At 64.5% G+C, this 115,343-nt stretch carries 101 protein-coding genes, 2 tRNA genes and 1 riboswitch (1 of these 104 running past the window's edge); of the genes, 48 read left to right on the top strand and 55 right to left on the bottom strand.

The genetic code is table 11. The features are described from left to right. The 6 genes from G7044_RS12190 to secG form a co-directional block, all read right to left on the bottom strand. Positions 1-364: the 5' portion of an FTR1 family iron permease gene (locus G7044_RS12190; RefSeq protein WP_166329231.1), read on the bottom strand. The gene continues 1,826 nt to the left of window position 1, outside the view; 364 of the gene's 2,190 nt are visible here — the first part of the coding sequence; it begins with the start codon at positions 362-364; its stop codon lies off the left edge, out of view. Next, on the bottom strand, positions 361-1,905 hold the full coding sequence (locus G7044_RS12185) for a cytochrome c family protein (RefSeq protein ID WP_166329229.1): 1,545 nt from the start codon (positions 1,903-1,905) through the stop codon (positions 361-363). The genes G7044_RS12190 and G7044_RS12185 overlap by 4 nt, the downstream gene beginning before the upstream one ends. Next, positions 1,896-2,315 carry a hypothetical protein gene (locus G7044_RS12180; protein ID WP_166329227.1) on the bottom strand — a complete coding sequence of 140 codons (420 nt, stop codon included), beginning with the start codon at positions 2,313-2,315 and terminating at the stop codon, positions 1,896-1,898. Before G7044_RS12180 ends, G7044_RS12185 begins: the two co-directional genes overlap by 10 nt. Before the next feature lie 76 nt (positions 2,316-2,391). After that, on the bottom strand, positions 2,392-3,288 hold the full coding sequence (locus G7044_RS12175; protein ID WP_166329225.1) for an imelysin family protein: 897 nt from the start codon (positions 3,286-3,288) through the stop codon (positions 2,392-2,394). Positions 3,289-3,652: 364 nt separating this feature from the next. Continuing rightward, a complete protein-coding gene (locus tag G7044_RS12170; RefSeq protein WP_166329223.1) occupies positions 3,653-5,299 on the bottom strand; it encodes a CTP synthase in 1,647 nt (548 codons plus the stop codon). A gap of 147 nt (positions 5,300-5,446) precedes the next feature. Continuing rightward, on the bottom strand, positions 5,447-5,935 hold the full coding sequence (gene secG / locus G7044_RS12165) for a preprotein translocase subunit SecG (RefSeq protein WP_166329221.1): 489 nt from the start codon (positions 5,933-5,935) through the stop codon (positions 5,447-5,449). A 129-nt stretch (positions 5,936-6,064) separates the two neighbouring features. Between secG and G7044_RS12160 the strand changes: the two genes are divergently transcribed. Next, entirely contained in the window at positions 6,065-6,358 is a 294-nt protein-coding gene (locus G7044_RS12160) for a hypothetical protein (protein ID WP_166329219.1), read from the top strand. A gap of 71 nt (positions 6,359-6,429) precedes the next feature. Here the strand turns inward: G7044_RS12160 and G7044_RS12155 are convergent, their stop codons facing one another. Continuing rightward, positions 6,430-7,389, bottom strand: coding sequence for an acetyl-CoA carboxylase carboxyltransferase subunit alpha (locus G7044_RS12155; protein WP_166329440.1), 960 nt, complete (start codon positions 7,387-7,389; stop codon positions 6,430-6,432). A gap of 176 nt (positions 7,390-7,565) precedes the next feature. On the opposite strand from G7044_RS12155, the gene G7044_RS12150 reads away from it, so the two are divergent. From G7044_RS12150 to uvrC, 3 genes are all read left to right on the top strand, one after another. Next, positions 7,566-8,375 carry a S49 family peptidase gene (locus G7044_RS12150; protein ID WP_166329217.1) on the top strand — a complete coding sequence of 270 codons (810 nt, stop codon included), beginning with the start codon at positions 7,566-7,568 and terminating at the stop codon, positions 8,373-8,375. A gap of 102 nt (positions 8,376-8,477) precedes the next feature. Then, positions 8,478-9,416 (top strand): calcium/sodium antiporter, encoded by a 939-nt coding sequence (locus tag G7044_RS12145; protein ID WP_166329215.1) that lies wholly within the window; start codon positions 8,478-8,480, stop codon positions 9,414-9,416. Positions 9,417-9,870: 454 nt separating this feature from the next. Continuing rightward, entirely contained in the window at positions 9,871-11,727 is a 1,857-nt protein-coding gene (uvrC, locus tag G7044_RS12140) for an excinuclease ABC subunit UvrC (protein WP_166329213.1), read from the top strand. Positions 11,728-11,763: 36 nt separating this feature from the next. Here the strand turns inward: uvrC and G7044_RS12135 are convergent, their stop codons facing one another. Next, positions 11,764-12,531 carry a sulfite exporter TauE/SafE family protein gene (locus G7044_RS12135; protein WP_166329211.1) on the bottom strand — a complete coding sequence of 256 codons (768 nt, stop codon included), beginning with the start codon at positions 12,529-12,531 and terminating at the stop codon, positions 11,764-11,766. A gap of 44 nt (positions 12,532-12,575) precedes the next feature. Beyond that, positions 12,576-13,652: an AbrB family transcriptional regulator gene (locus tag G7044_RS12130; RefSeq protein WP_166329209.1), complete on the bottom strand. Its 1,077-nt coding sequence runs from the start codon at positions 13,650-13,652 to the stop codon at positions 12,576-12,578. Positions 13,653-13,706: 54 nt separating this feature from the next. Between G7044_RS12130 and G7044_RS12125 the strand changes: the two genes are divergently transcribed. From G7044_RS12125 to G7044_RS12070, 12 genes are all read left to right on the top strand, one after another. Continuing rightward, positions 13,707-14,375: a GntR family transcriptional regulator gene (locus G7044_RS12125; protein WP_166329207.1), complete on the top strand. Its 669-nt coding sequence runs from the start codon at positions 13,707-13,709 to the stop codon at positions 14,373-14,375. Positions 14,376-14,569: 194 nt separating this feature from the next. Then, on the top strand, positions 14,570-15,154 hold the full coding sequence (locus G7044_RS12120) for a DUF6931 family protein (RefSeq protein ID WP_235931281.1): 585 nt from the start codon (positions 14,570-14,572) through the stop codon (positions 15,152-15,154). A 6-nt stretch (positions 15,155-15,160) separates the two neighbouring features. After that, positions 15,161-16,537, top strand: coding sequence for a type VI secretion system-associated FHA domain protein TagH (gene tagH, locus G7044_RS12115; protein WP_166329205.1), 1,377 nt, complete (start codon positions 15,161-15,163; stop codon positions 16,535-16,537). Between the two features lie 39 nt (positions 16,538-16,576). Then, positions 16,577-17,950 carry a type VI secretion system protein TssA gene (locus tag G7044_RS12110; protein ID WP_166329203.1) on the top strand — a complete coding sequence of 458 codons (1,374 nt, stop codon included), beginning with the start codon at positions 16,577-16,579 and terminating at the stop codon, positions 17,948-17,950. A 69-nt stretch (positions 17,951-18,019) separates the two neighbouring features. Beyond that, positions 18,020-18,535 carry a type VI secretion system contractile sheath small subunit gene (gene tssB, locus G7044_RS12105; RefSeq protein WP_166329201.1) on the top strand — a complete coding sequence of 172 codons (516 nt, stop codon included), beginning with the start codon at positions 18,020-18,022 and terminating at the stop codon, positions 18,533-18,535. 2 nt (positions 18,536-18,537) lie between these two features. After that, a complete protein-coding gene (gene tssC, locus G7044_RS12100; protein WP_166329199.1) occupies positions 18,538-20,028 on the top strand; it encodes a type VI secretion system contractile sheath large subunit in 1,491 nt (496 codons plus the stop codon). 57 nt (positions 20,029-20,085) lie between these two features. Continuing rightward, positions 20,086-20,583 (top strand): Hcp family type VI secretion system effector, encoded by a 498-nt coding sequence (locus G7044_RS12095; protein WP_166329197.1) that lies wholly within the window; start codon positions 20,086-20,088, stop codon positions 20,581-20,583. A 109-nt stretch (positions 20,584-20,692) separates the two neighbouring features. Then, the gene (tssE, locus tag G7044_RS12090; protein WP_166329195.1) at positions 20,693-21,274 is read left to right on the top strand and encodes a type VI secretion system baseplate subunit TssE; all 582 of its coding nucleotides are present in this window, start codon (positions 20,693-20,695) and stop codon (positions 21,272-21,274) included. Continuing rightward, positions 21,271-23,181: a type VI secretion system baseplate subunit TssF gene (tssF, locus tag G7044_RS12085; protein ID WP_166329193.1), complete on the top strand. Its 1,911-nt coding sequence runs from the start codon at positions 21,271-21,273 to the stop codon at positions 23,179-23,181. The genes tssE and tssF overlap by 4 nt, the downstream gene beginning before the upstream one ends. Further along, positions 23,178-24,176, top strand: coding sequence for a type VI secretion system baseplate subunit TssG (gene tssG / locus G7044_RS12080; protein ID WP_166329191.1), 999 nt, complete (start codon positions 23,178-23,180; stop codon positions 24,174-24,176). The genes tssF and tssG overlap by 4 nt, the downstream gene beginning before the upstream one ends. Further along, positions 24,173-26,812 (top strand): type VI secretion system ATPase TssH, encoded by a 2,640-nt coding sequence (gene tssH / locus G7044_RS12075; protein WP_166329189.1) that lies wholly within the window; start codon positions 24,173-24,175, stop codon positions 26,810-26,812. The genes tssG and tssH overlap by 4 nt, the downstream gene beginning before the upstream one ends. Positions 26,813-26,815: 3 nt before the next feature. Further along, positions 26,816-27,187 carry a hypothetical protein gene (locus G7044_RS12070; RefSeq protein WP_166329187.1) on the top strand — a complete coding sequence of 124 codons (372 nt, stop codon included), beginning with the start codon at positions 26,816-26,818 and terminating at the stop codon, positions 27,185-27,187. Here G7044_RS12070 and G7044_RS12065 read toward each other — a convergent pair. From G7044_RS12065 to G7044_RS12040, 6 genes are read right to left on the bottom strand one after another with little or no spacing between them, the layout of a single operon-like run. After that, on the bottom strand, positions 27,184-28,233 hold the full coding sequence (locus G7044_RS12065) for a hypothetical protein (protein WP_166329185.1): 1,050 nt from the start codon (positions 28,231-28,233) through the stop codon (positions 27,184-27,186). The two genes, G7044_RS12070 and G7044_RS12065, sit on opposite strands and share 4 nt — an antisense overlap. Next, complete coding sequence (locus G7044_RS12060) at positions 28,230-28,631, bottom strand: ExbD/TolR family protein (RefSeq protein ID WP_166329183.1); 402 nt, start codon at positions 28,629-28,631, stop codon at positions 28,230-28,232. Before G7044_RS12060 ends, G7044_RS12065 begins: the two co-directional genes overlap by 4 nt. Then, positions 28,632-29,093 carry an ExbD/TolR family protein gene (locus tag G7044_RS12055; protein WP_166329181.1) on the bottom strand — a complete coding sequence of 154 codons (462 nt, stop codon included), beginning with the start codon at positions 29,091-29,093 and terminating at the stop codon, positions 28,632-28,634. Positions 29,094-29,102: 9 nt separating this feature from the next. Beyond that, positions 29,103-29,729, bottom strand: a complete 627-nt coding sequence (locus tag G7044_RS12050; protein ID WP_166329179.1) for a MotA/TolQ/ExbB proton channel family protein — start codon at positions 29,727-29,729, stop codon at positions 29,103-29,105. A gap of 19 nt (positions 29,730-29,748) precedes the next feature. Further along, on the bottom strand, positions 29,749-30,207 hold the full coding sequence (locus G7044_RS12045; protein ID WP_166329177.1) for a hypothetical protein: 459 nt from the start codon (positions 30,205-30,207) through the stop codon (positions 29,749-29,751). A gap of 11 nt (positions 30,208-30,218) precedes the next feature. Beyond that, entirely contained in the window at positions 30,219-30,635 is a 417-nt protein-coding gene (locus tag G7044_RS12040) for a hypothetical protein (protein ID WP_166329175.1), read from the bottom strand. A gap of 52 nt (positions 30,636-30,687) precedes the next feature. On the opposite strand from G7044_RS12040, the gene G7044_RS12035 reads away from it, so the two are divergent. Next, positions 30,688-31,122, top strand: a complete 435-nt coding sequence (locus G7044_RS12035) for a DUF1036 domain-containing protein (RefSeq protein ID WP_166329173.1) — start codon at positions 30,688-30,690, stop codon at positions 31,120-31,122. 6 nt (positions 31,123-31,128) lie between these two features. On the opposite strand, the gene G7044_RS12030 is transcribed toward G7044_RS12035, so the two are convergent. From G7044_RS12030 to G7044_RS18165, 14 genes are all read right to left on the bottom strand, one after another. Then, positions 31,129-33,435, bottom strand: coding sequence for a serine/threonine-protein kinase (locus G7044_RS12030; protein WP_166329171.1), 2,307 nt, complete (start codon positions 33,433-33,435; stop codon positions 31,129-31,131). 2 nt (positions 33,436-33,437) lie between these two features. After that, entirely contained in the window at positions 33,438-34,202 is a 765-nt protein-coding gene (locus G7044_RS12025) for a PP2C family protein-serine/threonine phosphatase (protein ID WP_166329169.1), read from the bottom strand. After that, positions 34,199-34,909, bottom strand: coding sequence for a type VI secretion system-associated protein TagF (tagF, locus tag G7044_RS12020; protein WP_166329167.1), 711 nt, complete (start codon positions 34,907-34,909; stop codon positions 34,199-34,201). The genes G7044_RS12025 and tagF overlap by 4 nt, the downstream gene beginning before the upstream one ends. Then, complete coding sequence (gene tssM / locus G7044_RS12015; RefSeq protein ID WP_166329164.1) at positions 34,888-38,535, bottom strand: type VI secretion system membrane subunit TssM; 3,648 nt, start codon at positions 38,533-38,535, stop codon at positions 34,888-34,890. Before tssM ends, tagF begins: the two co-directional genes overlap by 22 nt. Further along, positions 38,532-40,394: a type IVB secretion system protein IcmH/DotU gene (gene icmH / locus G7044_RS12010; protein ID WP_166329162.1), complete on the bottom strand. Its 1,863-nt coding sequence runs from the start codon at positions 40,392-40,394 to the stop codon at positions 38,532-38,534. The genes tssM and icmH overlap by 4 nt, the downstream gene beginning before the upstream one ends. Continuing rightward, complete coding sequence (gene tssK, locus G7044_RS12005) at positions 40,394-41,728, bottom strand: type VI secretion system baseplate subunit TssK (RefSeq protein ID WP_166329160.1); 1,335 nt, start codon at positions 41,726-41,728, stop codon at positions 40,394-40,396. Before tssK ends, icmH begins: the two co-directional genes overlap by 1 nt. Before the next feature lie 96 nt (positions 41,729-41,824). Further along, entirely contained in the window at positions 41,825-49,516 is a 7,692-nt protein-coding gene (locus G7044_RS12000) for a hypothetical protein (protein ID WP_166329158.1), read from the bottom strand. 115 nt (positions 49,517-49,631) lie between these two features. After that, on the bottom strand, positions 49,632-51,857 hold the full coding sequence (locus tag G7044_RS11995; protein WP_166329156.1) for a peptidoglycan DD-metalloendopeptidase family protein: 2,226 nt from the start codon (positions 51,855-51,857) through the stop codon (positions 49,632-49,634). Positions 51,858-51,863: 6 nt separating this feature from the next. Beyond that, positions 51,864-53,147: a hypothetical protein gene (locus G7044_RS11990; RefSeq protein WP_166329154.1), complete on the bottom strand. Its 1,284-nt coding sequence runs from the start codon at positions 53,145-53,147 to the stop codon at positions 51,864-51,866. A gap of 175 nt (positions 53,148-53,322) precedes the next feature. After that, on the bottom strand, positions 53,323-54,402 hold the full coding sequence (locus G7044_RS11985; RefSeq protein WP_166329152.1) for a DUF475 domain-containing protein: 1,080 nt from the start codon (positions 54,400-54,402) through the stop codon (positions 53,323-53,325). Between the two features lie 217 nt (positions 54,403-54,619). Beyond that, positions 54,620-55,726: an OpgC domain-containing protein gene (gene opgC / locus G7044_RS11980; protein WP_166329150.1), complete on the bottom strand. Its 1,107-nt coding sequence runs from the start codon at positions 55,724-55,726 to the stop codon at positions 54,620-54,622. Further along, positions 55,723-57,774 carry a glucans biosynthesis glucosyltransferase MdoH gene (mdoH, locus tag G7044_RS11975; protein WP_235931280.1) on the bottom strand — a complete coding sequence of 684 codons (2,052 nt, stop codon included), beginning with the start codon at positions 57,772-57,774 and terminating at the stop codon, positions 55,723-55,725. The genes opgC and mdoH overlap by 4 nt, the downstream gene beginning before the upstream one ends. Positions 57,775-57,846: 72 nt before the next feature. Next, on the bottom strand, positions 57,847-59,376 hold the full coding sequence (locus tag G7044_RS11970) for a glucan biosynthesis protein (RefSeq protein ID WP_166329148.1): 1,530 nt from the start codon (positions 59,374-59,376) through the stop codon (positions 57,847-57,849). A gap of 392 nt (positions 59,377-59,768) precedes the next feature. Beyond that, complete coding sequence (locus G7044_RS18165; protein WP_268935399.1) at positions 59,769-60,161, bottom strand: hypothetical protein; 393 nt, start codon at positions 60,159-60,161, stop codon at positions 59,769-59,771. Between G7044_RS18165 and exbB the strand changes: the two genes are divergently transcribed. The 4 genes from exbB (at position 60,160) to G7044_RS11950 (ending at position 63,476) form a co-directional block, all read left to right on the top strand. Beyond that, positions 60,160-60,978, top strand: coding sequence for a tonB-system energizer ExbB (gene exbB / locus G7044_RS11965; RefSeq protein WP_235931294.1), 819 nt, complete (start codon positions 60,160-60,162; stop codon positions 60,976-60,978). The two genes, G7044_RS18165 and exbB, sit on opposite strands and share 2 nt — an antisense overlap. Before the next feature lies 1 nt (position 60,979). Next, the gene (exbD, locus tag G7044_RS11960) at positions 60,980-61,453 is read left to right on the top strand and encodes a TonB system transport protein ExbD (protein ID WP_166329144.1); all 474 of its coding nucleotides are present in this window, start codon (positions 60,980-60,982) and stop codon (positions 61,451-61,453) included. After that, positions 61,450-62,364, top strand: coding sequence for a TonB C-terminal domain-containing protein (locus G7044_RS11955; protein ID WP_166329142.1), 915 nt, complete (start codon positions 61,450-61,452; stop codon positions 62,362-62,364). The genes exbD and G7044_RS11955 overlap by 4 nt, the downstream gene beginning before the upstream one ends. A 95-nt stretch (positions 62,365-62,459) precedes the next feature. Continuing rightward, complete coding sequence (locus tag G7044_RS11950) at positions 62,460-63,476, top strand: siderophore-interacting protein (protein WP_166329140.1); 1,017 nt, start codon at positions 62,460-62,462, stop codon at positions 63,474-63,476. A 3-nt stretch (positions 63,477-63,479) separates the two neighbouring features. On the opposite strand, the gene G7044_RS11945 is transcribed toward G7044_RS11950, so the two are convergent. Genes G7044_RS11945 through G7044_RS11930 form a run of 4 tightly spaced genes read right to left on the bottom strand, consistent with a single transcriptional unit; the run spans position 63,480 to position 70,533 of the window. Further along, complete coding sequence (locus G7044_RS11945) at positions 63,480-65,180, bottom strand: ABC transporter ATP-binding protein (RefSeq protein WP_166329138.1); 1,701 nt, start codon at positions 65,178-65,180, stop codon at positions 63,480-63,482. A gap of 43 nt (positions 65,181-65,223) precedes the next feature. Beyond that, on the bottom strand, positions 65,224-68,478 hold the full coding sequence (locus G7044_RS11940) for an error-prone DNA polymerase (RefSeq protein ID WP_166329136.1): 3,255 nt from the start codon (positions 68,476-68,478) through the stop codon (positions 65,224-65,226). Beyond that, a complete protein-coding gene (locus G7044_RS11935) occupies positions 68,478-69,983 on the bottom strand; it encodes a Y-family DNA polymerase (protein ID WP_166329434.1) in 1,506 nt (501 codons plus the stop codon). The genes G7044_RS11940 and G7044_RS11935 overlap by 1 nt, the downstream gene beginning before the upstream one ends. Then, entirely contained in the window at positions 69,913-70,533 is a 621-nt protein-coding gene (locus G7044_RS11930; protein WP_328803850.1) for a hypothetical protein, read from the bottom strand. Before G7044_RS11930 ends, G7044_RS11935 begins: the two co-directional genes overlap by 71 nt. 407 nt (positions 70,534-70,940) lie before the next feature. Here G7044_RS11930 and G7044_RS11925 point away from each other — a divergent pair, with 407 nt between their 5' ends. Then, on the top strand, positions 70,941-71,141 hold the full coding sequence (locus G7044_RS11925; RefSeq protein WP_166329134.1) for a hypothetical protein: 201 nt from the start codon (positions 70,941-70,943) through the stop codon (positions 71,139-71,141). Positions 71,142-71,317: 176 nt separating this feature from the next. Here G7044_RS11925 and G7044_RS11920 read toward each other — a convergent pair. Further along, positions 71,318-71,391, bottom strand: a tRNA-Gly gene (locus tag G7044_RS11920). A 41-nt stretch (positions 71,392-71,432) separates the two neighbouring features. Next, positions 71,433-71,855 carry a DUF1489 family protein gene (locus tag G7044_RS11915; RefSeq protein ID WP_166329133.1) on the bottom strand — a complete coding sequence of 141 codons (423 nt, stop codon included), beginning with the start codon at positions 71,853-71,855 and terminating at the stop codon, positions 71,433-71,435. A 44-nt stretch (positions 71,856-71,899) separates the two neighbouring features. Here G7044_RS11915 and G7044_RS11910 point away from each other — a divergent pair, with 44 nt between their 5' ends. The 6 genes from G7044_RS11910 to G7044_RS11880 all read left to right on the top strand — a co-directional run bounded on the left by G7044_RS11910 (position 71,900) and on the right by G7044_RS11880 (position 80,053). After that, entirely contained in the window at positions 71,900-73,063 is a 1,164-nt protein-coding gene (locus tag G7044_RS11910; RefSeq protein WP_166329132.1) for an AI-2E family transporter, read from the top strand. Between the two features lie 3 nt (positions 73,064-73,066). Further along, entirely contained in the window at positions 73,067-73,750 is a 684-nt protein-coding gene (locus tag G7044_RS11905) for a P-loop NTPase family protein (protein WP_166329131.1), read from the top strand. An 89-nt stretch (positions 73,751-73,839) separates the two neighbouring features. Next, on the top strand, positions 73,840-76,005 hold the full coding sequence (locus G7044_RS11900; protein WP_166329432.1) for an RNA degradosome polyphosphate kinase: 2,166 nt from the start codon (positions 73,840-73,842) through the stop codon (positions 76,003-76,005). Between the two features lie 50 nt (positions 76,006-76,055). Continuing rightward, positions 76,056-77,582, top strand: coding sequence for a Ppx/GppA family phosphatase (locus tag G7044_RS11895; protein WP_166329130.1), 1,527 nt, complete (start codon positions 76,056-76,058; stop codon positions 77,580-77,582). 105 nt (positions 77,583-77,687) lie between these two features. Beyond that, positions 77,688-78,893 (top strand): hypothetical protein, encoded by a 1,206-nt coding sequence (locus G7044_RS11885; RefSeq protein WP_207630288.1) that lies wholly within the window; start codon positions 77,688-77,690, stop codon positions 78,891-78,893. A gap of 374 nt (positions 78,894-79,267) precedes the next feature. Next, positions 79,268-80,053, top strand: coding sequence for a hypothetical protein (locus tag G7044_RS11880; RefSeq protein ID WP_166329128.1), 786 nt, complete (start codon positions 79,268-79,270; stop codon positions 80,051-80,053). A 115-nt stretch (positions 80,054-80,168) separates the two neighbouring features. On the opposite strand, the gene groL is transcribed toward G7044_RS11880, so the two are convergent. Beyond that, positions 80,169-81,818 (bottom strand): chaperonin GroEL, encoded by a 1,650-nt coding sequence (gene groL, locus G7044_RS11875; RefSeq protein ID WP_166329127.1) that lies wholly within the window; start codon positions 81,816-81,818, stop codon positions 80,169-80,171. Positions 81,819-81,872: 54 nt separating this feature from the next. Beyond that, on the bottom strand, positions 81,873-82,160 hold the full coding sequence (locus tag G7044_RS11870; protein ID WP_147096656.1) for a co-chaperone GroES: 288 nt from the start codon (positions 82,158-82,160) through the stop codon (positions 81,873-81,875). A 186-nt stretch (positions 82,161-82,346) separates the two neighbouring features. On the opposite strand from G7044_RS11870, the gene G7044_RS11865 reads away from it, so the two are divergent. Together G7044_RS11865 and G7044_RS11860 are read left to right on the top strand one after the other, a co-directional pair. Next, positions 82,347-83,360, top strand: coding sequence for a TraB/GumN family protein (locus G7044_RS11865; RefSeq protein WP_166329126.1), 1,014 nt, complete (start codon positions 82,347-82,349; stop codon positions 83,358-83,360). After that, positions 83,357-83,692, top strand: a complete 336-nt coding sequence (locus G7044_RS11860) for a nuclear transport factor 2 family protein (protein ID WP_166329125.1) — start codon at positions 83,357-83,359, stop codon at positions 83,690-83,692. The genes G7044_RS11865 and G7044_RS11860 overlap by 4 nt, the downstream gene beginning before the upstream one ends. 177 nt (positions 83,693-83,869) lie before the next feature. Here the strand turns inward: G7044_RS11860 and G7044_RS11855 are convergent, their stop codons facing one another. Continuing rightward, the gene (locus tag G7044_RS11855; protein WP_166329124.1) at positions 83,870-84,181 is read right to left on the bottom strand and encodes an alpha/beta hydrolase; all 312 of its coding nucleotides are present in this window, start codon (positions 84,179-84,181) and stop codon (positions 83,870-83,872) included. A gap of 29 nt (positions 84,182-84,210) precedes the next feature. Here G7044_RS11855 and G7044_RS11850 point away from each other — a divergent pair, with 29 nt between their 5' ends. After that, positions 84,211-84,684, top strand: coding sequence for an AraC family transcriptional regulator (locus G7044_RS11850; RefSeq protein WP_166329123.1), 474 nt, complete (start codon positions 84,211-84,213; stop codon positions 84,682-84,684). A gap of 119 nt (positions 84,685-84,803) precedes the next feature. On the opposite strand, the gene thiC is transcribed toward G7044_RS11850, so the two are convergent. Continuing rightward, positions 84,804-86,609, bottom strand: a complete 1,806-nt coding sequence (thiC, locus tag G7044_RS11845; RefSeq protein WP_166329122.1) for a phosphomethylpyrimidine synthase ThiC — start codon at positions 86,607-86,609, stop codon at positions 84,804-84,806. A gap of 81 nt (positions 86,610-86,690) precedes the next feature. Continuing rightward, a riboswitch (TPP riboswitch) is annotated at positions 86,691-86,810 on the bottom strand. 181 nt (positions 86,811-86,991) lie between these two features. Between thiC and G7044_RS11840 the strand changes: the two genes are divergently transcribed. From G7044_RS11840 to G7044_RS11815, 6 genes are all read left to right on the top strand, one after another. Beyond that, on the top strand, positions 86,992-87,909 hold the full coding sequence (locus tag G7044_RS11840; RefSeq protein ID WP_166329121.1) for a manganese-dependent inorganic pyrophosphatase: 918 nt from the start codon (positions 86,992-86,994) through the stop codon (positions 87,907-87,909). Between the two features lie 66 nt (positions 87,910-87,975). Continuing rightward, positions 87,976-88,842, top strand: a complete 867-nt coding sequence (locus G7044_RS11835; protein ID WP_166329120.1) for a TIGR01459 family HAD-type hydrolase — start codon at positions 87,976-87,978, stop codon at positions 88,840-88,842. Continuing rightward, complete coding sequence (locus G7044_RS11830; RefSeq protein ID WP_166329119.1) at positions 88,843-89,328, top strand: gamma-glutamylcyclotransferase family protein; 486 nt, start codon at positions 88,843-88,845, stop codon at positions 89,326-89,328. A gap of 102 nt (positions 89,329-89,430) precedes the next feature. Then, complete coding sequence (locus G7044_RS11825) at positions 89,431-90,360, top strand: bifunctional riboflavin kinase/FAD synthetase (protein WP_207630287.1); 930 nt, start codon at positions 89,431-89,433, stop codon at positions 90,358-90,360. Further along, positions 90,360-90,800, top strand: coding sequence for a YcgN family cysteine cluster protein (locus tag G7044_RS11820; protein ID WP_166329117.1), 441 nt, complete (start codon positions 90,360-90,362; stop codon positions 90,798-90,800). The genes G7044_RS11825 and G7044_RS11820 overlap by 1 nt, the downstream gene beginning before the upstream one ends. Then, positions 90,797-91,840: a threonine aldolase family protein gene (locus G7044_RS11815; RefSeq protein ID WP_166329116.1), complete on the top strand. Its 1,044-nt coding sequence runs from the start codon at positions 90,797-90,799 to the stop codon at positions 91,838-91,840. Before G7044_RS11820 ends, G7044_RS11815 begins: the two co-directional genes overlap by 4 nt. A 4-nt stretch (positions 91,841-91,844) precedes the next feature. Here G7044_RS11815 and G7044_RS11810 read toward each other — a convergent pair whose 3' ends face one another. Both G7044_RS11810 and G7044_RS11805 read right to left on the bottom strand, forming a co-directional pair. Next, positions 91,845-92,630 carry an alpha/beta fold hydrolase gene (locus tag G7044_RS11810; protein WP_166329115.1) on the bottom strand — a complete coding sequence of 262 codons (786 nt, stop codon included), beginning with the start codon at positions 92,628-92,630 and terminating at the stop codon, positions 91,845-91,847. Beyond that, complete coding sequence (locus tag G7044_RS11805) at positions 92,627-93,226, bottom strand: 2-hydroxychromene-2-carboxylate isomerase (RefSeq protein WP_166329114.1); 600 nt, start codon at positions 93,224-93,226, stop codon at positions 92,627-92,629. The genes G7044_RS11810 and G7044_RS11805 overlap by 4 nt, the downstream gene beginning before the upstream one ends. A 108-nt stretch (positions 93,227-93,334) precedes the next feature. On the opposite strand from G7044_RS11805, the gene G7044_RS11800 reads away from it, so the two are divergent. After that, complete coding sequence (locus G7044_RS11800; RefSeq protein WP_166329113.1) at positions 93,335-94,354, top strand: ribose-phosphate pyrophosphokinase; 1,020 nt, start codon at positions 93,335-93,337, stop codon at positions 94,352-94,354. Between the two features lie 66 nt (positions 94,355-94,420). Here G7044_RS11800 and trpB read toward each other — a convergent pair whose 3' ends face one another. From trpB to rpmH, 11 genes are all read right to left on the bottom strand, one after another. Beyond that, positions 94,421-95,626 carry a tryptophan synthase subunit beta gene (gene trpB / locus G7044_RS11795; protein WP_166329112.1) on the bottom strand — a complete coding sequence of 402 codons (1,206 nt, stop codon included), beginning with the start codon at positions 95,624-95,626 and terminating at the stop codon, positions 94,421-94,423. A gap of 61 nt (positions 95,627-95,687) precedes the next feature. After that, positions 95,688-96,203, bottom strand: coding sequence for a SixA phosphatase family protein (locus G7044_RS11790; RefSeq protein WP_166329111.1), 516 nt, complete (start codon positions 96,201-96,203; stop codon positions 95,688-95,690). Positions 96,204-96,345: 142 nt separating this feature from the next. After that, positions 96,346-97,245 (bottom strand): acetylglutamate kinase, encoded by a 900-nt coding sequence (gene argB, locus G7044_RS11785; protein ID WP_166329110.1) that lies wholly within the window; start codon positions 97,243-97,245, stop codon positions 96,346-96,348. 82 nt (positions 97,246-97,327) lie between these two features. Beyond that, positions 97,328-97,978 carry a ribosome biogenesis GTP-binding protein YihA/YsxC gene (yihA, locus tag G7044_RS11780; RefSeq protein ID WP_166329109.1) on the bottom strand — a complete coding sequence of 217 codons (651 nt, stop codon included), beginning with the start codon at positions 97,976-97,978 and terminating at the stop codon, positions 97,328-97,330. Next, positions 97,975-98,775 carry an MOSC domain-containing protein gene (locus G7044_RS11775; protein WP_166329108.1) on the bottom strand — a complete coding sequence of 267 codons (801 nt, stop codon included), beginning with the start codon at positions 98,773-98,775 and terminating at the stop codon, positions 97,975-97,977. The genes yihA and G7044_RS11775 overlap by 4 nt, the downstream gene beginning before the upstream one ends. Then, complete coding sequence (yidC, locus tag G7044_RS11770) at positions 98,772-100,637, bottom strand: membrane protein insertase YidC (RefSeq protein ID WP_166329107.1); 1,866 nt, start codon at positions 100,635-100,637, stop codon at positions 98,772-98,774. The genes G7044_RS11775 and yidC overlap by 4 nt, the downstream gene beginning before the upstream one ends. Before the next feature lie 296 nt (positions 100,638-100,933). Beyond that, a complete protein-coding gene (locus tag G7044_RS11765; RefSeq protein WP_166329106.1) occupies positions 100,934-101,755 on the bottom strand; it encodes an EAL domain-containing protein in 822 nt (273 codons plus the stop codon). Positions 101,756-101,816: 61 nt separating this feature from the next. Continuing rightward, positions 101,817-102,719 (bottom strand): tRNA 2-thiocytidine(32) synthetase TtcA, encoded by a 903-nt coding sequence (gene ttcA / locus G7044_RS11760; RefSeq protein ID WP_166329105.1) that lies wholly within the window; start codon positions 102,717-102,719, stop codon positions 101,817-101,819. A gap of 36 nt (positions 102,720-102,755) precedes the next feature. Continuing rightward, on the bottom strand, positions 102,756-102,992 hold the full coding sequence (yidD, locus tag G7044_RS11755; RefSeq protein WP_166329104.1) for a membrane protein insertion efficiency factor YidD: 237 nt from the start codon (positions 102,990-102,992) through the stop codon (positions 102,756-102,758). Continuing rightward, positions 102,989-103,456 (bottom strand): ribonuclease P protein component, encoded by a 468-nt coding sequence (gene rnpA, locus G7044_RS11750; protein WP_207630294.1) that lies wholly within the window; start codon positions 103,454-103,456, stop codon positions 102,989-102,991. Before rnpA ends, yidD begins: the two co-directional genes overlap by 4 nt. Positions 103,457-103,512: 56 nt before the next feature. Next, positions 103,513-103,650, bottom strand: coding sequence for a 50S ribosomal protein L34 (rpmH, locus tag G7044_RS11745; RefSeq protein ID WP_166329102.1), 138 nt, complete (start codon positions 103,648-103,650; stop codon positions 103,513-103,515). A gap of 267 nt (positions 103,651-103,917) precedes the next feature. Here rpmH and G7044_RS11740 point away from each other — a divergent pair, with 267 nt between their 5' ends. From G7044_RS11740 to G7044_RS11720, 5 genes are all read left to right on the top strand, one after another. Further along, a complete protein-coding gene (locus tag G7044_RS11740) occupies positions 103,918-105,342 on the top strand; it encodes a sensor histidine kinase (RefSeq protein WP_166329101.1) in 1,425 nt (474 codons plus the stop codon). A 62-nt stretch (positions 105,343-105,404) separates the two neighbouring features. Continuing rightward, a tRNA-Arg gene (locus G7044_RS11735) sits at positions 105,405-105,481 on the top strand. Positions 105,482-105,961: 480 nt separating this feature from the next. Next, positions 105,962-106,951: an ABC transporter substrate-binding protein gene (locus tag G7044_RS11730; RefSeq protein ID WP_407947404.1), complete on the top strand. Its 990-nt coding sequence runs from the start codon at positions 105,962-105,964 to the stop codon at positions 106,949-106,951. A gap of 78 nt (positions 106,952-107,029) precedes the next feature. Further along, entirely contained in the window at positions 107,030-107,914 is an 885-nt protein-coding gene (locus G7044_RS11725) for an ABC transporter permease (RefSeq protein WP_166329099.1), read from the top strand. Next, positions 107,907-108,971 (top strand): quaternary amine ABC transporter ATP-binding protein, encoded by a 1,065-nt coding sequence (locus tag G7044_RS11720; protein ID WP_166329098.1) that lies wholly within the window; start codon positions 107,907-107,909, stop codon positions 108,969-108,971. The genes G7044_RS11725 and G7044_RS11720 overlap by 8 nt, the downstream gene beginning before the upstream one ends. Positions 108,972-109,052: 81 nt before the next feature. Here G7044_RS11720 and trpS read toward each other — a convergent pair whose 3' ends face one another. Then, complete coding sequence (gene trpS / locus G7044_RS11715; protein WP_166329097.1) at positions 109,053-110,072, bottom strand: tryptophan--tRNA ligase; 1,020 nt, start codon at positions 110,070-110,072, stop codon at positions 109,053-109,055. 83 nt (positions 110,073-110,155) lie between these two features. On the opposite strand from trpS, the gene G7044_RS11710 reads away from it, so the two are divergent. Further along, positions 110,156-110,857, top strand: a complete 702-nt coding sequence (locus G7044_RS11710) for a rhomboid family intramembrane serine protease (protein WP_166329096.1) — start codon at positions 110,156-110,158, stop codon at positions 110,855-110,857. A 14-nt stretch (positions 110,858-110,871) separates the two neighbouring features. Here the strand turns inward: G7044_RS11710 and G7044_RS11705 are convergent, their stop codons facing one another. Next, positions 110,872-111,690, bottom strand: a complete 819-nt coding sequence (locus G7044_RS11705; protein WP_166329095.1) for an enoyl-CoA hydratase — start codon at positions 111,688-111,690, stop codon at positions 110,872-110,874. 58 nt (positions 111,691-111,748) lie between these two features. Here G7044_RS11705 and G7044_RS11700 point away from each other — a divergent pair, with 58 nt between their 5' ends. The 3 genes from G7044_RS11700 (at position 111,749) to rpsI (ending at position 113,506) form a co-directional block, all read left to right on the top strand. Then, positions 111,749-112,174 (top strand): PaaI family thioesterase, encoded by a 426-nt coding sequence (locus G7044_RS11700; RefSeq protein WP_166329094.1) that lies wholly within the window; start codon positions 111,749-111,751, stop codon positions 112,172-112,174. Between the two features lie 376 nt (positions 112,175-112,550). Beyond that, entirely contained in the window at positions 112,551-113,015 is a 465-nt protein-coding gene (gene rplM / locus G7044_RS11695; RefSeq protein ID WP_166329093.1) for a 50S ribosomal protein L13, read from the top strand. 2 nt (positions 113,016-113,017) lie between these two features. Continuing rightward, positions 113,018-113,506 (top strand): 30S ribosomal protein S9, encoded by a 489-nt coding sequence (gene rpsI / locus G7044_RS11690; protein WP_166329092.1) that lies wholly within the window; start codon positions 113,018-113,020, stop codon positions 113,504-113,506. A gap of 54 nt (positions 113,507-113,560) precedes the next feature. Here rpsI and G7044_RS11685 read toward each other — a convergent pair whose 3' ends face one another. Further along, positions 113,561-114,460, bottom strand: a complete 900-nt coding sequence (locus tag G7044_RS11685) for a DMT family transporter (protein WP_207630286.1) — start codon at positions 114,458-114,460, stop codon at positions 113,561-113,563. 178 nt (positions 114,461-114,638) lie between these two features. Between G7044_RS11685 and G7044_RS11680 the strand changes: the two genes are divergently transcribed. After that, entirely contained in the window at positions 114,639-114,953 is a 315-nt protein-coding gene (locus G7044_RS11680; RefSeq protein WP_166329091.1) for a DMT family transporter, read from the top strand. The last annotated feature ends 390 nt before the right edge of the window (positions 114,954-115,343 follow it).

Raw genomic sequence — 115,343 nt, 5'->3', positions numbered from 1 at the left:
AAGCCGCCTGCGCGTCGCCGGCATCAATCGCCGCCAGTGCGCGATCGCGGGCGGCGGTCATGGTTGCCGTCCACAAAAGCTGACGGTGGCGCGCGGCCTCGATCTGTGCGCCAGCGGCGGCGGCGGCGGCGTAATCCGTCAATGCGGCGTTCACCGCATCGGCATCCAGCGCCGGCACTGCCGCCGCCATACGGTCCAGCCGGGACTGGATATCGGCGGCAAGTTCGGGCGTGTCGGCACGATACAGCAGCCGCTCGATCCGGCCGGTTTCGCTGCGGATGATCTTGGCGGCGGACCACGGGGTTTCGGCGTGCAGGGGCAGGGCGAACAGGAACAGGCCCAGCAGAAGGGAAAGCAGTTTCACGGTGCGATATCCGGCAGGTCGACCGACAATTCGGCCAGCGTGAACGAGGGAAGCGGCAAGTCGCGCCGCAGATGTGTGAAAATCAGGTCGGGTAGCGCGACCTTATAGTATAGCCGTGCTTGCAGATGCAGCGGACCGGATGCCGGCGGCAGGTCATAGCGCAGCACCTGCTCGCCCTTCGGCGGAATGGGGCGGCGCATCCAGACCACCTTGGCGGTGGCGAAGGTCAGGTGATCGGTCAGGCGGTTGCCCTGTTTGTCCAGGAAATGTTCGATCCAGGTGACCGCCTCGGGGTCTTCGACGCCCAGCCTTTCGGCGGCGCCGCCGGAACGGAAGACTTCGGCGCCGCTGGCATCGGTCACGACCACCTCCAGCCACATATGTTTCTGGTCGTTCACCCCGGTCGGCAGGTTGTGCCCCGCGCCGAGGTTCTGGACCGCGATGTCCAGGTATCCGCCCGAGGCGTCGCCACCGCTGTCGCGCAGTTCCAGCCCGGCAGCAGTGCGCATGAAGGCGACGGTCTGGCGGGCCTGTTCGTCCAGCGTGGCCTTGTTGCTGGCACTGTCCATGCCGGGCAGCATCCCGCCGCGCAGCACCAGAAGCGAATCGCCCAGCCCGGTATCGGTCAGAAGGTGGTTTGCGCCGATGAAGCGGTGCGAATATTTCGCCGGTTTCTCGATCTTGCCCTGCCGCAGCGCCATCACCTGCGCCGCCGGATCGGCGGCCATATGGCAATCCTGGCAGGTTATATCATTCTGCGCATACCAGCTGTCCCTCCATTCGACGAAGGTCGACTGCACCACCTGCGGCGTGGTGGCGGGAGTCATGTTATGGTCGTAGATCTCTGTATGGCAGGCCCCGCACAGATCGGAGCTTTTCATCAGCGCATCGGTATCCGGCGCGGCATAGGCCGCCAGATGGGCGCGCGGATCGGCCAGAAGCGCTGCGCCCTGCGGGTTGTCGCGCTCTGCCTCGGCCCGGCCATAGGCGAGGGTTATGGCACCGTTGCCGGCCAGCGGATCGGCGGCGGTGGCGGTGTGGCAGGTGACGCAGGACACCCCCTCGGTCAGGGCCTCGGCGGGGGCGGCGGATACAAAGCGGTTGACGCGGCCGGTCAGCATCTCTGCCGGCGCATGGCAGCCCTCGCAAAAGCGGCCCTGTTCGGGGTTGCGCACGGCATCGGCATTGGCATCAACCGTGGCTTCATAGATCAGGTCGCGATCCGCGATGGCATGCAGCGAGCCGGCCCATTCGTGGAATTCCTGCGCATGGCAATTGGCGCATTCGGCCGAGGACGGGATGCGGGCCGGGTCGCTGAACATGCCGTCATGGCTTTCCATGCGCGAGGGCCAGAAGGGCCGCTCTGCCCCTTGGGCATCGGTGCCGAAGGGCAGGCGATAAAAGGGGATGTCGGACATGGCGACGCCCACCGGGGCCGGGCGCGGTGCCCAGGCGGCGATGGCAAGTGCTGCGGCAATGGCGATTACAGCGCCGATCGACAAGGGGCGGGCGTGATATCGCAGCTGGGATTTCAGTTCCATTTGCGCCCCCAGACCCAGTGCCGCATCGTCAGATGCAGGACCAGACCGCCCGCCGCAAGCCACGAGGACCAGAAATGGATCAGCGACAGGGCCTCGGTGACCGGGCGTTGAGGGAACCAGACAATCCCGCCAAGCCAAAGCAGCGCCGGCACCGCCATCACCAGCCCCGAACCGAGCAGCAGTGTCCAGCAGGCCAGCAGCGCCCAGGACAGGTTCGTGAACGCGCGTCGCCGGCTTTGTCGTAGTGAGGTTGGGACGTGGCGGGTCAGCCAAGGCACCAGAAAGACCAGCAGCCCCAGCCCGATAAGCAGATGCGCCCAAAGGACCAGCCGCTGCTGCCCTGACAGCCACAGGTCCAGCCCGCTGACGAATAATGCCGCGAAGGCGAGGCTTTGGATGCCCGAGCGCAACGTTCCCCCGCGCGGGCGGGGGAAGCTGGGGCTAGCAGGGGCGGGATGGCTTGCGGCTGGTCCCTTCATGGTCGTGTTAGCCCTTGATTTCGACCCCGTTCTTGGCGGCAGCTTGCAGGACCTGTGCAACGATACGTTCGGCAATGTCCTGTGCTTCGCCGCCAAGGGCGTCTGCTTCTTCGGCGGTGAACTTCTCGCCCGCTGCTTCACGGTCGCGGGTTTCGGTCACCAGCGCGATCAGTTCCTTGAAGTCATTGGTGATCGCCGAATCCAGCGCCGTGTCTTCGGTTGCGATGACCGGCGAGATGGCCGAGACATACATCCGTTCGCAGCCGCCCATGATCCCCAAGACGTCGATCAACCGGCTTTGCGCCACGAAGGCCGCGCCTTCGCCGCCCAGGAATTGCGATTCCTTCCATTCGCCAAAGTAATCGCCCACGGTCGGGGTCATGGTCACGACGGCGGTGAAAGCGTCATCGCGGTTCGGTGCCCAGGCGGCCATGTCATTGCGCAGGGCGGTTGCCCATTCGACCATGCCATTGGCCGCACCCAGCGCCAGGTTGGCGTCGAACAGCACCTCGCCCGCGTCAGCCGCGCCATTGCCGTTCAGGTCGGCCTCCAGCTTGACGCTTTCCTTGTCGGTGCCCCAGAAAAGCGGTTCGGTGATGGTGTGGAACAGGCTGCCGGGCTTTTCCAGCACGGTGCCATCGGGCAGGGTCAGGTCGAATTCGGCGACGTCTTCGTCCTCGGTCCCCGGATTGCCGGCATCAAGGATAAGGTCGTATTTCGCCGTCGACGGGATGCCGGCGACGATCCCCTCGATGGTTTCATATTGGTTCGAGGCCGCAAGCCATTGCGCGCGCAGGGTATTCACTGCCTCGGTCAGCTTGGCGGGTTCGGCGGCCCAGGCGGCGGCGTAATCGCCGTTATGCGCAAGGATCAGATCGTTATAGGCGGCGGCCGCGGCCTGCATCTTCGTGGCCTCGGCGATCAGCGCGTCGTTATGTTCCAGCGTAAAGGCCTTTACCCGCTCCAGCCCCTCGGCTTCGGTATTGGCAAGCGCGGCGGTGGCCAGCAGGGTCGATGTGGTCAGGGCGATGATAAGACGCTGTATCCTCTTGAAAATGGGCGGGCCGGTGGCCGACTGGTTTCAAGGCGAGATATAGATCATACCCAAGCGTTTCAGTCAATTTATTGAGGGGCGTCAAAATGACGCTGCCGCGCGATATTTATCCGATAAACCCGCAATCGCAGGAAGATGGTTCGCAGTCGGCCGAGGAACGCGGAAAAGGCGCCGTCACGCGGCGCCCTTTCTGTCTTGCAACACACTGCGGGGGTCAGACCAGCCGCGCGCCTTCCTTGGCGGCTTCGACAAAGCCGTCGAACAAGGGGGCGGGTTCGAAGGGTTTGGATTTCAGTTCCGGATGGGCCTGTACGCCGATGAACCAGCGGTGATTCGGGTACTCGATCGCCTCGGGCAGCTTGCCATCCGGCGACATGCCCGAGAAGGAAAGCCCGGCTTCTTCCAGCTGCGGGATATAGCGGCTGTCGACTTCATAGCGGTGGCGGTGGCGGTCTTCGATCTCGGTCGCGCCGTCATAAATCTCCGAGATCTTCGAATCGGGCTTCAGCACCGCCGTATAGGCCCCCAGCCGCATGGTGCCGCCCTTGTCGTCGGTCAGGCTGCGCTGGACCTTGTAATTGCCCTGCACCCATTCCTTCAGGTGATAGACGACGGGGGTGAAACGTTCCTTGCCGGCTTCGTGGTCGAATTCCTCGGACCCGGCATCCTCGATGCCCGCCAGATTGCGCGCGGCTTCGATCACGGCCATCTGCATGCCAAGGCAGATGCCCAGATAGGGGACGTTTTTCTCGCGCGCGTATTTGGCGGCGGTAATCATGCCCTCGGTGCCGCGTTCGCCGAAACCGCCGGGCACGATGATGCCGTGATAGCCGTCCAGCAGGTGGCTGCCATCCTTGGCCTCGATATCCTCGGCGGCGATCCAGTCGGCCTTGACGCGGACGCGGTTGGCCATGCCGCCATGGGTCAGAGCCTCGGCGATGGATTTATAGGCGTCGCCCAGCTGGGTGTATTTGCCGACAATGGCAATCTTCACCGTGCCGTCGGTATGGGTCAGCCGGTCCATCACGTCTTCCCAACGCGACAGGTCGGGGCGCGGGGCCGGGCTGATATGGAAGGCGTTCAGCACCGCCTGATCCAGTCCCGCGCGATGATAGGCCAGCGGGGCCTCATAGATCGATTTGAGGTCATAGGCCGGAATCACGGCGTCTGGGCGGACATTACAGAACAGCGCGATCTTGGCGCGTTCCTTTTCCGGGATCGGGTGTTCGCTGCGGCAGACCAGCACATCCGGCGCGAGGCCGATGGATTGCAGTTCCTTGACGCTGTGCTGGGTCGGCTTTGTCTTCAGCTCGCCCGAGGCTGACAGATAGGGCAGCAGCGTCAGATGCATCAGGATGCATTCGCCGCGCGGGCGTTCGTGGGTGAACTGGCGGATCGCCTCGAAGAAGGGCAGGCCTTCGATATCGCCGACGGTGCCGCCGATCTCGCACAGCATGAAATCCACCTCATCCTCGCCCACGGCAAGGAAATCTTTGATCTCATTGGTGACATGGGGAATCACCTGGATGGTCTTGCCCAGGTATTCGCCGCGACGCTCTTTCTCCAACACGTTGGAATAGATCCGGCCCGAGGAAATCGAATCGGTCTGGCGGGCATGGACGCCGGTGAAGCGTTCGTAATGGCCAAGGTCGAGATCGGTTTCCGCGCCATCGTCGGTCACGAAAACCTCGCCATGCTCAAAGGGCGACATGGTGCCCGGATCGACGTTCAGATAGGGGTCCAGCTTGCGCAGCCGCACGGTATAGCCGCGCGCCTGTAGCAGTGCCCCCAGTGCCGCCGAGGCAAGCCCCTTGCCAAGCGAAGACACCACGCCGCCGGTGATGAAGATGTAACGCGCCATGGGGGCCCCCGTGAATTCGAATCAATGTCTTATACGGCCGCCAAAGCGACGTTCACGGGAGGAAAAATATAACCGATTTGTCCCGTGGCCGCAACGCGGGCCGCAAGTGGATGTGGGCGCGATGGTCCGCGCCCCAAGGTCTTGGGTTCAGTTCGCCGCGGGCGGCGTTGCCGGCGTGGTGGCGGCACCTTCGGTGGCAGGTGCAGCCTCTGCCGGCGGGGTCGCCGGTTCGCTGGTGGCGGGTGCTGCGGCCTCTGGCGCCGGGGTCGTCGCGGGCGCATCAGGCGCAGGCGGTGCGATCGGCTGACCCACGCCGGGCGGCGGGGTATAGGTCGGCAGCGCCGGGGCGCCGTTCGTGCTGGGTTCCGGCGCGTTCACGCCCAGTTGGTCCAGCACCGATGCACCAGTCGCATTGCGCGAGGCGATGATGGTCAGCGTCAGCGAGGTGACCAGGAAACCCGCAGCCAGAAGCCAGGTCAGCTTGGACAGCGCATTGGCCGCCTGACGGCCAGTCATGACACCGCCGCCACCGCCGCCGCCCATGCCAAGACCGCCGCCCTCAGAGCGTTGCAGAAGCACGACGCCGATCAGCAGCAGCGCAAGGATCAGATGGACGGTCAGGACAACGTTTTCCAAGACACGGGCCTTTTTCGAATGCGGACGGGCCTATCTAGTCAGGACGCGACCACTTGGCAAGGCGAAGCGGCGCACCGGGCTATCATCTTGTCGGGAAGGCTGTAGATTGTCGGAAACAGGCGGGTGAGGGTGACGATGGTGACGAAGTGGCTGGTTCTGATGGCGCTGCCGTTGACGCTTGCCGGTTGCGTGCAAACCTCGACCGGCGGTGGCCAGGTGCGGATCAGCCATGAACGGATGGGGGCGCCGGCGGGCAAGGCGCTTTACGCCACCTCCTGCGACGCCCGCGATCTGTCGGGATGTGAGCGCGCAGCGGCCCAGGTCTGCCCCGAGGGGTCCAGGGTCAAGGAAAACCGGGTCAAGCCGGCGCCGGTCAACAGCCGCCGCGCCCCCACCCGCAGCATCGTCTTCGCCTGCCGCTAGGCTGGGTTATCAATGAAAACGCCCGGTGCAGATTGCACCGGGCGTTGAAATTCGTTCAAGTGACCCGGCCGTCAGCCCAGACCCTTCTGGCCCATGTCCAGGAACTTCTGGCGGCGATCCTTGACCAGCTCGGCAGGTTTCTTGTCCGACATTTCTTTCAGCATGGCGGTGATGTCCTTGCCGACGGCGGCCATCGCCGCCTTGGGGTCGCGCTGTGCGCCGCCCAGCGGTTCGGCGACGATGCGGTCGATAACGCCCAGCTTCTTCAGGTCCTGCGCGGTCAGGCGCAGCGCCTCGGCGGCTTCGCGCATCTTCTCGGCATCCTTCCACAGGATCGAGGCGCAGCCCTCGGGCGAGATCACCGAATAGATCGAATGTTCCAGCATGATGATGCGGTTTGCGGTGACAAAGGCCACGGCCCCGCCCGATCCGCCCTCGCCGATGATGACGGAAACCAGCGGCACGCCGATCTGCAGGCATTTCTCGGTCGAACGCGCGATGGCTTCTGACTGGCCACGCTCCTCGGCGCCCTTGCCGGGATAGGCGCCGGGGGTGTCGACCAGCGTAATGACCGGCAGGCCAAAGCGGTCGGCCATGTCCATCAGCCGGATTGCCTTGCGATAGCCTTCGGGCCGGGCCATGCCGAAATTATGGGTGATGCGCGACTTGGTGTCATTGCCCTTTTCGTGGCCGATCACCACGCAAGGCGCGTCGTTGAAACGTGCGAGGCCGCCCATCACCGCATGGTCGTCGCCGAATGCGCGGTCGCCGGCCAGCGGCGTGTATTCGGTGAACAGCGCGTCGATATAGTCGCGGCAATGCGGGCGTTCCGGATGGCGGGCGACCTGAGTTTTGCGCCAGGGGTCGAGGCTGCCATACAGTTCCTTCAGCAGCGCGCCGGCCTTCTTGTCCAGGGCGGCTGCCTCTTTCTCGACATCCACGCCTTCGCCCTTTTGGCCCATGGCGCGCAATTCTTCGGCTTTTCCTTCGATATCCGCTAGCGGCTTTTCGAAATCGAGATAGGTCATCAGGTTCCCCCGTCGTGTCGGCCCTTTATATGCGGCGGGTCGCGGGCGATTGCAACGCGTGTGGCACTGCAGCGCAGCAAAGCCCGACAATAGCACCCGGATAGAAGCAGATGAGCGAGGGCGATAACTTAACGAGTGTGTAACTTGTCGCAGGCCGCGCCTGCGCTTATCTGTCGGCCATGAGAGTGCCATTCCTGAACCGCGCGCCCCGCGTCAATGTCGTCCGCCTTCAAGGCGCCATCGGAATTTCATCCCGTGCGGGGGCAGGGGGGCTGAACGATGCGGCCCTCGCCCCGGTACTGGAACGCGCCTTCGTGAAGGGCAAACCGCAGGCGGTGGCGCTGGCGATCAATTCGCCGGGTGGTTCGCCGGTGCAATCTTCGCTGATTGCCTCGCGGATCCGGCGGCTGGCTGACAAGCACGAGATACCCGTTCATGCCTTTGTCGAGGATGTGGCCGCATCCGGTGGTTACTGGCTGGCCAGTGCGGCGGACAAGATCTGGGCGGATGAATGCTCGGTCCTGGGCTCGATCGGGGTGATCTCAGCCGGGTTCGGGCTGCCCGATTTCATCGCCCGCCACGGGATAGAGCGTCGCGTCCATACCGCCGGCCGGTCGAAGTCGCAGCTGGACATGTTCCGGCCCGAAAACCCCGAGGACGTCGCCCGCCTGCAGATCCTGCTGGACGAGATGCACCAGATCTTTATCGACCAGGTGAAAACCCGGCGCGGTGCGCGTCTGACGGGCGATGAAGAGACATTCACCGGCGCGTTCTGGCTGGCCGGTCGGGCGCAGGAATTGGGGCTGATCGACGGGATTGCCCATCTGGCCCCGAAAATGCGGGCGCTTTACGGCGACAAGGTGCGCTTCCAGACCTTCGGCACGCGGACGCCTTTCCTGCGCCGCTTTGGCCTGTCCGCGGCCGGCCTGACCGGGGACGCGCTGGCCGCCGTTGAGGAACGTGCCGCCTTTCAGCGGTTTGGCGCATGATCAAGGGCGTTCTGCTGATCCTGCTGGCGCTGATCGCGCTGGGGCTGATTTCCGGGCCGGGATTCCGGCGTTTCATGGCCAAACTTCTTGGGTGGTCCCGTCGTGATCGTTGATGTCCTGCTTGTTCTGGCCGGGCTGGCCCTGCTTGTCGTCGGTGGCGACAATCTGGTGCGCGGTGCGGTCGCATTGGCACTGAAGCTGGGGATCGCGCCTGTGATCGTCGGGCTGACGGTGCTGGCATTCGGCACCTCGGCGCCAGAGCTGATCGTGTCGGTCGCCGCCGCGCTGGGGGGGCAGCCCGGCATCGCGCTTGGCAATGTGGTCGGGTCGAACCTTGCCAATGTGCTGCTTATCCTTGGTGCGACCGCTTTGATCGCGCCGGTGCTCAGCAACGATGATGAACTCAAAAGCAGCTGGGTCTATGCAATGCTGGCCTCGGTGCTGCTGATCGGGCTGTGCTTTGCCGGGCCGCTTGTCTGGTGGCACGGCGCCATCCTGCTGACGGGGCTGGCGCTGACGCTGTATCTGCAAATCAGCCGCGCCCGCGGCGGTCGGGGCCATGCGCCCGAGACCCCCGAGCTGGAGATCGCCACGGATCGCGGTGCCAAGATCGCGCTGTGGCTGGGGTTGGGGCTGGTGCTGCTGCCGATTGGCGCGCGCCTGCTGGTCGACGGAGCGACCGACATCGCCCGCGGCTTTGGCATCAGCGAGGCGGTGATCGGCCTGACACTGGTGGCGATTGGCACCTCGTTGCCAGAGCTGGCGGCCTCTGTCGCCTCGGCTTTGCGGGGGCGTGCGGATATGGCGTTGGGCAATGTGATCGGCTCGAACCTGTTCAACATCCTCGCCATCATGGGCGTCACCGCATTTTTCGGCCCGCTCGACGTGCCCGACCAGATGCTGCGTTTCGACCTGTGGTTCATGCTGGCGACGACGGCGTTGCTGGGCCCCTTCCTGTTTCGCCACATCGCGGTCGGACGGCTGGCGGGCGGGGTGCTGATCGCGATCTATGCTGCCTATACGGTCTGGCTGCTGGCATGAGCTGACCGCCATGCGTCACCCCGGAGGATATGGCCGGCGCAGCGGCCGGCCCCCTGACAGCACCGACCATGAACCGGCGGCTGCCCTGCGGCAACGCCCATTAGAACCTGAATATGCGTCAATCGCGATGCCGCCGATAAGCCGGTCTCTGGACGCCCTGTCGGGGGCGGCGCGACAGTTTGTCCACCTTTGGCCCAGCAGTAACAAAACGGTTAGGATTCCGTCTTGTTTTTCAGGTGATTGTTCGAGTGAGATAAAATAATGCGTAAAAACAATGGTTTATGAATATGCCTAAAAAATAGGCAAATATGAAAAATCCTATAAAACGTTAAGGAAAGCATCGAAGGCCACAGCTCGCCCACAGAGTTATCCACAAAAACCGTGGACAGGATTCTTCTTGCCAATGCACCCGTGAACTTGCAGCCACCCCCCAGAATCACCCATCTGTTAAGCCATGACTGATTCCGCCCCCAAATTGATTGGCCAGTCGCTGATCTCTGACTACCTCAAGACGCTGGACGGCAGTCCCGGTGTCTATCGGATGCTGGGCGAAAAGGGTGATGTGCTGTATGTGGGCAAGGCACGGAATCTGAAGGCACGGGTCTCGAACTATGCGCGCGGGCAGGGGCATACGGCGCGGATCGCCCGGATGATCCGCGAAACCCATTCGATGATGTTCCTGACCACGCGCACGGAAACCGAGGCGCTTCTGCTGGAGCAGAACCTCATCAAGCAGCTGAAGCCGCGCTATAACGTGCTGCTGCGCGACGACAAGTCGTTCCCCAATATCCTCGTCGCCAAAAGCCACGCCTTCCCGCAGATCAAGAAGCATCGTGGCGCGAAATCCGAGAAGGGCGATTACTATGGCCCCTTCGCGGGCGCGGGTGCGGTCAACCGCACGCTGAACCAGTTGCAGCGGGTGTTTCTGCTGCGCAACTGCACCGATGCGGTCTTTGAAAGCCGGACCCGGCCCTGTCTTCTGTACCAGATCAAGCGGTGCAGCGCGCCCTGCGTCGGCAAGATTTCGGAACCCGAATACGGCGGGCTGGTCAATGATGCAGAGCTGTTCCTGAAAGGCCGCTCGACCCAGATTCAGGCCGATCTGGCGGTCGAGATGGCGGCGGCCTCTGAGGCGATGGAATACGAACGTGCCGCCGCGCTGCGCGACCGCATCAAGGCGCTGACGGCGGTGCAGTCGGTGCAGGCCATCAACCCGCGCGGCATCCCCGAGGCGGATATCGTCGCGCTGCACATGGATGGCGGGCAGGCCTGCGTGCAGGTCTTTTTCATTCGCGGCAATCAAAGCTGGGGGAACCGCGATTTCTATCCCCGCCTCGGCGGCGTCGAATCCGCGGACGAGGTGATGCAGGCCTTCCTGATGCAGTTCTACGACAACAAGGTGCCGCCGCGTATGGTGCTGCTGTCGCACGGGGTCGAGGATATGGACCTGATGCGCGAGGCGCTGTCGGAAAAGGCCGGGCGCAAGGTTGTGCTGGGCGTGCCTCAGCGCGGCGAGAAGGCCGAGCTGGTGGAAAACGCGCTGCGCAACGCCCGCGAAAGCCTGGCCCGGCGGATGTCGGAAAGCGCCACCCAGCTGCGGCTGCTGGAAGGGCTGGCCGACGCTTTCGAGCTGCCCGGTCCGCCGCGCCGGATCGAGGTCTATGACAACAGTCACATCATGGGCACCAATGCCGTGGGTGGCATGGTCGTGGCCGGTCCTGAAGGCTGGATCAAAAGCCAGTACCGCAAGTTCAACATCAAGGGGACGGAAATCACCCCCGGCGATGATTTCGGCATGATGAAAGAGGTGCTGACCCGCCGCTTTACCCGGTTGCTGAAGGAAGACCCCGACCGCGAATCGGAATCCTGGCCCGATCTGCTGCTGATCGACGGCGGCGCCGGTCAGGTCAGCGCCGTGCACGAGATCATGGCCGAGCTGGGCGTCGAGGATATTCCCATGATCGGCGTCGCAAAGGGGCAGGACCGCGATCATGGCAAGGAAGAATTCCACCGTTTCGGTCAGCGCCCCTTCGCGCTGCGCATGAATGATCCGGTGCTGTATTTCATCCAGCGCCTGCGCGACGAGGCGCATCGCTGGGCCATCGGCACCCATCGGGCCAAGCGCGCGAAGGCGGTTTCTGCGACGCCGCTGGACGAGGTGGCGGGCGTGGGCGCGGCGCGTAAAAAGGCGCTGCTGGCGCATTTCGGCTCTGCCAAGGCGGTCAGCAGGGCGGCGGTGGCGGATCTGATGGCCGTCGACGGCATCAATGAAGGGCTGGCCCAGAAGATCTACGACCATTTTCGGGGCTGAGCGCTTGCCCCTTGGGCCGCGGCTCTGGTGGCGGGCTCAGGTGCCGGCCAGAAGCTGCCGCATTCCGGCCCAGATCAGCCGCAGCGACAGCAGCACAAGGATCAGATCCAATGCCCGCCGGAACAGGCGGTCATCCAGCCGGTTCAGCAGGCGCTTGCCCGCCAGCGTGCCCAGAAAGCCCGCGGCGATCATGGCGATCACGAAGCCCCACCATTCTGAAAAGGCAAAGCCCAGCAGCCCGAATGCGATGGTCTTGATGCCGTGCTGCACCGTCATCAGCGCGGCATGGGTGGCGACATGGTCGTGACGCGGCAGTTTCTGCGACTTGGTGAAGACGGCGACGAACAGGCCGGTGGCGCCGAAGAACATGGTCAGAAAGCTGGAAATCACCCCAACCGTCAGCGGCCAGTCGCGCACGCCCTTGGGCGGCCGGCCCAGCACCGACCAGATCACGAACCCGCCGATACCGATCTGGACCCATGCCGGCGGCAGGCTGATTGCCAGTGATCCGCCGATCCCCGCGCCGATTACTGAACCCAGCGTAAAGGCGGGCAGGGCTGGCCAGAAGATATGCCGGAATGTCACCGCTGCCCGGCCAAGATTCGACCCGATCTGAATCACCCCATGCGTCGGGATCAGCGCCGCCGGCGGGACCAGCGTCGCCATTACTGCCAAAGTCAGCGCACCGCCGCCGATGCCGAAGGCGACGGTGATGAATGATGCCGCGAAGCTGGCCAGCAGCAACACCGTGAAAACCGTCTGGCTCATGCCCTCTGGCAGCAGGGTCAGCGTATCTGGAAGCATTTTCTTTGTCCCCCGGAACGGCCTGCTTTGAACGGTTCCACGGCCTAACCCTTCCTGCCCGATTTGCCACGCAATCCCATGGCGGCGGCAAAGATCGGCGCGCCAAGGATCACCAGCGTCAGACGGGCAAGGTGGTGGATGACTACAAAGCCCAGATCCGCCCCGGCCACGATCGCCAGCACGGTCATTTCGGCCTGCCCGCCGGGGGCGAAGGCCAGAAACCCCTCGATCGGCGAGGCGAGGCCGAGTTGCACCACCGCCTCGGTCACCAGAAAGGCCAGCGCCGCCAGAATGACCACGAAGATCATGCCCGACAGCACGATCCGCCGCAGCTCCAGCAGGGTGACGCCGACATAGCCGACGCCGATGCCCATGCCGATGAGGAACTGTGCCGCCAATATCGCCTCGCGCGGGGGGCGGTGCTCGATGATGCCGGTCAGCGACAGGGCGGCGGTCAGGATCAGCGGGCCAAGGATGGGGGCACCGAACAGGCCAACCCGCTCGGCCAGCTTCCAGCCGAGGATGGCGGCGGCGGCCATCAGCAACATTTCCCTAAGCGGCAGTTCCGACGCAGGTGCGCCGATGGGTTGGACCAGCGGCCGGTCGAAGACATAGACCAGCACCGCCGGCACGATGGTGACGATGACCAGCACTCGCGTCGCATGGATCAGCGACAGGGCGCGGACATTGCCGCCGGCCTCTGCCCCGAAGACGACCATGTCCTGAAGGCCGCCCGGCATCGCCGCGAAATAGGAAGTCGCCAGATCGAAACCGCAGATGCGGTGGAAATAGGGCACGCCGACCAGCCCGATGGCGGCGATATAGAGCGGCACGAAGGCGACCGAACCGGCCATTTGCGGCAGCGCATGGATGACCTCGGGCGTGATGGTCGCGCCCACCGCCACCCCCAGAATCGTCCGTGCGGCCGAGGAAATCGGCGCCACCCCTTGCAGCGGCGCCCCCGCCAGTGCCGCCAGCAGGCAGGCGAACATCGGCCCGAACAGAAAGGGCAGGGGCAGCCCCGCCAGCGCGAAGACCAGCGTACCAAGCGCCGCCAGCGCCAGCGTGCCAAGCCGGCGTGGGGTCAGCAACTTAAAGGGGACGAATGAAACTTGACGCATTTGTATCCAACAGTATACGAATGGACACATCTTGCAATCGAAAAACCGGATGCCATGGAAACTGCACCAGCCCCCGGCACGCTTCAGGGCGAAACCACCTATGAGCGGCTTTGTGATGAGATCCGGTCGGGCAAGCTGCCCCCCGGCAGCCGCCTGCGCGAAACCGAAATCGCCGAGCGTCTGGACGTCAGCCGCACCCCCGTGCGCGAGGCAATCCGCCGGCTGGAGGCCGAGGGCCTGGTCGACCACCTGCCGCGCAGCGGGGCGGTGGTGCGCACGCTCGACTATCCCGAGCTGATGGAGCTTTACGAGATGCGCACCGTGCTGGAAGGCACGGCGGCGCGACTGGCGGCGCGGGCGGCCTCGCCGGTCGAGCTGGAGGAGCTGGTCGCGATCAACGACGAAATGCGCGCCGCCACCCTGCCCGAGGCGGCGATCCAGTTGAACCGGCAGTTTCACCGGCTGCTGCTGGATGCCGCCCGCAACCGCTTTCTGCTGCGGGCAGTGGCGACGGTGGAAAACACGCTGCTGATCCTTGGCACCTCCAGCATGGCGATGCCCGACCGTGCGCGCGAGGCCGTGGACGAACACCGCGAGGTGCTGGAGGCGCTGCAGTCGCGCGACGGTGCCGCCGCCGAGGCGGCAATGCGCCGCCATATGGAGCGCGCCCAATTCGCCCGTCTGCGGATCCTGCGCCGCGCCCGCGCAGAAGATGGCGAATGACGGCGTTAACGGCCCGTTAAAAGCCGGCGACAGATAGGGTGTGGTGATCCTCGCGTCGGGGGCGGTCGCTGCGGGTCAATCTGACGCGGCGTCCCGCTTCTGGCCCGGATGGGTTGACACCGGCGCTGTCTGCGGCAACTTGCGGCATACATACCCGCCCGACCAGCCCGCCGCCCGATTGTGCAGAGTTCCCGATGACCGCCGGTGATGATCTAGAAAAGACCCGGCCGCCACGCCGGACCCTGCGCACCGAAAGCCCGGTCGAGCTGTTCGCCCAGCTGGAACGCTTGCCCGAACTGGTCAAGCCGCGCCCGCGCGCCGATGAAAACGGCCTGCAATTCCTGTACCGGCTGCGCGGCTCGACCACGCCCGAGGAGGCGGTGACCTATGTCGCCTTCGCGGCGCTGCCGATTTCGGCCGTGGGCTGGGGCTATGAATGCCTGCGGATGATGGCCGAACATCTGGATTCCAGCGAACGCCCGATGATGCACCTCATCTCGGACTGGCTGAACGACCCGACAACCTCGCGCCGCCATGTCATCATGCGTCAGGCGCTGTGGGCGCCGGTGCGCAACCCCTCGGTGCTGCTGGGGCTGGCGGTGGGTTGGGCCTCGGGCGGGCCTGCGCCCAACGATCCCGACCCCTCGCCGCCGCACAAGTCGCCGGTGGCGATCAACAGTGCGGTTCTGTCCTGCCTGGCGCGGACCCAGCTGCGCCAGCGGCCCGTTTTTCTTGCCCGTTTTCTTGATATGGCCGAGGCCCTGTTCCGGGCCTATTAACACAGCATGACTCTGACCCTGCAGATCGAGAATTTCAGCGTCCTGGACGATGGCGGCCCGGTCAGCGTGGCCGTGTCGGAATCTGGGCTGCAGGTGGGGCGTAATGCCGGCATGGGCTGGGTGCTGCCCGATGCCAGCCGGCATATCTCGGGTCATCATTTCGATATCACCTGCCAGCACGGGACCTGGTGGCTGCATGACCGTTCGACCAACGGGACTTTCCTGCAGGGGCATCGCCACCGCTTGGACGGGCCGCACGGGTTGCAACATGGCGACCGGTTCCAGGTCGGCCAGTATATCATCGTTGCACTGATGGAGGCACCGCAGCCGGGCGGGCGGATCGCGCCCGGATCGCTGCCGCCCTTCGACGTCGATCGCGCTGCGCGCGCGCCGCTGCGCGACGATGATCCCTGGTCGGTGCCCGGTGGGTTTGAACCCGTCGATCCGATGCCCGCCGCAGAACGTGGCCCGAATATGCCTGACTTTTCCCAGGATTTCGTGGCCTTCCCTGCGGCGCCGCAGCAGCCGTCGCCACCGGTCGAGGCACCGGTGCCCGATCTTGCAACCTCAGAGGCCCCCACCGAGGACGCGCGCGCGCGGTCGGCCTCGCCCTTCGGTGCCTCGCTGCCGCCGGCGCCTTCGCATGCCTTCCCGCAGGCGACGCCCGCACCTGCCGAACCGACCCCTGCGACTGCGCCCAAGGCCGAGACATCTGCCCCGCCCGCCCCGCAAGCGCCAGCCGCCACGACCGAGCCTGCGGCGTTCCTGCGTGCCTTCTGTCGCGGTGCCGGGCTGCCCCCGGAACTGGCCGCCAATATCGACGCCGAAGCGCTGGCAGAGGCATTGGGCCAATCCGTTGCCGCGACCACCAGCCGGCTGATGACGGCGCTGCGCGACCGTTCGGCCGCGCGCCATTTCACCCGCGCGGGCGAGCGGACCATGCGGGGCGCCAGCGATAACAACCCGCTGAAATTCCTGCCCACCCCCGAACAGGCGCTTGAGGCCGTGTTCCTGCGCCCGCGCGCGGGTTTCATGACCGGGGCACGGGCCTATGACGATGCGCTGGGTGACCTTGCGCGCCACCAGGGGGCGCTGTTCGCGGCGTTGCAACCGGCGCTGGCAGAGCTGATGCAGGATCTCGACCCGACCCGGATCGAAGCCGAAGCGAAATCGCGCGCCGGCATCACCGGGCAGCGCAAGTCGAAGGCGTGGGATACCTATGTGGAACGTTGGGACGCCAAGGCCGCGCATGAAAACGGCGTTCTCGACGAATTCATCCGCCTGTTCGCCGAAGCCTATCGCGCGGCGGATGAACAGGGCGGCGCCGGCGGTGCCGCCGGCGGGAAGGCCGGGGTTGGAACCGGGTCAGATCCCAGCGGTTAAGCGGCAGGCGGGTGTTCCAGGTAACGAGGAAGGCAGGAAATGAAATTCGAATGGCTGACGGACCCGACCGAAAGCGCCCCGCCCTGCGGTCCTGACCTGGAAGCGCAGGACGATGATGATTTCGTCGGCTATTATTTCGAGGCCGAAGGCCGCCTGCCGGAACGCTATTTCACCCCCGGCCTTGCCCCCGATGGCAGCGAAGATCGGCTGTTCGACCCGCGCTCAATCACGTTCGCGCGCGAGGGCAAGCAGATCGGCGATCTGCTGAAGCGCTCTCGCGATCTGCGGCTGACCAGTCTGCTGGCGCGCTTTGCGATCCTGTCCGGGCGGCTGGAGGATTTCGCCGATGCGGTCGAGGCCACCGCGACGCTGATGCAGATCTGGCCGAACGAGGCCCATCCCCGCGTCGACCACAGCGCTGCCGAACGGCGCGGCGCCATCGAGGCGCTGAACGCGCAGCCCGCCGTCGTGATGCCGCTGCTGCATCTGCCGCTTCTGCCGACCGGCGATGTTACCCTGCGCCGCCATATGGTCGCGACCGGCCGCGCCGATGCCCGCGCCTCGGAAGAAGGGTTGGACAGTGCGACCGATGTGCTGGGCCCGCTGCGCAGCGACGTCAACCGCCCTCAGGTCGCCAAGGCGCAGTCTGATCTGACCCGCGCGGCCGCTGCACTGCACATGATCGGCCGTCTGGCCGCCAGTCACGACAGCGCGCCGTTTTCGCCCGATCTTGGTGCGGTGCGGACGGCGGTTGCGGACATGCAGGCGATGATCGCCTCGGCGCGGCCGGACCTGCCCGGCTGGACCGAAGGCGCAGAGGAGGTCCCGGCTGCTGATGCCGGCCATGCTCAGCTTGGCGGCGCATCGGCCCCCGAAATGCCCGCGGCCGATCCGGCGACGACCCCAACCGCGCCCATGGCTGCGGCCTTGCCCGCCGACGTGCCGGCGATTGCCGATCGCGATGCAGCGCTGGCGGCGCTGAAGGCGGCAGAGGCCTGGCTGGCCCTGCGCGAGCCGTCCTCGCCTTCGCTTCTGCTGGTGACGCAGGCGCGGTTGCTGGTCGGTGCGCCGCTGGTGCAGGCGCTGGAAACGCTGCTGCCAGCGCAAGCGGGCGGTGCGGTGCTGAATATTGGCCATGGCAGCGGTTTCGCCCTGCCGATGGATCGGCTGAAAACGCTAAGCTCTGCCGCGCAGGAAAGCCGCCCCGAACCGCCTGCGCCGCCGCCTGCGCCCGCAATCGTCGACCGCCGCGGGCTGACCGCCTGCCTGATGGGTGTCGAGTCCTATTACTCGGCGCATGAACCGGCTAGCCCAGTGCCCTTGCTGCTGGTAAAAGCTCGTGACATGTTGACGAAAAGATTTGATGCCATCGTCGCCGAACTGATTGCGGCACCGGCGCGACAAGGTGAATGAGGCGAGAGTCTGCGCATTGACTCTGTGTTTGAAATTGCGTTTTTTAACGCTGTCTAAGGATCGAGTGACATGGCATCTGATAAATCTACCGATTTTCTGAAGCGTAATCGCCCACCTCGGGTAAACATTTCCTACGAAGATCCCTACGATTCCGAAAAGATGGTGGAATTGCCCTTTGTGGTCGGCGTGATGTCGGACCTGTCGGGCAACGCCTCGCAGGTCGATAAGCCCGCGATGGAAGAACGCGAATTCGTCGACGTGACGGCAGCGACTCTGGACGACTACATGAAGTCGATCGCGCCCGGCCTGTCCTTCAACGTGGAAAACAAGGTTGGCGGCGACCAGCGGCTGGGCGTTCAGCTGAACTTCGAATCGATGGACGATTTCGATCCGGCCGCCGTTGCGCGCCAGATCCCGGCCCTTAAAAAGCTGCTGGAAGCCCGGCAGCACCTGGCCAACCTTCAGCGCTATATGAACTCGAAGCCCAAGGCGCAGGACCAGATCCGCAAGCTTCTGAACGATCCCGAACTGATGGCCACCCTGGCCGAACGCGACAAGTCCGCCGCGCCCGAGGAGGATAGCTGAGCATGGCAAAGGAAAATCAGGCGCAGGTCGCAGGCGCAGGCCAACTGACAGAGCTCGAGGAATTTTCGGACATCCTCAAGCAGACGATCAAGCCGCGCACCGAAGTTGCCGCGAAAGAGGTCGACAACGCCGTCGTGGCACTGGTGCGCGAGGCTCTGGACGACCAGACCCTGATCGCCGAGGATGTGATCGACACCATCGACGCGATGCTGTCGAAGCTTGACCAGAAGCTCAGCGAACAGCTGAATGCGGTGATCCATCACGAGGATTTCCAGAAGCTGGAATCGTCCTGGCGCGGGCTGGCCTATACGGTCAACAATTCGGAAACCGATGCCTCGCTGCGCGTGAAGGCGATGAACGTGTCGAAGAAAGAGCTGCAGCAGATGATGCGGCGCTTCCCCGGCGCGAAATGGGACAAGTCGCCCCTGAACCAGCGCATCTACGAGGCCGAATTCGGCACGCTTGGCGGCAAGCCGTATGGCGCGCTGATCGGCGATTATTATTTCGACCACGGCAGTGCCGATGTCGCGCTGCTGCGCGATATGGGCAAGATTGCGGCTGCGGCGCATGCACCGTTCATTTCGGCCGCCGCGCCGGAATTGCTGGGCATGGACAGCTGGACCGAAATGTCCACGCCGCCGGATTTGTCGGAAATTTTCGACACGCCTGATTATGCGGCCTGGAACGGCCTGCGCGATTCCGAAAACTCGCGCTATATCGCGCTGACCCTTCCGCGCGTCCTTTCGCGCGAACCCTACGGCCAGAACTCGAACTCGGTCGTCGAGGAATTCAATTTCGAAGAAGAAACCGATGGTCATGCGGGCACCCAATATGCCTGGATGAACGCGGCCCATGCGATGGCGGTGAATATCAACCGTGCGCATAAGGAATACGGCTGGACGGTGCATATTCGCGGCGTTCAGGCGGGCGGCGAGGTTCTGAACCTGCCGACGCATAATTTCGAAACGGGCGACGGGATGAAAGATCTCAAATGCCCGACGGAAGTATCGATCACCGACCGGCGCGAGGCTGAATTGTCGAAGGCCGGGCTGATCGGACTGGTTCACCGCAAACATACTGACAAGGCGGCATTTATCGGCGCCCAGACCCTGTATCGTCCAAAGAAATATGTCGACGATCAGGCCACGGCCTCGGACAATATGTCGTCGCGTCTGCCGTATATTTTTGCGGTGTCACGTTTCAGTCATTATTTGAAATGTATGGTGCGCGACAAAATCGGGCAAAGCCCCGATCGTTTGCAACTTCAGACACAGTTGCAGAGTTGGGTTAACAAGTACGTTTCTGGTAATCCCGAAAGCGCCAGTGAACGCGAGAAGGCAAAGAAACCTCTTGCGGGTGCGAAGGTGGAAGTCGTGGAAGATGAGGAGAACCCCGGTTATTATATGGGAAAATTCTTCCTCAAGCCGCATTTCCAGCTTGAAGGGATGGATGTCGGGATGTCTCTCGTCTCGAAACTGCCGAAGGGCAAGTGATTGCCCCAAGGACATTTACTGTCTGAAGTGACGCCATATTAGAGGAGTTAGGTTAGCATGGCTGTCGATATTTTTCTGAAACTGTCCAACAACATCAAGGGTGAATCGCAGGACTCGACCCATCGCAACGAGATCGACGTTCTGGCCTGGGATTGGGCGCTGACCCAGTCGGGCACCACCCATGTCGGTTCGGGCGGCGGCGGCGGTAAGGTTAACGTCAAGGATATTACGCTGACGAAATACGTCGACCTGGCGTCGAATGACCTGATCAAGCGCTGCACCAACGGCGAGCACATCGAAAACGGCGAACTGATCGTCCGTAAATCGGGTGGCTCGGCCCCGGTCGAATATTTCCGCATCAAGATGCAGAACATCATGATCACCAGCTACACCACTGGCGGTTCGAAAGACGGTCTGGACCGGATTCAGGAAACCCTGACCCTGAACTTCCGCAAGTTCGAAGTCGCCTATACCCTGCAGGAAGAATCGGGTGCCGCCGGCGCCGAGACCCTGGCCGGTTGGGACATCGCCGAAAACAAGGAGTGGAACGCCTAAGCGTTTCGCCTTTTTCGGACGGAACAGGGCTGGCGCATTCCGTGCCGGCCCTGTTTCATGTTTACCGGGTGTTGTTGCCCGGATGGTTCAGTTTTTGGTGGACGAATAAGTGCAGCGTAATCGCAAGGTCTCCAATGACGATCCGACGCGCAGCGGTCTGCGCGAGATGTCGTTGATGCATGTGTTCCGCGCCTCGGCTGCGCGTCGCGATGCGGGCGACCCCTATCAGCATTACCAGGACGGCGAACGTGACCTGACGCTGCGCAGCCAAAAGCGCCGCGACGGCACCGACGAAGCGGCGCTGCGCCACAATATCGCGCTGGATGTGTCCAGCCTGATGAACACCATCCGGCTGGATGTCTGCGTCGGCATGTCCGACACGCCGCGGGTGGCGAAATCGGTGGTGAATTTCGGCTTTCAGGACATGGACAGCCTGTGGCGCGACCATCGCAATCCGCGCGATATGGCCGCCGCGATCCGTCAGACGCTGATCGCGAACGAACCCCGGCTGCGGCCCTCGACGATCGAGGTGCGGATCGACGAAACCGGCCCCGGCAAGGATCAGCGCCTGCAATTCGAGATCGTGGCCGAGATGATTTCGAACCCCTCCGACATTCCGTTGCAATTCTATGCCGAGGTCGACCCAGCCGCCGGGAAGATCGCGCTGAAACGCATGCAGGGCGATTCATGAAAAAGTCATTCCGCGACGCCTACGAACGCGAGCTGGATATTCTTTACGAACGCACGGCGGAATTTGCCGACGAATATCCGGGGCTGGCCGACCGGCTTGGCGGGCTGTTGCGCGACAATATCGACCCGACCGTCGCCGGGCTGCTGGAAGGCACCGCCTTTCTGGCCGCCCGCGTGCAACAGAAGCTGGACGAGGAATTTCGCGGCTTCACGACCGAGCTGCTTGAACAGATCTTCCCCGACGCGCTGGCACCCGTACCCAGCTGCATGCTGGTGCAGGCGCAGCACCCTGAAAATCCGCCCCCCGATCTGGGCGTCGCCCGTTACCCCCGCGGCGCCACGATGGAGGCCCCGTTTCGCGACGCCGACAAGCGCATCGTCTGCCGTTTCTCGCTGGCCGCGCCTTTGGATGTACTGCCGCTGGAGATGACCGGGCTGCGCTATCTGGACCGTCCGGCGCCCATTGGCGCGTTGGGGCAGGACCCGGACCCGGCGACTCGCGCGGCCTTGCAGATCGACCTGCGCCAGATCACCGGCCGCCCGCTGTCGACGCTGGGATGCGACAGTATCGCCTTTCACCTGACGGCCGAGATGGCGCAGGCCTCGGCGCTGTATGAACAGATCCATGCGGGCGTTCTGCGGGCCAGCCTGCGCTGGCTTGCACCCAATGGCGACCCGGTTTTCGTCCGTCTGCGCTCCGATCAGATCGATCAGATCGGTTTCGCCAGCGAGGAATTGCTGTTTGACCGCGACAGTCGCCTGTTCGAAGGCTTTGCCCTGCTGCGCGATTTCTTCGCCTTCCCGCGCAAGTTCATGGGCTTCCGGCTGATCGGGATGGCGCAGGCGCTTGCCGGGATCAAATCGGCCGAGGCGCAGCTGATTCTGGAATTCGACCGCAGCGACGCCGATATTGCCCGTCAGATCGGGCCGCAAGACGTGCGGCTGAACTGCGCGCCGGCGGTCAACCTGTTCGAAGAGCGCTCTAACCAGATTCGGCTGGGCGACACGCTGCACGAATATGTGGTGACGCCGGACAGCGCCCGGCTGACCCAGGTCGAGGTGCATCGGATCCTGGATGTTCACGCCAGTTCCGGCATCTCGCAGCAGCGGACCGAGGTGCATCCGCTTTACGCCCTGCCGCCCGGCGCGCAGGCGCCGCGCGCGGTCTATTACTACACCATGCGCCGCAAGCCGCGCCGGCTGACCGCGGCCGAACGGCGCAACGGGCTGCGTGCGGATTATCGCGGGACGGAAACCTATATCTCGCTTTACGAGCCGCCCTTGGGCGAGGTCGGCCAGCGGGCGCAGCGGCTGCATGTGCGTACGCTGTGTTCCAACCGGCACCTGCCGATGTCGCTGCCGCTGGCGCGCAGTGACGACCTGCATATGGATGACGACCAGAAACTGCGCCTGCGCTGCGTGAACGGCCCGACGCCGCCGCGCGAGGCGATGACGGAAACAGAGCTGGGCGGCCCGCACCGCACCCAGCAAGGCGATGTCTATTGGCGGCTGATTTCCTATCTGTCGCTGAACCATTTCGGGCTGGACGACCGCTTTGGCCGCGATGGTGCCGCCAGCCTGCGCGAGATCCTGTCGCTGTTCGCGGACCTCTCGGACAACATCACCCAGACCCAGATCGCCGGCATCACCGGGCTGGACGTGCGCCCCGTCACCCGCTCGATCCGCCGGCCCGAGGGCTTCTTTCCGGCGCGCGGTCTGGAAATCAGCATCACCTTTGACGAAGCCGCTTTCGAAGGCGCGGGCATCCTGCCGCTGGCGGCGGTGCTGGACCGGTTTCTGGCCGAATATGTCAGCATCAACAGCTTCTCGCAGACGGTCACTGTCAGCAAGCAGCGTGGCGTGCTGCGCCGCTGGCCGCCGCGGACCGGCCGAGGCCCCTTGATATGAGCGGGCAGGGCAGTTTCCTGGCCCTGCTGCGTCGGCTGGAGCGTGACACGCCGCACCGGCCGCGTATCGGCCGTTCGGTCCATCTGGCCGATGAGATCGTCGATCTTGGGCAGGATCCCCGGCTGGAATTTCCGGCTTCCGAGTTTCACCGCGATCCGGGGCAGTCCGAAACGCCGCGCGATGCCCTTGGCCGGGTGGCCCTGCGCCCGCAGTTTCTGGGCATGTTCGGCGCTTTCGGGGCCCTGCCGCTGAACACGACCGAAGAGGTGCAGCGCTGGCAGAACGAGGGGCAGGACGGCTTCACAAAATTCGCCGACATCTTCACATCGCGGTTCTTGCAGCTTTTTTTCCGGGCTTGGTCCGACAGCCACGCGATCAGCCAGCACGACCGCCCCGAAGAAGACCGCTTTGCCCGCTATATCGCCGCCGTTTCGGGCACCGGCAGCCCGGCCTTCGTCCATCACGACGATTTCCCGGATATGGCGCGCCTGCCGATGGTGTCTATCTTCGGCGGCCGGGTGCGCAGCGCGGTTCGGCTGCGGCAGATGATCTCGCGCTATTTCGGCCTGGCGGTCGAGGTCGAGGAACACGTCCCCTCGTGGCTGGAATTCGAAACCGACGAACTCAGCGGCTTGGGTAAGGGTGGGGCGCTTGGCCAGAATACCTATCTGGGCAGCCGGGTCCGCTCGGTCAGTGAAAAGATCTGCCTGCATCTCGACCTGCCAGATGCCGACCGCTACCGCAGCTTTCTGCCCGGAGCAGCGGAGCACCGGATGCTGACGAATCTGGTCTTCTGGTATCTGGGCCGCACCTATGAGGTCGAGCTGGCCCTGCGCCTGCCGCCATCGAAAATTCCGGCGGCAACGCTGGGCAAGACCGTGGCCGTGGGCTGGCTGGCCGCGCTCAGCCCGCCGCGCAGCACTGATGACAAACCCGTCGAGGTCGCCCGCTTCCAGATCGACCCCGAATCCGCACGACCAAAGGGAACCGCATGACCGCTATCACCATCGAGAAATTCGCCGGCAAGATGAACCGCGTCGGCTATGACGCTTTCCTTCAGGCGATGCGGCAGGCGCGCGGCGACGGCAATCGCAATGTCGAACTCAGCCATTGGCTGTTTCACGCGCTGTCTAACCAGAATTGCGACATCTCTGTCACCCTGCGCGAGGTCGGCAAGGATCGCGGCAGGGTGCTGAAGGATCTGGATCAGGCGATGGGCCGGTTGCAGAAGAACGTGACCGAAACCCCCGGCATTTCCGAACGGCTGGCCGATGCGCTGAACCATGCCTGGACCTATGCGACGCTGTTCTTTGGCGAAACCCAGATCCGCACCGGCCACCTGCTTGTGGCGCTGCTGAACGACGCCACCCTGCGCCGCGAGATCGAAGGTTACTCCCCGGTTTTCGAGGAGCTTTTCGCCGACCAGATCGGGAAAGAGGCGCGGACGCTCTGGTCCGGCTCCGAGGAAGAGGATATGCGCCCGATGGATGGCTCGGGCCTTGTCGCGCCCGGCTCGGGCCGCGACAGCGCGGGGCCATCGACGGCGCTTGGCCGCTTTTCGGTCGACATGACGGCACAGGCGGCGGAAGGCAAGATGGACCCGGTGGTCGGCCGCGATGACGAAATCCGCCAGATCGTCGATGTGCTGATGCGGCGGCGTCAGAACAACCCGATCCTGACGGGTGAGGCCGGCGTGGGCAAAACCGCCGTGGTCGAAGGCTTCGCGCAGAAGCTGGCCGCGAATGAGGTGCCGCCGACGCTGCAGGGGATGCGGCTGCACATGCTGGACATCGGGGCGATGCAGGCCGGGGCCAGCATGAAGGGCGAATTTGAACAGCGCCTTCGTTCGGTCATCGACGAGGTGCAGGCCAGCCCCACGCCCATCATCCTGTTCATCGACGAGGCGCATACGCTGATCGGCGCGGGCGGTGCGGCGGGCACGGGCGACGCAGCCAACCTGCTGAAACCGGCATTGGCGCGCGGCACGCTGCGCACCATCGGCGCAACCACATGGGCCGAATATCGCAACTATTTCGAGAAAGACCCGGCCCTGACCCGGCGTTTCCAGCCGGTCACTGTCGATGAGCCCAGCGTTGAGACCGCGTGCTACATGATGCGCGGACTGCTGGCCCCGATGGAGGCGCATCACAAGGTCCGCATCTCGGACGAGGCGGTCGAGGCCGCCGTGAAGCTGTCGGCGCGCTATCTTCCGGCGCGGCAATTGCCGGACAAGGCGGTCTCGCTTCTGGATACGGCCTGCGCGCGGGTGGCGGTCAGCCAATCGGCAGTGCCGGCGCGGCTGGCGGATCTGCGCGCCAGCATTGCCGCGCTCGACACCGAAATCGCCGCGAAAGAGGCCGAACGCGAGCTTGGCGCCACCGACGAGGCGCGTCTGACCGAGGCGCAGGACAAACGCGAGACGCTGCTGTCGGACCTGTCCTTGGTCGAAGCCGCCTATGACAGCGAAAAGGGGTTGGTAGAGGGTATTCTGGATCTGCGCCGCAGCATCGCCGAGGCCGAGGGCGAGGATTTCAATGAACCCGCCGCCCGCGCCGATCTGGAAGGCAAGATGGCCGACCTGTCGGCGATTCACCCCGATGAACGGATGATCTGGCCGCATGTGGACGAACAGGCGGTGGCGTCGGTCATCAGCGATTGGACCGGCATCCCGGCCGGGCGCATGGTCGCGGATGAATTGCAGGCGGTGCTGGGTCTGGCCGATCACCTGAAGGAACGCGTCATCGGTCAGGATCCCGGTCTGCAAATGATCGCGCGCCGGGTCGAAACCGCGCGCGCCGGCCTGTCGAACCCCGAAAAACCCATCGGGGTCTTCATGCTGTGCGGCCCCTCGGGCGTGGGCAAGACCGAAACCGCGCTGGCATTGGCGGAAGCGCTGTATGGCGGCGAGCAGAACGTCATCACCATCAATATGTCCGAGTTTCAGGAGGCCCATTCCGTCAGCCTGCTGAAAGGCGCGCCCCCCGGCTATGTCGGTTACGGTGAGGGTGGCCGGTTGACCGAGGCCGTGCGCCGCAAACCCTATTCGGTGGTGCTGCTGGACGAGATGGAAAAGGCCCACCCTGACGTGCACGAGCTGTTTTTCCAGGTCTTCGACAAGGGCCGGATGGAAGACGGCAATGGCCGCCCGATCAATTTCCGCAACACGCTGATCCTGATGACCTCGAATGTCGGGACCGGCACGATCATGAACCTCGCCCCCGAAGGCGAGATCACCGATGCCGAGACGCTGGAAGCGTCCCTGAAAGAGGAATTGCTGGGCACCTTCCCGCCGGCGCTGCTGGGCCGCATCGTGACCATTCCCTACGTGCCGCTGTCCGCCGCGGTGCTGGCCGGGATCACCCGGTTGAAGCTGGGTTCGGTCGCGCGGCGGATGCGCGATTCGCATGGCGCGCAGCTTTTGTGGGACGACGCGGTCATCGACCACATCGTCGCCCAGTGCCGCGATCCAGACAGCGGCGGGCGGATGATCGACAACATCATCACCAACTCGATCCTGCCCGATTTGTCACGGCAGGTGCTGGCGCGTATGGTCAGTGGCGAGGAGATGTCGGACGTCACCATCCGCATCGCGGATGGCGCGTTCACCTATGATTTTTCAGTGAAGGAATAGGATATGACGGTAAAGATTGATTGGGTTCTGGTCGAGGGTGCAGCCGGCGCGCGGCTGGGTGCGCTTGGCTTTCTGGGCGATGATGTGGCGGCCATTGCACTGTTCGCCCCCGGCGACAGTGCCGGGGCTGTGCTGACCACCGCCGCCAACCGGCCCGAGATCCGCCTGCGCGATCCCGCCCTTGGCCGGCTGTCGCGCCGCGTCACCGCCGAATTTACCCGTCCGGCGATGCCCGGTCAGGTCTGGTGGCAACATCTGCAATCCGCCCCGCGGATGCGCAAACCGGCGGGCGCCGAGCTGATCCGCCCGGGCGAGATCGCCCGCGTCCTGACCCGGCTGGGATCCGAGGACGCGCTGGCGGCGGCACTGGCTTAACGGACGTCGAAGCTGGCGATGCCGATCAGGGCGTTCTGTCCGACCTCGGCAAACAAGGCATCAAAGAACGGCCCGGCGGCATCGCCCGCGCGGGCCGTTACCGTGTTCAGCCGCTGCGGCGTCGCCAGTGCGATCAGCAACTGGCGGGTATCGCGCGGCTGGCGCATCCGCGCCACCGGAATGTCAAAGCGCGTGGCACCGGCCGAGGACAGCAGGAACCGGCGCAGGTCGTGGACGGCACCGTTTTCGTCGACCATCAGCAGCGTCTGCACATAGCCGGCGCCATTGCTGATCTGCCCGCGTAGCGAATCGCCCGAAGAAACGCTTTGCGCGTCCAGTTGCAGCCCCAGTGCAAAGACCGGATAGCGGGCGTCGCGCCGGGCGAAGGCCACGGCGGGGCATTGGCGGGGATCCAGCAGCAGGGTCTCGCGGCTGATATCGCCCTCGATCCCGGCCACCAGCTCGTCGGTCAGGGCGGCGGCGTTGCGGTCGCTGTCCGACAGCAGGCTTAGGGTCAATTCATCCTCGCCGCGCATGATCGGCAGCGCTAGCAGGCAGGCATCGGTCAGCTGACTGCGGATGCGATCAACCAGGATCAGCAGGCGCGGATCGGGCGGCGGTGCCTCGGCCGAGGCTTGTACCGGCATTGGCCCGGCATCGCCCGCGACGGCGACGCTGCCGACCTGATCGGCCGGGGGTGAGGTCAACCCGACGGTCGGGTCGGCGGGGGGCAGGATCTCGGCCGGGGCGGCCTCGACCAGATCGGGCGGGGCTGTGGTCAGCGTGTCTTCGGGCGCTGTCGGGGTTTCGGCATCGGTGCCGGAATCGGCGGGGCTGGTTAGCGTCTCGGCAGGAACGGCGACGACTTCCGGGATCTGCGGGATCAGGGTCGTGACCTCGATCTGGGGCAGCGCCTCGACCCGGTCAGGGCGCAGGAAATCCAGCGTCGGCTGATAGACGAGGTAACCCAGCAGTGCCACATGCAGCCCCAGCGACAGGCCCGATGCCTGCGCCCATTTCCAGCCATCGGCGCGTTCGCCGATCATGGCGCACCGCGATCGTTCAGCGTCACCAGCCGCAGGTCGTAATCGGTCAGAACCGGGTCATTCAGCGTCTCGACCAGCAGATGGGCCGGTGCTTCGCGGTCGATCATCAGGTGCAGGACCTGCCCGCCCGTCGCGGGCACTGCGGCGGGCAGCAGATCGGCAGAGATGGGTTCACCATCCAGCAGCCAGCTGCCGTCGCCTTCGACGATCAGGATGGGCGAGGGCAGCTGTTCCAGCGGCAGATCTTCGGTCCGCGACAGCTCCAGCCCCGGCTCTGGCCGGGCGGTCTGGCCGACGATCATGAAGAAGAAAAGCAGCAGCAGCACGATGTTCACGATCGACAGCGAGGTGTCGATATGGGCGCGTTCGTGGCGGCGCGGGGGCAGGTTCAGCGCCATTCACACCCCTCCGCTGGCAATCTGGACCGAGGTGATGCCGCGCGCCGCCAGCGTTTGCAGCACGGTGACCAGTTGCTGCACGGCGACATCGCGGCGCAGCACCACCAGCACGTCGCGCGTCCCCTGCGCCAGCAGAGCATCCGCCAGCGCCGGCAGCCGCGCCGGGTCATAGCGCTGCCCGCTGGCCAGGATGGTGCCCGCCGGGTCCAGCGTCCAGACTGCGGTGCTGCGGATATCGGTGGTTCGGCCCGGATCGGTCGCCGATTGGGGATCAGGCGATCCGCCGCCGCCCGACAGCCCGCCGGTGCGTAGGTCCAGCATCGAATAGGGCGCGATATTGGCCGACAGCATGAAGAAGATCAGCAGCTGGAACATCACATCGGCCAGCGGCGTCATCGAGAACCGATAACGCCGGTTGCGGCGGGGCAGGACCAGCCCCGGACGCTTCTGGCCGCCCGCCATCGCCACGGATCAGCCGCGGGTCTGGCCGACGCGGCCGTGGATCGCAGAAGAAATCACCATCTCGATCGTCTGGCGTTCATCGTCGATGCGGCCTTCCAGCCAGGCGGCGATGAAATAGGCCACCAGCGCAATCGACAGCCCTGCGGCTGTGGTGGTCAGCGCCGTCCAGATGCCAGAGGCGAGCATGCGCGGATCCGCCGCCGCCTGGCTGGCGGCAAGGCTGCCGAAGGCGTCGATCATGCCGATCACCGTGCCCAGCAGGCCCAGCATCGGGGCCATCTGCACCACCGCCTCCAGCAAGCGCATGCGGCTGCCCATCCGGGTCAGTTCCACCAGTGCCGCCTGCCGGGCCAGTTCCTCGCCATAAAACGGGTCCGAGGGCCGCGCCCGCAGGCCCGACATCACCGCGCGCAGCACCCGCGACAGGACCGATCCGCTGGCGGTGGCCTTGCGCTGCGCCTCGTCCGGGCGGCCGTTCAGCCAATCGTCGAGGATGGCCTCCGCCTCGTTGTGGCGGCCAAGGCCCATGCGGCGGAATTGGGTGATCTTGAAAATGGCGACGGTGACGGTCAGCACCGACAGCGCGGCAAGGGCAAGAAACACGGCCAGCGTGGTTGCCGGCAGGGATTGAAACATGGACAGGTTCATGGAGAAATCAGATTCCGAACTCGATACTGCTGCGGTTTTGCGTCGTCAGATTAGCCAGGCAGAGCGTGCGCAGGTCGCCGCCGCCCTCGGCCGTGCATTCGATGACATCGTTGACGACGATGCGCCCGATGCTGGCACATTGGCCGCCGGGGATTACGAAGGGAATGACGCGGGTTTTTCCAGCGATCAGCGCGCCGAAGTCCAGCACCGGCAGCAGCTTGACCGCGCCGTCGGCGTCAAAGATCGCGACCTGCCAGGCCGCGCGTTGCAGCCCTTGTTGCAGGCGGTTCGTGGTCAGGAAAGTCAGCGTGCAGCTGTCGCCTTCGCTGTCGGTCAAGCCGTTCAGTTCCAGCAGCACGTCACCACTTGGCGCGGCGCTGTCCTGCGCTGCGGCGCTTTGCGCCAGCCCGAGGGCTGCCGCCAGCACGGCGGCGCCGACCGCCTTGGGGGAGGGTGCGCGAAACATCGGGGCTCCTTTCACCGATAGACCCCGATCAGGGGAATATAGTCGAACCGCGCTGCCGTGATCGGGGCGGGCCGGGGGGTAATGTCCTTGGCCTGCGCAAGATCAGGCATGGCCGCTTGGGGGCGAGCGACAGGGCGCGCTACTGCCTGACCTTTTGGCAGCAGTGACATTTGTGCGGGTGCCGCCTGCGGTGCCTTGGTCGAAGTTCCGGCGTGGTCCGTGGTTTCGGGTTGTCTTGGTGCGGCGATCCGGGGGGCTTCGCTGCGAATGATGCGGGTCAGATCGGCCGTTTCGCGCGCGACTGCTGCGGGGCGGACCGGTTCGGCATCGACCGCCCGTCGCGGGATTGCCTGATCCGCCAGCGTCGCAAAACCTGCCGCCATAGCGGCCGCCGAAAGACTTGCGCCAAAGATCAGGATGGGCTTCATGGTCCGCAGGCTCCTTTGGCCCGGACGCTAACACAGGCGAAACTGACGCTCAATGAACGACGACAGCGAAACATGGCGGAAACTGCCGCACCTGGCTGTCGCTGCCGCGCTTTTGTCGCTGACCACGACCGGCACGGCAGAGGCAGAGCTGAGCCTGTGTAACCAAAGCTTTGACGTCCTGAACATCGCCCTTGCCGAAGCCGATGGCGCGGAATTTGTGACCCGGGGCTGGTGGCGGGTGGCGCCGAACCAATGCGCGACCCTGCGCCCCGAACCGTTGCAGGCGCGCTATTATTACATCTTCGCCGCCGACGTGTTCGGGAACGAGGCGCTGCCCGGTTCGACGCCGATGTGCATCGCCACCGGGAAATTCGTGATCGAGGGCCAGCAGGATTGCCTGATCCGCGGCTATCTGGACGCACGCTATTACGAAATCGACACCCAGCAGCAGGACAGCTGGACGGTTTTCGTGGCCCCCCGCCCATAAAGGCTGCTAGCCGGCATTCGACGGCGCGGTCGGGGGTGTTTGGTAGGCAAGTGGGGACAGTGCGGCGGCGGCACCCTCGGGCGTGGCCTGCATTTCGGACAGGATGGCGGGCAACAGGGTTTCCGCGCTGGCACCGGCCGGCGCGGCAGCCACCGCCACCAACGGCTGCGATGTGGTCACCGCCAGCAGCAGATAGGAACCCGCGCCCTCGGCGGGTGGCTGGGGCAGATCAATCGCGGCACCAAGGCTGACCCCGCCATCGGGCAGGCTGCGCGACTGGCCTGTCAGGTCATAGACCGCGCCGTCGGGCGCGATCAGCGCCAGCCACAGGCTGCGGCCCGCCAATGCGCCGACCTGCGCCTCCAGCTGGAAACCGGTAGGGGTGCTGCGGGCCAATGGCTCGATCACCGGGGCGCGAGAGCCTCGTCCGCTAAGCGTATTGGCGAAGTCCAGCACCGGGCATTGCGAGGTGGTGACGCGCTGTTCGATGACGGTCGGGCGTGTGCTGAAAGCTTCCTCATAAGGGTTCTGCACGGTGGCCGCGTCCACGGGTGCATCGCTCAGCACTTCGATCAGGCCGGTCTGGGGTCCGGCCGCGATGCGTTGCGCCATGGTGCAGGGGCCAAGCGATAGCTCTGCCAGAAAGCCCTCGCGGCTGGACGCATCGCGCGGCGGCAGGGTCGAGGCGAGTGCTGGCGCAGGCTCCACATCGGGCGCGGGTGGCGCGGCTGGGTTGCGCAGCGCGAACCAGCCGCCTGCGGCGGCCAGAAGCAGCAACGCCGCACCGCCGCCGATAAACGCCGGCAGGGGCAGGCGTGAACGCGCAGGGGGTTCTGCCACGGGCGGCGGGGGCAGGGCGGTATCGGGGTGAAAGCTGCCAAAGGGCGATTCCGACACGCCGGTGATTTCGGTTCCCGCTGGCGGCTTGGTCTGGTCGGTCGTCCACAGCGGCAGGCGATAGCGCGCCGGGATCCGCATCGGGTCGTCCAGCATGGCGATGACCTGGCTCATATCGCCGGGACGGGCGGCGGGATCGGGTTCCAGCATGTGTTGGATCAGCGGAAAGACCCGATGCGACAGGCCGTCAAGATCGGGGATCTGCTGGCGCGCGTCCGAAGCGGTGACAACGGAATCGCCCATATCCAGCGGCTTGCCGCGCGACACCGCCACCATCAGCAGCGCCAGCCCGTAAATATCGGTCGGCGGTCCGATCACACCGTCGAAATGGCCAAGCTGTTCAGGGGCGATATATTTGAACTTGCCCGCAAAACGCCCGGCCAGCCCGTCGCCCAGCTCGGTCGAGCGGGCGATGCCGAAGTCGATCAGTACCGCCTCTTCAACCCGGTCATGGCGCAGGATGATATTATCGGGGGACAGGTCGCGATGGGTCACGCCGCGCGCATGGGCCTGGCGCAACCCGCCCGCCAGTCGTCGCATCAGCAGCAGTGCCTGATCGTCGGGCATCGCCTTGCCGCTGCGGATCCGGCTGCCCAGATGTGCGCCCTCGACAAATTCCATGATCAGGCAGTAACGATCCAGCCCCTGATCGAGGATGAAGTTGTGATAGCTGACGATGGCATCGTCGCGCAGCTGGACCAGCACGCGGGCCTCGCGTCGGAACAGGTCGATGATGTCGCGGTCGCGCGCCAGTTCGGGCAGGATCACCTTTACCGCCACCGGGTCGCCGGTGAAGACGTTGACGGCGCGGTAGACCTCGCCCATGCCGCCCGCGCTGATCAGCGCCTCGATCCGGTAATTGTTGTTGATCAGCGTCCCCGGCTCGACCAGCCGGGCGGGCGCGGATGACGGCAGCGCCGGCGCGATTTCCGATACGACGGTCGGCATGGGGGCAGGCAGCGCGCTGGAGTCCTTGCCCGGCCCCGGAACGGGCACTTCCTGACCGGGCGCGGCAATCATGGTGCGATCATGGACGATTGGCTCGGGCAGGCCTGCTGCTGCCTCGGTGTCTTTCGAGGCGATGCGGGTGCGGTCGTCACCTGCCGCCTTGCGGCTTTGGGTCGGCGCGGTATCGTCCTGCGCGATCATGGTGCGGTCGGGATCTGCCGAAGCGGGCGGGCTTTCGGGTGCTGTGGTCTCGGGCGGTGTGGCGATACGGGTGCGGTCGTCGGATCCGGTGGCACCACCGGAGGGCGCCTTGTCGGTTGCGATCATCGTGCGGTCGGGGTCGACCGGCAGTTCGCGCGTTGGCGGCGCATCGGTTGGGGGGGAGGGGCGCGACTCCTCCTCGCCGCTGGCCCCTGCTGGTTCGGCCCCGGCCTCTGGGGTGGCCCTTGGGTTCTTTGGCCCGGACATCGTCAGCCGCCTTCGTCCGGATCGTCACCGGCCGCGGCCGCGTCGATGACGACCACGGTCACATTGTCCTTGGCACCGCGTTCCAGCGTCATCCCGACCAGATGTTCGGCGGCCTGCTGGGCGTCGCGCCCGGCACCCAGCACATAGGTCAGATCCTCGTCGGTCAGGTGTTCGGTCAGACCGTCCGAACAGATCAGGAAGCGGTCGCCGGGACGCGCCACACCGGTCACCACCTCTGGCTGAGGGGCGCTGCCGATGCCGATTGCGCGGGTGATGACATTGCGCCGCGGAGAGCTGCGGGCCTCTTCGGGGGTGATGGTGCCTTCGGCCAGCAGGGTCGCGACCTCGCTGTGGTCGCGGGTCATCGCTGTCAACACGCGGTCGCGCAACAGGTAGATGCGGCTGTCACCGGCCCAGGCGCAGGACAGTTCGGCCCCGAAAACCATCAGTGCGGCAACCGTGGTGCCCACCGTGTCGAGATCGTGTTCGGCAGCATGGGCCCGAATGCGGTGATGTGCCCGGTCGAGCCGTTCGAGGAAGCGCGCCCGCTGATCTGACGCAGTGACTGCCACCCCCAGCGAAGACATTTCCTGCACAATGATGTCGCTGGCGATGTCGCCGGCCTCATGCCCGCCCATGCCATCGGCCACCACCCACAGGCCCAGTTCGGGCAGGGCGACGTAATTGTCCTCATTATGGCTGCGGACGCAGCCCTGATGGCTCAGCGCGGCAGTCTGGAAGATCAGGGGCGTGCTTTCTGCGTTCATGCCTGCGCCTCGTCAGCGGCGGCGGCTGACTTAACGCGGCCACCGGCCAGCAGCCATCCCATTTCATGCTGACCGGGCCAGCCGGCGCAGGCCATCAGCCCACTTTGCTGGCCGGTCTGCTCGTCAGCTGCGAACCACCAATAGCTGCGGCCCGCTTGTGCATGGGCGTAATCGGTGGCGGCCAGTTCTGCCAGGAACTCCCGTGGTGCGCGGGTCGCATTGGTGGCCCAGAAGCTGGCGCCGGGGACGACACCATCATCGACCGGGATGGGCAGCTGAGATGCGAAGGCGCCCGCGACCTCGCGCGGGTCAAAGCGGTCGACCTGCGCCAGTGCGCGCAATTCGGCGTCGGCCTGGGTGTAGAAGTCCTGATCTGCGTCCACGACCGGGGCGCCGCCGCCGGTGGCCTGTGCGACAACCAGCGGAAAGCGCCGACCGCTGCGATCACGCGAAGGGATCAGCGCACCCCGCAATGCCGTGCCGCCTGTCAGTCCTGCACCGATCCAGAAGCGCAAGCCCGGCGCCCTGTCGAAACCCGCTTGCCAGTCAGGGCCCGCGGCCTCGCGCCATGCGCCCAGCACCTGCGCCAGCCAGTCCATGATCCGGCTGACGCCTTCGGCGGGTAATTCTCCCGCAGCAAGGAAGTCGCCAAAACCGGGATGTTTTCCAAAGACGGCGGTGGCGATCAGTCGACGCTCTGCGGACATTCGAATTCTTTCAGTTCCGGCATCGTGAAGGGATTTGCGATGGCGTTGATGGTGAAATCATAGGTGATATTGCGCCCCCCGATCGTATAGGTGGCGCGCAGGGTATCGCCGCGCTGCTGGCGCGAACTGGCGGCGTTCAGGAAATTGATGAAGGTCCAGGCGCTGCCGTCGAAACGGATTTCCGACTGACGGTCCAGTGTCGGCTGCAACTGCAACAGCGTCGCCTTGCCAGTGCCCGGCCAGATCACCGTGCGCGGAAGCGAGCCGGTGACCGTCGGGATCAGCGTGTCGTTGATTGCCAGCATGGCGCTTTCGATGGTGGGGTGGGCATCAACCTGCGCCACGGTGATCTCGACCGAGGGGCTGGTGCCATTGCCGGCAAAGAAGGCGCGGCGGATCCTTTCGGCCCGTTCGAACTGCTTCAGGGTGTTCACGGACAGCCGCTGCGTGATCTCCTTGTCGTCGCGCCAGACCAGCCCTTCTTCGGTCCGGTTGACGTAGGGGTCGAGATATTCGTTGTAGTAACGATCCATCGCGCCGCCCGGTCCGAAGAAGGCGGTGAAATTGTCGATGGACAGGCTGCGGCTGGAATCGGCGAAAGGATAGGCGGCCGCGATGGTGTCGCGGCAGGTAAAGGTGATGCTGTCGCTCAGCGCGCGGTTCATCGTCTCGATACTGGAATCCGAGGCACCCGAACGGAAGTCGTCCTCGGCCCGCGTCATCATCGCTGCCAGCGATTCCGGCAGGCGCGAATTGTTGCGGGTCAGCGTGTTCAGCAGCGTTGGCAGGGCGGCGTCGGCGGGGCCGGGATTGGCCTCTGCATCGCGGCGGTTCATCCAGATCGCGCCCAGATCGCCCAGCAGCGTGTCGATGGGACGCGCGTTTTCGTTGCCTTGCAGCAGCGCATGCCAGCCCTCGAATTCGGCGGCGATGGCCTCGATCGGGGCGAAGACGCCGCCTTCGGGGGCGCCGCCTTCGGTGCTGCTTTGACCGGGGCGGATCTGGGTCTTGCCGCCGCGTTTGCGTGCGGCTTCTTCCAGCAGGATGCGCTGAAGGCCACCGGTGCGCGAAATGAAGCGGTTGACCAGCTGGTTGGCGACGGCGCCGCCCGATCCGCCAGTGCCGCCGCCGGCCATGGCGGTTGCCAGCTCTTCTTCGGGGATGCTGGCGGCGTCGTCGATTTCGCGGGTCAGATAGGTCTCGCGGTCGACGCTTTCGACCAGCCGCATGATGGGCGAGCCAGAGGCAGAGGAAGCCGTCCCAAGCGCCGCATATTGCGGCTTGTCGGCCACCATCGATACCAGCGTCAGATTGCCCAGCATGCCCTGCCAAGCGGCGAAATATTCGCGGCGGTACCGCTCCATCAGGTCACGGTCCAACCGCTGCAAACGGCGGTCGATATCGCTGGAACTGGCCTGATCGCCCAGCACCCACTGATCTTTCCGCAGCTGTTCGCCGACCACATCCAGCTGGTCGAAGAAATAGCCCCAGAAACCTTCATAGGTATACAGCGCCGGCACCGTCAGCGTCGACAGGTCGCTGCCGTCGCGGGTGGCAAAGACCTGCGCGGCCGGGCCGTCTATTTTCTGGACCAGCTGCCATTCTTCCAGGTTGGTCGCGTTGATCGCCCCGTCGACGATCAGCGCATAGGCCTGTTCGTCCAGCGGCAACTGGGCGATGGCAGCGCGGGCGCGCTCGACCGTGGCCTGATCCAGCGCCACCAGCGGGTCGCGCTTGTCGTCAAGCGCCAGCATCGCGTCCAGATGGGCCTCCAGCCCGTCGGCAAAGCGGATGCCTTCCAGCCCCGGATATTCCTGCGCCCAGCTTTCGTCGAACCAGGCCTTGATGGCGGCATCGTCGGTGGTCTCGCCCTGCTTGCCCAGCAGCAGATAAACCTTCAGCGCGCGGTAGATCTGCGTCATCTCACCCGAGGCGATGATCTGCGGCATCCGCTTTTCCAGATCGAGGATCAGCCGCGGCCGCAGCATCCGTTCCAGCGCCTGCGAATAGGTGTCAGTTGCCACCGCGTTCAGGCGCTTGCGTTGGCCCAGACCCATGCGTTCCCAGATGCCGGGATCCTGACTGTCGCCGTAACCCGCCGGCATGGATTTCAGATCGTCCAGCAATGGCGAGATCGGCCGCAGATCGGTGTCCGAGATCACGTCTCGGTTCAGCTCGTCCACGGCGGCGCGGGCATAGCTTTGGGTCTCTGCCTCGGCCGTGCGCACGAGGTTGAGGTTTTTCCAGTAGCTATAGCCAAGCGCACCCGCCGTCCCCAGTGTGGCAATGGCGATGGCGGTCAGCGCTGTGCTGCGGATCAGCAGCGCCCGCTGCACCGCCTTGCGGTCATGGCCGACCCAGCCCTGTTCAGGGATCACTACCCGCTTCAGCAGGTCGTGGATAAAGAAGCTTTTGCCGCGCCCCGACATGAATGCGGGTTGAAAGACCGATGCGCCGTCCGGGCCGGACTGGATCGCGCCCAGCACCTGGTCGATCGGCGTGCCTTCCTGCGTGCCCGAGGTGAAATAGAAGCCGCGCAGGATCGCATTGGTCTTGTAGCGCGTGGGTTCGAACACCCGGCGCAGGAAGTCCGAGATATTGTCGCGCAGCAGTGCCATCTGTCCGGGCAGGCCGAAAATGGCGATGCGGGAAATCCCGTCGGGTTCTTCGGACAGTCGGTCCGCGACCTCGTCAGAAAGGCGCGCGACCAGCCGGTCGAATTCCTGCGGCACGGCCTCATGCGTGATGGCCTTGCGGTCGGCGGTCTGGAAGGTATGGCCCCAGACCAGCTTGCGCCGGCTTTGGCTGAAACTGGCGAAATATTCGCGAAAACCAGCGATCAGGTCGGCCTTGGTGAACATCACATAGACCGGGAAGTCGATCTTGAGCCGCTCGTGCAGCTCGGCCAGACGGGCGCGCACGGTTTCGGCGTGTCGGTTTAGCGTTTCGGGGCTTTCGGTCATCATATCCTCGACCGAGAAGGACAGGATCACCCCGTTGACCGGCTGGTTCGGCCGGGTCTTTTTCAGCAGGTCAAGGAATGCGTCCCAACTGGCGCGGTCGGCCACCAGATCGCTGTCCTGGGTGGTATAGCGCCCGGCAGTGTCGATCAGGATCGCGTCTTCGGCAAACCAGAAATCCATGTTCCGGGTGCCGCCAAAGCCCGATACGGCCTTGTCATGGGCCAGCGGGAATTCCATCCCCGAATTGGCGATGGCGGTGGTCTTGCCCGCGCCGGGCGGGCCGATGATGATATACCACGGCAGATCGTACAGCGTGCTGGAACCGCCCGATTTCTTCAGCACGCCAAGGGCTTCCTGCATCTTTTCGGCCAGGATCTTGCCGTCGCCTTCGGGTTCGACCGGGATCAGCGCGGCCTCGATCTCGCGCGCGGCGCGGACGCGCCGGCGCCAGCGGACAAGGACGATCAGGAAGAAAATGCCGAGGATCAGCCCGATCAGCGTGGCGCGCAGCCACACCGTCGTCAGCGGTCCCCAGCCAGTCATCGGGCCTCCGATCCAGATCGCCGCGCACAGGCCACCCAGCCCGAGGATCGTTACGAACCAGCGCCACCAGGCATGTTCACCCCAACGCGGAAAGCGCAGGTAATAGCCGAAAAATCTCACTGGGTCGTCTCCGTCTGGTCGGCTTGCGGTGGCGCCTCGGTGGCGGCTGCGTCTGTCTGCGGCGCGTCATAGGTGCCCTCGCGGGCCAGCATGATTTCCACCCGGCGGTTGGCGCTGCGGCCTTCCTCGGTCGCGTTGTCGCCCACGGGGTCGTCCTCGCCCCGGCCGGTGCTGGTGATCCGCGCAGCGTCGGCCATCAGCGGCGACAACACGCCGCCCACGGAATCGGCGCGGGCCTGCGACAGCTGGTAATTGTCCTTGTATTGCCCGCGTCCCGACATCGGCACGTTGTCGGTATGGCCTTCGACCAGGATCGGGCCGGCCTCGGCGTTCAGTACCTCGGCGATGCGGGCCGAAAGCGCGGCAAATCCCGGTTTCACCTCGGTCTTGCCGGTGTCGAACAGTTGCAGGTTGCCGACGCGGATGGCGATGTAATCGCCCTTCTGTTCAACCTCGACACTGCCATCAGCGATTTCTGCGGCGAAGGCATCGCGAATGCGCTGCAATTGCGTGGTCTGCGGCGCCTCATAGACGATCTGGGTGCTGCGGTCGATCTGCAGCGTCGGCGCGCCCTGATGCAGCGCCCGCATTTCTGCCGCCACAGCCGTGCCGTCGCGGTTGATCAGGGTCGAGAAGGTGGCGAAGATCCCCAGCAGCGCCGCAGCCGCGATCCCCGCCACGGCCGGGATCGGGATGGCACCGAAACGCCGCCGCTTGCCCTGTTCGACCGGCGCCCAGGTGACCGAGATATCCTCGTCCGGGCGCGGCTTGACCCGGCGCAGGCTTTCATAGATCGCGCCGCGATAGCGGGCCAGTTGCACGCTGCCGTTGGGCGCGGTGCGGAACTGGCCTTCGAAACCCAGCGACAGGCAGACCAGCATCAGCTCCAGCAGGTTATAGCGTTGGGCGGGGGCCTGTAATGCCTTCTCGACCTCTTGGAAGAAGCCGACGCCGGAATCGCGCTTGTGGAAGAAGCGCGCGACCATCGAATATTGCTGCCAGTCGCCGCGATTGCCGCCGGGCAGGTTCTGGACGATGTCATCGGCGGTGCCCGACAGCGCATATTTCGCCACCAGCACCTCGTGCGGATCAACGCCAGCAGCGCGGGCATTCTGTTCGAAACGCTCGATCTCGCGGGTGACATGTTCCATCAGGGGGGCGACCTGCAATTCGACCAGCCCGGTGCGCAACCGGCCCAGCAGGATCAGCAAACTGGCCGCCGCCGCAAGCAACGGGTTCGAAGACGAGGCCGCGCCAAGGTCCCGGACCCGCAAGGCCTCATGCAGGGGGATGCGCGGGGCTTCCTGCCGAGGGGGGCTGTCGGGCTGATGATATTGCGGGAAAAAGCCGTCATCGCCCTGACCCGGCGCGCGGCCGATCTGGCCCGCCTGTTCGAACGGGCTGGCAGAGCCGCCCTGTCCGCCGGGTGCCGCGGGATAGCCCGGCTGGCCGCCGTAGCCGCCCTGCGGTTGCTGCGGCGGATAGGCCGGGAAGGGCGATCCCGATTGTGCCGGCGCCGAGGGCGCGCCGACCCATGTGCCGCCCGATGCCGGGGCGCCGCCCGGCGAATAACTGCCCGGTTGAGGATATCCGCCGGGCTGCGAGGGCTGATATCCGCCCGGCTGATAGCCGCCCTGACCCGGCGCTTGCCCGGGGCTTGGCGGGTAGGGGGTGGCATAGGGCGATTGCTGCCCCGGCGGCGTCAGCTGGCCGCCAATCACCGTGCGGTCATCGCCACGCCCCGGCGGTGCGGGATGGGGGGATTGCGGCTGACCAAAGGGGCTGTTCGCACCCCCCTGCTGTCGGTGGCGTCCACCCAGATCTGTGCGGTCGTCGTCGTCCTTGCGCCCACCGGCCATCACGTCCCCTCCGGCACCGCCCAGAATTCAAGTTGCAGATCCGGCCAGTCGCCCGCGAAATGCATCCCCACCGCCGGCGCCACCGAAAATTCGCGCCACAGCGCCGAGTTCTTTTCCAGCCGGAAATAGACATGGCTGGAGAGCACCCGGATCTGCCGGGGCGGGTTCGGCATATGCAGCAGCTGGATGCCGGGCAGGTTGTTGTTGACGATCTCGGCCATGCGGGTGTTGGGGCCGACCTTGCACAATTCGGGGAACTGCGCCTGTACCTGCGCCAGCGGTTTCGAGCTTTGGACCTCGATGATGAAGGTGGCCTCGCGGAACAGGTTGCGGTCGGCGACCTGTGCCAGATAGGAATTCTGGCGCACCTGCTGCAGGGGCAGCCGGATCGCCCGCCCGATCTCGCGCGACAGGAAGCGCTGGATGTCGGCCACGATGGGCGCGAAGCTTTCCTTAGGGTTTTCATGGTCGTAAGCTGGATAATCCGCCGCCATCCGGTTGGCGCCGTCGAACGTGGCCAGTTCCCCCGCCAGCGCGATCAGCTGGCGATACAGCATTTCAGGATGCAGGCCGAAGGTCTTCGACAGGTGGCGCAGCACCCCGATATTGCGGTTCAGCACCATCAGCATCAGGTAATCAGCCGCCTGCATGCCACCCCCGGCCGAGGGGTCGGCGGCAAAGCGGGCAAGGCTTTCCAGCCGCGCCTCGATCCAGCCGATGACACGGGTCAGATAGCCGAGGATCTGCGGATGCGCCCCGATCACCAGCGCCGGGGGTGGCGCGGTTTCGTCCAGCGTCACCACGCCGTCGCGCACCTCGGAAATGCGGGCGAGACGCAGGTTCTGATAGCCGGGGCGCGGGGTCTTGCGCACGACCAGCTCCAGCCGGGGGACGGCCAGTTCCAACACCTGCTCGTTGCGGCTGGCGGCGGCGGTGTCGGCCACGGATTCTGTCATGATCCCCCAACGGGTCGAACTGCCTTCCTCCTGATAGGGGGCCATGTCGCGCATATTGGGCGAGCTGTCGGGCAGGGTCAGCCAGACGAACTGGCCCGCCGCGTCGTCGGCCACGGAAATCGGGACGGGCAGGGGGCCCGTGCCCGGCGCGTCAAAGGGGGTGCCGTCGGGCATCACCCCCGAAATCGCCCGCAGGCTGATCCGACCCTGCTGGCAGGCATCGCGGTCCACGGTCAGGTCGCTGACGCCCCACGGGTAGGGGGTCAGCAGCCGGGTGCGCGCATTGACAAGATTTTCGACATAGCGGTCCGCCTGCTGAAGATGCTGGGGCTGCATGAACAGCCCCTCTTTCCAGGCAACCTTGCTGAACCACGACATCGGGAAATCTCCCCTTCGTAAAAATCAAACCGATCCGGCCGGCTTTTCGCCGCCCGGATCTGGCCCGCAGACTAAATCACTGTCCGGCGGATGCAATCAGAACTGCCACCGGATCTGGCCTGTCACACCGACGCTGTCGATGCTGTCACCAAAACGGCCGTCGATGCGCGCACTGGTCGAAAACTGGCGTCCGCCGCCGGCCTTGCTGGGATCCAGCACCTTCACGTAATTCGCGCCGATGCTGACCTCGGAATAGGATTTAAGGTTGTCCGAGGTCATGACCTGCGTGTCATAGCCGTCCAGCCTGTCATTATACAGCCGCGAGATGGCCGCATCCGCGAAGTCCTTGTAATAGGTCGCGGTGGCGAATGTCTGGATGGCGGCGTTCTCCTCCATCCGGATAAAGGCCTTGCTGACCGTGGCACCGACGAAGCCGATCTTGCGGTTGCTGTCGTCGAACTCCATCCGGAAGCCTTCGCTGAAGCGGATGCTGTCGGTCGAATATTTCGACCAGGCAAAGCCCACGGTGGGGGTCAGGTTCCAGCCGGTCTTGGCAATCGGCATCGAATAGCTGACCGAGCCGGACAGGGTGTAACCGTCGCTGCTGAAATCGGGGTCGGTGATCCCAAGCCCGGTGCTGCTGGCCGAGGTCGGCGTGTTCTTCAGCTCGAAATCGGTCTTTTCCATGCGAAGCTGCAGGTCGGCCACCCAGCGATCCTTGCTGGCGGTCGCATAGACGCCCAGATAACGCTGTTGGAAGTCGGTGGTGGTGACGCTGGCCAGGGCGCCGGTCGTTGCCTGGGAATCGCGGCCGTTGATCGCATAGATCGGCTGGCGCGAGTCGCCGATGTTGACGCCGCCAAGCGCCCCGAAGGCCATGTCCCAGCCGCCGAAACGATCGTCGAAACAGGCCAGATCGATACCGCCCTGCATCCCGTAGTAATCGGCCGAAACCTCGTTTTCCAGGACGCTGACCTGGTTGTCGGTCTTGCCCTCGACATTCGCGCTACCGCCGGTGGCCCGGCCCCAGCCGCCGACGCCGCAGGGTTTGCCTGCACTGTCGACCACCAGCCCGGTGACATAGGGGCTGGTCGGGCGGTTGATGACCGAACCGATCAGCGACTGAACAAGGGTGACGTTGGCGAACATTGCGCCGATGGCCGGGTTGACCTGGCTGACCAGCGTCAGGTCGCCATTATTTCCGGCTTGGTCGATCGAATAGACGATCCGCTCATTCGCGGCCGACAGTTCGTCATAGGTATAGGTGATATCGTTCTGCGCGCCGAGGCTTTCGTCCACATTAAGCAGTGTCACCCGCTGCCCCAGGGTCGAGCCGGCAATCTGGTTGGTGCCAGCATCCAGCGAGAAGTGCAGGTTGCCGGTGGCAGCGCCGCCCTCAACCACGATCTGGTCCGAGGTCAGGCGGTCGCCGGTGCTGATATCCATCGCCGCCCGGCCATTGCCCGACAGACCGCCGACCGTCAGCACATCGTCGGTATCGCCGTCCTGCAGATCGATGGTGCCGGCATTGTCCAGGTTGCCGGTCACCTTGGCCGCGTGGTCAGCCAGTTTCAGCGTGCCCGCATTGGCGACATTGCCGCCCAGCGTCCCGCCCAGCGACAGCGTGGCCGCGTTGTTGATCGTGGTCTGCGCGGCATTGACCCGGATCCCGTTGGCAAGGGTCAAGTCATTGCGCAGGATCAACTCGCCGCCGATTGTCAGGCCATTGGCAAGGTTCAGCTGACCGGCGGCATAATCGACATTGCCGCTGACCGCGCCACCAATGCTGGCGTTTCCGCTGGTGGTCAGGCTTCCGTCTAGGTTGCCGGTCTGCTGGTAGATCCCGTTATTGGTGACATCACCAACCAGCGTGCCGAAGACGTTCATATTCGCGTTCGGGCCGTTGATGGCACCCCCGGCGGTGGTCACCTTCACACCCTGGTTGACGGTGAAGCTGCCCGGCCCGGTCAGAGCAGAGCTGTTCGCGCCTGCTTGCGCCAGAACCAGGGTCGAGCTGGCAGAGTTCTGGATCTCGCCCTCGACCAGCAGGTCGGCATTCGGGGTGATGACGCCACCCAGGTTGACCAGATCGCCGTTGACGGTGCCGCCCATCGACGTGGTGCCGCCGCTGCGCGTTGTCAGCTTGCCGTCGACCGTACCCGTCCCGGCCAGCGTGCCGCGGTTCTGCACCGAGCCTGCGATGGTCCCGCTGTTCAGCGTGGTTGTCGCGCCGGACTGGTTGTTCAGCCTGGCCAGTAGGGTGCCGGCCACGTCCAGCGTCTTTTCGTTGACGACTGCCGTGGTTGAGACAAGCGTCTCGTCTGCGCCGATCGTGGTGGTGCCGCGGTTGGTCAGGGCGTCGACGGTCAGCTTGCCGGTGGTGTTCAACCGTCCGGTATTCGTAACCTTGCCGCCGATGATCCCGGACCCGTTCAGCGTACCGTCGTTGATGACCGCACCGCTGATGTTGCCCTCGTTCAGGCGCAGGGTGCCGGTGTTGTTGACGCCGCCGTTCAACTGCCCGGCAAGGCGCAAAACCCCCTGATTGTCGACCCGACGGGCGGACGTCAGCGTCTCGCCACTGTCGACGCTCAGGGTGCCGCCGTCCCGGTTGGTCAATGCGTCCACGCGGAGCGTGCCTTGATCCACAAGTGTGAACTGGCCGCTGTTGACGATGGTCTGCGCGGTGCCGGCCAGATTGGCGATGCCGCTGCTGTTCAGGTCGCCCGACAGCGTGCCGGTGCCTGCCACGGTTCCGCTGTTGTTGATCGCGCCGGTAACTGTGCCCCCGTCGAGGGCGACGGTGCCACGCGGGCCGTTGGTAACCGCGCCCTGCAGGGTGCCGGCAACGTTCAGCGCCGCGGTGTTGCGCACCGTGTTGCCCGAGGCGAGCGTGCTGCCTGCAGCGACATTGACCGTGTTGTTGTTTGACAGCTGGTCGATGGTCAGCGTGCCGTCGCTGGTCACCTCGCCGGTATTCGTGACCGCTCCGTCAACCGTGCCGTTGCCGGTCAGCGTACCGGCATTGGCAATATCGCCGATGATAGTACCCGATTGCAGCGTTACGGTGCCGGTATTCTCGTTCTCGACATCGCTGTCCAGCGTTCCGGCCACAGTCAGGATGCGGCCGTTTTCGACCTTGCCCGCTGTCAGCTTCTGGTCGTCACGAACGCGCGTCGTGCCCGCGTTCACCAGCGTGCTGCCGATGGTGCTGTCGCCAGCGGCATAAAGAACGCCAGAGTTAAGCACGTTGCCCTGAACAGAGCCGTCATTCAGCGTCGTCGTGGAGCCGGCAACGTTAGACACGGATCCGGTCACGGTCCCGCCGTTCACTTCCATCGTCGCGTCGGATTGGTTGGTCACCGCGCCGGTGATCGTGCCGGCAACCAGAAGCTGCTTCTGGTTCTGCAGCGCCGAGCCCATGGTCAGGTTGTCTCCGGACATGACCGTGGTTGTGCCGGCATTGGTCAGGCTGGAAATCGACAGATCGCCTGCGGTCTGCAAGCTCCCGTTATTGGTGGTTGTCGACAGCGAACCTGCAAGCTCGGCTGTGCCGTTATTCGTCAGCTGGCCGGAAATGGTGCCGGTGCCGGTCAGCCTGCCGTCATTGGTCACCCGCTGCGCAAGCGTGCCGCCCGTCAGCACGGTCGAGGCACCGGTCGCATTGTCGAGGCGGCTGGCAAGGGTGCCCGCGACCTCCAGCTTGCGTTGGTTGTCAACGGCGCCCGCCGTGGTCAGGCTGTCGCCCGCGTCGATCCTGACGGTGCCGGTGTTCAGCAGCGTGCCCAGCGTCAGGTCGCCATTGGTGCTCAGCACCCCGCTGTTGACGGTATTGCCGGCAGAGCCGCCCAGATCGGCGGTTTTGCGGTTGGTCAGCGTGCCGGTGATCTCGCCGGTGCCGGTCAGGTCGCCAAGGTTCTCGACTGAACCGGTGATGGTGCCGCCTGACAGGTCCAGCGTGCCGTTGGTCTTGTTGGATACCGGGCCGGTCAGGCCGCCCGCGACCGTCATCGTGCCGCCGTGATTCTCGACCGTGTTGGCGCTGACCTGACCCCGGCTGTCGATGGTGAAGGTGCCAGAGTTTTGCAGCACATCGACATTATGCAGGTTGCCGTCGGAATCGCTGTCGCTGGTGACCCTGAAGTTGCCGGCATTGGTGATGTCATTGCCGCCGGCATCCAGCGCCGCGGACACCACGACAGAGCCGGTGGATTTGTTGACCAGGCCGCCATTGTTCAGCGTCGCGTCCTCATCGTAGGTCATCTGGCCACGGTTGACGATATCGCCCTCCAGGAAGACCCGCGAGGCATCGACCTTGGAATCTACCCCGAATTCCAGCGCGTCGGCCCTGATGGTCAAGGTGCTGTTGGAGCGGGCATTCAGGGTGCCATCGTTCAGGAAGGTGCCGCCGTTGACGGTCAGCGTGGTCGTTCCACCCACCCCGGTAATGGTTCCGGTATTCGTCAGATCGCCGGTGACCGAGGAGTTGCCGCTGACATTCGCCTGCCCGGCATTGCTGACATTGCCGACAATCGCGCCACTGGTCAGGTTCATTTCGTCATTGTTGGTCACCTCGCCGGTGACGGTGCCGGCGATGGTCAGAATTTCGTCATTGGTCAGGCCGCCGGTTGCGGTCAGCGCGCCATCGACCGTCAACGTGCCGCTATTCGTCGCCGCGCCATCCGCCGTCAGTGTGCCGTCAATATCCAGCGTGCCATCATTGGTCAGATCCCCGCCAATCGAGGCGCTGCCCGTGACATTCATCGTGTCATTATTGTCGAGGTCGCCCTCTGCGGTCAGTGCGCCAGCGACATCCAGCGTGCCGTTATTGGTCACGTCCCCTTTGGTCGTGGCGGTCCCGGTCACGTCCATCACGTTGTTATTGGTGATGTCGCCTTGCGCCGCCAGCGTCCCGTCAAGCGCGACCGTGACGGAGCCGTCATTGCTGACGGCACCTTTCGAGGTCAGCGTCTGGTTGGCGCCGATCGTGACCACCGCAGTGCCGGCGCTGTTCGTCAGACTGCCGACGTCCAGATCGCCGCCCAAAGTCAGGTCATCGGCGCTGTTGTCCAGCTCGCCCGTGATGGTGCCGGACAGGGTTGCTATGCTATCATTGTCCAGATCACCGGCGATGGTGCCGCTGCTGGTCAGTTGGCCCGCGGTATTGGTGACGTTGCCGGTGATGGTTCCGGTGCTGGTCAGGCTGCCCGCCGTATTGGCCACAGCGCCGGTGATCGTGCCATTGCTGGTGAGGCTGCCCCCCGTATTGGCGACAGGGCCGCTGATGGTGCCGGCATTGGTAACGTTTCCGGTATTGCTCAGGCCGCCGACAAGTTCGCCGTCGATGGTCAGTTGGCCGCTATTGGCGGCGGTGATGTCCGAGGTCAGCTTATAGCCGGCGTCGATGGTTATCGTCGCACTCGCGCCAGAGTTGCGCAGCCGGCCGACACGCAGGTCGCCGATCAGCGTCAGATCGGCGGTATGGTTCAGCAGGTTGTCGGTGATGCGGCCCTGTAGATTGGCGACGCCGTCATTGGTGACGTCGCCGGAGATGACGCCGGTGCTGGTCAGGGTGCCGGTATTCTCGACATCACCCACCAGAACACCTGCCACCGTCAGTTGGCCGCCATTGTCGGTCTCGCCCTCAAGGGTGCCCGCGACGGTCAGGATGCCGCTATTCTCAACCAGTCCGGCCGAGGTCAGCGTCTGGCCCTGACTGATCTGGATGCCGGCGGTGCTGGTGCTGTTCTTCAGGTTGCCTACCGCCAGATCACCGTTCAGCGTTACATTGGCGTTGCTGTTGTCCAACTCGCCGTCGATGGTGCCGGACAGGATTGCCTCGCCGTCATTGTCGACATCGCCGAGGATGCGGTTCGTGCTGATCAGCGTCGCCCCGGCGGCGCTTTGGATGTTGGCGTCGATCCATCCGTTATTGGTGATCGTGCCTTCGGTGAGATTGTCGAGCAACTGGCTGGCACCGCCGACGCCAATGGTCCCGTCATTGGTGATCCGACCGCTGTTTGTCATCGCGTCGGCAAAAACCAGACTTTGCCCGCCGTTGATAAGTTGCGCATCGGGGCCGGTGTTGCTGAAGGATTGCAGGTTGAACAGGCTGGCGCCCGGACCTTCCAATTCGGTCAGGCCGAAATTCGAATACGCATAATCATTGCCATCTATATTGATACCCGTTTCCAGCGTAACGCTGCCGGTGGCCTCGTTCTCGATGCCGCCGTCGATTAGCCCCCCGCTCAGCGATCCGTCCTCGCTGAAGACTTTCGAAGCCTGCACCACCTCGATGCCCTGGAACTTGACCGAGCCGTCATCCTCGACGAGTGCGCGGTTCTGCAGCAGGATTTTTTCGGCAGTGATAAGCAGCTTGCCGGAACCCGAGGTGTTGATGTTGCCGGTTTGGGTGAGATTTTTACCGACCGCGAAGGTGGCATTGGAATTGCCCAGGAATTGCAGCAGGCCACCGCTGCCGATGCCGAGGTCTCCGGTCACCTGGCTGCCATCGCTCAGGATATATATTGTGCCGTCGCTCTGGATCGAGCCCGTGACCGTGGCATCGTCGATCAGGATCTCTGCGTCGGTGTTATTGGTGATATTGCCGGTCGTGGTGCTACCGTCGCTCAGGATAAGGTCGCCGCTGTTGTCGATCTCGGTGACGGACAGGCTGCGGAAATTGTTGACCGTCACCGATCCCGTGCTGTTGTTCGTCAGCGTGCCGCCGATGGTGCCATAGGCCTCCATGATGCCGCTGTTATCGAAATCGCCGGTCACCTCGCCGTCGCGCAGCAAATAAGCCCTACCGCTCGACATGTTGGCAGTGACATTGCCGTCGATCACCGCGCCCGAATATTGCACGAAGTCGGCGTTGTTGGTGACGTTGCCGACAATGGTGCCGGCGTTGAACCGATAGAAGTCGTCATTCTGCACGGCCCCGGTCACGATCCCGCCCGATTGCGAGAAGGCGCCGGTGTTGGATACCGTGCCCGTCAGGCTGCCGTCGTCCAGATAGTAGCCCGCCTGGTTTTGGTTGTTGACGGCCATGTTCAGCGTGCTGCCGGTTCGTTGCGTGAAGATGCCGGTATTGATCACCTGGTCGCCAGCCGCTGCAGTATTGACTGTGCCGTCCAAGACCAGCCTACCGCTATTCTGGATTGCTCCGACATGGGTGCCTATGACCGATGTCGAACCGTATACGTTCAGCAGGCCGCGGGTGGTGGCACCGAAATCAATACGCAGCTCGCCGCCGGACTGGACGCGCAGTGTCGCGGCCGAGCTGGTGGTCCCGCCATATCGCAGCCGCACATTGTCATCCACGATGACCGAGGCATCCAGCGCCGTATCGACATCAATCGTCCGCAGGCTGGAGGAGGTGGTGCTGAAGGTCAGGCCCAGGCCGGTGCCGTTCAGCGTTCCGCCGGTCAGGGTATAGCCGTCTTCGTCGACCTGGATGCCGTCAATGCGTATCGGCGTGGTGCTGTCGACTGTCAGGGTGACGTCCGCGCCGCCCTGCTTGCTGCCAAGGACCGCAATGCCGCCATTCGCCAGGGTTTCCCACTGGCTGCTGGTCTGGTTGAACCAGATCTGGCTGTCAGCCGCCCAGGTCCCGGTTGTCCCCCGCAGCGGCTGGCTGCCCGGACTGGCATTGTCGAGCGTATACAGATCCTGAGCATGTACCGGCTGAAGGGGCGCGAGTGTCGACAGAAGCGAAACAAGCGCGGTGGTGCGAAGCAGGTGACCTTGGGAACGGAGACGGGGCGCAGCAGGCAGACGAGGGGACATGAACACTCGGTTATCTGAACAGGAACGGGCAATGATGAAATTCAGCGTAGTATCGCCAAGATTCGACGGATCACAAGGTTTTGTAGGCCCCGTTAGGCAAACATCAAGAATCCGTTCAAATTGCCTGTCGAATTTGGTCGATCGCGGCAATAAAGGCACGAACTTCGGGCGAAACGGGTGCATCGGCCATGATCACGCCGCCGGAGCTTTCGGCGCCCGCAGCACGCGTGCCGCTCATCTTGCGTTCGGCCCAGTTGCGCAGATCGGCGATGGAATAGCTGCGCAGGAACGGGTTGGCCGAGACCACCGCCGCCCCCATCACCGCCCCGACCGAATTGGCCGGATCGGCCCGCAATGCCTGATCGGCGCCAGCGGGGCCAAGGAAGTGGGCCAGATACAACCGCCCGGCAGTGATGTCATGGCCGCGGGCACGCAAGTAAGCCTCGTTTTCCTGGGCCAGGCGACGCACCATCTCGCGCGAGAGGTCGGGGTTGAAGCGCAGTTCCAGCACCTCGGCGCGCGACATGCTGGCCAGCAGGTCGGGGCGATAGCTGCGGATCATCCTCAGCCAGGTGCTTTCGATGAACTGCCCCAGTCCCGATGCCGTCGACAGCGGGTTGCGCGCGCGCGCATTGCCGGCGCTTTCGACCTGAATGATACGCCCGATCAGCGCCTCGACCGCGCCCGATCCGGTGGACGGCGCCGCCCCGCCCAACCGGGCCGAGGGATCGACCGGCACCCCGCCCTCCAACAGCTGGAAGATCAGGCCCGGCTGTTTCTGACCCGGCGGCAGGCCGACAGTGCCCAGCGTTGTGCCGGCCCCGATCTCGCTGCCCTGCGCCAGCGCGGGCGAGACAGTGCCAAGCCCGCGATAGCGGCTGGTGCTGCCATCGGGATGGGCCAGCTCGACGCTGGGGCCAAAGCTGGGATCATTGGTGATCGCGGCGACAGTGCCGGCGGCGGCGGCGCGCACCGGGCTGCCCTGCGGTGCCGACCACATGACATGACCGCGCAGCAGATCCGTGCCGGTTGCGCGCGCCGCCCCTTCGGGCAGGGGCACGAAACGCTGGGTCATTACCCCGGCGATCGGCGGTGTCAGCGCCGCCGGGCCGCCGGCGGGCAGGGCCACCTGCCGGCGGGTAAAGCAGCCCGGGCCTGCCTGATCGGCACCCTTCTGATCCAGCATGTAACAGGGCTTGTCGCCCGATGGTCCGCTGACGCCGATAAACAGGATCTGCCCCGCGATTCCGGGCGCGGTCTTTTCGCGGATGACCGTCAGCCGGTCGGCGGGATCGGCAAAGCCGTCGAGATCGTGGATCTTCGACATCATTGCCAGCGCCGTTCCGGCCTGATCCGGCGTCAGGTTGGACCGCAGCGCGGCGGAATAGATCATGTCCAGCAGCCGCTGGGGCTGAAACTCGGCCCCGGCCTCGCCGGCCAGGGTTTCGCTGACCACTTGCTGATCGGCCCAGGCATCGGCCGCCGGAACCAACTGCCCCGAGGCCGCCATCGCCATCGACCCCAGATATTGCCCCTGCTGATACAGGCCCAACTGGATGACCTGCTTTGACGCCCCCTCGCCGCGATAACGCATCGCCAGCAGGGTGCCGGGCTGAACCTGCGCGGGCAGGTTGAAGCTGGCGCCCATCCGTTCGGCGATGCGGGCGGCCTCTGCGGCGGGCAGGCCGTTTTCGGTCAGGATCGCGGACAGGCTGCGCGGGGTCGTGGTCTTGATCAGGCTGTCGGTCCAGATCGGCGTCCGATAGGCCGGTTCGCGCAGGAACACCGTGCCCGAGACCGCCGGCTGGTCCGGGTTCGAGACCGCGGCGGCAGGCGGCGGCTGGTCGCTGGCGATTTCGGCGGCGCGCATGGCGCGGCTGCGTTCGGCCTGGAACATGGCAAATTCTTCGCGCGTGGCGGGCAGGGCCGCAACAAGCAGCTGGTCGGGCGCGCGCAGGTCGGTGTTCAGCACCGTCAGCTCGGCCCCACGCGCGCCGCCAAGGCTGGCATTCATCAGTGCCGCAGGCGCCATGACCGTCTGGCCGGCGGCAACCTCGCCCTGTTCCAGCCTTGGGATAATCATCGGATCGCCGGGAATATTGGTGAAGCTGTCGCCGGGCCTGATCGGTGCGATGTCGAATTCGGCCTCGACCTGAACCATCTGATCGTCGCCGGTCAGCCGTGTCCACAGCGTCTCGATCCGGGGCGCGAACTGCCACCAGATCACCCCTCCAAGCGCCACCGCCGCCAGCCCCGCGACGCCGCCGCGCAGCGCCGCCGATTTGCGCCGCCTGCGCCGGGCTGTCTGGCCCATCTGCCGAAAGCGCGGATCGACCTGCATCGGGGGCTACTTGATCACGCCCGAACCCAGCGAATTGACCAGATCCGGGTTGATGCGCGGGGCCGATCCTGACGGTGCGGCCCGCTGCGGGGTGGCCGGTGCGGCCTGTTGCGTCCGGCTGGGGCGGCTGGTGGTCTGGCTGGTCGTAGCCCGTGGAGAGTTGCTGCGGGTCGCGGAATTGCCGCTGCCGGTATTGCGCGGCGCGTTGCTTGCATTGCTGCGGGTCGGTGCGGCCTCGTTACGGGGAACCGAGACGCGCTGTTCGACCGGGCAGCGTACGCTGTCATTGCTGGCGATCCGGCGATACAGATCGGGGCCGGGCGCTGTCCCTGCCTCGGCCTGGCCAAGCGTGCTGAAATAGCGCCGCACTGCCGCCAGCGAGCCATTGCCCCAATTTCCATCGACGCCACCGTTATAGCAGTTCATCTGCAACAGCTCTGTCTGGATGGCGGCGGCGTATTGGCCCTCGGCCGGGTCAAAGCGGCCCTCGTTCAGCATCGCCTCGAAAAAGGCGATGTCGATGCGGCGGATGCGGTCGCGTACCTCGCGCGGGGTGCCCAGAGGGCCGCGATTGCGGGGGCCAAGCAGGCTGGCCAGTTCGCCCACGATGATCGCGGGCTCTGGCTGGCCGGGACGGCGGGCCATGCTGACCGGAATGGCCCGACGCGCCGCCGGCGTGGCGTTGGTGGCGGTCGACGCGGCGGCTTGCAGGGTGGGGGCATCGCTGGCGCGGATCACCGGGGCAGGCGCGCCGGTCAAGGCGGTGCCGGCGGGCAGGGCGGTGATGACCAGCTTGCCCGACATGGCCGCGCCGGCGGGCGCGCGGCCAGTGCCGGTTGCGGTGGATGCGGCGCTGGCGATGGCGGCGGGTGGGGCTGGTTCAGCCGTGGACAGCCGCAGACCCGCGCTCAGCAGCAAGGCCAGCCGGTCCCGATCCGGGACCGAAGCGGCCTGTGCGGCGGCGGCGCTGATGGCGGCGGTGTCGCAGGCGCCGGGCGCAGGTTCCAGCAACCACAGCGGCCCGGTCACAGCGGCGCGCAGCCGGGCGGTGGCGGCGGGCGCATCGGTCCAGTCGCAGCTGTTGGCGACCATGATCGCCGGCCGATGAGGGGGGCGCTGGGGCAGGCGGGGCGGGGCGACGACCGGCGCGGGTGCGGCAACTGGTGCGTCGGCCAGATGGATCATGCGCCGGCTAGCATCGGTGATGCCCGCAAGCGCGGCATCCAGATCCTGCGGGGATTCGAGCATGACTGCATCGTCCATTGCCTCGGACAGGGCCGGAATGGGCATCACACTCGTCAACAAGGCCAATAACAGCACGCTGCGCCGCATGGGCCGGAACCTCCGCTTCGACAGGCGATTTCTAGCAGAAGGAGAGTGGCGAATGAACCCCTCGGCGTGCAGGGCGGATATGAAAACGGCCGCAGGACGATCCCGCGGCCGCATCTTTTCAGGCGTGGATTGCCTAGCCTTCGGCTTCGGCCTGCCGGCTGGTCTTGTTCCAGCGGATCGAGGACCACAGCGAGATCCCGATCAGCGCCGCACCACCCAACCCGGTGATGACCTCGGGGATGTGGACAAAGCTTTGCATGAACATGATGACCGACAGCGCGATGATGGCGTAGAAGGCGCCGTGTTCCAGAAAGCGATACTCGGTCAGCGTGCCCTTTTCGACCAGCATGATCGTCATCGAACGGACATACATCGCGCCGATGCCCAGACCGATGGCGATCACGAAAAGGTTCTGCGTCAGTGCGAAGGCCCCGATCACGCCGTCAAAGCTGAACGAGGCATCGAGCACTTCCAGGTAAAGGAACGCGCCCAGGCCACCCTTGGCGCCGGCGGCCATCATTTCCTGGCTGCTGTCCAGCAGTCCGCCCAGCACCTCGACCAGCAGGAAGGTCAGCAGACCCCAGATCGCGGATTTGAAGAAGATCTGCGATTCAAGCGGTTCCAGGAACCGGGCGAATATCAGGATGACGACCAGAACGATCGCAACTTCGATCCCGCGGATGGTGGCGTATTTCTGCATCTTGCCTTCCAGCCAGCGGACCCAGTGCACGTCTTTTTCGTGGTCGAAGAAGAAGGACAGGCCGACCATCATCAGGAAGGTGCCGCCGAAGGCCGCGATGGGCAGGTGGGCATCCTTCATGATGGCGCTGTATTGTTCGGGCTGGGTGGCGGCCATGACCATGGCCTCCCACGGGCCGATCTTGGCGGCGACCACCACGATCAGCAGCGGAAAGACGATCCGCATACCGAAGACGGCGATGATGATGCCCCATGTCAGGAAGCGGTGCTGCCATTCCGGGGTCATGTCCTTCAGCTTGTTGGCGTTCACGATGGCATTGTCGAAGGACAGCGAGATTTCCAGCACCGCCAGCACGCAGCAGATGAAGAAGATGGTCAGCATGCCGCCGACCGTGCCGGTCATCTGCCACCCAAGCACGGCGCCAAGGATCAGGCCCAGAACGGTGACGATGAAGGCCCATTTGAAATAGTGCAGCATGCTGTTGCCAGATGCTGATGACGGATTGGTCTGCATGGCAGACTCCTCATGCGGCTTGTCATGGTAGAGTGCCGACATCACGAACGTGCCGCCACGTTCGCCAGAGGGGCCCGGTCACCAGGGGCTATGTTCACGATAACGCGAACGGCTGAAAGGTGGTGCGGAACGGGCGAAAAAGCAAGAGATTCGTGCGTCTCAATGTCGCAGTCCTGCGATGTTTCGCCAATTCGCAGCGGCGCCTGTGCGCGCCGGCTCAGCGGGCGCGCTTGCGGGCGGCGCGCCTTTCGGCCAGCACGCCGACCAGCCACAGCGCGCCCAGCGTCCACAGGTCCACCGCAAGACGCCGTTCCCAGCTGGTATGACCGGGCGTGTTCATCAGCGCATCGCCCAGAACCGACAGCAGCACACAGGCGACGAAGGTGATCAAGCCGCCGCGCCCGATCACCGCCAGCGCCCGGCCCGGCCCGGTTTCGGCAAGCCAACCCAGAAAGCCGGACAGCGGTACCGCGACCAGCCAGCTTGCGGCCAGGATCGCGACATAGCGCATCCCGTCCAGCGACCACTTGTCGACCGGTCCGACAAGATCCCACAGGATCTTGGACATCGCCTTGCCCTCGGGGCCATAGCGCCACAGCTGCGCCATCCCCAGCGAATAGATCACGATGATCGTGGCCACGATCGTCAACACCATGCGATAGCGCAGCAGCACCGGCATGAACTTCTTGCGGAAGGCGCCCATGGCGATGCCGCTATGGAACAGCGCCTGCCAGGCGAAGGGGTTGAACAACAGCCCGCCTTCAACGCGCTGGTTGGGCAGGTGGATGTTCAGCGGCACGGAAACGGCCCACAGCGCCGCCGAGGCGGCCGCGAAAGCCCATGGCCAACGCAGCAACAGCGGCACGGTCAGCGGCGTGAAGGCCAGCAGAATGACATAAAGCGCCAGCACATCCAGCAGGTTCGGCTGCATCCACAGCGTTCCCAGCGTGATCACGTAGCCGACCGGGAATTCGATGATCCAGCGGGCATATTCCGTCCAGACGGCGGTATGGGGAAAGCCCGCCTCCAGCAGGCCGCGCGACAGCAGCGCCAGCAGGATGCCGCCCGCCATGAGTGCCAGCCAGACCTGACCGGCGCGGCGCAGGAACCGCCATTGTGCGGCACGGCGGCCCTGCTTGGCCTCGATCCCGATCCAGACCAGACCGACCAGAAACCCCGACAGCAGCACGAACAGCTCTGCCGCGTCAAATACGGCGAAATTCGCCAGCGTATAGCCGCGCAGCACGCCGACCGGCATGTGGTCGAGCATGATTGCAGCCAGCGCGTAGCCGCGCAGCATATCGAGCGCAAGGATCCTGTTCATTGCGGCAGGCGTGCCCAGCGATCAAGCAATTCCGGTGTGTTCAGCAGGGCCGCGCGCTCTGCCCGGTCAAGGAAGCCAAGCGCCTGCGTCTGATTGCTGGCAACCGCGATCTTGGCGGCGGCTGAGATCTCGGGCAGGCGCTTGTCCACCGGCAGCGCGGGCTGCGGCGGGATCATGGCGGTATAGGCCGCCAGCGCCTGCGGATCGCGGCCAAGTTCGGCCGTGGCATTGGCGGGGCCGCGCAGCCGGCGGGTATGGGCCACACTGGCGGTCAGCACTGCCGGCGTTTCGCGTTCTTCGGGCGTGACCAGCAGACCGGCCTGCCGCGCCCAGCGACCCAGCACGGCAGATGCGCTCCACCGCGAGGTCAGCGGCGCAAGGATCAGCCCGGCCAGGATCGGCGCCAGCCAGATCAGCTGCGCGGGCGACAGATAGGCCAGGATCAGCCCGATGATCAGGCCCGAGGCAACATGGATCCAGTGCCGGCGCAGCACCACGCCCCAGGGCGGCATCGAGCCCTTGCGAACTTGGCTTTCCCAGCCAGAGCTGCGGCCCATCAGGATCTCGACGATCTGGCGGGTCTGGATCAGCATTTGCACCGGTGCGATCAGCGTGGACATGATGACCTCGAACACCGCGCTCAGCGCCACATGGGCCTTGCCACCGACATTGCCGGCCAGCGGGCGCCGCCATGCGCGGACGATGGCGATGGCCTTGGGCAGCAGCAGAAGCGCCGCCGAGGCGGCCAGAAGCCACAGCATCCGGCGGGCGTCGAAGGTCGGCCAGTCGGGGAAAAGCTGATTGGCTGACGGGAAATAGACCGGGCTGGACAGGATGACGATGGCAGTCAGGATCAGGCCAGCGATAATCATGGCCAGCCAGATCGGGCTCATCAGAAAGCCCAGCATGCCGATCAGGAAATGGGTCCGGCTGATGGCGGTAAAGCCACGCGCGCCGATCACGCGGATATGTTGCAGGTTGCCCTGTGCCCAACGGCGTTCACGCACGGCCATGTCCAGAAGCGTGGGCGGGCTGCCCTCGTAGCTGCCGCGCAGATCCCAGTCCAGCCGGACCTTCCAGCCAGCCCGGCGCAGCAGCGCGGCCTCGACGAAGTCATGCGACAGCACGGTGCCGCCCCAGGGCGGAGTGCCCGACAGTTCCGGCAGGCCGCAGCATTCGGCGAATGCGCGCACGCGGATCATGGCGTTATGGCCCCAGAAATTGCCGTTATCGCCCGACCAGGCGGCAACCCCGCGGGCGATCGAGGGGCCATAGATGCGGCCGGCGAACTGGATCACGCGGGCAAAGATGGTCTGTCCCTGCACCAGCATCGGGATGGTCTGGATCAGCGCCAGCGCCGGGTCCGCAGACATCCGCGCCGACATCTGCCGGACCACATCGCCCGACACGACGCTGTCGGCATCCAGCACGAGCATCTGGTCATAGCGGCCGCCCCAGCGGCGGACGAATTCGGCGATATTGCCGGCCTTGCGCCCCGTATTGTCGGTGCGGCGGCGATACCAGACCGGGATCGGCGCGCCTTCGCGCAGCTTGGTGACGGCAAGCGCCTCGGCAGCGAAAACATCGGGGTCGCGGCTGTCTGACAGCACGAAGATCTCGGCCCGGTCGGCCATGCCTGCCTCGGCCACCTGATCCGCCAGCGCGGCTAGCAGGCCCATGCTTTCGGCCGGATCCTCGTGATAGACCGGCATGACGATGGCGATCCTGGCATTGCCGGGATCGGCGGGCGTTTCAAACTGGCGCGCGACCAGCCCGGCCAGCATCGAGCAGAAGCTGAAGCCGATCCAGGCGAATGTGATACTGAACAGCGCCAGCAGCACGTATTGCATCGGCAGGATATTCGCGCCGAAGGCAGACCACATCTGCCATGCGCCAAGCGCGGTGACCACCGCCGCGCCGCCAAAGGTGATCAGCCGCGCCAGCCGTACCTCTGGCGCGGGGGCCTGAAAGTCTGGGCCTTGCGGGGGCGCGGCGCGGAAGTCCTGCACCGGCATCTCCAGCGGTGCCTCGGGCGGGGTGGCTGCCAAGCGGGGATCATCCACCGGCGCAGGGCGCGGCGTTTGCGACTGCGTGTTCGGGTCGTGTTCAGTCGCCAATGATCAGCCCTCGGACCAGCGGAACAGCCAGGTTTCCGACAGATTGACCTCACCCGCCTTCAGCACCGCGCTGAGATCGGCCATCTGCGCGCCCTCGGGGATATATTCGAAGGCCACCCGCAACAGCCCATGCTGGGGCAGGCGCAGCAGATAGGGGTGTTCGATCTTGCCATCGGTGGCGTTGACCTGAATTTCGGGATCTTCGCGATCGGCAAAGGGGGCCAGATCGAAGTCGATGAAGAAGCTCCGGGCCCCCTTGCGGTTGATCGAGGTGCCCGAGCGTGTGGATTCCACCCGCGCCAGCGTAGTCGGCTTCAGCACGTTGTCGCCAAAGGCGAGCGTATAGGCGAAATCGGTTCGATTGCCGGCTTCAAGCGGTGCCGAGGGCTGCCAGTAGCTGACGATATTGTCGTGGAATTCGCTGTCGACCGGGATTTCGATCAGCGAGACATTGCCCCGGCCCCAATCGCCCAACGGCCGGATCCATGCCGATGGGCGGCTTTCGTAGTTCGCCTCGGCATCCTCGTAATCGGCAAAGTCGCGCGGGCGCTGGATCAGCCCGAATCCGCGCGGTCCGTCGTCAACAAAGGCCGAGATCTGCAGCTTGGCCGGGTTCGACAGCACCCGCCACAGGGTCTGACCGGCGCCGGTAATCATCTGCAGCCCGTCGCTGTCATGGACGGCAGGGCGGTAATCGTCCTGACCTGCCGCATCGGCGGGCCCGAACCAGAACATCGAGGTCAGCGGCGCCACACCGAAATTGTCCAGCTTGGTGCGCGCGAACAGCGCAACGCGGGTGGTCATCACCGATTCCGCGCCCGGCGCCAGCACGAATTCGTAGCCGCCCGAGACAGATTTGCTGTCCAGCAGCGCCTGAATGGTGATGGTGCCGGTGACGGGATCGGGGTCATGGATCCAGAACTCGCGGAAGACCGGGAATTCCTCGCCCGCCGCGCTGCCGGTGCCGATGGCCAGACCACGCGCCGACAGTCCGTATCGGCTGCCCCGTCCGAGGACGCGGAAATAGGACGCGCCCTGAAACACCGCCAGTTCGTCCAGAATGTCGGGCTTGTTCAGCGCGCTGCGGATACGGAAGCCCGACCAGCCCATTTCGTCCGGCGTCGCCTGTGCCGCATCCGGCGGGAAATGCGCCGGATCGAAGTCGAAGACCGAAGGGTCGAAGGGCAGGGGCTGCGGCACACCGTCGCGGACGATGTTGATGCGCACAGGTTCATAGAAAATCATCCCCGGTGACAGCAGATCCAGCCCGAAGCCGGGAATATCCTTCCAAGGGTCGGCGTCGCGCTTGAACCGGATGGCGCGATACTTGTCGTAGTCGATATCCTTGAACGGCCCGCTTAAAGGTGCGGCAGGCGATTCCCAGTCCCGCGCCGCCCAGCCCGCGGCGATCGAGGCCACGCTTTCGAAACCGAAAGGTGCGGCGGGCTCGGTCTCCGGTTGTGGCTCTGCGGTGGCGGGTGAGGTCTGCGCCTGCCCGTAAGAAGCCTGGCTCAGAGCGAAGGCAGCCGACATTGTTCCAAGAAAATAACGACGTTTCACGCTGGATGACCCGGAAAGATGATTATCTTTGCGTGTTATGTCATCGCTGCGGCGACAGCAAGAAATCGCTGTGCCTTCCAAGGCGTTTGGGCGGAAATCTGTCACTTTTTTTGCCGTCGAGGCAGGGGAATGGGTCCGTTTCGGCTGGATCCGGGCCGAAGACGCAATCTTTGCCCGGACGGGCGTTCGCCCACCAGTCCGCCGTGCCAAGGGTCGGGCAGGGGCGGCGCGCTGCGGGAAAAACAGGGCTTGCATGGGGTGGGTATGATGTTGACAGTAATACTCAGGTTTGAAATATGCCCGGCCGAGTCGCCTTTTGGCCATGCATTCCTGAAGCGAGTAAATCCAATGCCGCAGTCCACAACTCACCGCATCCCGTCACTTGCCTGCTTGGCCTTCGCCATCTTGGGTCCGGGTGCGTTGATGGCGCAAACCGCACCTGTGGCCACCGATCCGGCCACCAGCCCGGCACCTGTCGCGCCTGCGCCAGCTGATGCTGCCCCGGCAGTGTCGCCGGCAGAAACCGCCCCGGCAGGGACCGAGGCCCCCGCCGCGCCTACAGCGGCAGCTGCCCCGACCGGCACCGATACTTCGGCTGGGCAAAGCGCCCCGGAAGCTGCGACGTCGGAGCCGGCTGCCACGCCCGCCGAGCCGAATGCGACGCCTGCAACTGCGCCAGCAGACTCGGCTGCGACGCCCGCAGAGCCGGCTGCAACGCCTGCCCCAGTGACCGCTGCACCCACAGACCCGGCTGCCATGCCCGCGCCTGCCACGCCCACGGACCCTGCTACCACGGCGGCGACACCTGCCGAACCGGCCGCAGGCGCATCGGATGCGGGCGCGGTGCAGGCCGCCCCTGCGGGCGATTTCACGGTGCCCGAGTCGATGCTGCCGCATGATCTCTCGCCCTGGGGGATGTATATGGGCGCCGATATCGTCGTTAAGGGCGTGATGATCGGGCTGGTCTTTGCTTCGGTCGTGACCTGGACGGTTCTGCTGGCGAAGCTGCTGGAAATGCTGGGCGCGACGCGCAACGCGCGGCGCAGCGCTGCGGTGATCGCCAGCGCCCCGAACCTGGCCGATGCGGTTGCTGCCTCGGCCAAGCGGAACGACCCGGCCAGCCGGATGCTGCGCGTGGCTGCGGCGGAGGTCGAGCGTTCGGTCCCCGCCACCGATGTGGCTGGCACGGCCGGCCTGAAAGAACGGGTGTCGTCCTATCTTTCCGGCATCGTTTCGACCTCGGGCCGTAAGGCGGGTGTGGGCACTGGTCTGCTGGCGACGATCGGTTCGACCGCGCCCTTCGTCGGGCTGTTCGGCACTGTCTGGGGCATCATGAACAGCTTCATCGGGATTTCGGAATCGCAGACCACCAACCTGGCCGTGGTCGCCCCCGGTATCGCCGAGGCGCTGCTGGCCACCGCGCTGGGGCTGGTCGCGGCCATTCCCGCTGTGGTCATCTATAACTTCTTCGCCCGCCAGATCACTGGCTATCGCCTGCGTCTGGCGGATGCGGCCGCGGGGGTCGAACGGCTGGTCAGCCGCGATCTGGATTTCCGCGCCAGCGGGAGGGGCTGAGATGGCAGGCCGGCTGCAAGACGATGATTCGCTGACCGATAACCACGAGATCAACGTCACCCCCTTTATCGACGTGATGCTGGTGCTGCTGATCATTTTCATGGTCGCCGCGCCGCTGGCGACGGTCGACATCAATATCGACCTGCCGGCATCGCGCGGGTCGGCCTCGCAGCGGCCCGATCAGCCGGTCTGGCTGACCATCGCCGCGGATCGTTCGCTGTCGCTTGGACAGGCGCAGATCTCCAGTCAGGCGCTGCCGGCACAGCTGGACGCCGAAACCGGCGGTAATCGAGAGACGCGGATCTTCCTGCGCGCCGACAAGGCCGTCAGCTATGGCGAGGTGATGGAGGTGATGAACCTGCTGCGCGATCACGCCTATACCAAGATCGCACTGGTTGGGCTGGACGCGACTGCCGCACCGCCCGCCACGGGCGCGGTGGATGGGCAGGCAGTCCCCGCGGGTGCCGGGCAATGAGCTGGTCGGTGGACGGGTTGCGCTGGGGCGGTTTCGGCGCCCTGGTCGCTGCGGCCCATGTCGCAGGTGGCCTCTGGATCGAGCGCGCTTCGAAGCGTCATGCGGTCATGATGTTGCCCGCGCCCATCTTTGCCGAACTGCTGCCTGCACCTGCGGCCCCAGCCCCGCCTGCTGAGGCAGCTGCGGCCGAAGAAACCGCATCATTGGCAGAACCCGAGCCCGAGCCGGAAGCCCAGACCGAGCCCGAGCCGGAACCTGAGCCTGCACCAGAGCCGGAACCAGAGCCCGAGCCCGAGTTGCCAGAACCCGAGCCCGCACCCGATTTCGAGGTTCCGCCACTGACGGAACTGCCACCGGTCACCGATTTTGCAGACCTTCTGCCTGAATCGGCGCTGGCGCTGACCGCCTCGGACCGGCCGATAACGCGGCCAGAGCGGCGCAAGCCGGAACCGCAGCAGGTGCGCCGCGAAGAAAAGCCCAAGCCGCCGAAGGAGCAGCCCAAGCGCGAAACGCGCCGCGAACGCACGACCGCGCCGACGCAGCAGACCGAACGCGCCGCACCGGCCGAGACCGCGACCAGCCAGCGGCGCGGCGGCCCAGCCGGACAGACACGTGCCAGCACCGGCGCCAGCAAGGCGAAGATGGACAGCTGGACCAGCCGGGTCGGTGGCCGCGTGGCCTCGCACATGAAGCGGACGCGGGTGCCGGGTGGTGGCCGGGGTTCGGTGACCATTCAGGTCTCGGTCTCGATTTCGGGGAATGGTTCAGCAGCCGCCCGGCTTGCCAGTTCGACCGGAAATGCAAAGGTCGATGCCGCCCTGGCGCGGCAGGCTGGCCGGATGCCGCGAATGCCCGCGCCGCCGAATGGCAAAGGTGCCTCTTTCGTGCTGCCGATCAGGATCGACCTGTAGCGCCGGATTTGCTGGCGCTACAGCAGCACGGGAATAATTGACACTTTAAGTCAGAATATTTATCCAAGCTGCATCCTGACTTTGGAGAAGCCCGGATGAGACATACCCCACCCCCCGCCTTTCAGGCAGAGGCCCCCGTCGATCTGGCCTTTGAGGTGCTGGACCGGATGCTACGCGATCAGGCCGAAGAACACGGTCTGGCGCTGCATTCGGGGCATGGACGCTCGACCTGGGTGGTGCTGGGGCAGGGGGAATACGGCGCGCGGCGCGACGGTGCGGGGGCCGTTGTCTTCGCCCGTGCCGACAGTCCCGACTGGCTGTTCACGCTGAAGGAAGCTGCCGCCTATCAGCTCGCCGAACTGGGCTGTGTGACGGCGCAAGCGCTCAGCTGGACGGGGCCGGAACAGGCGGGTGCGCATCCGCCGAATTTCAGCCTTGGCCGGGTGGCGTGGGTGCGACCGTTGGGCCAGAACTTCCTTCGCATGCGGATCGAGGGCCAGGGGCTGGAGCGTCTGGCCCGCGACATGATCCATTTCCGTTTCGTGCTGCCGCAGGCCGACGGGGCGACGCAATGGCCGCGCCTGACGGCTGCCGGGCAGGCGGTCTGGCCGCAGGAATTGCATCGGCCTGCCTATACCATCTCGGCCATCGACGCGGCGGCTGGCTGGCTGGAAACCGATATTTTCGTGCATGACGGCGGCCGCATCTGCGCATTCGCTGCGAACACCGCTGCGGGGATCGAGGTCGGCTTGACCGGGCCGGGCGGTGGCGGGATGCCACAGGCGGCATCGCTGCTGATCGGCGGGGATGAGACCGCCTATCCAGCGCTGGCGCGGATCATCGCGGTGCAGGATCCGGCAGCGCGGATCGACTGCCATCTGTTCGGCGCCTCAACCGACTATCCTTTCCCCGCCCATCCCGGCCTGCATCTGACGCATCGCCCGGCGGGCGAGGCCGATCTTGCGGCCAAGCTGGCGCAGGAGGGTGTGCAGGCCGAAAGGGTCTGGATCGCGACCGAGAAGGCCCGGCTTCAGCCCCTGAAACAGGAGATCCTGCGGCAGATCCCCAAGGACCGCGCGCATCTGGCGGCTTACTGGATCGCCGGGCGCTGATCCTCAGCTGGCCAGCCGGGCATAGACCCCACCGGCATCACGCAATTCGGCATCGGTGCCGCTTTCGACGATGCGGCCCTGATCCATGACCACGATCCGGTCGGCATGGCGGATGGTGCCCAGCCGATGCGCAATGATCAGCGTCGTGCGCCCGATCGACAGCGCATCCAGCGCGGCCTGAATCTCGCGCTCGGTCGCGGTATCCAGCGCGCTTGTTGCCTCGTCCAGAATCAGGATTGGCGGGTTTTTCAGGAAGGCGCGGGCGATGGCCACGCGCTGCTTCTGACCGCCTGACAGCATCACGCCGCGTTCGCCGACGATGGTGTCCAGCCCGTCGGGCAGGCTGTCGATCATGGGGCCAAGCTGAGCCTGGGCGGCGGCGTGCAGGATCTCGGCCTCGGTGGCGCCAAGGCGACCGTAAGCGATATTGTCGCGCAGGGTGCCGCCGAACAGATAGACATCCTGGCTGACCAAGCCGATCTGGCGGCGCAGGCTGTTCAGCGTCATGTCCTGCAGCGCGATCCCGTCGATGGTGATGCGGCCTTCGGTCGGTTCATAGAATCGCGGCAGCAGCGCCAGAAGTGAGGTCTTGCCGGCCCCGGAAGGCCCGACAAAAGCCACAGTCTCGCCCGCGCGAATGGTCAGGTCGATCCCGTCGATGATGGTGCGGTCGGGCGCATAGGCGAAGCGGATATTGTCGAAACGGATATCGCCGCGCAGGGCGGGGGCCTCGGTCGCGGTGGCGGCGTCGGCGATTTCGGGATCAGTCGCCAGCAGCTCCAGATAGCGGCGGAAACCGGCGATGCCGCGCGGATAGGTCTCGATCACGGCGGCGATCTTGTCGAGCGGGCGATAGAACACGCCGACCAGCAGCAGGAAGCCCACGAAGCCGCCCGTGGTTAGGCTGCCGTTCAGGACAAAGCCCGCGCCGATCACCATTACCACCACCTGCACGAAGCGCAGCCCCATATAGTGAATGGCCGAGGAGGCCGCCATGATCCGGTAAGCGTCCAGCTTGGCCTGCCGGTAGCGCGCATTGTCGCCCGCAAACAGATGGTTTTCGTGGCTTTCATTGCCGAAAGCCTGCACCACGCGGACGCCGCCAAGGGCCTCTTCCAGCCGCACGTTGAAATCACCGACCCGGCCATAGATCGCCTGCCAGGTCTGCGTCATCCGCCCGCCATAGAAGATGATCAGCACCAGCATGACCGGCACGATCAGCGCCACGATCAGCGCCAGCGTCGGCTGCACCCAGAACATCAGCGCGAAGGCGCCAAGGAAGGTCATTACCGCGATAAAGGCGTCTTCGGGGCCGTGATGGGCGACCTCGCCGATTTCCTCCAGATCGCGGGTGACGCGGGCGACCAGCTTGCCGGTGCGGGCGCGGTCATACCAGCGCCATGACAGACGCGTCAGGTGATCGAAGGCGCGGGCGCGCATCTCGGTTTCGATATTGATGCCCAGCTTGTGACCCCAATAGATCACGATGGCCGTCAGCGCCGTATTCAGCGCATAAAGCGCCAGCAACCCGCCCGCCGCCGCCAGCGTCAGCGACCAGTCGCCGCGCGGCAGCAGGTCGTCGATGAAGAAGGTGACGGCCAGCGGAAAGGCCAGCTCCAGCAGGCCCGACAGCACCGCGCAGCCGAAGTCCAGCCAGAACAGGCGCATGTGGGGGCGGTAATAGGTGATAAATTCGCTCAGCATAACGCCCGCTTTAGCGCCGGGCGCACGGGATGGGAACGGGTGCCTAGTGAAAATCGCGCGAATTCGGCAGCACCCGCATATTGCGCGGGTGCACGCGGCCCGAATGTTCGCCGGTCTGGGCAGGCGGTACCGACATGCCTGCCAGCCGAGCCAGCACGTCGCTGCGGTCGGTCAGGGTCTGGACGACGACATGGGTGACGCCTTCGGCGCGCTGGATGCGGCCCTCGATCGCGATCACGCGGGCGGTCATGGCGGCTTTGCGGAAGCGGTCGAAGACGTTCTGCCACAGGACCAGATTGGCGCTGCCGTCCTCGTCCTCGACGGTGACAAAGCAGACACCCTTGGCCGATCCGGGGCGCTGGCGGATCAGGACTAGCCCGGCCAGTCGGACCAGCTTACCGTTCGGCAGCCGGTCCAGATCGCCAGTCGAGACATAGCCCTGCGCCCGCAGACTGGCGCGCAGAAAGCGCATCGGATGGGCCTTCAGCGACAGGCGCAGGGTCTGGTAATCGGCGACCACCTGTTCGCAGACGGGCATCGCGGGCAGGGTGACGGCGGGCTCGTCCCCCTCATCAACTGCGAAAAGCGGCAAGGGCGGTGCGTCCTTCAGCGCGCGCGCATCCCACAGCGCCGCCCGCCGGTCGAGACCGGCCGAGCTGAACGCGTCGCCTTCTGCCAACCGCCGGATCGCGGGGGCGGTCAGGCGGGCGCGGCGCTGGATGTCTTCAACACCGGCATATGGCGCGTCGCGGGACGCAATCAGGCGGGCGGCATCCTCGGCCCGGAAGCCGTCGATCTGGCGCAGGCCAAGGCGTAGGGCGAAACTACCCTTCGCGCTAGGCTCCAGCGTGTTGTCCCAATCCGAGAAATTCACATCGGCGGGCAGCACGGTGACGCCATGTTCGCGGGCGTCGCGGACGATCTGCGCGGGGGCATAGAACCCCATCGGCTGGCTGTTCAGCAGGGCGGCGGCGAAGACATCGGGGTAATGCAGCTTCAGCCAGGACGAGACATAGACCAGATGCGCAAAGGCCGCCGCATGGCTTTCGGGAAAGCCGTAATCGCCAAAACCCTTGATCTGGTCAAAGCAGCGCCGGGCGAAATCGGGGTCATAACCACGCCCGACCATGCGCCCGACCATCTTGTCCTGCAAGCTGCCGATGGTCCCGCGTGACCGGAAGGTGGCCATGGCCTTGCGCAGCTCATTCGCCTCGCCGTCGGAAAACTCTGCTGCGACCATGGCGATCTTCATCGCCTGTTCCTGAAAGATCGGCACGCCCTTGGTGCGGCCAAGGATTCCGCGCAGTTCGTTTGGGTCATGCGGCGGGGCAGGAGAGGGGTATTCCTCGGCCTCCTTCCCATTGCGGCGGCGCAGGTAAGGGTGGACCATGTCGCCCTGAATGGGGCCGGGGCGGACGATGGCGACCTCGATCACCAGATCATAGAAACAGCGTGGGCGCAGGCGCGGCAGCATGTTCATCTGCGCCCGGCTTTCGACCTGAAAGACGCCCACGCTGTCGCCCTTGCACAGCATGGCGTAAACGGCCTTGTCCTCGGGTGGGATGGTGGCAAGTGTCAGATTTTCGCCGTAATGCGCAGAAATCATGTCGAAGCACTTGCGGATGCAGGTCAGCATCCCAAGCGCCAGCACATCCACCTTCAGGATGCCCAAGGCGTCGATATCGTCCTTGTCCCATTCGATGAAGCTGCGATCCGGCATGGCACCGTTGCCGATGGGCACGGTTTCGGTCAGCGGGCCTTCGGTCAGGATGAAGCCGCCGACATGCTGGGACAGGTGGCGGGGCATGCCGATCATCTGTTCGGCCAGCTTGATGGTCATGGCCAGCCGTTTGTCGCCCTTGGGCAGGCCGGCCTGAGCGGCATGTTCCAGATCCTCGCCCCAACTGCCCCAGACGGTATTGGCAAGGGCTGCGGTCACATCCTCGGACAGGCCCATGGCCTTGCCGACCTCTCGGATGGCGCTGCGGGGGCGGTAATGGATCACCGTCGCGCACAGGCCCGCGCGTTCACGGGTGTATCTCTTGTAGATGTGCTGAATCACCTCCTCGCGGCGTTCATGTTCGAAATCCACGTCGATATCGGGCGGCTCGTCACGGGATTCGCTGATGAAGCGTTCGAACAGAAGGTCGCTGGTGGCGGGATCGACCGGGGTGATGCCAAGAACGAAGCAGACGGCGCTGTTGGCCGCCGATCCCCGGCCTTGGCACAGGATGCCCTCGCCACGGGCGAAGTGGACGATGTCATGGACGGTCAGGAAATACTGGGCGATGCGCTTTTTCGCGATCAGGGTCAGCTCGTGCTGTAACTGCGCGCGCACCTTGTCGGGGATGCCGTCCGGGTAACGCCCGGCCGCACCTTCCCATGTCAGCGCGGCAAGGTGGGTTTCGGGGGTTTCTCCATCCGGGACGGTTTCGCGCGGGTATTCGTATGCCAGATCGGTCAGCGTGAAGGCGCAGGCATCGGCGACGATGCGGGTCTGGGTCAGCGCGTCGGGCCAGCGGGAAAACAGGCGGGCCATTTCAGCGGGCGATTTCAGGTGGCGTTCGGCATTGGGGTTCAGCAGACGCCCGGCGCGGTCGATGGTCACGCCTTCGCGAATGCAGGTCATCACATCCTGCAAGGGACGGCGGTCGGGGGCGTGGTAATGCACATCGTTGCTGGCAAGGATCGCCAGCCCCGCCGCCTGTGCCGCCCGGTCCAGCCGGTTGATCCGCGCCACATCATCGCCGCGATACAGATAAGAGGCCGCGACATGGCGCAGCCCCGGAAGTCGCGCCGCAAGACCCGGCAGATTGGCCAGATCGGCGCGGTTGCAGCGCTCGGGCGGGATCCAGATCAGCTGGATGCCTTCGGCGTGATCGGCCAGATCGTCAAGCGACAGATCGCACGCTCCCTTGGCCTGCCAGTTCCCATCCAGATCGTGCCGCCGCCCCTTCGAGATCAGCGAGGACAGCCGCCCATAAGCCGCCCGGTCTTTCGGATAGGCCAGAAACGCCGTCCCATCCGCCAGCACCAGCCGCGCCCCGATCAGCGGACGCATCTGCGCCTTGGTCGCGGCGACATGCAGCCGCACCACCCCGGCAAGGCTGTTTAGGTCTGCGACCCCGATCGCGTCATGGCCAAGGGCGTGAGCGGTCAGGACCAGTTCCTCGGCGGTGCTGGCGCCGCGCAGGAAGGAAAAGGGGGTGGTGATGCCCAGTTCCACGAAATCCGCGCGCGGATTGGGGGTGAAATCGCCCGACAGACGAGGGCGCGGAGGGCGTTCTGCATCGGGCATCAGGCAAAGACCCCCTGCACGAACCAGCGCGGCGCGGGGCCGCGGCCATCGCCCGCCAGCCCTTCGCGATACAGCCACAGGCGTTGGCCGTCCTCATCCTCGATCTTGTAGTAATCGCGCAGCCTTGTGCCGGGGCGGTCCAGCCACCATTCCGGCGCGATACGTTCCGGCCCCTGCCAGCGAGCGATGCGGGTTGGCCTGCCGCGCCACTGGAACTGCGCGGGCGGGCCTTCGGGGACGGCGTAAAGGACGCGGACCTCCTCGGGCGGGTCCAGCATCCGGGCCGGGCGATCCTGCGAAGGTGAGCGCAGGACCGGGGCGGCGGGGGCGTCGGTCGGGACGGTGCCGATGCTGCGTTCGGGGATATGGCTGTCCTGCGGCTGTGGGCGGATCAGCCGGTCCGGCCCGAACCGCGCCGCCAGTCGGTCGATCAGGCGCGGCAGGTCGCGGCTTTCGGTGGTCGCGCCGCCAAGGTCGCGCTGCGAGGGCGCGAAGGGTTCGGTTTCCGGGGCGGCAAGCTCGATCAGGTCGAAGCCGAAACCGGGGTCGATCCGTTCCAGCCTTTCGCGAAACAGGAAAACGATGTGATCGGGGTCGCGGGTGGGGGATGCCGCGCCCGCCTCGATCCAGCGCATCTCGCCATCGCTGCGCCAGACGCTGAGACGCAGCAGGCGCGCGCCAAGGGCAGCGACCGACAGATCGCGCGACAGGGCGGCGGCCAGATCCGGCAAGTGATGGGTGGGGTCCAGAACCGGCTCTGGCAGGCGGGCCTGCACATGAAAGCGGGCGGGCGGATCGGCGGGGCTGATCGGCTCGGGCAAGCGGGCCATGGCCTGATCCAGCCGGATCAGCGGGTTGTCGGTCCGGTCATGGCGCGCAAAACGCCGGGCAAGCGCCACGCGCGGCATGGCCGCCAGATCGCCCACCGTCTTCAGCCCCAGCCGGCGCAGCACCAGCACCGTGCTGTCCGACAGGCGCAGCGCCGCGACCGGCAGCGGATGCAGCGCCGCCGCATCCTGCGCGATGACATCCTGCCCGTAACGTGACAGTGCCCAGGCCGCGCCCCATGAGGGTGCCAGCGCTGCGGTGACCCGATGGCCCAGCCTGTCAAACTGGGTGCGGATGGTGGCCAGCATCGCCGCCTCTCCGCCCCACAGATGGGCGGCGCCGGTGGTGTCCATCACCAGCCCCGGCATCCCGGGGCCAGAGCTGTCCACCGTCGTCCAAGGACAGAACCGCCGTGCCCACAGTGACAGTTGCGCAAGTGCCGCCTGATCGCCCGCCGGATCGGCAGGATCGGCCCGCAGATCGGGGGACAGCGCACGCATATCGGTCAGCCGCGCGCCGGGTCTGATCCCTGCCGCCATCGCGGCAGAGTTGGCGGCATGGATGATCGGGCCATGATGTCCTTCGACCCACAGCGCGAAAGGCGTTTCAGCCGGCGGCGCGGTGCCGGCGTGTGGATCCGCCGCCTGATGCTGCGCCGCCCGTGCCAACTGCCGCATCCGCCGCTCGATCGGGAAATGGGGCAGCGAAATGCAGGCGATCCGCCGCGCCGTCTGCGCCGCGTTCATGGCTGACCACCCATTCGCCGGGCTTCTTGTCGCGCGTGCGCAGCAACTCGACCCGCCACAGGGGCGCGCCAGGGGCGGCAGGGTCGTCCGCATTCCGCGCCGAGGGCAGCGCCGTCACCCGCCAGCGGTCGCGCAGCGCGCTGGCTTCGGGCCGCGCGGCGTGCCGGATCAGCCACAGCGTGACGCCATGCGCTTCGGCCCGCAGGGCAAGCCGGCGGGAGGCGGTAAAGCTGAGCGCCGTGGGATTGCCGTGGATTTCCGCCACCACGGCCGACAGCGCCGGGCAGGCCAGCCCTTCCTCGGCCGCGGTCAGCACGTCGCGCGGATGGGCGGGCCGCATCAGCAAGGCCTGCGGCAGCGCGCCCGCCAGCCAGGGACGCCCGGCCAGCCGCGCGCTTTGCCGGTCCTGAAGCCACAGCACCGGACCATGCAGATGCGCCATGACAAAGCCCTGAAACGCCCCGTTGGGGGCTGCAAACACCTCGGCGCTGCGGGCCGGTTGGGGCGCAGCGAAAGGGGTTTTTGCGGGCAAGGTCGAGGAGCGCATTCATCTGACATGATTCAAGAAAGTTCCCTTTTTGTTCTATATCCTTCAACCCTGCCGAGTCAATTGGACCAGCCGATTTCGCCCAACACAGGCTGGTGAACGTGATTGCGGCGGGCCTCCTTGCGAAGGCTGCCGCAGGATCTGGTGTCAGGGGTGAAACGGACCGCAAGATGCGCCAGAATCAGCCGTCTGTCGTGTGCGGCATTCGGGTGAGCCGCCCGCCAAATGGGGCTGGCGCAGCCGGCCGTGCAGCGTTCGGCCAGCATGCTGGAACAATCGGCGCGAGTGCGGTTCTTTAAGCACGCCGCGCATGGATTGAGCGCCAGACGCGCCGCAAGGCCGTGTCACATGCGGCGCGGCTGGCATTTGCCGAGATGGAACAGGCCGTGGCCGATCTGGCCGCGCCGCGCGGGGGCGAGATCGACATGGTGCTTGGCGCGCGGCGTGCCCCGTCAGCGGTTGACGACATCCAGCGGCGGCGGCGGCGCGTCTGCGCGAGATCCTGTGCAATAGCGATCATCTGGCGCATTGTCGCGGATTAGGGCCAAGGCGCCGGGCGAATCGCAGCCCCTGACAGCGCTGCCAATCGACCTGCTGCAGGAGGAAGCCGCCAGACTGGGCTAAGGCGATGCACGAGGCCACCGGCAAAGGCATGCGTTGAAGCCGTCGCAACAAGCGGAAAGCTTGCCGTAAGATGCCGCCTGAAAAAGGGAAATTCTGGAGCGGGTGAAGGGAATCGAACCCTCGTATTCAGCTTGGGAAGCTGCTGCTCTACCATTGAGCTACACCCGCGTGACGCCTCCGCTACCGCAGGCGGCGCGGCAGGTCAAGCCTTAGCGCAGCCCCATCTCGGCCAGTTCGGCGGCAAGCGCGGCGGGCAGGGCGTCGTCATGGTCGCGGCCAGCCGCCAGATCGGGGGGCGCATCGCCTGCGTCAAGATAGCGCCAGCCCTGAAAGGGGCGGCGTGGCACGGCGGTGGTACGAATCAGGTCGCGGTCCAGTATCAGCGCGCAGCGGCGGATGCCGTCTTCGCCCACACGTTCTTCCAGCCCGATCAGGCGCTGGCGCGCCAGCAGGATGCCCTTGAACACCCAGTAGATCGAACCGCCGGCGAGCAGCTCGGCCTCGCGCTTGGGCCACATGCGGGTGACATGAGCGGCATGCCCGCTGCCAAAGCGCAGGCGCTGCCATTCCTCCAGATCGTCGGGCCCATCGGCGCCGACGCAAAGCTTGACCAGATTGACGTGCTTGACCATGCCACCGATATAGGGGACCGGAACGGCGGCGCAAAGGGTGCATCATGGGTTCGACACGGCGTAAGCAGGCATATTGGTGGGCCGGCATCACATTGGCCTTCATGCTGGTGATGTGGCTGCTGGGTCAGGCGATTCTGCCATTCGTCATCGGCGCCGGTGTCGCCTATCTGCTGGACCCGCTGGCCGACCGGCTGGAACGGGCGGGGCTAAGCCGGACATGGGCGGTGGTAACCATCACCCTGTCGGCGCTTCTGGTGCTGGTCGCCTTCATGTTGTTCCTTGCGCCCATCGTGCTGCGGCAGGCCGCGCAACTGGTCGAGGCAGTGCCCGGGATGATTCAGGGTTTGCAGGACTTTCTGATGCAGCGCTTCCCCGGCCTGCTGGCCGAAGGCGGACCGCTGGATTCGTCCTTGCAGAACCTCGCCTCGCTGGTTGGTGAGAAGGGCGGGCAGGTGCTGAGCTCGGTTCTGAATTCGATCTCGGGCGTGGTGGGCATGATCGCGCTGCTGGTGATCGTGCCGGTGGTCGCCTTCTATCTGCTGCTTGATTGGGACAATCTGGTCGCGCGGGTCGACAATCTGCTGCCACGCCAGCACGCGCCAACCATTCGCCGCCTTGCGTCAGAGATCGACCAGACCCTGTCCGGCTTCGTGCGCGGGCAGGGCACGGTGATGCTGATACAGGGCACCTTTTACTCGGTCTCGCTGATGGCCGTGGGCCTGCCATATGCGGTCGCCATCGGTATGGGCGCGGCGTTTCTGGGGATCATTCCCTATGTCGGCACCCTGATCGGCGGCGCCACGGCGATCGGTGTGGCCATCTTCACCTTCTGGGATGAGCCGCTGTGGATTGCCGTTGTCGCCGGGATTTTCGTGATCGGTCAGGTGGTCGAAGGCAATTATCTGCAACCCAAGATCGTCGGCAACCATGTCGGCCTGCATCCCGTCTGGCTGCTGCTTGCCCTGTCGGTCTTTGGTTCGCTGTTCGGCTTTGTCGGCATGATGGTCGCGGTGCCGCTGGCCGCCGCCCTTGGCGTGCTGGTGCGTTACTGCGCCGAACGCTATGTCGAAAGCCCGATGTATACCGGCGTCGATCCCGACCCGGTCATGCCCGAGCCCATGCTGGTCGAAGTCGTCCCGGAAGGTACGCTGCGCGCCATGCGCACCGATCTGGATGCGCCGCCCGCCGATAACGGGCCGCGTGTCTGACCTGTGGCACGGCAACTGACCCTTGACCTGGGCCACCGGCCCGCGCTTGGCCGGGCGGATTTCCTGGTCACGAAGGCGAATGCGCTGGCCATGGCGGTGCTGGACACGCCCGAAGGCTGGCCGCAGGGCCGGATGCTGCTGCTGGGACCGGACGGGTCCGGCAAGACCCATCTGGCGACGATCTGGGCGGCGGAAACCGGGGCGATGCGGATCTCGGCCTCGGGGTTGCGGCCCGACATGGTCGACGCGCTGGCAACCGAGGACGGTGCCCTGGTCGTCGAGAATGCCCACCGCGTCGGCTTTTCCGCCGGCGCTGAACAGGGGCTGTTCCACCTGTGGAACCTGTGCGCGGCACGGGGCTGCTGGATGTTGTTGACGGCGCGGACGCCGCCGCGTGATTGGGATATGGTGTTGCCCGATCTGCGCAGCCGCATGTCGGCCATGCCAATGACCCGGATCGGGGCCCCGGACGAGGCGCTGCTGGCGGCCGTGCTGGTCAAGCTGCTGGCCGACCGGCAGCTAAGCGCACCGCCCGGTCTGATCGACTGGCTGGTGCCGCGCATGGACCGCGATCTGGGCCTTGCGCGCCGGCTGGTGGCGGCGCTGGATGCCGAAGCCATGGCCGAGCGGCGCGGCCTGACCCGCAGCATGGCCGCCGATCTGCTGGAACAGCTGACGACGAATTAGGCAATCCCGCCGCATGCGCGCCCGGCATGGCTGGACATTCCCCGACCACCCGGCGCATGATCCGGGCCGACCTTTTCCAGCGCTTTCCGATGACCCAAGCCGATTTTCTGAAACACCCGCCTCCTGCGCCGGTCCAACTGGCCGATGTCTCGCCCGAAGGGCCGGACCGCTTTTTCAACCGCGAACTCAGCTGGCTGAGCTTCAACTGGCGGGTGCTGGACGAAGCCCGCAATGTCCGGGTGCCGCTGCTGGAACGCCTGCGCTTCCTGGCGATTTCGGCCACCAACCTTGACGAATTCTATACCGTCCGCGTGGCCGGCCTGCGCGAACTTGCGCGCGAGGGTGCTGGCACGCCCTCGCATGATGGCCGCCGACCGGCCGAGCAGTTGCAGATGATCAATGCCGATGCCCGCCGGTTGATGGGCGCGCAGCAGGCGGTCTGGAACGGGCTGCGCAAAGAGATGGAGGCCGAGAATATCGTCATCCTGTCGCGGTCGCGGGTGACTCGTGCCGAGGCGGATTATCTGAACCGGCATTTCCGCGAGCAGGTCTTCCCGGTGCTGTCGCCGCTGGCCATCGACCCGGCGCACCCGTTCCCCTTCATCCCAAATACCGGCTTTTCGCTGGCGCTGGAGCTGGCACGCGAATCCGACGGTCGGCGGATGCAGGCATTGCTGCCCATCCCCGCGCAGCTGCCGCGATTTATCCGGCTGCCCGGCACCTCGCGCTTCCTGCGGCTGGAAGATCTGCTGCTGATGAACCTGTCCAGCCTGTTCCCCGGCTATCGCGACACCGGGCATTGCGCCTTCCGGGTGCTGCGTGACAGCGATCTGGAGGTCGAGGAAGAAGCCGAGGATCTGGTCCGCGAATTCGAAACCGCGTTGAAACGGCGCAGGCGGGGCAGCGTGATCCGGCTGAAGATCACCGAAGGCGCCCCCGATGCGCTGCGCCGGATCATCATGGAAGAACTGCATGTCAGCCCCGATGAGGTGGTCGAGGTCTCGGGCCTGCTGGGTGTTGCGGACCTGAAGGATCTGGTGCTGGACGACCGCCGCGACCTGCAATGGCCCAGCTTCACCCCTCGGGTGCCCGAACGGGTGCAGGACCATGACGGCGACATGTTTGCAGCGATCCGGCAAAAGGACATGCTGCTGCATCACCCGTATGAAACCTTCGATATGGTGATCCGCTTTCTGCAGCAGGCGGCGCGTGACCCGAATGTGCTGGCGATCAAGCAGACGCTGTACCGCACCAGCCGCGACAGCCCGATTGTCGAGGCGCTTTGCGAGGCTGCGGAATCGGGCAAGTCGGTCACCGCGCTGGTGGAGTTGAAGGCGCGTTTCGACGAGGCCGCGAATATCCGCCAGTCGCGCCGGCTGGAACGCTCGGGCGCGCATGTCGTTTACGGCTTTGTCAATTATAAGACCCACGCCAAGATCAGCACGATTGTCCGCCGCGAAGGCGACGCGCTGGTGACCTATACCCATTACGGCACCGGCAACTATCACCCCATCACCGCGCGCATCTATACCGACCTGTCGCTGTTCACCTGCGACGCCGCACTGGGGCGCGACGCCACCAAGGTGTTCAATTTCCTGTCCGGCTATGTCCAGCCAGAGGGGCTGGAAAACCTGTCGATCTCGCCCATCGCCATGAAGGAACGGCTGATCGAACTGATCGGGCGCGAGGCCCAATATGCCCAGGCCGGCCGTCCCGCAGCCATCTGGGCCAAGATGAACTCGTTGATCGAGCCCGACGTGATCGACGCGCTCTATGCCGCCTCGGCCGCCGGGGTGAAGGTAGACCTGGTGATCCGGGGAATCTGCGGGCTGCGCCCCGGAATTGCCGGGCTGTCTGAAAATATCCGGGTCAAATCCATCGTTGGCCGGTTCCTGGAACATTCCCGCATCGTCTGTTTCGGCGCGGGTTTTGGCCTGCCCTCACGCAAGGCAAGGGTCTTCATCAGCTCTGCCGACTGGATGGGGCGCAACCTGAACCGGCGGGTGGAAACACTGGTCGAATGCCTGAACGACACCGTGAAGGCGCAGATCGTCAACCAGATCATGGCCGCCAATATGGCGGATGAGGCGCAAAGCTGGACCCTGCAACCCGACGGCCGCTATTTGCGGCACCTGCCTGCCGGGCGTGACGATCTGTTCAACTGTCATCGCTTCTTCATGGAAAATCCGTCCCTTTCGGGTCGCGGCCGGGCCGGCGTGGGCGATGTCCCCGCCTTGACCCATAGCGCCGATTAGGAAAGAACCGGACCCATCACAGCCCCGTGACCGGAATCAGGAGCGATGCGATGAACGGCAAGGCGAAGGTGCAGGATCCGTTCGAAGGCCTGTTCGAGGATGCCTCGGCCCGCGCGCTGTCGCGGGTGGGGGTGGTCGATGTCGGCTCGAACTCGATCCGCATGGTGATCTTTGACGGCGCGGCGCGTTCGCCTGCCTATTTCTACAACGAAAAGGTCATGGCGGGGCTTGGCAAGGACATGGCCTCGACCGGTCGGCTGAACCCGGAAGGGGTTGAACGCGGATTTGCCGCGCTGAAGCGTTTTGCGGTCATCGCCGAAGGGATGCGGGTGCGCCCGATGACCGTGGTGGCCACTGCCGCCGTGCGCGAGGCCGAGGACGGTCCCGAATTCCGCAAGCGCGTTGAAAAGGAAACCGGCCTGAAGCTGAACGTCATCGACGGCGAGGAAGAAGCCCGCCTGTCCGCGCAGGGCGTGCTGCTGGGCTGGCCGGATGCCCGTGGGCTGGTCTGCGACATCGGCGGCAACTCGATGGAATTGGCGGTGCTGGACGGCAAGGGCGGTATCGGCAAGCGCGCGACCTCGCAACTGGGGCCGTTCCGCTTGCAGCAGGTCAAAGGCGGCGAGGACGGGCTGAAACAGCACATCGCCGCGATCATGAAGGACCTGGCCAAGACCGTCGGGCTGGGTCACGACCGCATCTATCTGGTCGGCGGGTCATGGCGGGCCATCGGACGGCTGGACATGGAACGCCGCGATTATCCGATGGCGGTGCTGCACGAATACCGCATGACGCCGGAAGACGTGCTTGAGACGGTGAAATGGATCGACAAGCATGACCTTCAGGCGCTGCGGTCACGCGTCGGCATCTCCAGCTCGCGGATGGAGCTGGTGCCGCTGGCCAGTCTTGTGCTGCGCGAGCTGGTCGAGACATTCAAGCCGAAGGACCTGGCCATTTCGTCTTACGGTATCCGCGAGGGGCTGCTGTACGAACATATGTCCGACAGCCTGCGCGCCCGCGATCCGCTGCTGGAATCGGCGAAATTCACCGAAAAGCAGATGGCGCGGCTGCCCGGGTTCGGCAAGAAGCTGTACCAGTTCCTGCTGCCGCTGTTCGAAGACGCCCCGCCCGAACGCGACCGCCTGATCCGCGCCGCCTGCCTTTTGCACGATACCTCGTGGCGGACCCATCCCGATTACCGGGCCGAGGCCTGTTTCGACAACGTGACCCGCGCAAACATGGCCGCGCTGTCCCACCCAGAGCGGGTTTTTCTGGGCCTGTCGCTGCTGCACCGCTACAAGAACTCTCGTGCGGGTTCGCCCATGACGCCGCTGTTCAAGATGCTGTCCGACGACGAAATTCAGGCTGCTGAGGTGCTGGGCAAGGCCATGCGCTTCGCCGCCATGTTCTCTATCAAGGACCCCGCCGAGGCGGGGGAGCTGAAGCTGTCGAAGAAAAAGGACAAGCTGGAGCTGTCCCTGACCAAGACCGGCCGCGCCCTGTTCGGTGAAGTCGCCGAGGCGCGGTTCCAGTCGCTGTGCAAGTCGATGGGGGTCGAGGGGGTTGTGAAGGGGTAGCGCCTTTTCGTCGCGGACCGCACAGCACCCGCAAGTTAATTGTTGCCGATTTACAAGAGCGAACGTATTCCTCGCATAATAGTGAAGAGTTCGAAGGGGTTGCTTGTGGACGGTCTGACGCTTCTTTTTCCGTTTCTCGCGGTTGCGGGTGTATGGGCTTTTGCCGAATTGTTGGATGACGACGATTCGGATGGCGGGGATATTGAAGATAATTTTCCTGAGCCTGAGCCTGAGCCTGAGCCTGAGCCTGAGCCTGAGCCTGAGCCTGAGCCTGAGCCTGAGCCTGAGCCTGAGCCTGAGCCTGAGCCTGAGCCTGAGCCCGAGCCGGCTGATGGTGATGACAATATCATCGTGAAAAACGCAGTGCGTCCCGGCGATGCGGAAATTTTGAATGATCGTACTTACTGGGCGGGGTCGTTTACCGCATCAGAGGTCAGCCCGGATGGCGAACACGCTGTCCTCACCGAAGGCGGCCTGAATGGGCAAGTTCTGCCGCAGGGGCTGGAATATATCGAGGCCGGCGCAGGCAACGATACTGTCACCGTAAAGGCGGGCAGGATTATCGTTGATGCGGGCCCGGGCCAGGACCTGATAGACATGTCGGGCGCCGATCAGGGCCTTGTCTTCGCGGGCAGCGGCGATACCGTTATCGGTGCAGGGGCCGATGGCAAGGTCTGGGGCATGATCAAGGGCGATGCCGAATACCGGGGCGGCAGCGGCATGGACGATGTGATTGCCTATGACAGCGATGGCGGCGTGATCGACGGCGGCGCCGGGGACGACCGACTGACTAGCACCGAGGTCGCCAGCAAGCTGATGGGTGGCGATGGCAACGACACGCTAGAGGGCGGGCGCCCGCTGGAACGGAACTGGGAAGGCCCCTATTTCCCGCAATATGTGGACTCGGCTGCCGATACCCTGCAGGGCGGCGCAGGGGATGATCACATCGAATTCGGCAATCTCGATCAGGTCGAGGGGGGCGAGGGGAGCGACTATTTCGGCGGGTGGATCACCGCTGACGGAGGGGTGGCGGAAGTCAGCGACTTCCAACGCGGAACCGACAGCTTGTCACTCGTCCTAGATCAGCCGATCGAGGAGGAGCAGGATGCAATTGATCTCGCCGCGCGGCTGGAAGTGGTTGAAAATGCCGATGGCACCGTCGTCCGCTATGATGGGAATGAGGTGCTGAACCTGCCCGGTGCCACTGGGTTGACCGCGCAGATTAACGGTCCCGGTGTTACGAACTATGATCTGGCTGGGAATGTCGTGACGACCAAGACGGCCGATCTGATCTTCCGCGGCTTCTACTGATATTCGGTTCATTCGGTTCGCAGAGAATAGGAAGGGCGCTTGAGGGCGCCCTTCTTTCTGATCCAAACGGGCTGCGCCCTGTTCGGAGAGGTCGCCGAGGCGCGGTTTCAGCTGCGGATTTGTCGATGGGGGCTGAGGAGGGCGTTTGCGATGAATGATGCGGTAGGGTGCGTGCTCGCACGCACCGTTCGCGCGTGAGGCGATGATCATTGGTGCGTGCAAGCACGCACCCTACGATTCCTGACAAAAACCTGCTGTTGCCTTGATGGCCAGATTGATCGTATTGCGATGCGGGTTAGGTGTCAGCGACCATGTCGGCCATGCGGTTGTTGCCACAGCCCCACAAGATATGCCTGAACTAGCCGGAGGTGGATTTGAGCGGAGATTATCACGAACATTATCGCGGTGGAGTTCGCTTTGTCAGTCCGAATGGCAGGCTGCTTCGAAACCTGTCATTGACCTTGGGGCAGAGTATTCCTTCCGATTTCCCTTTTGAAGGGACGGTCTATGTCTGCGCTCATGCACTTTTCCCGGAGACTGACGAAGGTGTCAGCCTGGGTATCCAGACAGAACAGTATTATGATGAAAACGGTGCCAAGCTTTGGGGAGATGTTCCGGACCAGAATATCAGCCAGATGTTTGATAGATATGATCATGTTCTGGATTGGTCATACGCGAACAAGGGAAGGTATGAGGGTCTGACGCAAGGCGACCGTCTTCACTTTGGACCCTGGGTTTTCCCCAATGAGCAAGTCCAGTTTGTGCCTGGAGATGCACCGTTCGTATTCTTCGGGAATATGGCGGAAAGAAGGCGCAGCGTACTTAGGGAGCTGGCCGAAAGGGTCAGGATTGATATCCTGCCAAAAGGAAGTTTTGGAGAAGTCCTGTCGGAGGCCATCAGGGACTCGCAAGGCATCCTCAACGTGCATTTCGATAACGGAATTTACTCTGAGGTGCCGAGGATCCTGACTGCGTATCATGCAGGTAAGGCGGTTGTCTCAGAACCCTTGGCGCAGCCCTTCGAGGCTGGAAAGCACTATATTCCTCTCGATGATCCATACAGTTTCAATCCAGAGGAAATATTCCGGAATATGGAGAAACTGGCAGCAAGATACAGATTTGCGGAGTTCCTGAAGAAGATATTTCCGCCGGCTGGCTGAAAACGGGCTTCCGCCCCCTTACGACGAAGGTTTGTACTTCTGATACCTGCAGTTAAAAAAAGGCCGCCCCATTCGGGACGGCCTTTCCATTTCTGCCACAGATGGCAGAGGATGATTACATCATCCCCATGCCGCCCATGCCACCCATGCCGCCCATGTCGGGGGTGCCGCCTTGGCCTTTCGGCTCGGGCTTTTCGGCGACCATGGCCTCGGTGGTGATCAGCAGGCCTGCGACCGAGGCTGCGTCTTCCAGCGCGGTGCGCACGACTTTGGCCGGGTCGATGACGCCGAACTTGAACATGTCGCCATATTCTTCGGTCTGGGCGTTGAAGCCGAAGGCCTTGTCGTTCGATTCGCGGATCTTGCCTGCGACGACAGCGCCGTCGACGCCAGCGTTTTCAGCGATCTGGCGCATCGGGGCTTCCAGCGCGCGGCGCACGATGGTGATGCCGGCTTCCTGATCCGAGTTCGCACCCTTCAGGCCTTCCAGCGCCTTGGCGCCCTGAACCAGGGCCACGCCGCCACCGACGACAACGCCTTCCTGAACGGCCGCGCGGGTCGCGTTCAGCGCATCATCAACGCGGTCCTTACGCTCTTTCACTTCGACTTCGGTCATGCCGCCGACGCGGATCACGGCAACGCCGCCGGCCAGTTTGGCCACGCGTTCCTGCAGCTTTTCCTTGTCGTAGTCGCTGGTGGTTTCTTCGATCTGCTGACGGATCTGGGCCACGCGGGCTTCGATCTCTGCCTTGTCGCCAGCGCCGTCAACAATGGTGGTGTTGTCCTTGTTGATCGAGACTTTCTTGGCGGTGCCCAGCATGTCGACGGTCACGTTTTCCAGCTTCATGCCCAGATCTTCGCTGATGACCTGACCGCCGGTCAGGATCGCGATGTCCTGCAGCATCGCCTTGCGACGATCGCCGAAGCCCGGAGCCTTGACGGCAGCGATTTTCAGACCGCCGCGCAGCTTGTTGACGACCAGCGTGGCCAGGGCCTCGCCTTCGACGTCTTCAGCGATGATCAGCAACGGCTTGCCCGACTGAATGACGGCTTCCAGCAGCGGAACCATCGGCTGCAGCGACGAGAGTTTCTTTTCGTGCAGCAGGATATAGGCGTCTTCCAGATCGGCGACCATCTTGTCGGGGTTGGTCACGAAATAGGGCGACAGATAGCCGCGGTCGAACTGCATGCCTTCGACGACTTCGACGTCGGTTTCCATGCCCTTGTTTTCTTCGACGGTGATGACACCCTCGTTGCCGACCTTCTGCATGGCTTCGGCGATCATGGTGCCGATGCCTTCTTCGCCGTTGGCCGAGATGGTGCCGACCTGGGCGACTTCGGCGCTGTCATTGACCGGACGCGAGGCAGCCTTGATCGATTCGACGACTTTCGAGGTCGCCAGATCGATGCCGCGCTTCAGGTCCATCGGGTTCATGCCGGCGGCAACCGCCTTCATGCCTTCCTTGACGATGGCCTGGGCCAGAACCGTCGCGGTGGTGGTGCCGTCGCCAGCTTCGTCATTGGTGCGCGAAGCGACTTCGCGGACCATCTGGGCGCCCATGTTTTCGAACTTGTCGGTCAGTTCGATTTCCTTGGCGACCGAAACACCGTCCTTGGTGATGCGGGGCGCGCCGAAAGAACGGTCGATGACCACGTTGCGGCCTTTCGGGCCCAGGGTGACTTTGACCGCATCCGCCAGAATGTTGACGCCTTTCAGCATCGAATCGCGCGCGGTGGTGCCGAACTTAACGTCCTTGCCAGCCATGTGTATTCTCCTAGAAACTTGTTTGAATTGAAGCGCTTGTCAGGGGTCGGCAGATCAGCCGATGATCCCCATGATGTCGCCTTCCTTCATGATCAGCAGCTCTTCGCCGTCCAGCGTGACCTCGGTGCCCGACCATTTGCCGAACAGGACGCGGTCGCCAGCCTTGACCGAAGGCGCGATCAGTTCGCCCGAATCCTTGCGAGCGCCTTCGCCAACGGCGACGATTTCGCCCTCAGCGGGTTTTTCCTTGGCGCTGTCGGGGATGATCAGCCCGCCCTTGGTCTTCTCGTCCGATTGGACGCGCTTGACCAGAACGCGGTCGTGCAGTGGTTTGAAAGCCATGTGAACACTCCGGTGTTTCAGGTTGCAGTGTCTTGTTGGCACTCGGTCTTGGTGAGTGCCAGTGCAAGCCGATCTAGGGGCCGGTCACACGCCTGTCAACGGGAAGGTTGGGGAAAATTCCGCTCGGCTGGCTGGTCTTTGGCGTGGCACTGTGGAAGCCTGCGTGAAGCCAGCAGGGGATATGCCATGAAATGCCTTTTTGCCGCCGCAGCGCTGAGTCTGATCGCGCCGGCAGTTTTCGCAAATGAATGCGTCGGCAGCAACCTGATCGCGCAATTGCCTGCCGCCGATCAGGAAACCATCCGCATTGCGGCGGACGCGCAACCCTACCATCAAGGGCTGCTGTGGCGGGCGCGCAAGGGGGACGCGCAGATCACCATGGTTGGCACCTATCACTTCGATCTGCCGGAACATCAGGCCATGGTCGACCGGCTGGCCTCGGTGATCGCAGATGCCGACGCGCTGCTGGTCGAACTGGGCCCGAAGGAGGAAGAGCAGCTGAAATCCGCCATGCTGGCCGATCCGACGCTGATGATGGACCCCACCGGCCCGACCCTGCCGGAACGCCTGACCCCGGTCGAATGGGAGGAAGTGGCGGCCGCAATGGAGGAACGGGGCGTTCCCGCCGTCATGGCCTCGCGGATGCGGCCCTGGTATGTCTCGATGATGATGGCGATTTCGCCCTGCATGATGGCGCAGATGGCGCGGGATGGCAGCTCCAACGGGCTCGACTGGCAGTTGATGGACAAGGCCGAGGAAGCGAATATCCCGATCCGCGCGCTGGAGCCTTGGGATACGGTCCTCAAGATGTTCGGCGACATGACCCCTCAGGAAGAGGAGGACATGATCGTCTATTCGCTGCCCGCCGCGCGCCATGCTGATGACTATGCGGTGACCATGACGGATGCCTATCTGGCCGGGGATGTCTGGCAGATCTGGGAATTTGGCCGCATCGACGCCTATCGCAACTCGGGCCTGCCGAAGGCCGAGGTGGATCGCCTGACAGAGGAAGCGCAGGTTCTGCTGATGGATGCCCGCAATGAAAGCTGGATTGCGCCACTGACCGAAGCGGCAGAGGATGCTGCTGCGAAGGGCAGGGGCGTGGTTGCGGCATTCGGTGCGCTGCATCTGCCGGGTGAAAATGGCGTGCTGCGGTTGCTGGAAACGGACGGCTGGACCATCGAAAGGCTAGAGGAATGAGCGACGATCTGTGGCGGCAGGAAGAAATCTGGTGGACCATGGGCGCGGCCGAGGCCGCGCGCCGAATGGCCCCCAACTGCGTGATGGTCCTGTCGGGCGAGATTCTGCAGGGCGAGGATATACTGGCCCGACTGTCGCAAGGACCGCGCTGGGACAGTGTAACCATGCTGGATCGCCACATGGCCGAAAGCGGGGACATGGCGGTGCTGGCCTATCGCGCCGAGGCAAGCCGCGCGACCGGGGCAGAAACCCGGCGGCGGGTGCTGTGTTCGTCGAACTGGATCCGGCTGGATGGCTGGCGGCTGATCTGTCACCAGCAGATGCCGATTTGATCCACCGCTTGCCGGCCGGGCGCGCCCGCGTCGCACAGCCGAAGGCCGAGGATCGCCGCCAGCCTTTCCCCTTTGCCAGTGAAGTCTTCCTTGCGCGTGACTTCGCCGTCCGGGGCATGAAGCCACAGGTCGCAAGCCGAAGCCGCCGTTCGTCCTGCTTCGATGCACGACACTTCCTCACAGTGCCAACTGCTCCAAGATCGTCTCGATGATCTTCGCATGGACCGCTGCCCTGTCCGTGGCGCCTGGGTCGGTGCAGACCGGATCGTCCTGCTCGGCCTCCAGTATCTGCGGAGCTTCGGGCTTGCACAGTGGCATTGCGGTGAAATGGAAGGCAGGGGCCAACCGCTCCGTCCGCGCCTGGGGCCGCAGATCGGTAAGCCCGCCCAGTGAGAGTGCGGTCCAGCCGCCATAGGAAAACCCGGCCGCCATGATGCGCGACGTATCGATATGGCCCCGAAAGAACGGCTCCTCAGCCAATTTGTCCATCGAGACCGATAGATCTGCCGCCCGGCTCCATGCTTCCCATCCCCGTTTTCGTATCACTTGTTCTCGGCTTTGCCTGCCTGCGCCTTTTGCGGGAACAGAAGCGGATAACCGCGCTTGGCCTTCTGCTGGCGCTTTGCGCGGTGCAATCGCTGATCATCGCCCTGGCGCAGCACTATATGGTGGCAGGGATACGGTGGGTGCAGCCGATCACCGCGTCACTCATCCCGCCTACGGCGTGGTTCGCCTATCAGAGCACCGCCGTCCGAAGCGCCGACCGCGCCGATCTGCTTCACGGCCTTGTTCCGATCCTGGCGATTGCGGCGCTTCTGGTTGCGCCCGAGTTTCTGGATATGCTGCTGCAGGGGCAATCGGTCGCCGATGCCATGCTGTCATCGGGTTTCAATACCAAGTCGAATTTCAACCGTGAATTTCTTCGCGTGGCGGGGGCCAGCCCAAGCGACTGGCTTCAGGGGGAACTCGACGTGGATGTTAAGCGTACCTAGTGCTGCGAGGAGGTCGCCGGGTCGGTATTACTCCAGCTTGCAGCCTCAGGCAGTGAGCAATCGAACTGGCCCCCGGGTAGAGTTGCGTTAACGCGAATCCGCCCGGGGGTCATAGCCGCTTAAGCGTCGCCATCCACCGGCATGTAAAGATCGCCGCCCTCGCGGTATTTCTGTGCCATGGCGGCCAGACCTTCTTTCTGCGCCTCGGCGCGGATGTCGTGAGATATCCGCATCGAACAGAATTTCGGCCCGCACATCGAACAGAAATGCGCGACCTTATGCGCATCTTTCGGCAGGGTTTCGTCGTGGAATGCCCGTGCCGTTTCGGGATCGAGGGCGAGATTGAACTGGTCTTCCCAGCGGAATTCGAACCGGGCCCGCGACAGGGCGTCGTCGCGAACCTGTGCCGCCGGATGTCCCTTGGCCAGATCGGCAGCATGGGCGGCAATCTTGTAGGTGATGACCCCTGTCTTGACGTCATCGCGGTCCGGCAGGCCAAGATGTTCCTTGGGCGTGACATAGCAAAGCATCGCCGTGCCGAACCAACCGATCATCGCCGCGCCGATCCCCGAGGTGATGTGATCGTAACCCGGCGCGATGTCGGTCGTCAGCGGCCCGAGGGTATAGAACGGCGCCTCGCCGCAGACGGCAAGCTGCTTGTCCATGTTCTCCTTGATCTTGTGCATGGGCACATGGCCGGGGCCTTCGATGATCACTTGGCAGTCCTTGGCCCAGGCGATCTTGGTCAATTCCCCCAGCGTTTCCAGTTCGGCGAATTGCGCCGCGTCGTTTGCATCGGCGATGGATCCGGGGCGTAGCCCGTCGCCAAGGCTGAAGCTGACGTCATAGGCGCGCATGATGTCGCAGATTTCGTCGAAACGTTCGTACAGGAAGCTTTCGCGGTGATGATGCAGGCACCATTTCGCCATGATAGAGCCGCCGCGCGACACGATGCCGGTGACACGGTCCACCGTCATCGGGATCATGTGCAGCCGCACCCCGGCGTGAATGGTGAAATAGTCGACACCCTGTTCGGCCTGTTCGATCAGGGTGTCGCGGAAGACCTCCCATGTCAGGTCCTCGGCGATGCCGCCGACTTTTTCCAGCGCCTGATAAAGTGGCACGGTCCCGATCGGCACGGGCGAGTTTCGGATGATCCATTCGCGGATATTGTGGATGTTGCGGCCCGTGGAAAGGTCCATGACCGTGTCCGCACCCCAGCGGGTCGCCCAGACCATCTTGTCCACCTCTTCGGCCATCGAGGAGGTTACCGCCGAATTGCCGATATTGGCGTTGATCTTGACCAGGAAATTGCGGCCGATAATCATCGGCTCGGCCTCGGGGTGGTTGATATTGGAAGGGATGACCGCCCGCCCGCGCGCCACCTCGTCACGTACGAATTCAGGGGTGACGAAATCCGGGATCGCTGCGCCGAAATCCTGCCCGTCGCGGGTCAGCGTCTGCTTTGCGGCCTTGCGGCCAAGGTTTTCGCGAATGGCGATGAATTCCATTTCCGGGGTGACGATGCCGGCGCGGGCATAGGCCAGCTGCGTCACGGCCTTTCCGTCCCGCGCCCGCACGGGGCGGTTGCGAACGGGAAATTCAGGCGTCAGCCGGTCGCCAGAGACGAAGCCGTTATCCTCGGGTTTTACATGTCGGCCTTCATAGGATTCCACATCGCCGCGGCCCATGATCCAGCCTTCCCGCAGGCGCGGAAGGCCGCGTTCGATGGCGATTTCGGCGCCCGGATCGGTATAGGGCCCAGAGGCATCATAGACCGTCACCGGCGGCTCACCCGCGCTTGGATGCAGGGCGATTTCGCGCATGGGCACCCGGATATCGGGATGCAGAAGGCCCGGTTTGAATACCTTGGTCGAGGCGGGCAACGGTCCTGTGGTGACCGTCAGGGTTTCTTTGGATGTCATGTCGAGGCTCCTTGCGTCGCAGCATTGGAGACCCAGCACTGACGGGAAGGAAAGGAATGCCCATACTGGTCGCATGCGACCGGCAAGGCATCCGCACCGTCCCTACGCCAGTATGAACTGGATCAGGTTCGTAGGGTCACTGCGCTGCCTTGCGGCCCAGCCGAATCTCAGCCCCTTGTCGGGACCCCCCTGGTGGAAGCCGCACCATGTGCGCCAGTCCGACCGCTGTCAACAGATCTGAGCAAGAGTGCGCTCGGTCTCCGATCAGTGATTGGGGAACTGGTGACAGCGTGCCTTTGGGGGCGGCCTCGGACCTCGTGCAATGATGGACTTTGCGTCATGGCCGGGGTAGGAGACCTGCAAATCTGCCGAGGAGCATGTGATGATTACCGTTCTCGCCCATAAATCGCCCGATACCGACGCCACCGGCTCGCCCATCATCTGGGCCTGGTACCTGAATGAGGTCCGCAAGACCCCGGCGCGCGCGATCCTGCAAGGCACGCCGAACACCGAAGCCGCCTGGATGCTGACCCGCTGGGGGCAGGACATGCCGGAAATCGTGACCGAGCTGGCCGCCGGCGATCAGGTCGTGATCTGTGACACCAACAATCCCGCAGAACTGCCCGCCGCGATCAACGACACCGAGATTCTGGAAATCATCGACCACCACATGCTGGTGGGCGGTCTGAAGACCCGCACCCCGATCAACATCACCATCCGTCCGCTGGCCTGCACCGCAACCATCATGCACGACCTGATCGGCGACGATCTGGCCGCAGCGCCCGATTGGGTGAAGGGTGTGATGCTGACCTGCATCCTGTCGGACACGCTGGAATTCCGCAGCCCGACCACCACGCCCCATGACCGCGCCGTGGCTGAAAAGCTGGCCGCTGGCCTTGGCATCGACGTGTCGGAATATGCGGCAGAGATGTTTGCCGCCAAGTCGGACGTGTCTGCCTTTGATGATGCGGACCTGCTGCGCATGGACAGCAAGGAATTCGAGCTGGACGGCAAGAAGCTGCGCGTCTCGGTTCTGGAAACGACGGCGCCCAAGGTCCTGCTGGACCGCAAGGATGCGCTGCTGGCTGCGATGCCGGGCGTTGCCGCGGCGGACGGCGCCGACGAGGTGCTGCTGTTCATCGTCGACATCCTGAACGAGGAAGCGACGCTGCTGGTGCCGAATGATTACGTCAAGCAGGTTGCAGAAGCCTCGTTCGGCGTGCCGGTCGCGGGCGATACGGTCGTGCTGCCGGGCATCATGTCGCGCAAGAAGCAGATCATTCCTTCGCTGAAGCTGTGATCTGAGACGAAGGCCGGGGGCTGTCTGCCCCCGGACCCCCGAGGATATTTTGACCAGGGTGAAGACATGACGCGGATCATCGGATCGCTTTCCGAGATTGCCACCGATTATGACGTGCTTTTCTGCGACCTTTGGGGCTGCGTTCATAACGGGATCGAGGCCTATCCGGCGGCGATTGCCGCCTTGCAGGAATATCGGGGCGGTGGCGGGCTGGTTTGTCTGATGACCAATGCGCCGCGCCCGGCCGCCCAGGTCGAGGCGTCCTTCGGTCGGCTGGGGATTCCGCGCGATGCCTGGGACGCGATCGTCACCTCGGGCGATGCTGCGCAGGATGCGATGTTCGCGGGTGCTGTTGGTCGCAAGGTCTGGCATCTGGGGCCGGCAAAGGATGATGCGTTTTTCGACGTGCCGCCGGAATGGAAGGACGCGCCCCGGATCGAGCGGGTGCCGTTGGAAGAAGCCGAGGGCATCGTCTGCACCGGACCTTTTGACGAGGATACCGAGACGCCCGAAGATTACCGCTCACGCCTGATGCTGGCCCGGGTCAATGGGCTGAAGCTTCTGTGCGCCAATCCAGACATCGTTGTCGATCTGGGCGAGCGGCGGATCTATTGCGCCGGTGCGATTGCGGAATTCTATACCGATATGGGCGGGCAATCGCTGTATTTCGGCAAGCCGCATCCGCCGATCTATGATCTGGCGCGGCGCAGGTTGCACATGAAGGAAGGTGCGCGCGTCTTGTGCGTGGGTGATGGTATCAGGACCGACATCGCCGGCGCGGTGGGCGAGGGGCTGGATTCGCTGTTCATCACCGGCGGTCTGGCGGCAGAGCATATGGGCGCTGATGTCGAGGCCCCCGAGGCCCAGCTGCTGGAGGAGTGGCTGCGCCCGCAGATGATGGCGCCCACTTTCGCGATGGGCCGGCTGCGCTGAGTGGCGCTGTATTTCGCCTATGGTTCGAACATGCTGGCGGCGCGGCTGGTGGCGCGCTGCCCCTCGGCCCGGGTAATCGGGCGGGCTGATGTTACGGGCTTTCGGGTGGCTTTCGACAAGATCGGGCAGGACGGTTCCGGCAAGGCGACTCTGGTAGCGGGCGAAGGGGTCGTGCCGGGCGTGCTGTACGATCTGGCCGACGCGGATGTGAATTTGCTGGACCAGATCGAGGGGCTGGGGCGCGGCTATGACCGCGTCACGTTGGATCTGGGCGACCGGCAGGCGATGGCCTATCTGGCGCCGCCGCAGTCCCGCGCCGCCGGGATGCCGCCCTTCGACTGGTATCTGGCGCTGGTGCTGGCAGGCGCGCGCGAGGCGGGCCTGCCCGGCGATTGGATCGCCCGGCTGGCGGCCGAACCCGCCATCCCCGATCCCGAACCCGACCGCCCGCGCCGGGTCGAGGCGCTGGCGTTGCTGGCCGGCTAGTCTGCGCGGCTTGCAACCGGGCCGTGGCTGCGCGATATGCAGGAAACGGCGGGCCGTCCGCCACAGAGTGACCATGCCGGGTCTGCCCCGGAAGGGGGCGAGTTGCATATCCATCAGCATTGGACCGGATTGCCGGCCTCGGCGCGTGGGGCATCGGTGGCGATGGGGAATTTCGATGGCGTCCATCGCGGTCATCGCGCGGTGATCGACGCCGCCCGTGCGGCCTGCGAGGCGCCGCTGGGTGTTGTCACGTTTGAACCCCATCCGCGTGAGTTCTTTGCCCCCGACGCCCCCCCTTTCCGGCTGATGAATGCCGAAGCCCGCGCGAACCGGTTGCGCCGGCTGGGGGTCGAGCACTTGTTCGAGCTGCCTTTCGGTCCGGTGCTGGCCGGGCTGAGCCCCGAGGTTTTCGCCCGCGACGTGCTGGCCGAAGGCTTGGGCGTGGCCCATGTCACCGTCGGGCAGGATTTCTTCTTTGGCAAAGGCCGGGCCGGCGATTCCGACACCCTTTGCGATCTGGGCCGCCGCTTTGGCTTTGGCGTCACTGTGGCGCCGCTGGTGGGCGAGGACGGGCGCGACTTTTCCTCGACCGCGATCCGGCAAGCGCTGACCGAAGGCCGCACCCGCGATGCCGAACGCATGCTGGGCCATTGGCACCGGATCGAGGGCGAGGTGCTGCATGGCGAAAAGCGCGGGCGCGAGCTGGGCTATCCGACCGCGAACATGTCGGTCGACGGGCTGCATCTGCCGAAGCTGGGCGTCTATGCGGTGCTGGCCGATGTGCTGGGTGGCCCGCACAAGGGCAGCTGGCCGGGCGTGGCGAGCCTTGGTGTGCGGCCGATGTTTGGCGACAACCGCCCCAATCTGGAAGTCCATCTGTTCGATTTCGAAGGCGATCTTTACGGAGAACACCTGTCGGTCGCTTTGGTCGAATATCTGCGGCCCGAGATGAAATTCGACGGGCTTCAGGCACTGGTCGACCAGATGGACCGCGACAGCGCCGAGGCCCGCGCGATCCTGTCGGCGTCCTGATGCGCCCCCGTTTCTGGGAATTGCCGCTGCGCGACCTCGACAGCCGCGAATGGGAGGCGCTGTGCGACGGCTGCGGCAAGTGCTGCCTGAACAAGCTGGAATTCGAAGACACGGACGAACTGGCCTTTACCCGCATCGCCTGCCGGCTGCTGGACGGGCAGACCTGCCGCTGCACGCGTTACGAGACGCGGCACCAATATGTGCCCGAATGTGTCAGCCTGACGCCCGACAAGATCAAGGATATCACCTATTGGTTGCCCGCCACCTGCGCCTATAGGCTGCGGGCCGAGGGGCGGGCGCTGCCCGAGTGGCACTATCTGATCAGCGGCGACCGCGAGGCGGTGCACCGGGCGGGGGCCTCGGTCCGGGGGTGGACGTTGTCCGAGGCCGCGATCCCCGAGGAAGACTGGGAAGATTACATTATCGAGGATCTGTCATGAATTTCGCTTCCGATAATTGTTCTGGCGTGCATCCCTCGGTCATGGCGGCGCTTGCGGCGGCGAACGAGGGGCATGTCGCATCCTATGGCAATGATGCGCTGACCCGCGCGGCCGAGGATCGTGTGCGCGAGGTACTGGATGCGCCCGAAGCAGTGGTGCTGTTCACCGCCACCGGAACGGCGGCGAATGCAATCGCGCTTGGCGGTGCCGTGCAGCCGTGGCAGCGGATCTTCTGCAACGAGGACGCCCATATCGAGACATCGGAATGCGCCGCGCCCGAGATGTTCACCGGCGGCGCCAAGTTGACGCTGATCCCGGGTGAGGGCGGGCTGATCGACGCAGATGCGCTGGATCGCGCGGCGTCATTCTGGGCGGGCGAGGGCTTGGGCGGCGGCAAGCCGGGGGCGATTTCCATCACCAACGCGACCGAATGGGGCCGGGTCTGGACGCCCGGCATGGTGACCGAAATCGCCGCCATCGCCCGCCAGCACAAGCTGGTGCTGCATATGGACGGCGCGCGCTTTGCCAATGCGGTCGCGGCCAGCGGGGCCGTACCTGCGGATGTGACCCATCGCGCCGGTGTCGATCTTCTGTCTTTCGGCGGCACCAAGAACGGCGGCATGGGGGTCGAGGCGGTCGTGGCCTTCGATCCCGAACTGGCCGACCGGCTGGCCTTTACCCGCAAGCGCAGCGGTCATCTTTTGTCCAAGCACCGCTATCTGTCGGCGCAATTCTATGCACTGCTGGAGGCCGGGTTATGGCTGGATCTGGCAGGCCATGCGAACGAAATGGCCGCGCTTCTGGCCGAAGGGCTGAACAGCGTCGACGGCGCGCGGCTGGCCCATCCTGCCGAGGCCAATCAGGTTTTCGCCGTGCTGCCCGCCGATGCTCATGACCGGGCGCGGGCGGCCGGTGCCACCTATTTCAAATGGTCCTCGTTGGACGAAACGGATCAGGACGAGGTCACCGTCCGTTTCGTCTGCGGCTGGAACACCACCGATGCCGAGGTCGAGGCGCTGCTGGTCGCATTGCGCGGCTGACCCTTCAGGCGCGGTCGAGGTTCATTCGTACCAGATCGGCCACCGCTTCGGCATGGGTCAAGGGCAGCATATGCCCTGCATCCGGCACATTCGCGCGACCGACATCGGGCAGGCGGGCGGCCAAGGCCTCGGCGATGTCGTGAATGATCGGTGGCGATTGGGCGCCAGAAATCAGCATCACCGGCGCCTCGATCCCTTCCAGACCGCCCTCGCGCAGGATATTGGCGCGGTCCTCCATCAGGAAGGCGTTGGTGTCCAGGACCAGCCTCATCTGCTTGCGCAAGCGGTCGGCGCGGGCGGGATCGTCCGGGATGGCGCCCGCACCCGGTGCGCCCCAATCGGACATGAACTGGCCGATCATGCCGTCAATGTCGTCCGCCGCCGCAAAGGGGGCGAGGCGGTCATTCTCGGCCTGACGTGCAGGGGCAGGGGCGGCGGCGAACAGCACCGGCTCGATCAGGGTCAGTGACCGGATCGCCTGAGGTGCGCCTACGGCGATGCGCAGGGCCACGGTTGCGCCAAAGCTGTGCCCGATCAGGTCCAGCGGGCGGTCGATCATCCCGGCGGCGTGGCGGGTCACGAATGTATGCAGGTCGATCCCGTCCACGGGCTGCCAGTCGGGGCTGCGGCCGTGGCCGGGATTGTCGAAGGCGCGCAGGTCGATCACCCCGCCCAGATGCTCGGCCATCGGCCGCCAGGCATTGCTGCTGCCCATCATGCAATGCAGCGCCAGTGCCGGGCGGTCGGGATCGCCCGGGAAGTGACGTTCGAACGGTGTCACGTCGCTCATGCGGTTGCCAGGTGATCGGCCAGGAAGGTCAGGCGGTCCTGGCCCCAGAATTTCTGCCCCGTCTCGCGCACGACATAGAAGGGCGCGCCAAAGACGCCGGCGGCTACCGCATCTTCCAGATTGCGGCCATATTGTTCTGCGCCCACGAACAGCCCCTTGTCGGCAATGGCCGGATCAAAGCCATTCGCGGCCAGCACGTCGCGGATGACTGCATCGTCCGAAACGTCGCGGTTCTCGGCCCAGACCGCGCGCAGGAAGCCGCGCACCAGCGCGCCGATATCGCCCTCGCCCGCGGCCTGCGCCGCGATCACCACATAAGAAGACGGGGCCATGTTCACCGGGAAATGCGCCGGGCGCAGGTTGAATGGCACCTTCAGATACGCCGCCCAGCGGGTCAGTTCCTGCATGCGATAGTCCAAACGGCTCTCGTGGCGATCGGCAGGCTTCAGGCCGCCAGTGCGCGGGAAAAGCTGCATCAGATCGACGGGCTTATAGGTAACGGTTGCCTTGTGTTCCTTGGCGATCCGCTCCAGCCGGTCGCCCGCCAGATAGCACCATGGGCTGATTGTGCCGAGATAATAGTCGATATGTGCCATTTCACGCTCCATCGCAGGGTGATGCGGGCTGTTGATGTTTGCGGGCAGGCTAACGCGGTGCTAAGTCCCCTGCAATCGCCCGAATCCCGCCCCTCGAAGGACTGCCCCATGCCCGCGATGACCGAACCCAAGCTGATTTCCGGTAATGCCAACAAGCCTCTGGCGCTTGCCATCGCGCGGCGGATGTCGATGCACAGGGGGATGAACGTCGCCCCGGTCGACGCACGGGTCGAGCGTTTCAACGATCAGGAAATCTTCGTCGAGGTGTTCGACAACGTGCGCGGCGAGGATATGTATATCATCCAGCCGACCTCGAACCCGGCCAATGACAACCTGATGGAACTGCTGATCATGACAGATGCGCTGAAGCGGTCCTCGGCCGCGCGCATCACCGCCGTGATCCCCTATTTCGGCTATGCCCGTCAGGACCGCCGTGCCAAGGCGCGTACCCCGATCAGCGCCAAGCTGGTGGCAAACATGCTGACAAAGGCGGGCGTCGACCGCGTTCTGACCCTGGATCTGCACGCAACGCAGATTCAGGGTTTCTTCGATATCCCGGTCGATAACCTTTACGCCGCGCCCGTGTTTGCGCTGGATATCAAGCACAACTTCAAGGGCCGCATGGACGACCTGATGGTCGTGTCGCCGGATGTGGGCGGTGTGGCCCGCGCGCGAGAGATCGCGCAGCGGATCAACGTGCCGATGGCCATCGTCGACAAGCGCCGCGAAAAGGCGGGCGAGATCGCCGACATGACCGTGATCGGGGACGTGACCGGCAAGACCTGTATCATCGTCGATGACATTTGCGACACGGCCGGTACGCTGGTGAAAGCTGCGCAACTGCTGATCGACCACGGCGCGGCCGAGGTCCACGCCTATATTACCCACGGCGTCCTGTCCGGCCCGGCGGTCGAGCGGGTGTCGAATTCGGTGATGAAGTCGCTGGTTATCACCGATTCCATCGACCAGCCCGATGCGGTGAAAAACTGCGCGAATATCCGCATCGTGCCGACCGCGCCGATGTTTGCGCAGGCCATCATCAATACGTGGAACGGCACCTCGGTCAGTTCGCTGTTCGAATTGGACACGCTGGGGCCGCTGTATGAGGGCCTTTATTCCGGGGCTTGATCCCGGCTGAAATGCAAGGCGCCGCGCCCGTCAGAACGACCGGCGCGGCGTTTTCATATCCGGCGGCTAGGCTTGGCCGCCGAAACCGTAGGTCTCGGTCACATAATCGATATCCTTGTCGCCCCGCCCGGACAGGTTGATCAGGATCGTCTTGCCGGGGTTTTTCGGGGCCTCGCGCAGCGCGAAGGCGACGGCATGGGCGCTTTCCAGCGCCGGGATGATTCCTTCGCGGCGGGACAGGCGATAGAAGGCATCCAGCGCCTCGCGGTCGTCGGCCGCCACATAATTTGCCCGTCCGGTGCGGTGCAGATAGGCGTGTTCCGGCCCGACACCCGGATAATCCAGACCCGATGCGACCGTATGGACCGGGGCCGGATTGCCGTCCTTGTCCTTCAGCACCATCGTCTTGAAGCCGTGAATGTCGCCATCCTCGCCATAGGTGATCGTCGCCGCGTGATCGCCCAGATTGGACGAGGTGCCAAGCGGTTCGACACCGTACAGCGCCACGCCTTCATCGTCGATAAAGCCCGCAAACATGCCCATCGCGTTCGATCCGCCGCCGACGCAGGCCGCGACCATATCGGGCAGGTGGCCGGTCATTTCCAGAAACTGTTCGCGCGCCTCGATGCCGACGACATGCTGGAAATCGCGCACCATCATCGGGAAGGGGTGGGGGCCGACGACGCTGCCGATGGCGAACAGCGCGGTTTCGGCCTGTTCTACATACGACTGGAAGCAGCTGTCGACGGCTTCTTTCAGCGACCGCCCGCCAAAACCCACGGGCACCACCTCGGCCCCCAGAAGCTTCATGCGGGTGACGTTCGGGGCTTCCTTGGCGATGTCGATCTCGCCCATGTGGATTTCGCATTCCAGCCCGAAATAGGCCGCCGCCGTCGCCAGCGCCACGCCATGCTGGCCCGCCCCGGTTTCTGCCATGACCTTGGTCTTGCCCATATGCTTGGCCAGCAGGGCTTCTGCCATGCAGTGGTTCAGCTTATGGGCGCCGGTATGGTTCAGATCCTCGCGCTTGGCATAGATCTGCGCGCCGCCGCAATCGGCGGACAGGTTGCCCAGATAGCTGACGGGCGTCGGACGGCCCTGAAAATGCTTGCGGATAAAGCGCAGCTCACTGATGAAATCTGCCGAACGCGACAGCGTCAGATAGGCCTTCTCGATCGCCGCGAACTGATCGACCAGAACGGGCGGCAGGTCGGCCCCGCCATATGCCCCGAAAAAGCCCTTCGCATCGGGATGCGATTTCAGATAGCCCATGTATGTCCCCCCTTGCCACCGGCCCGCTTCGGGGCCTGTTTTATGTCCCGTTATCCGGGGCTCAGCGCCCGTCGAGGCGCACGAAATCCATCACGCTGCCCTGACCGGGCTGCACATCCGCCCAGTCGTCGATCTGGAAATCGACCACCAGGGTTGCCGCAGTCGGATACTTGCGAAATTCCGGGTCCAGCGGCACCCGTGCGGGCAGGCTGGCGGCAAATTCGGCGATGCCGGGGTTGTGCCCGATCATCATCACCGTGGGCGCCGTGGCGCTGCGCAGCACCTCCAGCAAGGTGGCAGGGTTGGCGTGAAACAGACGGTCGTCAAAGCGCAGCTGCGGACGAACCTCCAGCGCGGCGCTTGCAACTTCATCCCAGGTCTCGCGCGTGCGCTTTGACGGGGAACAGATAACCTCCTCGGGCTCATAGCCGCGCGAGGCGATGAAATCGCCCAGCAACCGGGCCGAGCGGCGACCGCGACCGTTCAGCGGGCGGTCGAAATCCTCCAGCGAGGGGTCATCCCAGGCCGATTTGGCATGCCGGGTCAGGATCAGGCGACGATGTCCGGTAGGGGTCATTGGGAAACGGCCTCTCATGCCACGCGAATGAGGGAGAGCCTGCCATAGGTTATGCGGGCAGGGCAAGCGCCAGAAACGGCGTTTTCGGATCGAAATTTCGGCTGCGATTCAAGGCCCTGCGCGCGGCCGGATTTGCCAGCGCTTACAGTCCGCTGTCGCCCTGGCGCAGGCCCCGCGGCTTGATCCGCGGTTCGGTCGAACGGATCAGACTGCCCGCGCCGTGTTCGGTGAACAGTTCCAGCAGGGTCGCGTTGGGGACCCGCCCGTCCAGAATCACCACCGCGCGCACCCCGTCTTCCAACGCCTTCAGCGCGGTTTCAGTCTTGGGGATCATGCCGCCTGCAATGGTGCCTTGGGCGATCATCTGGCGCACCTGATCGGGCGTCATCGCGGTCAGCACCTCGCCCGAGGCATCCTTGACCCCCGACACATCGGTCAGCAGCAACAGCCGGTCGGCCCTCAGGGCGCCGGCGATGGCACCGGCGGCGGTGTCGCCATTGACGTTGAAGGTCTCGTTATCTTCCATGCCCGTCGCGACCGGGGCGATGACCGGGATCAGGCCAGCCAGATACAAATCGCGGATGATCTGGACGTTCATCTCGACCGGGCGGCCGACGAAACCCAGTTCCGGGTCATCGGGTTCGCAGACCATCAGGTCGTCATCCTTGCCGGAAATACCGATGGCGCGACCGCCCGCATCGTTGATCGCCTGCACGATGCGCTTGTTGACGAGGCCCGACAGCACCATCTCCACCACCTCGACGGTTTCCTTGGTGGTGACGCGCTTGCCGCGCACAAAGCTGCTTTCGATGCCCAGCTTGCCCAGCAGGTCATTGATCATCGGGCCGCCGCCATGGACCACGACAGGGTGTATGCCCACCTGCTTCATCAGCACGATGTCGGATGCGAATTTCGCCATTTCGGCATCGTCGCCCATGGCGTTGCCGCCGAACTTCACCACCACGACGGCGCCGGAATAGCGCTGCATATAGGGCAGGGCTTCGGACAGGGTGGCGGCGGCGGCGGCGAAATCTCGGGTCATGTCCTGTTGTCTCATCATGCGATCCACTGAGCCTGAGGCAGGTTAGGGGCAGGCGGCGTCTGCGTCCAGTAAGAGGCTTGGCCTAGTCCAGCCCGGCAATGATCGCGCGCAGCGTGGCGATGCCCTCGCCTTTTTCGGACGAGGTGACGACCAGTTCGGGATAGGCGGCAGGGTGCTTTTGCAGTTCTTCCTCGACCTGAGCGATCACCGGCTTCAGCGCGTTGGGGCCAAGCTTGTCGGTCTTGGTCATCACCACCTGAAAGGGGACGGCGGACCGGTCCAGCAGGGTCATGATCTCGTGATCGACCGGTTTGATGCCGTGGCGGGCGTCGATCAGGCAGAAGGCCCGGCGCAGGGTCGGGCGTCCGGCCAGATAGTTCTTCAACAGCGCCTGCCATTTCGCCACCACAGCGACCGGCGCCTTGGCAAAGCCATAACCCGGCAGGTCGACCAGATAGGCCCGGTCGCCAAGCGCGAAATAGTTGATTTCCTGCGTGCGCCCCGGCGTGTTCGAGGCCCGCGCCAGGGCTTTCCGGCCCGTCAGCGCATTGATGAGGCTGGATTTCCCGACATTCGAGCGACCGGCAAAGCAGACTTCGGGGCGGTCGGCGGCCGGCAGGCCGTCCATGGCGACGACGCCCTTCACGAAATCCACGGGGCCCGCGAACAGCTGACGCGCGGCCTCGCCGGTTTCTGCGTCGGGTTCGGGGGCGATGGGGAAGGCTACTTTCATGGCGTAATGGCCTCGGCGTCGGTGTCGCTCAGCGTGATTTCGGCCAGTTCGGCGATCAGGGCACCGCGGGTGACTTCGGCATAGACGCCGAAATGGGGCTGACCATTTGCCTCGGTCAGGGTGCGGACCATGTCGATATCGGGCGCGCCGGTGTCGGTGTCGACCGAAGTGGCGGCGCAGCGCCCGATGGGTTCGCGCACCACCAACTCGGCCTCGCCGATGCGGATGGTCTTGCCGATCCAGTTCAGCTCGGCAAAGGGATCGAAGCCCTCGATCCACAGGTTGCCGCGCCAGCGTTCCGTACCCAGACGCTTGCCGAGCAGGTTTTCGATGCTGTTCAGGCTGTCGATGGCGTTGATCGAGACATAGGGCTTGCGGGTGTCGGTCAGCGCCTCGGGGCCAGAGACGAGCCGCGCCGGGGCGGGCTTGTCATCGGGCCAGATCGGGCGCAGCCAGTCGATCAGCCGGTCGCGGTCCGCCGGGTCATGGGGGACAACGGTGATGGTGCCGAGATCCGGGTGGTGCAGCGCCAGCCCGTCACCGCGCAACCCACCGCTGACCGCCTGCAGGCCGGGACCGGCGGCACCGCGCAGAAAGGCCGATTTTGGCATCCAGCCGGCGATTTCGTCCCCGTCACCCAGCTGATCCGCCAGCCGCTCCAGCGTGGTTTCGTGCAGCACGGCCCAGTGCCGGTCAAACGGCAGCCTCTCAGCCCGGGTCAGGCGCACGTGGTCCAGCCGTTCACGCCCGATGGATTTCACCGGATAGCGCCAGATCTGTTCCAGCCGGCCGGTCACTTGCTTTTCCGCACCCGGACGCTGTCACGGATATTCCCGAACAGGTTCGGCGGGTGTCCGTGCATCGACATGATCGCGTATTGCTGGCCAATGGTGATGACGTTGTTGGTGATCCAGTACAGCACCAGACCCGACGCAAAGCCGCCCAGCATGAACATGAAGATCCACGGCATCCAGGCAAAGATCATCTTTTGCGCGGGATCGGTGGGGGCAGGGTTCAGCTTTTGCTGCATCCACATCGAGATGCCCAGGATGATCGCCATCAGCGACAGCGACAGGATCCCCAGCATGCTGTCACGCGCCGGGACATCCCAGGGCAACAGGCCGAACAGGTTCAGGATCGAGGACGGATCGGGTGCGGAAAGGTCGCGGATCCAGCCCAGCCAGGGGGCCTGACGCAGTTCCAGCGTGACGAAGATCACCTTGTAGAGGCTGAAGAAGATCGGGATCTGGATCAGGATCGGCAGACAGCCCGCGGCAGGGTTGACCTTTTCACGCTTGTACAGCGCCATCACTTCCTGCTGGTATTTCTGGCGGTCCTCGCCGGTGCGTTCCTTGATCGCCTCCATCTCGGGCTGAAGCTCGCGCATGCGCGCCATCGAGACATAGGACTTGCGGGCCAGCGGGAAGACGATGGCTTTCAGGATGAAGGTCAGCGCGATGATCGACCAGCCCATGTTGCCGATCATGGCGTTCAGCCAGTGCAGCACGCGGAAGATCGGCTTGGTCAGGAAGTAGAACCAGCCCCAGTCGATCGAATCGACAAAGCGCTGAATGCCGGGCGATTCTTCGTAACCGCGGATGGTTTCCCATTCCTTGGCGCCGGCGAACAGATAGCTTTCGCTCGACGCGCTGGCGCCGGGGGCAACGGTCACCACCGGGAAGCGGGTCTCGGTCTGATAGATGTCGGCGCCGTCGGTGTATTTCGCCACGGCGGTGAAGGGCTGGCCGGGCTTCGGGGCCAGCGTCGTCATCCAGTATTTGTCGGTGAAGCCGATCCAGCCGTTTTCGGCCACGTCGACCACTTCGGCGCGGCCCTCGCGTTCGACCGGGTCCAGCTTGGTCAGGTTCTTGTATTTCGATTCGAACAGCTCACCGTCGGTCATGGCGACCGCGCCTTCGTGCAGCACGAAATAGTTCTGGGTGTCGGGCTGACCGTGACGGGCGATGATGCCGTAAGGGGCGGCAGCAAAGGGGGTGCCGGCGGTGTTTTCGACCGACTGGGTGACGGTGAACAGGTATTTGTCATCCATCGCGAAGGTGCGGCGGAAGATCTGGCCCTGGCCGTTGTCCCAGCGCAGCGTGACCGGGGTCGACGGCGTCAGCATCTCGCCCGTTTCCAGCTGCCAGACAGTGCTGGCATTGGGGACAGCGGCCGGGTCGGTGCCAGCGGCCGGGCTCCAGCCATAGACGGCGTAATAGGGTTTGCTGACCACGGTTTCCAGCGCGCCGCCGGGCGCCACAGAAGAACCGGTCTCGGTTGTTTCGACGAAATTGCTGTCGGTGGGAGTCAGCAGGCGGACATAGGGCGAATTGGCTTCCAGCGTTTCGCGGTATTTGGTCAGCAGAAGGTCATCGACGCGACCACCGGCCAGTGAGATCGAGCCCGAGAGCGAGTCGCTCTGGATATTCACGCGCGCCGCACTTGCCGACGGGTCCTGAGGTCCGGTCGCCACGGGCGCGGCACCGGCAGGGGCCTGCGTCGTGCCGCTGACCGCAGCCGGGGCGCCGGGCTGCGTCTGCGTGACCGCCTCGGGTTCCGGGGCCGGGGGCGGCTCGGGCGCGAAGAAGGTGAACCAGACCAACACCACCAGCATGGAAAGCACCATGGCCAGGATCAGATTGCGGTTATTGTCTTCCATACGGTTTCCGAGCCCTCTGTTGTCAGGGGAGGGTTCAACAGAAGGGCTGCGCAAAGGTCAAGGTGAATCACGAGGAATCGCTGCGTTCGCAGGGCTCGAAGGCGGATTTTTGGGCCGTGCGGGCGGTGCCGATACGCCATGAACTCGCATTCTTGATGCAAGGGCACACAAGATGCGGGGGCGAGCCTGCGACGACGGCAATGCGAGAATAGATCCTCACAGACCGGTCCGTGAAAACCCGTGTATGCACAATCAACCTTGCAGAGGCAGACGCAAGAAGGCCCGGTTTCCCGCTATCAGGCCGCGGGACGGGGCTGCAGCAACTGGCGGGATTGGATGCGCGCGTTTTCACGCAGGAAGTTCGATGCACCATCCGCGTCCAGCATCGGTGCCACGGCGTCGCCCTGCACGACCGAACAGCCGAGCTGGGCCAGAAAACCATGTTCGTCACGAGAGAGCACGCCGTCGGCGATGGTCGGAAGATCGTGATGTTCGGCCAGGGCAAGCAGCGACAACACGACCTGACCCCGGCCGGGGTCAAGGTGGCAATCGCGCAGCGCGCCAGATGGGATGCGCAGCCGGGCGATACGGATCTGTTGATCTTCAAGCAGTGCCAGCCCGTCGTGATCGAGGCAACACAACTCGACCCCGCAGCCGTGCCGACCCAGCAGTCCCAATCCGGCCAGGTTGCGGCCATGGCGGCGGTCGTCCGGGGCGGTGAAGATCAGCCGGTGGGTCTCAATCTCCTGTCGGTCGATTTCCCAGATCAGTGGCAGGGCCATCGCCTCGCTGCGGACCATGTCACTGGGCAATTGAATGGACAGGCAGGGCACGCGCAGCCCGGCATCATCCCATCGTTGCAACTGCCGCAACCCCAGGCGCAGCAACGCATCGGCATCGCCGGCCAGATGGTCCGGCGCGAAGATCTGGACCGAGGCGACCTGCCCGGTGTGGCAGCAGATTTGCGGTCGATATTGCGGCCCGGGCGCCGGACGGGTGGGCGTGGCGGGCGTGGTTCCGGCGGGCTGCATGTTGGTGCCGGGCAGTGACTGGTCGGGGTTGCGGTCCCGCGCGGTCAGCCGGCCCAAAAGTGTCCTGATGATCTGAAGCAACCGCATCCTGCATCCCGATTCGCGTTTCGTTCACAGCGAAACATACGAAAGACAGGTTTTTGTTCAGTTAATGTTCGCGCAGATTCGGCACGTCTTCGGCGGCATCCCGCGCCAGTCCGGGCCAGAGCCCGGCAAAATCGAACAGCTTCGGGTCGACCAGATGCGAGGGGCGGGTATTCATCAGCGCCCGGAACATCACCTGCCGGCGCCCCGGCGCGCGCGCCTCCCACTCGTCCAGCAGGCGCTTGACCTGCGCGCGCTGCAGCCCTTCTTGCGAACCGCAAAGGTCGCAGGGGATGATGGGATAATTCATGTCGCGGGCGAATTTTTCGCAATCGGCCTCGGCGACATAGGCGAGGGGGCGCAGGACCAGCAGATCGCCTTCCTCGTTCAGCAGCTTGGGCGGCATGGTTGCCAGGCGCCCGCCGTGGAACAGGTTCATGAAGAAGGTTTCCAGAATGTCGTCGCGGTGGTGACCCAGCACCACGGCCGAACAGCCTTCCTCGCGCGCGATCCGGTACAGATTGCCCCGCCGCAGACGCGAGCACAGGCTGCACATCGTGCCACCCGGCGCGATCTTGTCTGTGACGATGGAATAGGTGTCCTGATATTCGATTCGATGCGTGACCTCGCGATCAGTCAGAAATTCCGGCAGCACCGTTGCCGGAAAGCCGGGCTGGCCCTGGTCCAGATTGCAGGCCAGCAGGTCGACCGGCAGCAGCCCGCGCCACTTCAGTTCGTGCAAAATAGCCAGCAGGGTATAGCTGTCCTTGCCGCCCGACAGACAGACCAGCCAGCGATCGCCGGGGCGGATCATGCCGAAATCTTCAATCGCGGCGCGGGTTTCACGCACCAGACGCTTGCGCAGCTTGCGGAAGGCCGTGGTCGAGGGCGCGCCGCGAAACAGGGCGTGGATCTCCTCGGGGCCGTCATTGTCGTCGCGCTCGGCGATCTCGGCATGTTCGTTCATGGTGGCGCTTCCTTGTGCGGACAGGGCGAGAGGCAATCAGCAATCAGTGCGGGACGGCGGCACCGGGTCATAGCCTTCGCCACCCCAGGGGTGGCAGCGGCAGACCCGGCTGGCGGTCAGCCAACTGCCGCGAAGGCCGCCGTGACGCTCCAGCGCCTCCAGCGCATAGGCGGAACAGGTGGGCTGGAAACGGCAGCCATGCCCAACCCAAGGGCTGAGCAGCAGTCGGTAAGCCCGGACCGGCAATGCAGCAATGTGGGCAAGGGGGCTCATCTTGCGGCCTTGCCCCGAGGGCGCGAATTATCGGCGGCCTTGTCGGAATGCACGCGGCGCAGCGCGCCACGCAGATCCTCCAGCATGGCGCTGAAATCGCGCGAGACCGTCGCCTCGGGACGGCCGACCAGAACGTAATCCCACCCCGGTTGCGCCGCGCCCGGCATCACCTCGCGCGCAAGTGCGCGCAAACGGCGCTTGGCGCGGTTGCGGGTAACTGCGTTGCCGATTTTCTTGGAACAGGTAAAGCCGACCCGGACCGGTGCCTCGGACGATTCGCCCTCGGGCCGGCGGCGTGCCTGCAGCAGAAAGCCGGTGGCACCGGCGCGGCGCGCCTGCGCGGCCTTCAGGAAATCCGCGCGCTGGCGCAGAATCGCCAGTGGGGCCGGCGCGACGACGAAAGCCGCCGCTTCGCTTCCCGCAGGGCTGCTCTCAGCGCTTGAGGAAGGATGCGGCGGCATCATCATGTCCTGATTTTCCTGCCAGGCGCGCGGGTTGCGCGCCGGCATGGTCAAGCCGATCAGGCCGACAGGCGCTTGCGGCCCTTGGCGCGGCGGCGGTTGATCACCAGACGGCCGGCTTTGGTGGCCATACGGGCGCGAAAGCCGTGACGGCGGGTGCGAACCAGGTTCGACGGCTGGAACGTGCGCTTCGACATCTTCTATACTCCATCTCGGGCGCGGAGGGTCTGGGCCTGCGGATAGGAATACCCGCCCCACGCGACCGCGTCGGTTAATTCGAAGCCCGCGCAATAGGGCATGACCGCCCCCGAGTCAACGTCGCTTTCGACCCGACCCGCCGAAATCCCCCCGAAATGCGCGGGAAGCGTCGCAACAGGAACACAATCGTTTGAATTTGTCCCGTCCCGAGGCTAGGTGTTCAGCCGGTTGGCCGATTGCCGCCGCCGAAATGAGATCTGCAGACGATGTCGATCGACACACTGACCGGACGCTTTGCCGCGCTGACGCTGCTTTTTGTGGCGCTGGCCGAAATTTTCGTGGTGGTTCCCTCGGTGGCGAATTTCCGCGTCGACTATCTGCAGACCCGGTTGGAAAAGGCGCAGATCGCCTCATTGGCGCTGCTTGCAGCGCCCGAGGACGAAAATATCACCGCCGACCTCGAATCAGAGCTGCTGGAAAATGCCGGCGTCTATAACGTCGTGCTGCGTCGCGATGATGTGCGTCAGCTTGTGCTGTCCTCGCCGCTGCCGGGGCCGATCGTGGCGACCTATGACCTGCGCGAGAAATCGACGCTGAGCAACGCCGCCGACGCGCTGCGCCTGCTTTTCGACCGCAAGGACGAGGTGATCCGCGTCATCGGCGCGCCGGTCAATCATGCGGGTCAGCTGATCGAGATCACGCTGTCCACCGCACCTTTGCGGCTGACCATGGTCGAGTTCGGCGTGTCGGTTCTGGTCTGGTCGGCGGGGCTGATCCTGCTGACGGCGGCCTTGCTGAACCTGGCCGCGCAGCGCCTGATCCTGAAGCCGATCCGCCGCGTCATAAGTCACATGGCCAGCTATTCCGACGCGCCAGAGGATTCGCGCCTGATCATCACCCCGGACGCCCGAATCGTCGAGGTGCGCGAGGCCGAAACGGCGCTTGCCTCGATGCAGACGACCCTGACGCAGGCACTGAAGCAGAAAGAGCGGCTGGCAGGGCTGGGGCAGGCGGTCGCCAAGATCAGCCACGATCTGCGCAACATTCTGACCACCAGCCAGATCTTTGCCGACCGGCTGGAAGACAGCGCCGATCCTGCCGTGCGCAAAGCCGCGCCGAAGCTGGTCAACTCGATCACCCGCGCCGTTAATCTGTGTGAAACCACGCTGGCCTTCGGCAAGGCCGAGGAGCCGGCCCCGACATTGTCACGCTTTGACCTGCGGGCGCTTGTCGACGAAATCACCGAGGCCGAAGTGCTGCTGTCCGAGGGCGGAGAGGGTGCGGCGCTGGTTGATTTCGTCACCGACATCAGCCCCAACATGGTGATCCGCGCGGATCGCGACCAGCTGCACCGGGTGCTGTCAAACCTCATCCGCAACGCGCGGCAGGCGATCGAGGCGACGGGCCAGCCCGGCACCGTCGAAATTGCCGGGACCGAGACGGATCAGGACTGGCAGGTGCGTGTGGTCGATAACGGCCCCGGGCTGCCGCAGAAGGCGCAGGACTATCTGTTCAAGCCCTTTACCGGCACCACTCGCAAGGGCGGCAGTGGCCTTGGCCTGGCAATCGCGGCCGACCTGATCCGCGGTCATGGCGGCAAACTGGAGCTTCTGCGCACGGGCGATCACGGTTCTTCATTCGCGATTACGCTGCCGCGCGGAGCGCTGGTAGAGAATTTTGGACCCGAGTGAATTTTCTGCTGTTTTGGGGGTTGCGCCCCACATCCGGCATCGCTAAATCACCGGCCTACAGCGGACCCGTAGCTCAGCTGGATAGAGCACCAGACTACGAATCTGGGGGTCGGGCGTTCGAATCGCTCCGGGTCCGCCAATTATCCAGATCATCATTTTCAGATGTGTTTGGCGTTGCGCCAGACCTCTGGCCCAGCCTGTCCGTCGGAGGTCCGCCGGACATTCCGCGTGTCGGGCCTTGAACGCTTGCGTCATCTTTACTGCGTCTTGCAAAAGGTGACCCAACGCTCGTTCGGACATGGCTGCTGGCCGGGTCGCCGCTGGGGCGTTGTGGGTGACTGTCTGGGACGGTCTTTCTGCGCGACGGAGGCAGATGGTCGGCGGGGCTGGTACCCTGAGCTGTGGTGAAACGGCGCAAGGCCGGAAATATGCCACTGATTCCGCCATAAAAAACGTTTATTTACAGTAGGTTGCCTGAAAGTCGGGGCGCTACGGTGGCAAAATTGCCGCATCTCCGTTATAATGCCGCCATCCGATAAATCTGCCGCGTCGACGCGGCTGCTTCCGGGCATCACTTGTCCGGGGGATCGAACTGAACAAAAAAGGCTCCTCCATGACAATCACGAAAACCGGACTGGCTCTTCTGGGCTTCATCGCTGCTGCCTCGGCCGCAAGTGCACAGGAAGAATGTGGCAGCGTGTCGATCGCCGAGATGAACTGGGCCTCTGCCGGTCTGGCGGCATGGGTTGACAAGATCATCCTCGAAGAAGGCTATGGCTGCGAGGTCGAGCTGGTGACCGGCGACACGGTCCCGACCTTCACCTCGATGAACGAAAAGGCAGAACCCGACGTCGCGCCCGAATTGTGGGTGAACGCTGTGAAGGTGCCGCTGGATGCCGCAGTTGACGAGGGCCGGATCCTGATCGCGTCCGAGATCCTGACCGATGGCGGCGTGGAAGGTTTCTGGGTGCCGACCAAGCTGGCAGAAGAACACGGGATCAAGACCATCGAGGACGCGTTGGCGCGCCCCGAACTGTTCCCCGGTGCGGAAGACGATAGCCGTGGCGGCTTCTTTGGCTGCCCGTCGGGCTGGGCCTGCCAGATCATCACCGAGAACCAGACCCGCGCGCTGGATATCGAGGGCAAGGGTTTCGACCTGGTCGATCCGGGTTCCGCCGCCGGTCTGGACGGGTCCATCGCACGGGCCTTCAACCGCGATGAAGGCTGGCTGGGCTATTACTGGGCTCCGACCGCGATCCTTGGCAAATACGAGATGACCAAGCTGGAGCTTGGGGTCGAAAACGACAAGGAAGCCTGGGACAACTGTACCGTCGTCAACAATTGCCCGGATCCGGCGCTGAACGAATGGCCACGCTCGGACGTGTTCACGGCCGTGACCAAGGAATTCGCGGAATCCAATCAGATTACCATGGACTATCTGGGCAAGCGCGCCTGGTCGAATGACACGGTGAACGAACTTCTGGCATGGATGGGCGACAATCAGGCCACGAACGAGGACGGCGCGTGGTACTTCCTTGAGAACTACGAAGAGATCTGGGCCCCTTGGGTCAGCGAGGACGTCGCAGCGAGCGTCAAAGACGCCATCTGATCGGCTAAAAAATCAACGGCCCGGCCACGATGCCGGGCCGTTTTGCGTTCCTGAAGACAGCAGACGAAAAGAAGAGATATGGACCTAGTCGATTTCCCATCCATGGGTCGCAGCGACCTGCGAGAACTGCGTATGGCCATCGACGGCGGCTTTCGCGAATTCACCCGCGCCTATGGCGAGACGCTGGAGAACCTGTTCCATCCCATCCAGATCCTGCTGGTCTTTATCGAGGATCTGCTGATCGACAGCCCCTGGATTATCGTCATGGCCGGGCTGGCCCTGCTGGTCTGGCTGCTGAGCCGCAGTTGGAAGGTCGTCGCAGGTTCAATCATCTCGCTGATGCTGATCGGTTATTTCGGCATGTGGGACGACACCATGAGCACGATTGCGATGGTTGCCGTCTGCACGCTGATCGCCGTGGTGCTGGGCATCCCGATCGGGATCGTGATGGCGCGCTCGGACCGGGCCAATGCGATCATCACGCCGATTCTTGATATGATGCAGACCATGCCCAGCTTCGTCTATCTGATCCCGGTGGTGATGATCTTCGGGCTGGGCAAGGTGCCGGGGGTGATTGCCGTTGTGATCTATGCCATTCCGCCGATCATCCGTTTGACCAATCTGGGCATCCGTCAGGTGCCCGCAGATGTGCTGGAGGCGGCCGAGGCATTCGGATCCTCGGGCGGGCAGAAACTGCGCGATGTACAGCTGCCGCTGGCGCTGCCGACCATCATGGCCGGCGTCAACCAGACCATCATGATGAGCCTTGCGATGGTTGTCGTGGCCTCGATGATCGGGGTGAAGGGGCTGGGCCAGCCGGTGCTGCAGGCGATCAACAACCAGTATTTCACGCTTGGTGTGATGAATGGCCTCGCCATCGTTGCCATCGCCATCATCTTCGACCGCTCGACCCAGGCCTATGGCAAGCGGCTGCAAAAACATCTGGAGGCCGTCCATGGCTGAAGCGACGCATGACATCGAGATCCGCAATCTTTACAAGATTTTCGGCCCCGACGGGGCGGCGCTTGTCGACAAGGTGAAGGCGGGCATGAGCAAGGAAGAGGTCAAGGCCCGCCATAACCACGTCGTCGGGCTGAACGACATCAACCTGACCATCCCCGCCGGGCGCATTCAGGTGGTGATGGGCCTGTCGGGGTCGGGCAAATCGACGCTGATCCGCCACATCAACCGGCTGATCGAGCCGACCTCGGGCGAGGTGATGTTCGACGGGCAGGACATCGTGCAGATGTCGCAATCGCAGTTGCGCGACTTCCGTCGCCAGAAAACCGCGATGGTGTTCCAGAAATTTGCCCTGTTCCCGCATCGCACGGTGCTGGAGAACACGACTTACGGGCTCGATATCCGCAAGGTGTCGCGCCGCGAGGCCGAGGAGCGCGCCCGCCGCTGGATCAGCCGGGTCGGGCTGGACGGGTTCGAGGACAGCTATCCAAACCAGCTTTCGGGCGGGATGCAGCAACGCGTCGGGCTGGCCCGCGCGCTGACCAACGATGCCGAAATCCTGCTGATGGACGAGGCGTTTTCAGCGCTCGACCCATTGATCCGCACCGATATGCAATCGGTTCTGCTGGATTTGCAGGAGGAACTGCGCAAGACCATCGTCTTCATTACCCACGATCTGGACGAGGCGCTGAACCTCGGCGACCGCATCGCCATCCTGCGCGATGGCGAGATCATCCAGCAGGGCACGGGCGAACAGATCGTACTGCGCCCGGCGGATGACTACATCAGCAGCTTCGTGCGCGATGTTCGTCGCGGTCATGTCATCACCGTGCGTACCATCATGCGCAAGGGAGAGCGTGCGGAAACGCCGGTCAGTCTGCCCCACGACACCCTGCTGGAGGATGCTGCGCGTGCAATGACGGGCGTTCAGACGAACGCTGCGAATGTCACCGGACCGGATGGGAAGCATGTCGGCACCATCACGCTTGCGAAAACGGTGGCGGAAATGATCGCACCCGATGACACCGAGGAGCTATCCCCCGAAGTCTCGGCGGCCTGATCGAAAACCGGCTTTGCCACGATCCCGTGCCCTTGCGGGTGGGATCGTGGCAACCGTGACTTGCGAATGCTGCGCGCGCGTCTAGCGCGACAGGATCATGCCCATGATCTCGCGCGTCTTGGCGACGATGGGGGCAGAGATCGCCTCGGCCCGCGCGGCACCTTGGCCGAGGATGCGGTCAATCTCGGCCGGATCGTTCAGGAATTCGGTCATCCGGGTCGAGATGGGGGCCAGCACCGACACCGCCACATCCGCGAGCGCCGGCTTGAAGGCGCCGAAGCCCTGACCTTCGAACTGCGCCAGCACCTGATCCTGCGTCTCGCCAGAAAGGGCGGCGTAGATATTTACCAGATTGCGCGCCTCGGGCCGGTCTTTCAGGCCCTCGACATTGCCGGGCAGCGGTTCTGCATCGGTCCGGGCCTTGCGGAACTTCTGCGCAATGGTGTCGGCGTCGTCGGTTAGGTTGATGCGGCTGGCATCCGAGGGGTCCGATTTCGACATCTTCTTCGACCCGTCGCGCAGGGACATCACGCGGGTAGCCGGGCCTTCGATCACCGGTTCCGGCAGCGGGAAGAAATCGACGCCGTAGTCATGGTTGAACTTGGCGGCAATGTCGCGGGTCAGCTCGACATGCTGTTTCTGGTCGTCGCCAACCGGAACATGGGTGGCGTGATAAGCCAGAATGTCCGCCGCCATCAGTGCCGGATAGGCGTAAAGGCCAAGGCTGACATTCTCGCTGTTCTTGCCGGCCTTGTCCTTGAACTGGGTCATCCGGTTCATCCAGCCAAGCCGCGCCACGCAGTTCATCAGCCAGGCCAGTTCGGCATGGGCCGGCACCTGGCTTTGGTTGAACAGGATGGACCGGGCGGGGTCGATTCCCGCTGCCATAAAGGCTGCGGCCGCTTCGCGCGTCTGCTGGCGCAGGGCTTCGGGGTCCTGCCAGACGGTGACGGCATGCAGATCGACTAGGCAATAGACGGTTGGAACGCCTTCGTCCTGACGTTCGACAAAGCGCTTGAGCGCGCCAAGATAATTGCCCAGCGTCAGGTGCCCCGAGGGCTGGATGCCGGAAAAGATGCGTTGGGTGGGTGCGTCACTCATGGCAGGCCTGCTTGGAAAATCGTTGCAGGTGGCTTAACCCTGCGCGTGACGCGGTGCAACCGCCTGAGGATGGAGACAAGGCCATGCGCCCCGGATATGACGAATCGCCGATCAACAGCCTGCCGCCCGTGGTCTGGATGCTGGCATTGCCGATGATCGCATCGGAACTTGTGTTCGGGCTGGGTGCGGTCGGCTTCATTGGCGGCAATGCCGGGGTGGGCCTGCGCCTGAACGCGATCGAGATGTCGGCCTATTTCCCGCAGATCCCGGCGCGCATGTGTCAGCTGGGCATTTTCGATCTGCGGCAGGCGGCGCGGATCCTGACCTATCCCTTCATCCACGGATCGATCACCCATGCGCTGTTCGTCATCGTCTTTACGCTGGCGCTTGGAAAAATGGTGGCCGAACAGTTTCGCCCCTGGGCGCTGCTGGCGCTGTTTTTCGGCGCGGCGGTCGGCGGGGCCGTGATCTATACGGCCTTCGGGCTGCTGGCGGGCGTTGATCTGGCGCCGCTTTATGGCGGCTATCCGGCCGTCTATGGGCTGGTCGGGGCCTTTACGTTCCTGTTGTGGGTGCGGCTGGGCATGGAACATGCCAACCGGCTGCGTGCCTTTACCCTGATCGGGATGCTGCTGTTGTTTCAGCTGGTCTTCGGGCTGCTGTTCGGCAGCGGCGGCTATAGCTGGATCGCCGAGGTCGGCGGCTTCTGCGTCGGCTTCCTGCTGTGCTTCGTGCTGGTGCCGGGCGGCATGTCGCGGGCGATGCAGGCGTTGCGCCGCCGGTAATCTGGCGCTGCGGCTCAGGCCTCGGCCTTGGTGGTGGCGTCGGGGGGCGTTGCCCAGCCGGGGCGGCGCTTTTCCAGGAAGGCGGTGATGCCTTCGTCCGTATCCGACAGCATCATGTTGGCGACCATGGTATCGGCGGCGGCTTCATAGGCGTCGGCGGGTTCGTGGCCCAGCTGTTCGTAGAAGCCGCGTTTGCCCATGGCGATGGCCGTCGGCAGCTTGGCCGCGATCTGTTGGGCAAGCGCCATGGTTTCGGCCTCTAGACCGGTTGCGGCTACGGCGCGGTTGATCAGCCCAAGGCGCTGCGCCTCGGGGGCGGTGATGAAGTCGCCGGTCACCAGCATCTCGAAGGCGGCCTTGCGTGGGACGGCACGCGACAGCGCCACGGCGGGGGTCGAGCAGAACAGCCCCACGTCGATTCCGTTCACGCCGAAACGGACCCCCTCGGCCGCCACGGCCAGATCGCAGGACGCGACCAACTGGCAGCCGGCGGCGGTGGCGATGCCCTGAACCTCGGCAATCACGGGCTGGGGCAGGGTGCCGATCAGCTGCATCAGCTGGCTGCATCCTTCGAACAGGGCGGCATAGCCGGCGCGACCGCCATCGCGATTCGCGCGCGCCGCCTGCATCTGGCGCAGGTCATGGCCGGCGCAGAAGGCCTTGCCATTGGCGCCCAGGATGATGACGCGCACATCCGGCTCGGCGCTGACGGCGGCGAGGGTAGTGTAAAGCGTCGCGATCATCTCGGCCGAGAGGGCGTTGTAGTTCTGCGGGCTGTTCAGCACCAGCCGCGTCACCTGTCCGGTATCGTGGCGTAAGATCAGGTCCGACATGTTGCTTTCCTCCCAAGGCTCGGGGCAGCATAGCCGCAAAGCGAAACGAGGGGGAAGTATGGCGTTGCAAATGGACGCAGAGGCGTTGAATGCCTTTCTGGCAGTAGAGTTTCCGCAGCTTGAGGGCGCGTTCACCGTGATTGAGGTGAATGAGGACAGGCTGGTTGCCCGGCTGCGCGTGACCGATGCGCATTTGCGACCCGGTGGCACGGTGTCAGGCCCCAGCATGTTCGCGCTGGCGGATGTCGCGATCTATTGTGTGGTGCTGTCGCGGATCGGGCCGGTGGCGCTGGCTGTGACGACGAATGCCTCGATCGACTTCATGCGCAAGCCGGTGGCCGGACGTGATCTGCGGGCGGAATGCCGGCTGCTGAAGCTGGGCCGTAGCCTCGCCGTGGGCGAGGCGCTGATCTTTTCCGATGGCCAGCCCGAACCGGTGGCACGCTGTTCGATGACCTACGCGATTCCGCCTGCCAAGGGCTAAGCCGATTGGCAATTCGCAACGCGATCACCTGAAAATAGATGCTGAGGACGCGTGCAAATGCACGAATGGCAGGGTCCGCCGGCTGCGCCTCGGCACCGGGGTGTGGATGCTCTTGCCTAAGACGGGCATTTGGAACGCTAAACGCTGATTTTTAAGCAAAAAACATGTCGTTGTGGGATCCTGTCCTATTCCGGCATATCTGTGTGGCGAACAGGAAAACGCGGAACGCGCATTGGTTCATCTGTGTGGTATTTAAATACCTATTTATTAACGCATTGTTTTTGCTAATAAAATTTGCAACAACTGACCTTGACCCGTGCGTGGCAATCGCCGATATACCGCCATCTCGAATTTGAATCCCCAAAAGGGCAGCGACATGAAAACCTATACCGCAAAACCGGCGGAGATCGAGAAGAAGTGGATCCTGATCGACGCCGAGGGCGTCGTTCTGGGCCGCTTGGCCTCGATCGTTGCCATGCGTCTGCGTGGCAAGCACAAGCCGACCTTCACCCCCCACATGGACATGGGTGACAACGTCATCATCATCAACGCCGACAAGGTGCAGATGACCGGTGCCAAGCGCGACGACAAGAAATACTACTGGCACACCGGCCACCCGGGCGGCATCAAGCACCGCACGGCCCGCCAGATCCTGGAAGGCGCCCACCCCGAGCGCGTCGTGACCAAGGCGGTCGAGCGCATGATCTCGCGCAACAAGCTGGGCAAGCAGCAGATGTCGAACCTGCGCGTCTATGCCGGCGCCGAGCATCCGCATGAAGCTCAGCAGCCCGAAGTCCTCGACGTCAAGACGTTGAACAAGAAGAACACCCGGAGCGCGTAATCATGGCTGAAGACATCAAATCCCTTGACCAGCTCAAGGACGCGGTTGTCGAAACCGCCTCGCCGGTCGCCGAAGCCGAACCCCGTGTGGCCGTCCGTGACGCCCAGGGCCGTTCCTACGCCACCGGCAAGCGTAAAGACGCTGTTGCCCGCGTGTGGGTGAAGCCCGGTTCGGGCAAGATCACCGTGAACGGCAAGGACATGAGCGAGTATTTCGCCCGTCCGGTGCTGCAGATGATCCTGCGCCAGCCCTTCGACGTTGCCGGCGTTGCCGGTCAGTACGACGTTCTGGCCACCGTGGCCGGCGGCGGCCTGTCGGGTCAGGCCGGTGCGGTCAAGCACGGCATCTCGAAAGCGCTGCAACTGCACGAGCCGGCGCTGCGCGCCGCGCTGAAAGCAGCTGGCTTCCTGACCCGCGACAGCCGCGTGGTCGAGCGGAAGAAATACGGTAAGGCCAAGGCCCGCCGCAGCTTCCAGTTCTCGAAGCGCTGATACGCCGTCAAGGCAGAACGAAGAACAGGGCGCGACCTTCGGGTTGCGCCTTTTTCACATCCGGCGCGTCGCTGCCGGCAGCCGCCCCCGGCGTCCTTCCGCCCGCAGCGCATAGTAGTTGCTGGCCAGAATCATCGCGACGCCAAGCGCCAGCCAGGCGCTGACCGTCTCGCCATAGAAGGCATAGCCGATCAGCGCGATCAGCGGCATACGCAGAAAGTCGATTGGAATCGCGACAGAGGCATCCAGGATCCTGAACGCGCGCGCCATGGTGTAATGGGCGGAAAGTCCCGTCAGGCCGGCCAGCACCATCCAGGGCAGGTTGCCCGCCACGACAGGGCGCCAGTCGAGCAGGGCAAGCGCAAGTCCCATCGGCAGTTGCATCAGGATCATCCAGGCCACAATCACCGCAGGCGAGTTGCTGCGCGTCAGAAGCTTGACCAGCACCGCCGAAAGCCCATATCCCGCCGCCGCGATCAGCACCACGAAGGAAGCGGGGTCCAGCACCTCGACGCCCGGGCGCAAAATCACCAGCACACCCAGAAAGCTGACGCCGATGGCGATCATGCGCGGTTGGGTGATCCGCTCGCCCAGGATCAGAAAGGCAAAAAGCGCCACCCAGACCGGCATGGTGAATTCCAGCGCGAAGACCTCGGCCAGCGGCAGCAGCGCCACGCCCAGGGTCCAGCAATATTGCGCCCCGAAATGTACGCTGTTGCGTAGCAGATTCAGCCCGAAGCGGCGCATCTGGCGCATCTCTGGCCACAGCCGAGGCAGCAGCGCGGCGATCACCACCAACCCGATGGCAGAGCGAAAGGCCAGGATCTGGAAGGTCGAGAGATTCGCCGACAGCTCACGCGAGGCAATGGCCATGCCAATGAAAGAGGCGAGGCTGCCGCACATCCACATCACGCCGTTTGCAAGGCTCTCGTCCGTTTGTGGTTGCTGGCTCATTGCGGCATCCTCTGCTCCGGTGCCTATGCTGTTGCATAAGTGAAACCAGTTTGAAATCGGCGAAAGAACTGGCTGCCGGTGTCCTTGTATTTTCGCGGTGTGGTTATAGGTTGATCGGGCAGGGACGACCCTGCCGGCATGGTGAACATTCGGGACGACCCGGAGAATCGAGGATACGATGATCTGGCTCCAACTCGTCGCCGCTGGCCTTCTTGAGGTCGTCTGGGCCTATACCCTGAAACAATCCTATGGCTTTTCGCGCCTCGGCTATAGCGCGGTCACGCTGATCGCCATGGCGGCAAGCTTCTGGCTGCTGGCGCGGGCGATGCAGGTCTTGCCACTGGGCACGGCCTATGTCGTCTGGACCGGCATCGGTTCGGTGGGCGCGTTCATCCTTGGGCTGGTCCTGCTGGGCGAATCTGCTTCGCCAATGCGGATCCTTGCTGCGGTGTTGATCGTGGGCGGCATCGTGCTGATGAAAACCGCGTCCTGACCTGAAACAGAGAGATGCGGGATGACCAGGCTCCGAATCCGGTGAAAGCCGGGCTCGGGGCCTTTTTGCACTATGGGCTGCCGCGGTGATTCTTGGTGATTCTGCTTCTTCTTGTGTTTCGCGTGGGTTTGGCTGGGCGGGTTATTGGTATTTTTCGTTTAAGATCAGGGTGATATGATTTTATTTCGATTTTGTGTCGGATTTGGGTTGCGGGTTCTGCGCTGCCCGCCTAGATACCCGCTCACCGAAACGGACTGGCGGGAACGCTTGAAGGGGACGGGGAGGCGCGAAGGTGCTGCGGACGAAAAAGTTGAGATTGTGTCTTGACGGATTTGGAAGTGGTTCTTAAGTAGGGCTTCTGCTTCGGGAACGGGGCAACAATCTGGAAGC

The sequence above is a fragment of the Paracoccus xiamenensis genome, from assembly GCF_011308835.1.
Classification (GTDB): domain Bacteria; phylum Pseudomonadota; class Alphaproteobacteria; order Rhodobacterales; family Rhodobacteraceae; genus Paracoccus; species Paracoccus xiamenensis.
Note: the sequence above shows the minus strand (reverse complement) of the source record. Positions and strands in the feature narration are given on the sequence as shown.

What these genes read in the sequence shown, in the direction of transcription:
- trpS (WP_166329097.1), bottom strand. Translation starts at nt 110,072, where the DNA reads ATGAGTGACGCACCCACCCAACGCATCTTTTCCGGCATCCAGCCCTCG.
- G7044_RS12175 (WP_166329225.1), bottom strand. Translation starts at nt 3,288, where the DNA reads ATGCAGGCCGCGGCCGCCGCCTATAACGATCTGATCCTTGCGCATAAC.
- yidC (WP_166329107.1), bottom strand. Translation starts at nt 100,637, where the DNA reads ATGGAAGACAATAACCGCAATCTGATCCTGGCCATGGTGCTTTCCATG.
- G7044_RS12065 (WP_166329185.1), bottom strand. Translation starts at nt 28,233, where the DNA reads ATGATCGGCGAACGCGCCGATGGCTGGAAATGGGCGCAGGCATCGGGC.
- G7044_RS11895 (WP_166329130.1), top strand. Translation starts at nt 76,056, where the DNA reads ATGAACGGCAAGGCGAAGGTGCAGGATCCGTTCGAAGGCCTGTTCGAG.
- G7044_RS12110 (WP_166329203.1), top strand. Translation starts at nt 16,577, where the DNA reads ATGAAATTCGAATGGCTGACGGACCCGACCGAAAGCGCCCCGCCCTGC.
- uvrC (WP_166329213.1), top strand. Translation starts at nt 9,871, where the DNA reads ATGACTGATTCCGCCCCCAAATTGATTGGCCAGTCGCTGATCTCTGAC.
- G7044_RS11870 (WP_147096656.1), bottom strand. Translation starts at nt 82,160, where the DNA reads ATGGCTTTCAAACCACTGCACGACCGCGTTCTGGTCAAGCGCGTCCAA.
- G7044_RS12055 (WP_166329181.1), bottom strand. Translation starts at nt 29,093, where the DNA reads ATGGCGGGCGGCCAGAAGCGTCCGGGGCTGGTCCTGCCCCGCCGCAAC.
- ttcA (WP_166329105.1), bottom strand. Translation starts at nt 102,719, where the DNA reads ATGAACGAACATGCCGAGATCGCCGAGCGCGACGACAATGACGGCCCC.
- G7044_RS12095 (WP_166329197.1), top strand. Translation starts at nt 20,086, where the DNA reads ATGGCTGTCGATATTTTTCTGAAACTGTCCAACAACATCAAGGGTGAA.
- tssH (WP_166329189.1), top strand. Translation starts at nt 24,173, where the DNA reads ATGACCGCTATCACCATCGAGAAATTCGCCGGCAAGATGAACCGCGTC.
- G7044_RS11805 (WP_166329114.1), bottom strand. Translation starts at nt 93,226, where the DNA reads ATGGCACATATCGACTATTATCTCGGCACAATCAGCCCATGGTGCTAT.
- tssK (WP_166329160.1), bottom strand. Translation starts at nt 41,728, where the DNA reads ATGTCGTGGTTCAGCAAGGTTGCCTGGAAAGAGGGGCTGTTCATGCAG.
- rpsI (WP_166329092.1), top strand. Translation starts at nt 113,018, where the DNA reads ATGGCTGAAGACATCAAATCCCTTGACCAGCTCAAGGACGCGGTTGTC.
- G7044_RS12150 (WP_166329217.1), top strand. Translation starts at nt 7,566, where the DNA reads ATGAGAGTGCCATTCCTGAACCGCGCGCCCCGCGTCAATGTCGTCCGC.
- tssC (WP_166329199.1), top strand. Translation starts at nt 18,538, where the DNA reads ATGGCAAAGGAAAATCAGGCGCAGGTCGCAGGCGCAGGCCAACTGACA.
- G7044_RS11950 (WP_166329140.1), top strand. Translation starts at nt 62,460, where the DNA reads ATGAGACATACCCCACCCCCCGCCTTTCAGGCAGAGGCCCCCGTCGAT.
- opgC (WP_166329150.1), bottom strand. Translation starts at nt 55,726, where the DNA reads ATGAACAGGATCCTTGCGCTCGATATGCTGCGCGGCTACGCGCTGGCT.
- trpB (WP_166329112.1), bottom strand. Translation starts at nt 95,626, where the DNA reads ATGGGCTATCTGAAATCGCATCCCGATGCGAAGGGCTTTTTCGGGGCA.
- G7044_RS12120 (WP_235931281.1), top strand. Translation starts at nt 14,570, where the DNA reads ATGACCGCCGGTGATGATCTAGAAAAGACCCGGCCGCCACGCCGGACC.
- G7044_RS12070 (WP_166329187.1), top strand. Translation starts at nt 26,816, where the DNA reads ATGACGGTAAAGATTGATTGGGTTCTGGTCGAGGGTGCAGCCGGCGCG.
- G7044_RS11765 (WP_166329106.1), bottom strand. Translation starts at nt 101,755, where the DNA reads ATGCGGTTGCTTCAGATCATCAGGACACTTTTGGGCCGGCTGACCGCG.
- groL (WP_166329127.1), bottom strand. Translation starts at nt 81,818, where the DNA reads ATGGCTGGCAAGGACGTTAAGTTCGGCACCACCGCGCGCGATTCGATG.
- G7044_RS11850 (WP_166329123.1), top strand. Translation starts at nt 84,211, where the DNA reads ATGCTTCCCATCCCCGTTTTCGTATCACTTGTTCTCGGCTTTGCCTGC.
- G7044_RS12045 (WP_166329177.1), bottom strand. Translation starts at nt 30,207, where the DNA reads ATGTTTCGCGCACCCTCCCCCAAGGCGGTCGGCGCCGCCGTGCTGGCG.
- G7044_RS11740 (WP_166329101.1), top strand. Translation starts at nt 103,918, where the DNA reads ATGTCGATCGACACACTGACCGGACGCTTTGCCGCGCTGACGCTGCTT.
- G7044_RS12035 (WP_166329173.1), top strand. Translation starts at nt 30,688, where the DNA reads ATGAACGACGACAGCGAAACATGGCGGAAACTGCCGCACCTGGCTGTC.
- G7044_RS11720 (WP_166329098.1), top strand. Translation starts at nt 107,907, where the DNA reads ATGGCTGAAGCGACGCATGACATCGAGATCCGCAATCTTTACAAGATT.
- thiC (WP_166329122.1), bottom strand. Translation starts at nt 86,609, where the DNA reads ATGACATCCAAAGAAACCCTGACGGTCACCACAGGACCGTTGCCCGCC.
- G7044_RS11955 (WP_166329142.1), top strand. Translation starts at nt 61,450, where the DNA reads ATGAGCTGGTCGGTGGACGGGTTGCGCTGGGGCGGTTTCGGCGCCCTG.
- G7044_RS11940 (WP_166329136.1), bottom strand. Translation starts at nt 68,478, where the DNA reads ATGCCCGATGCAGAACGCCCTCCGCGCCCTCGTCTGTCGGGCGATTTC.
- G7044_RS11810 (WP_166329115.1), bottom strand. Translation starts at nt 92,630, where the DNA reads ATGAGCGACGTGACACCGTTCGAACGTCACTTCCCGGGCGATCCCGAC.
- G7044_RS11680 (WP_166329091.1), top strand. Translation starts at nt 114,639, where the DNA reads ATGATCTGGCTCCAACTCGTCGCCGCTGGCCTTCTTGAGGTCGTCTGG.
- G7044_RS11815 (WP_166329116.1), top strand. Translation starts at nt 90,797, where the DNA reads ATGAATTTCGCTTCCGATAATTGTTCTGGCGTGCATCCCTCGGTCATG.
- G7044_RS12030 (WP_166329171.1), bottom strand. Translation starts at nt 33,435, where the DNA reads ATGTCCGGGCCAAAGAACCCAAGGGCCACCCCAGAGGCCGGGGCCGAA.
- G7044_RS12185 (WP_166329229.1), bottom strand. Translation starts at nt 1,905, where the DNA reads ATGGAACTGAAATCCCAGCTGCGATATCACGCCCGCCCCTTGTCGATC.
- G7044_RS12060 (WP_166329183.1), bottom strand. Translation starts at nt 28,631, where the DNA reads ATGGCGCTGAACCTGCCCCCGCGCCGCCACGAACGCGCCCATATCGAC.
- G7044_RS11985 (WP_166329152.1), bottom strand. Translation starts at nt 54,402, where the DNA reads ATGCAGACCAATCCGTCATCAGCATCTGGCAACAGCATGCTGCACTAT.
- G7044_RS11800 (WP_166329113.1), top strand. Translation starts at nt 93,335, where the DNA reads ATGCCCGCGATGACCGAACCCAAGCTGATTTCCGGTAATGCCAACAAG.
- G7044_RS12125 (WP_166329207.1), top strand. Translation starts at nt 13,707, where the DNA reads ATGGAAACTGCACCAGCCCCCGGCACGCTTCAGGGCGAAACCACCTAT.
- rnpA (WP_207630294.1), bottom strand. Translation starts at nt 103,456, where the DNA reads ATGATGCCGCCGCATCCTTCCTCAAGCGCTGAGAGCAGCCCTGCGGGA.
- G7044_RS11855 (WP_166329124.1), bottom strand. Translation starts at nt 84,181, where the DNA reads ATGGACAAATTGGCTGAGGAGCCGTTCTTTCGGGGCCATATCGATACG.
- G7044_RS11790 (WP_166329111.1), bottom strand. Translation starts at nt 96,203, where the DNA reads ATGACCCCTACCGGACATCGTCGCCTGATCCTGACCCGGCATGCCAAA.
- G7044_RS11945 (WP_166329138.1), bottom strand. Translation starts at nt 65,180, where the DNA reads ATGCTGAGCGAATTTATCACCTATTACCGCCCCCACATGCGCCTGTTC.
- rplM (WP_166329093.1), top strand. Translation starts at nt 112,551, where the DNA reads ATGAAAACCTATACCGCAAAACCGGCGGAGATCGAGAAGAAGTGGATC.
- G7044_RS11840 (WP_166329121.1), top strand. Translation starts at nt 86,992, where the DNA reads ATGATTACCGTTCTCGCCCATAAATCGCCCGATACCGACGCCACCGGC.
- G7044_RS11705 (WP_166329095.1), bottom strand. Translation starts at nt 111,690, where the DNA reads ATGTCGGACCTGATCTTACGCCACGATACCGGACAGGTGACGCGGCTG.
- G7044_RS12000 (WP_166329158.1), bottom strand. Translation starts at nt 49,516, where the DNA reads ATGTCCCCTCGTCTGCCTGCTGCGCCCCGTCTCCGTTCCCAAGGTCAC.
- tssF (WP_166329193.1), top strand. Translation starts at nt 21,271, where the DNA reads ATGAAAAAGTCATTCCGCGACGCCTACGAACGCGAGCTGGATATTCTT.
- tagH (WP_166329205.1), top strand. Translation starts at nt 15,161, where the DNA reads ATGACTCTGACCCTGCAGATCGAGAATTTCAGCGTCCTGGACGATGGC.
- tssG (WP_166329191.1), top strand. Translation starts at nt 23,178, where the DNA reads ATGAGCGGGCAGGGCAGTTTCCTGGCCCTGCTGCGTCGGCTGGAGCGT.
- argB (WP_166329110.1), bottom strand. Translation starts at nt 97,245, where the DNA reads ATGACCCGAGATTTCGCCGCCGCCGCCGCCACCCTGTCCGAAGCCCTG.
- tssB (WP_166329201.1), top strand. Translation starts at nt 18,020, where the DNA reads ATGGCATCTGATAAATCTACCGATTTTCTGAAGCGTAATCGCCCACCT.
- exbD (WP_166329144.1), top strand. Translation starts at nt 60,980, where the DNA reads ATGGCAGGCCGGCTGCAAGACGATGATTCGCTGACCGATAACCACGAG.
- tagF (WP_166329167.1), bottom strand. Translation starts at nt 34,909, where the DNA reads ATGTCCGCAGAGCGTCGACTGATCGCCACCGCCGTCTTTGGAAAACAT.
- G7044_RS11990 (WP_166329154.1), bottom strand. Translation starts at nt 53,147, where the DNA reads ATGCCCATTCCGGCCCTGTCCGAGGCAATGGACGATGCAGTCATGCTC.
- G7044_RS12135 (WP_166329211.1), bottom strand. Translation starts at nt 12,531, where the DNA reads ATGCTTCCAGATACGCTGACCCTGCTGCCAGAGGGCATGAGCCAGACG.
- yidD (WP_166329104.1), bottom strand. Translation starts at nt 102,992, where the DNA reads ATGAGCCCCCTTGCCCACATTGCTGCATTGCCGGTCCGGGCTTACCGA.
- G7044_RS11915 (WP_166329133.1), bottom strand. Translation starts at nt 71,855, where the DNA reads ATGGTCAAGCACGTCAATCTGGTCAAGCTTTGCGTCGGCGCCGATGGG.
- G7044_RS12040 (WP_166329175.1), bottom strand. Translation starts at nt 30,635, where the DNA reads ATGAAGCCCATCCTGATCTTTGGCGCAAGTCTTTCGGCGGCCGCTATG.
- G7044_RS11700 (WP_166329094.1), top strand. Translation starts at nt 111,749, where the DNA reads ATGGCGTTGCAAATGGACGCAGAGGCGTTGAATGCCTTTCTGGCAGTA.
- G7044_RS11710 (WP_166329096.1), top strand. Translation starts at nt 110,156, where the DNA reads ATGCGCCCCGGATATGACGAATCGCCGATCAACAGCCTGCCGCCCGTG.
- G7044_RS11835 (WP_166329120.1), top strand. Translation starts at nt 87,976, where the DNA reads ATGACGCGGATCATCGGATCGCTTTCCGAGATTGCCACCGATTATGAC.
- G7044_RS11685 (WP_207630286.1), bottom strand. Translation starts at nt 114,460, where the DNA reads ATGAGCCAGCAACCACAAACGGACGAGAGCCTTGCAAACGGCGTGATG.
- G7044_RS12025 (WP_166329169.1), bottom strand. Translation starts at nt 34,202, where the DNA reads ATGAACGCAGAAAGCACGCCCCTGATCTTCCAGACTGCCGCGCTGAGC.
- G7044_RS11910 (WP_166329132.1), top strand. Translation starts at nt 71,900, where the DNA reads ATGGGTTCGACACGGCGTAAGCAGGCATATTGGTGGGCCGGCATCACA.
- G7044_RS12050 (WP_166329179.1), bottom strand. Translation starts at nt 29,729, where the DNA reads ATGTTTCAATCCCTGCCGGCAACCACGCTGGCCGTGTTTCTTGCCCTT.
- G7044_RS11995 (WP_166329156.1), bottom strand. Translation starts at nt 51,857, where the DNA reads ATGCAGGTCGATCCGCGCTTTCGGCAGATGGGCCAGACAGCCCGGCGC.
- G7044_RS11820 (WP_166329117.1), top strand. Translation starts at nt 90,360, where the DNA reads ATGCGCCCCCGTTTCTGGGAATTGCCGCTGCGCGACCTCGACAGCCGC.
- G7044_RS11865 (WP_166329126.1), top strand. Translation starts at nt 82,347, where the DNA reads ATGAAATGCCTTTTTGCCGCCGCAGCGCTGAGTCTGATCGCGCCGGCA.
- G7044_RS11860 (WP_166329125.1), top strand. Translation starts at nt 83,357, where the DNA reads ATGAGCGACGATCTGTGGCGGCAGGAAGAAATCTGGTGGACCATGGGC.
- G7044_RS11970 (WP_166329148.1), bottom strand. Translation starts at nt 59,376, where the DNA reads ATGTCGGCTGCCTTCGCTCTGAGCCAGGCTTCTTACGGGCAGGCGCAG.
- exbB (WP_235931294.1), top strand. Translation starts at nt 60,160, where the DNA reads ATGCCCGCGCCTGCCACGCCCACGGACCCTGCTACCACGGCGGCGACA.
- G7044_RS11900 (WP_166329432.1), top strand. Translation starts at nt 73,840, where the DNA reads ATGACCCAAGCCGATTTTCTGAAACACCCGCCTCCTGCGCCGGTCCAA.
- G7044_RS18165 (WP_268935399.1), bottom strand. Translation starts at nt 60,161, where the DNA reads ATGGCAGCCGGGTCTGTGGGTGCAGCGGTCACTGGGGCAGGCGTTGCA.
- icmH (WP_166329162.1), bottom strand. Translation starts at nt 40,394, where the DNA reads ATGGCCGGTGGGCGCAAGGACGACGACGACCGCACAGATCTGGGTGGA.
- yihA (WP_166329109.1), bottom strand. Translation starts at nt 97,978, where the DNA reads ATGAAAGTAGCCTTCCCCATCGCCCCCGAACCCGACGCAGAAACCGGC.
- G7044_RS12170 (WP_166329223.1), bottom strand. Translation starts at nt 5,299, where the DNA reads ATGGCGCGTTACATCTTCATCACCGGCGGCGTGGTGTCTTCGCTTGGC.
- G7044_RS11725 (WP_166329099.1), top strand. Translation starts at nt 107,030, where the DNA reads ATGGACCTAGTCGATTTCCCATCCATGGGTCGCAGCGACCTGCGAGAA.
- G7044_RS12130 (WP_166329209.1), bottom strand. Translation starts at nt 13,652, where the DNA reads ATGCGTCAAGTTTCATTCGTCCCCTTTAAGTTGCTGACCCCACGCCGG.
- G7044_RS11935 (WP_166329434.1), bottom strand. Translation starts at nt 69,983, where the DNA reads ATGCGGCAGTTGGCACGGGCGGCGCAGCATCAGGCGGCGGATCCACAC.
- rpmH (WP_166329102.1), bottom strand. Translation starts at nt 103,650, where the DNA reads ATGTCGAAGCGCACGTTCCAGCCGTCGAACCTGGTTCGCACCCGCCGT.